We start from the raw sequence: 86,730 nt of genomic DNA, 5'->3' as shown, positions 1-86,730 counted from the left end.
CACGGTGGCGCCCGGTTTGCCGGTGACGGCCACGGTGCTTGTCGCGGCATTGGGTGTGTCCAGCGACGGTTTCAGCAACGGCACGCTGATTTGGGCCGTAGGCAGTGATTCGACATTGTTTACGGTTTGCGTGACCACCACCGGCTTATCGCTCTGGGTGACCGGTACTTGCAACACGCCTTTGCCTGCACTGTCCAGGATGACAGGCGTGCCCACAGGGGTGCCTGCGGCATCTTTCAACTGCACGGTTGCGCCTGGTTCACCGACGACGTCAAGGGTGCCGGTTTGCGGATCGACCGTGCCTACGACCGGTTTCAATAAAGGAATGCTGACAGCATCGCTCGCCGCAGATGTTGTCGTACCCGACGTCTGTACGGCTTTCAGGCTGTCGCCGCTGGTGTCCACCGGCAGTGTCAGTACGCCTTTGCCTGCGTTATCCAGAATCACAGGTGTGCCGACCGCTTTGCCCGTGCTGTCTTGCAATTGCACGGTGGCGCCCGGTTTACCGGTAACGGCCACGGTGCCTGTCGCGGCACTGGGTGTGTCCAGCGACGGTTTCAGCAGCGGCACGCTGATTTGGGCCGAAGGCAGTGACTCGACATTGTTTACGGTTTGCGTGACCACCACCGGCTTATCGCTCTGGGTGACCGGTACTTGCAACACGCCTTTGCCTGCACTGTCCAGGATGACAGGCGTTCCTACAGGGTTGCCCGCGACATCTTTCAACTGCACGGTTGCGCCCGGTTCACCTACCACGTCAAGGATGTCAGTCTGCGGATCAACCGTGCCTACGATCGGTTTCAATACGGGAATGCTCACCGCATCGCTCGCCGGGGATGTTGTCGCGCCAGAGGTCTGTACGGCTTGCAGATTGTCGCCGCTGCTATCCACCAACAGCGTCAGCACGCCTTTGCCTGCGTTATCCAGAATCACGGGGGTACCGACCGTTTTGCCCGTGCTGTCTTGCAACTGCACGCTGGCGCCCGGTTTGCCGGTAACGGCTACGGTGCCGGTTGCAGCATCGGGTGTGTCCAGCAGCGGTTTGAGCAGCGGCACCGTCAATGGAACAGTGGCCGGCGATTCGCTGTTGTTAAAGGTCTGAGTGACCGTCACGGCTTGATCGCTCAGGGTGGTCGGAATTTGTAGAATGCCCTTGCCGTCATTGCCCAGCGTGACCGGCGTGCCTACGGACGCACCCGTGCTGTCTTTCAGTTGCACGGTTGCACCTGGCTTACCTTCCACGATGAGGGAGCCAGTTTGCGGGTCGATTGCTCCCACGATGGGTTTCAATACCGGAATGCTGACCGCGTCGCTCGCTGGGGATGTGGTTGTGCCCGAGGTTTGTACAGCTTTCAGGCTGTCGCCGCTGGTGTCCACTGGCAGAGTCAGTGCGCCTTTGCCTGCGTTATCCAGAGTCACAGGCATACCGATTGCCTTGCCGGAACTGTCTTGCAACTGCACGGTGGCGCCTGGCTTGCCGTTCACCGGTAACTGGCTGGTGGCAGAATCGACGGGGCCCATCTGCGGTGCCAACAGTGGTACTTCAACGCGGGTCACAGGCGACTGGGTGTTCCCGTCCTTGATTACCACACCGATCTGTTCCTCGCTGACACTCGGCGGCAGTACCAGCGTACCCTGGCCCTTATCGTCCAGGGTGGTCGAATTGCCAATTGGGTTGCCGTCCTGATCCAGCAACTGCACAACGGAACCTGGTTTTCCGGTCACCAGCAACTGCCCGGTGACTGCATCAACGGCACCCAACTGCGGGGCCAGCAACGGCACTTTAACGTTTGTCACCGGCGACTCTTTGTCACCGTCCTTGATGAGGACACCGACCTGCTGGCCGCTGGTGTTACCCGGCAACGTAACGGTGCCATGGCCTTGATCGTCCAGCTTCACGGGTTTACCAATCGGATTGCCGCTTTGGTCCTGCAACTGAACGGTCGAACCCGGTTTTCCCGTAACCAGCACATTGCCTGTGGCAGGATCGACAACGTCCCGGCCTTCATCGCTTGTTGGTCTGCCCGTCAGGTTGCTGCTTGGATCCTGCAACTGGGTGGTCGAGCCCGGCTTGCCGGTCACCGGCAACTGACCGGTGGGGGTATCAACAGCACCCAACTGCGGCGCCAGCAACGGCACTTCGACGCTGGTGGCTGGGGATTGGGTGGTGCCGTCCTTGATCACTACACCAACCTGATCGCCACTGGTATTGGCCGGCAGCGTGATACTGCCCTGCCCTTTATCGTCCAGAGTGGTTGGGGTACCAACAGGGTTGTTGTTCGGGTCCAGCAGTTGCACGGTCGAACCCGGCTTGCCGGTGACTGGCAACGCGCCAGTTTCAGGATTGACTGCGCCCAACTGCGGCGCCAGCAACGGTACTTCAACATTGGTGGCTGGGGATTGGGTAGTGCCGTCCTTGATAGCTACACCGATCTGCTGACCACTGGTATTGGCCGGCAACGTAACGCTGCCCTGGCCTTTATCGTCCAGGGTGGTCGGGGCGCCAATCGGGTTCTTGTTCGGGTCCAGCAGCTGCACGGTCGAACCCGGCTTGCCAGTGACTGGCAACGCGCCAGTTTCAGGATTGACCACACCCAACTGCGGCGCCAGCAACGGTACTTCAACATTAGTGGCTGGGGACTGAGTAGTGCCGTCCTTGATGGCTACACCGATCTGCTGACCACTGGTATTGGCCGGCAGCGTGATACTGCCCTGGCCTTTATCGTCCAGGGTGGTCGGGGCGCCAATCGGGTTCTTGTTCGGGTCCAGCAGTTGCACGGTCGAACCCGGCTTGCCGGTGACTGGCAATGCACCGGTTTCAGGATTGACCACGCCCAACTGCGGCGCCAGCAACGGTACTTCAACATTGGTGGCTGAGGATTGGGTGGTGCCGTCCTTGATGGCTACACCGATCTGCTGACCACTGGTATTGGCCGGCAGCGTGATACTGCCCTGGCCTTTATCATCCAGGATGGTCGGGGTGCCAATCGGGTTCTTGTTCTGGTCCAGCAGCTGCACGGTCGAACCCGGCTTGCCGGTGACTGGCAACGCGCCAGTTTCAGGATTGACCACACCCAACTGCGGCGCCAGCAATGGCACTTCAACATTGGTGGCTGGGGACTGAGTAGTGCCGTCCTTGATGGCTACACCGATCTGCTGACCACTGGTATTGGCCGGCAGCGTGATACTGCCCTGGCCTTTATCATCCAGGATGGTCGGGGTGCCAATCGGGTTGTTGTTCTGGTCCAGCAACTGCACGGTCGAACCCGGCTTCCCGGTCACTGGTAACTGACCGGTGGCTGGATCCACAGTACCGAGCGTCGGCGTCATCAACGGTAAGCTAAGTGCCACAGAGGGGTCAGACTGAAGACCATCCGCCGTCTGAGTCGTGGTAATAGTTTGATGACTGGCATTCGCAGACAGTTGAGCTTCCGCGCGCCCATCACTGCCCAATGTACCCGAGGCAAGAACCTGCCCCCCCTGCCCCTTCACCTCAAATGTAGCGCCAGGACGGCCCTGGATAACGAGCTTGTTGTCCCGGGCATCAAAACTGATGACAGGCACAGGCGGCTTGGTAGCGCTGGCGGCACTGTTCCCACCGCCGCCACCGCCACCGCCATCTACCAGCGCCGCCGCACCGCCGATACCAAGGGCCCCAAGCAGCCACATGAAAGTGTTGTCGCCATCATCCACAAGCAGTTCATCGACATTCGAAATTTCTTTTAAAGAAAGCGATGCCTGATCTGGCTCATAGGTTGCGTGCCAGTACTTGCCTTGATGCTCCAGCACCAGTTCATTGTGCAGACCGTCAGCCGAGACAATAAAAAAACCTTTGAGAACGATCTGCTCACCCGTCGTTAACTCAATCACCAAATCGCTTCCAGCCTGAGTAGCAGACTTCAGCATGTCTGGATTCAACGAAATTTTAACGATACTGGGAGCTCTGAGAGTCGTCGGATTGCCCGCTACGTGCTCAATCAATTTTCCAGATTTGATATCTATCAGACTAACCTGAGCCATGCTTGCTTTCACTCCAAATATAAGGAGTCTGGCTGCGCCACCCTGAAGAAAAGACATTCAAAGGCCAAACAGCCAAACCAATAACGCCCGCAACCACTGATGGGTCCGGGCATTTACCGGCGCACATACTCGTAAGAAATCTCCTGCATATCTGTAGGACATTTCCCAGCATCATGGGGATTAATTGAAGCAGGTTTCACAGAAAGCGGGAGAAAACCCTGGCAATTGCTGACGGGCGCAGCCTGCACTGGCCCGTCTTCTTTTGTAATAATTACCGAATGGAGCCGATCAGGGGCGAAACCTCCCAACCTCCGCCCAACGCCTTGTAAAGCTGCACCTGACTGTCCAGCTTTAGCAACTGATCACTCAGCAGCCGTTGCTCAGCCGTGAACAGCAGTCGCTGGGCATCCAACAGGGTTAAATGGCTATCAACGCCCGTCTCGTAGCGCTGTTGCGCCAGGTCGAAATAGGCACGGCTGTCCGCTACCAGATCACGCTGCGCCTTCAACTGCTCACCATAAGTGCCCTGCGCCGCCAGGCCATCGGCCACCTCACGAAAAGCGGTCTGGATGCTCTTTTCGTACTGGGCAATGCTGATGTCTTTCTGGATTTCGGCGTAATCCAGGCTCGCACGCAGCCGGCCCCCGTTGAAAATCGGCACGCTGATCTGCGGGGCAAAGCTCCAACTGCCTTGGCCGCCGCTGAGCAGGTCACCCAACTCACTGCTGGCCGATCCAGCCGTGGCTGTCAGGCGAATCGAAGGAAAGAACGCCGCCCGCGCCGCGCCGATGTTGGCATTCGCCGCCAACAACAGATGCTCGGCCTGCAAGATATCCGGACGGTGACGCAACAGTTCGGACGGCAACCCCACGGGGATGTCCGCCAGGACGGCGCCCTCCAACGGCGTGCCTTTGGGCAGGTCATCAGGGATTTTGGCGCCCAGCAGTAGCCGCAGGGCGTTGACGTCCTGGGCAACTTGGCGGGTGTACTGCAGCTTTTGCGCCCTCGCGGTGTCGACCTGAGTACGTGCCTGGCGCACATCCAACTCGGAAGACGTTCCCGCCTGATGCGCATGACTGATCAGCTTCAAGCTGGCGCTGTAGCTCTCCAACGTTCTGGAGGTCACTTCAAGCAACGCTTGGTCGGTACGCCACGTCAGGTATGCACTCGCCACATCCGCGATCAAACCGATACGGATGCTGTTCTGCGCCTGCGCAGTGGCGAGGAAGTTTTCCAGCGCCGCCGCGTTCAGGCTGCTGACGCGTCCGAAGACATCCAGCTCATAAGAGGTGATGCCTACGTTCAACCCGTATTGACTCTGGATACCGGCGCTCCCCGAGCTTGCAAGATCCGCCGGCAGCCGCTGCCGATTGCCGCTGCCATTTACATCCACAGACGGAAACAGTGCCGAGCGCTGGATCCGGTATTGCGCACGATACGCCTGGACATTCAGGGCCGCGACACGCAGATCCCGGTTGCTCTCCAGGGCCACGGCGATCATCCGTCGCAGCCCGTCATCGCGGAAAAAGTCATTCCACAGCACGCGGGGCGCATTGGCCTCGATCATACCGGGCTGGGCATAGGCCGCCCCTTGTGGCCATGCATTTTCAGCAGGAACTTCAAGCCAGGTTTTTTTCGGAATCAGGCTGCACCCCGGCACGCCAATTCCGAGGCACACACAGAGCGCCAACGTTTTAAGCCTCATGCTTGCTCTCCCGACAGGGCGTTATCCGGTTGTTTGTTTTTGTTCAACAGGCCGGTGACGAACGTATAGAACAGGGGCACGAAAAAGATCGCCAGGAAGGTTGCCGCCAGCGTGCCGCCCACCACACCGGTGCCGATGGAGTGCTGGCTGCCGCTGCTCGCCCCGACCGCCCGGGCCAAGGGCAGCACACCCATGATGAAGGCAATCGAGGTCATGATGATAGGCCGCAATCGCAGGCGTGCAGCCTCCACGGCAGCCTCTACCAGCGTGCGCCCCTGGTGCTCATAAAGGTCCTTGGCAAACTCGACGATGAGGATCGCGTTCTTTGCCGCCAGGCCCATAGTGGTAAGCATCCCGACCTGAAAGAACACGTCGTTGGACAGCCCGCGCAGCAAGGTCGCGCACACAGCGCCAAGAATACCCAGCGGCACCACCAACAGCACCGACACCGGAATCGTCCAGCTCTCATACAGCGCGGCCAGACACAGGAACACAATCAGCAATGAGAGGACATACAGCATTGGCCCCTGCGCACCGGCGTGTCGCTCCTCATAGGACAAACCGGTGTAGGACATCCCGATACCCGCAGGCATTTGTGCGGCAATACGTTCAACCGCCAGCATGGCATCGCCGGTACTGTAGCCAGGCGCCGGTGTACCCAGGAGTTCGATGGCAGAGATCCCCCCGTAGCGTTCCAGCTTCGGCGAACCATACACCCACTTGCCCGTGGCGAACGCCGAAAACGGCACCATTTCGCCCTGTGCGTTGCGTACGTACCACTTGTCGAAGTCTTCAGGCGCGATGCGTGAGTCCTGGTCGCCCTGCACATACACCCGCTTGACGCGACCGCCGTCGATGAAGTCATTGACATAGGCCGAGCCCCAGGCGACCGACATCGTCTGGTTGATGTCGGCGATGGACACCTGCAGCGCCCGCGCCTGCTCATCATTGATGCTGACCTGGTACTGCGCTTCATCATCCAGGCCGTTAGGCCGGGTCAGCATCAACGTCGGCTCCTGTGCCGCCAACCCCAAGAACTGATTACGGGCAGCCATCAGGCCGGCATGCCCGACATTCCCGTTGTCCTGCAGGAACACGTTGAACCCGGTCGAGTTACCCATCTCCAGGATCGCGGGTGGCACCAAGGCAATCACGTTGGCGTCTTTGATTGCGCCGAACTTCGCATTCAAGCGCTTGGCGATAGCAAACACCGATAGGTCAGGCGATGTACGCTCGGCAAAAGGCCGCATGGCCACGAACACGATCCCGCTGCTCTGGCCGCGACCGGCAAAGTTGAAACCGTTCACGGTGAAGGCCGATGAAATACCAACGCCTTCGTCTTCCAACAGGAATTTACGCACCTGCCCCAGGACGTCTTCGGTCCGTTCTGCGCTGGCGTTCTGTGGCAGTTGCACCTGCACCGCCATGATGCCCTGGTCTTCGTCAGGCAAAAATGCCATTGGGATCTTGGTAAACAGCAACCCAGCTCCCACGGTCAATAACAGGTAAATACCCATGAAGCGCCAGCGCCGCGTGAGGATGCCTTTGACGCCGCGCTCATAACGCAGCGTGTTTTTTTCAAACGTGCGGTTGAACCAACCAAAGAAGCCTTTTTTCTCGTGCGCGCCGGCTTTGTGCGGCTTGAGCAAGGTGGCACACAGCGCAGGGGTAAATATCAGGGCAACCAGCACCGAAAAGCTCATCGCGGCGATGATGGTGATCGAGAATTGCCGATAGATCACACCTGCAGATCCGCTGAAGAACGCCATCGGCATGAACACCGCCGAGATCACCAGGCCGATACCCACCAACGCTCCGGAAATCTGGTCCATGGATTTGCGTGTCGCCTCTTTAGGCGACAACCCCTCCTCGGCCATGATCCGCTCGACGTTCTCCACCACCACGATGGCATCGTCCACCAGCAGACCAATAGCCAGCACCATGGCAAACATGGTCATCACGTTGATGGTGAAACCGAAGGCGAACAGCACACCGAACGTGGCCAGCAGCACCACCGGTACCGCCAATGAAGGAATCAGCGTCGCCCGAACGTTCTGCAAGAACAGGAACATCACCAGAAATACCAGCACGATGGCTTCGAACAGGGTGTAGATCACCGACTTGATCGAGGCCGCCACCACGGGCGAGGTGTCGTAGGGGAATACAATCTCGACCCCTTCGGGCAGGTAAGGCTTGAGCTCATCCGCGGTTTTCTTGACCGCCGCGACCGCATCCAGCAGATTGGCGCCGGTGGCAAGGCGCAACGCAAGCCCCGCGGCGGGTTTACCGTTGAACTGGCTAGAAATGGAGAAGTTTTCCGCTTGAAGCCCCACATCGGCCACATCTTTGATACGCACCTGCGAGCCGTCGGGATTAACCTTGAGCAGAATCTCGCGGAACTCGTCCACGGTGGTCATGCGCGTCTTGCCAATGATCGTGGCCGACAGCTCAATACCTTTACGTGCCGGCAAACCGCCGAGCATGCCGGATGACACTTGGACGTTCTGCGCCGAAATCGCACTCATGACGTCCTGGGGCACCAACTGATAGCTGTTCAGCTTGCCGGGGTCGAGCCAGATACGCATGGCGTTCTGCGCACCCAAGACCAAAAAATCACCGACGCCTTTGGTACGGGAAATAGGGTCCTGGAGATTGGCCACGATCAGGTTGCCCATGTCGAACTCCGACATTCGACCATCCGTGGATACCAGCCCCAGAATCAACATGAAGTTGACCTGATACTTCACTACCCGAATGCCTTGGCGCTGGACTTCTTCGGGCAACATGGGGGTGGCCAGTTGCAGCTTGTTCTGCACCTGCACCTGGGCGATATCCGGGTCGGTGCCCTGATCGAAGGTGACGATGATCTGCATGCTGCCATCGGTGTTGCTGGATGAGGAGATGTAACGTAACCCATCCAGGCCATTGAGCTGCTGCTCGATCACCTGTACCACGGTGTCCTGCACAGTCTGTGCCGATGCCCCCGGGTAGGTCACGGTAATCTGCACGGCGGGTGGCGCAATATTCGGGTATTGGTTGACCGGCAGCGAAATCACCGCCAACGCGCCCCCCAACATGAGCATCAAGGCAATAACCCAGGCAAAAATCGGCCTGTCGATAAAGAAACGGGACATGGATATCAGCTCCCTTCGCCAGTCGTGGCGCTGAAGTCGCTGACCAACTCGACATTAGTGGCCGGGCTGGCCTTGACCTTTGCTCCCGCGCGCAAGCGTTGCACCCCTTCGGTGACCACTTGCTCTCCAGGTTCGATTCCCTTGCCGACCAACCAGGCATTACCCACGGTGCGCAGGGTTTGCAGCTCACGCAGTTCGACGGTTTCATCCGGTTTGATCACCCAAGCCGTGGCGACCCCCCGGCTGTCGCGAATAATGCCTTGCTGTGGCACCAGCTTGGCCGCCTCGCGCACGCCTTCCTTAAGCTGTGCATGGACGAACATGCCGGGCAGCAACTTACCGTTCGGGTTAGGAAACACCGCACGCAGGGTCACGGAGCCTGTGCCGGGGTCAACGCTGACCTCAGAGAACTTCAACGCACCCGGCAACGGGTATGCACTGCCATCATCCAGAGTCAGGGTGACGTGTGCCTGCCCCACGCCCGTGCTCTGCAAGCTACCGGACTCCAGCGCACGCTCCAGCGCCAACATGCGGGTAATGGGTTGGGTCACATCGACATAGATAGGGTCGAGCTGGTTGACCGTCGCCAGTTCCGTGCCCTGGCCATTGGTCACCAGTGCGCCTTCAGTAATGTTGGAGCGCCCGATCCGACCGCTTATCGGTGACAACACCTTGGTGTACTGAACGTTGATGCTGGCTACCTGAACATCCGCCAGGGCCTGCTTCCACGCGGCTTGCGCGTCGTCATGCTGCTGACGGCTGATCGCGTGGGTTTCCAAAAGGCTCGCGTAGCGTTTGGCCAGGTTGTGCGCAGTGTCCAGGTTGGCCTGCGCCCGGGCCAAGGTGGCCTGATAGGTCGCCGGATCAATCTGGTAGAGCTGCTGCCCTTCCTTGACCTGAGCGCCTTCTTCAAACAGCCGCTTTTGCAGGATGCCACTGACTTGCGGGCGTACCTGTGCAACGCGATAAGCCGAGGTTCGCCCAGGCAGGTCAGTGGTCATGACCAAGGACTCGGCCTTGACCGTATAAACCCCAACCTCCACTGGAGCACTGGCGGTCGAAACCTGTTCGGATTGATTACAGCCCACCAGTAACGCGGTGGTGAGCGGAAGGATATGTACAGCACGCGACGGCCATCTGAGCTTCACCAGAAGCACTCCCCAAGATCATGAAAAAAAGTTAAGTGAACCACGATAAGGTACAGTGTATCACTATACGATTCACCAAAATCAATCCGTACGGTTCAAAAACCCTTGGCGAGCGCTCAAACACCACGTAATCACGTGCGCCAATTGGGTGATCGTCAGGACCAGAGGGCGCTATCGGGTAAGATGGGCGCCCGGCAAAAAGGCGAGCGAATACGACATGAGCGACGAGACACTCAAGCAGGATCAGAAAAACGGTGGCATTCAGGTTATTGCGCGGGCGGCCGCCATCATGCGCGCGCTGGGAAACAACCCGAAGGGTTTGAGCCATGCGGCGATTGCTCAAGCCGTCGACCTGCCTCGCTCAACGGTGCAACGGATCATCACCGCCCTGGAAGAAGAACGCCTGGTTGAATCCATCGGACCGCAGGGTGGCTTTCGGTTGGGGACGGCGCTGGGCTTGCTGATCAACCAGACCCAGACAGACATCATTTCATCGGTTCAGCCCTTTCTGATCGAGCTTGGCCAGCTGTTGAACGAGTCGGTTACGTTGTCGTCCTTGATCGGTGACAAGGTGTATGTGATTGATCGCGTTGTGGCTGAGCGCGAGCTGCGCATTGTCTTTCCGATCGGCATCAACCCCCCATCGTTTGCAACGTCCAGCGGCAAGATACTCCTGGCCGAACTTTCACCACGGGACCTCGAAGCCATCCTGCCAAAACAGCTGCCGGCGCTGACAAACACCACCTTGAACAAAAAGGCCTTGTTGGTGCAACTGGAGCAGATCCGTGTCAGTGGCATTGCTGAGGAAACGGAAGAGTACATCGAAGGCATCTGCTCCTATGCCACCATCATCCGCACCTACCTGGGCAATTTCTCCATCACTGTCGTGGCGCCAGCCTCGCGGGCCAAGCTGCATGCCGAGCGCTTCCAGGCCGCGTTACTGGAGACAAAACACGCCGTAGAACGCGTGATCGGCCGCCAACAGAACTGAGCGACTGCAGCGGGCTCCCGACGACTGGCCGCCAACCTCAAACGCTGGAAAAGGCGTTTCGATAAGCAAGCGGGCTCGTGCCCAGCAAGCGCCGAAAATGTTCTCGCAACGACGTCGATGAGCCAAACCCGGTGCGCAGTGCCACCTGTTCCACGGACAAGTTCGTGGTTTCCAGGATGTATTGCGCCCTTCGCACCCGCGCTTGTAGTAGCCACTGCAGGGGCGTAACGCCCAGTTGTTCGCGGAAACGGCGGCTCAGCGTTCGGGTGCTGACCGACGCCCTGCCCGCCATCTGCTCAAGCGTTAAAGGCTGGTCCAAATGCTGCTCAACCCACGCTTGCAGGTGTTGCAGCACCCCAGTTGATTCGGGGGGCCGGTGAACAATGAACTGAGCCTGCCCCCCGGCCCGCTCCAACGGCATGACCGCATGGCGGGCCACATCAGCAGCCACCTGAGCGCCATGATCGCGCCGGATCATGTGCAGGCATAAATCCAGGCCGGCGGATGCACCGGCAGAGGTCAGCACCTGGCCGTTATCGATAAACAGAACGTTGGGGTCGACGGTGACATGTGGATATCGGCTGGCCAACACCAGCGCTGCGGACCAATGCGTGGTGACCCGCAACCCGTCCAGCAGCCCGCATTCCGCCAGGATGAAAGCTCCCGTACAGATCGATGCCACTCGGGTGCCCGCTTCGGCGGCGTCACTCAATGCATCCAGCAGTTTTTTTGGCACAGGTGCCGTGAAATCCAACGCACCGGGCACAATGATCGTGTCGACATTGGCCAGCTCGCTCAACCCCCACCTCACATGCACGTCAAAGTGCGCAGACTTGACCATCCTTGAGGAGCCACAGACCAACACCTCGTAGACCTGCTCGCCATTCTCGCGGCGAGCACGCCCGAACGTTTCAAGCGGTATTGTCAGGTCGAACGGCACCACGCCATCGAAAGCCAGCACAGCGATTTTATGCGCAGCAATGTGAGTTGACATGTGGGTGTCCGGTTTGGCTTGAATCCTTCGGTAATTGTCATTTTAGCCAATTGGCCCGACATCACAAGGTCGCCATACTCAACCGTCTGCCCTTCATAGATACCCATTCCGATGACTGACTTACCTGTCCGCTCCTCCGATTCGCTACGGCCATTGCGATATGCCGCCTGCGTAGAAGGCAGCAGCTTGCTTATTCTGCTGACAATCGCCGTGCCGCTTAAACATCTGTTCGACTACCCGGCGGCAGTACAGGTCGTCGGCCCATTGCATGGCTTGGCATTCTTGACTTACTGCTGGCTGGCGATCAGCGTCGCCACCAGCGAAAAGTGGAAAGCAACCAAACTACTGGGTGCCGTTGCTTTGGCCTTTATTCCGCTCGGTGGTTTTTTTGCGGCCCGGTTTCTATGGCGGCGCAATCATCATTCGCCCGCCCTGCCCAGACCTGAGCAGAGCAATGGCGCATGAGCTATTTGCTGATCAAGTCAGTGCATTTATGCGCCGTTTTGTTCTGGATAAGTGGGCTGTTCATGCTTGTACTATTGTTGCTCGCAGGGCGCGACCTGTCTGGCCCGATCTTGCCGCTTGAACTATCGCGGTTGCGCACGCTACGACGCTGGTGCCAGCACATTACCCTGCCCGCCATGCTGCTCACCTGGCTGAGCGGCCTGACCCTCGCGGCACAAGGTGGTTGGATGGGGGCGACCTGGCTATCGCTCAAACTGGTATGTGTACTGAGCTTGAGCGTATTGCACGCAGGGTTAAGCGGCTTCCTGCGACGGCGAATGGAACACCCGGCGGACGCACCACCTGCACGTTTGGTGCTGATAATGCCAGGCCTGATGATCGTAGCCGCAACTATCGTTTTCCTCGTCGTCAACAAGCCGCTTTAGATCACCGCGATAAAAGCCCTGGGAAATTTCCTACATAGAAAGACTCATCACCCACGTACTTTCGCGTTTCCTCCTTTGAGTTATCTCGCTAGCCGCTCGCACCGTTGTGATCACCTTCGCGAAGCGGCTTTTTTATCCCTCTAACCTCACTGTTGGAGATCATCGGAAGCCTTGTCAGTTTCACTGACGCGATAACCCCATCCCGGTATCACCAAGAGTCAAATCAACAGCCGGCGATGAGCAGGGGCACTCCCTACTCAACCTGAACCATTTCTCTCTTGGCGTTACAGCGTTCGCCCAGCCAGCGTTTTCTAAGCAGCCTTACCGGGGGACTTGCGGCTGGTATGGGTGAACTCCATCCATGGTGAGGCGCCGTCCCTCAACGCGCTGCAGCGAAATGCCGCTGGCTTTGCGTGATGCGAGCCGCCCGAGGACAGGAGACCGTGATGAACACGCCACTTCCCTGCTACCACTGCAGCCTGCCCGTGCCTGCCGGCAGCCTTTATACCGCTGCCATCCTGGGCACAACCCGAGAGTTCTGCTGCGCGAGTTGTCAGGCCGTGGCCCAAGCCATTGCTTCCAATAATCTGGAGGGTTACTACGGCCACCGCAGTGAAGCCTCGACCAACCCCGAAACGTTGCCAAAGCAGTTGCCGGATGAGCAAGTGTTATACGACCGGGTAGATGTACAGCAACACTTCGTCCAGCGTGAGGGTGAGCTGGCCACAACCCTCCTGATGATCGAAGGCATCAACTGCGCCGCCTGCGGCTGGCTGATCGAAAAACACCTGCGCGCTCTGCCGGCGGTAGCTGAAGCCCGACTGAACTTGTCCAACCATCGCCTGAACGTGCGCTGGGATGACCAGCAACTCCCCCTCAGCCAGGTGCTTAGCGAGATCAGAAAAATCGGCTACGCCGCGTACCCCTATCAGGCCGATCATGCATCCGAACAACTGGCCAGCGATAACCGCTTGGCCCTGCGTCAGTTGGGTGTTGCCGGGCTGCTATGGTTCCAGGCGATGATGGCGACCATGGCAACCTGGCCAGAATTCAATTTGGACTTGAGTCCCGAGTTGCACACTATTTTGCGCTGGGTCGCGTTGTTTCTCACCACACCAATTGTCTTCTACAGCTGCGCGCCATTCTTCAAAGGCGCCCTGCGTGACCTGCGCACCCGCCACCTGACCATGGACGTCTCGGTGTCCCTGGCGATAGGGATCGCTTATATCGCCGGGATCTGGACCGCGATTACCGGAGTCGGCGAGTTGTACTTCGATGCCGTGGGTATGTTTGCCTTGTTCTTGCTCGCCGGACGATACCTGGAACGCCGAGCCCGCGAGCGTACGGCGGCCGCCACCGCGCGCCTGGTGAATTTGCTGCCGGCCTCGTGCCTGCGCCTGGACGCCGACGGCCAGAGCCAACGCATCCTGCTCAGCGAACTGCGCCTGGGCGACAAGGTACTGGTGCATCCCGGCGCCATCCTGCCGGCGGACGGTAAGATCCTCGAAGGCCAGTCCAGCATCGACGAATCCCTGCTCACCGGCGAATACCTGCCGCAACCGCGCAACCCGGGCGACGCGGTTACCGCCGGCACCCTCAACGTCGATGGCACGCTGACCTTGGAAGTCCTGGCCCTGGGCCAGGACACTCGCCTGTCCGCGATCGTCCACCTGCTGGAGCGAGCCCAGACAGAAAAACCACGCCTGGCCGAAATCGCCGATCGCGCCGCCCAATGGTTCCTGCTGTTCTCGCTGATCGCTGCAGCCGCCATTGGCCTGCTCTGGTGGCAACTGGACGCCTCACGAGCATTCTGGATCATCCTGGCGATGCTCGTCGCCACCTGCCCCTGTGCACTGTCCCTGGCCACACCGACCGCATTGACCGCCGCCACCGGCACCTTGCACAAACTCGGCCTACTGCTGACTCGCGGCCATGTACTCGAAGGCTTGAATCAGATCGACACGGTGATTTTCGACAAGACGGGCACACTCACCGAGGGCCGCTTGACTTTGCGTGCGATTCACCCGCTGGGCGATCTCGACGGTCAGCAATGCCTGAGCCTGGCCGCCGCGCTGGAGAACCGCTCCGAACACCCGATAGCCCGCGCCTTCGGGCGCGCGCCGCTGGCCGCCGAACACGTGCTGAACATACCTGGGTTGGGTTTGGAAGGCCGGGTGGGCGAACACCACCTGCGCATCGGCCAGCCCGTCTTCGTCTGTGACCTAAGCGCCTGTGCCGTCCCGCAGATGCCGGATGACGCTGGTCAATGGCTGCTGCTGGGCGATAGCCAAGGGCCGCTGGCCTGGTTGGTCCTCGACGACCAGCTGCGCTGCGACGCCCCCGCGCTGCTTGCCGCCTGCAAGGCGCGTGGCTGGGCCACGCTGCTGCTGTCAGGCGACAGCTCGCCAATGGTTGCCAGCGTCGCCACCGAACTGGGTATTGACGAAGCGCACGCAGGCCTGAGCCCGAATGAAAAGCTGCAAGTGCTGCAACGATTGCATCGCCAAGGCCACAAAGTGCTGATGCTCGGAGACGGAGTCAACGATGTCCCGGTGCTGGCCGCTGCGGATATCAGCGTGGCCATGGGCTCGGCCACCGACCTGGCCAAGACCAACGCAGATGCGGTGCTGTTGTCCAACCGCCTGGATACGTTGGTACAAGCGTTCAGACTGGCACGGCGCACACGTCGGGTAATCATTGAGAACCTGCTGTGGGGTGCGCTGTATAACGGTCTCATGCTGCCGTTCGCTGCCGTGGGTTGGATTACGCCCATCTGGGCTGCTGTCGGCATGTCCCTCAGCTCGTTGACAGTGGTACTCAACGCCTTGCGTCTGACCCGGATGCCGCGCCAACGCGCCACCCCAAACCCATGAAAGGACAAGGAACACGCCTCCCTGCCCTTCATGGTGTGCGGAGTCTCACTCGGCCTGTAGCGCGCCAGCCACCGTCGAGATATCAGCAATCAGCGCCATGGCGGACAGCGCCGCTTGATGCACTTGCGGAGCTGCCGCCGCACAGGCATCGGCGGCCACCGTGATGGCATAGCCCAGGTCCGCAGCTTCACGCACGGTATTCTCGACCACCGAATGGGTGGCCACACCTGCAACGATCAGGTGCTGCACCCCCAACATACGTAGCGTCTGCTCGACGGCCGTGCCTTTGAACGCGCTGATACGTGTGTGCGTCATGACAAACTCACGCTCGCTCGGCTGTGGCGCAAGCGCTGCCATGAATTCCGCACCCCACTCTCCGTTGCGCACCGCGCCCAGTTCCACGGTCCTGCGGAATATCGGTGTATTGCTGGGGCAGTCCGCATAATCGGGACGAAAAGCAATACGTACATGCAGGATCGGCAGCTCTCTCTCGCGAGCGCCCGCAAGCAGTCGCCCGGCCGCCTCGATCACTTGACCGCGCATCGGGTCGTTCTCGGCCAGCCCCACGCGGATACGCCCCTTGGGATGCAGAACTTCGTTCTGGTAATGCAAGGCAAGCACGGCAGTACGAACAGTCATGAGCTTCATTCCTTATCAGGATCGTTGAGAGCAGAGAAACACCGGCGGGGATTTATCGAGCCCCGAGAGCCTGTGCGACATGAAGGCCGGACACTCCACCCACGCCAGGGCCGGGATGGGTAGAGGCACCGATATGCCAGAGGTGGGCGACGCACGTTGTATGATTTCGCGTGGCGCGTAACGGTCGCCACAACATCGATTGATCCAGCTCGCAAGCGCCTCCATACGGGTCGCCCCCTACCAGATTGACGTTGAGCCCCTCGAGGTCGGCGGGGGAAAGGACATGACGCGCCAGCACGCTCTCACGGATGCCGGGCAATTGCCTCGCGATCTGTTCCAACACGCGGTCGGCATAGGCTTCTTTCAGGCTCTCGGTCCAGCGCCCATCAGCGGGTACCGGTATCTGGCCTGCCGCATCGCCACGGACGATACGCGGGCAAGCGGGTAATTGAATCCACAGAGTCGCACGGCCAGCGGGCGCGCGTGACGGATCAAGGTTTGTCGGTTGGGCAATACAAATGGTGGGCTGCGCGGGCAATAATCCTCTGTCCGCTTCGTTGATGGCACGCGAAATGGAATCCGGCCCGTCGCACAGATGAATATAGGTAACCTCGTCGAGCTCTGCCACGGGCCATTTGAGGGGTGCCGAGAGCGCCAGATGAATTTGCATGTTGCCCTTGCCATAACGGTACGACTGGCTTTGCTCCAACACTTCCCTCGGCACATGACGCGGCTCAAGCAGTTGGCCATACAGCTGGGTAGGCGTCACGCTACAGACGATATCACCGGCCTCTATTACCCGACCGTCGGCCAATTCCACGCCGTATGCCCTCCCCTTGCGGACCAGCACGCGCTGAACGTGCGCCCCTTGCTGAAGATGACCTGCGGCCTTGCGGATCACTGCGACCAGCGCGTCGACCAGCGCCTTGCTGCCGCCGCGCACCACAGGCAACCCAACGTTCTCAAGCATCGATGAAATAACTTTGGTCATAAACGATGACATCGCACTGTCAGGTCCTAACCCGGCATGCAACGTCCAAGGCGCCAGCAGCGCGCGCAGTGCCTGGCTTTTCACCGTGCCTTCGAGCCAGTGCCTGCACGACATCATCGACTCACCCAGAAAGCTGCTCGTTGACTGCATACCACTCTTGAAAACATGCAACGACAGAGCACAGGCAGTGGATGCACGCCACAACTCATGACTCATTAAGGGGAAGACCAACTTCTCGTGGCGCTGCACCGCCTCCATGGCTCTCGCGAAGGCGGCTCCGTCCCCAACAGCCAAGCGTTCGAACCGCGTGAGATTTTCAATGCGCGAATTCGATAGCAGTGTGTAGGATCCATCCGGCAGGAGCACCCCCGTGGGCGTCGCACTGGTGCAAAACTCCAACCCTTGCGCCCGCAGCGCCTCACCCAGCGCGACATAGGCAGGCCCGGAAACAAACAGTGGAAACGCCATGGCCAACGTGTCATGCAAGAACCCTGGCAGCGTAAGCTCATCGCTGCGGATACATCCGCCGAAGACCGCCTCGCGCTCCAGTACGAGTACAGCGCGTCCCGCCCTGGCGAGCATGGCTGCGCACACCAATGAGTTGATGCCACTGCCGACGATAATCACGTCGTACTGCTGGGATTGTTTTATTTTCATGGCTTCAGCATGCGGTGTCATTGCGTGTGCGCACTATCCATTTCCCGCACCCGGCTATCCAATTTAGGCAAATTTCCGTTTGGGGCGGTGAGCGTATTTTGTCATTGGACATCGCGCCGAAAAAGTTCGTACTATCCGATGAGCCAAGAGACGCGATTTGATTTTTCTCGTTTCCTAAGCGTCGATACCGCCAGATTAGTTCGATAGAAAATTTATAAAAAAACGAAACATCTTCTCTTACTGCCGTGAGAGTCACTGATGAATAGCACTTTCCAGACACTCGATTTATCCCGCATGTACAGCAACCTGGTCTTTCAGTCGCGCAGTGCCGCAGACTTTCAGGCACACCTGCGCCAAGCCCTCAACAATCATGTAATGAGCTGGGGCCCCGGCGAGGTGGACTCGGCGCTATACAGCATTGATACACGACATCTGAAGCTGATGATTCTTCGCTATGGACCTGCTGTCGAAATCCGGCCTGATCCATTCGATGGATTCATTCTGGTTCAAGTGCCGTTGCGGGGGCGCTCCGTCATCAAAAGTGACGGTGAGATTACCTCCATCGGCCCTGGCCAGGTCGCCGTCCTCGCGCCGCGACATGAAATCAGTTTTCGTTGGAGCGAAAATTGCGAGCAGCTTATTCTACGGGTGCCGTCCGCCTTCGCCAGGGAAGCTGCATCGCGGCTTTACACACCGCTGACGGCCCTGGATGAAAGCAAGGATCTGGCGCCCGTCGTGCTTCTGGAAAGTACCGTCGCGGCACAATGGTGCAGCCTTGTTCAGTCGCTGGTCGACCAGATAGGGCCTGGGCATGGCGAGGGTTTCGGTCAGTGCCACCCTGCCTGGCTTGAGTACCTTGAGATAGGCTTGGCTCTACTCCTTTTAACCCAGACGCACAGACAGCCCGACACGTTTGTCTGCAGTGCGTTACTGACGCAGTCAACGAAGCGCTCCCCCCTCGAGGCTGTCCGCCAGTACAGCCTGACGCATCTGTGGGCGCCCATTTCGCTGGAAGATTTGGCCCGCGCGGCTGGCATCAGTTCGCGATCGCTGCATACCCTCTGTAAAAGGGAATTTGGTGTAGGCCCCATGGCCTGGTTACGCGACATCCGCCTGGATGAAGCTCGTCGGCAAATCCAGGCCCACTCGCAGAACAGCATTACCGATATCGCGCTGGCGGTAGGTTTCGGGCACCTGGGTCGGTTTTCGTCGTACTACAAGGATAGGTTCGGCGAACTACCAAGTGCCACGTCGGCATTGCATAAGTACGCACTGCCTTAGGTTCTGTACATCAGCAGAACCTTCTCAGCCCGCAACGACTGCGATGGCCTCGATTTCGAACACCATACCGTCGAGCGCCAGACGCGGCACCGGGATTAGGGTGCAAGCAGGTTTTGTCCATGCCCCCCAGACCTGATCCAGCGCGCTCCCGAAAATGCCCAAACGTTCATGGCTGTGATCAACGATCAGCACCGTCAGCTTGGCTACCTGGTTGATCTGCACGCCCGCTGAAGCCAGCGCAGTTTGCAGGTTATCCAACGCTTGCCGCACTTGCGTAGTGAAATCGACGGCCAGCTCACCGTTGACGTCCTCCCCACCCTGGCCGGAGATAAATACCAACCGCGCTCCCGCAGCAATTTGCGCCACATGGGAATAACCGTTATCGCTCGGATCGTACAATCCCGACGGGTTGGTCAATGTCAATGCAGCGGCCTGAGTGGCATCCAATGGCCTCTGCTGGCCAACCTGAGTAGATAGGTCTTGTTCGTCGTCGCTCATGGTGATCTCTCTATATTCCTGGGGTGCTGGAGTCAACTGGCGTAGAGCAACTGGTTGTCTTTACGACATATTTTGTTCGTCGCAGCAATAATCCCATCCTTGATTGGCGCGAGATGGGGCAGCAGCATCGAAAGTATTTTGTCGTCAGCCGTATCCGGCGTACCCGTGGTAAAAGGGGGTTCGGGATCGTACTCGAGAAACAGCGTCGTGGCCTTGGCGACATCTTCGTCAATCAGTTTCGCCATAACCTTCAAGCCGAAATCGATACCAGAGGTAATTCCGCCACCTGTGATCCGGTTACCGTCAATGACGACACGCTCTTTGATCACTATGGCACCGAGCATGCCGAGCTCTTCACGTGCAGACCAATGGGTCGTTGCCTTATAGCCTGTCATGAGTCCGGCGGCGGCCAGGATCAATGACCCTGTGCAGACCGATGTGATGTAGCGGCTTGTGCAGCTTTTATCCCTGAGGAAAGACAGTATCTGGGCGTCTTGCATCATCTGACCTGTGCCCGGCCCGCCGGGTACAAACAGGATATCGAGATCGCTGGGGCAGCCAGCGAGCGTGCAATTGGGATTGATAGACAGGTTGGTATCGGTGTGTACGGGCTCCAGTGTTTTCCAGACGAGGTAGATGTCGGAAAACTTGCTAAATACCGTCTCCGGTCCGAGTAAATCCAGCAACGTCATCTCGGGGTAGCAGAGCATTGCGATCTTTAATCTGGCATTCATAAATAACGCTCCTTCATTTAGAAAGGGCCCTGTGACTGACCAACGCCTGGACAAGGGCAACTTATTTGGCGGCCGTCTTATTGAGTTTGCGAAGCAATAGGAATACCCCCATGAAGGCGCTGATCAAGCCACTGATAAGTCCGGTAATACCATGACCTATGGCGTTATCAAGTGAGACAAGAGGCAGAGGTAAATTCTGATTGACCAAAAAAGAGATGACGGCTGAAATGATCCCGCCGATCAGACCTGCACTAAGCGATTCTTTCAATGTGACATTCATGGCAATGTTCCCCTTGTGATTTTCAAGACGGTAAGCGTGCGCACGATGCTCCGGCTGGATCTCGCGCCGGTGAGAGGCACCGGCCTTTCAGAGCAACTTTTGACGGGGCATGGCAAACCAGGCATGTGGCGAACGCCCCTGGTCCGGTCCCAGGCAACTGAAGCCACCGTCGACAGGTATGTCGGCTCCGGTAATCCAGGACGCCGCGCCAGAACAGGCAAAGGCGACCACTGCGCCGACTTCTTCGCCCCTGCCGACTCGGCCGAGCGGGTGAAGCGTTGCGCCGACCTGGTCGGCCCGTTCAATAGACCCTGCGCTGTGTTCGGCCAGGGAGGGCGACCATGTCCAGGCGGGGGAAACACTCAGACAACGTATGCCTCTGGGGGCAAGCGTGACGGCTATGTTTTTCGTAATCTGCAACAAGCCGGCCTTGGAGGCTGGGTAGACGGCGCGGCCCGAAGCACCGAACTTCCCCCCCGTACTGCCGATATTGACGATGACGGAGCCCGACGCCATGACGACAGCAGCCCGCTGGGCAAAAATTGCCGCGGACACCAGATTCACTCCCAGCGTGCGGTGCCAGTCTTCCCTCGATGAATCAAGCCCCTGGTCGACATAGATGCCTGCGCAGTTGACCAGTACATCTACCGCACCGAAACGCTCAAGCGTGCGTGCGATACAGGTATCGATCTGTTCGTCGATCTGCACGTCGGTTGCAACGAACAGGCATGATTTACCTAACAACCTGAGCACGTCGTCGCTCAGGCGAATGTCGGCCAGCACAACCTTCGCGCCCTGCCCAAGCAGTATTCTGGCGATATCCAGGCCCACCCCCTGAGCAGCCCCGGTGACGATCGCCACCTTGCCCGCCAGAGGGCCTTTAGCGGTGGCGCCACCAGCGCTCACGGGAACACCTCGATGTTGGTGAAAACGCTGTCGCAATTGACCAGGTCGACCCGCTTGAGTGCAATCTTGAAGCCTTCGGGCGACTCAACCAGCTTGTGTACCACGCGACCGGATAGATACCTCAAGTCGAGCCGGTATTCGCTGACATGCAGGCGGGAACTCACGATCATCCGCCCTTCGGCATCATGTCCCAGCACGCAAACATTGCTCACCATGCGACTGGTTCTTGTCGGCGGCTGTTGCGACCAATTGCGCGCGTTCAGCAGGCGCCGTACACGGGTCTCACGCAGCATCGCATTCTCCCAAAAGATGGAAATGTGCTCGAAGGGATTCTCCTGGCCCGGCGAGCGCGGCACCCAGTAATGACCATGCTCGGCCCAGAGCGCCAGCCATCCGTCGAACGCCCGCTCATCGAGCAACGACGCCTCGCGAAACAGAAACTGCTCCACCTGGAAGGTCAGCTGTGCGTCCGGCGACATGGGGTGTAGGGGGTCGATAGAGATATCAAGAAAGCCATCATTCAACACAGTGCACCTCCAACCGCTGTTGTTCTGTGTGTGGCGCCAACGGCTCACTCTCCATGTACTGCAGCCAGGCAACGAACTGGTTGCGCATCGGCAGCTCACTGGTGCCATTGATCGAGACGGCGCCATCTGGCAGGACCACATCCGTCCCTGCATAACGATGCTGGCTGATCCAATCACCGCCCGCCGTCGTGTTACCAACCTGGCAGCGGCGATACACCTCGACATCGTCAGGCATTACGTTCGAGGACGGTGAATTCACCACATTGGCATAGGTGAGTGCCCGGTCGAACACTTCCGGTGGTGCGCCCACGCAACGGAAAACCTGGATCTCGACCAGTGTCCTGTCCACCGACACCGGGCGTATGACGCGAAATTGCTGGAACACATTGTGGGGTGAGCCGCTGCCATAAATGATCGTGTTATGCCGGCTCATCCCCAGGATTTCACGCGCCCGTACTTCTCCATAGGCATCGCTCAAGCAAGCGAAATGCCGACGGGAAACTTCATCACGTGTAGCCGCGGCGGGATCGAAAATGCCCTCCATGTAGCCATGACCATAGTGGTAGGCGCGCAGCTCGAGTTTTTCCCAAAAGCTGTACGGCTCGCCGTTACCATCCTGAATCAACAACTCGAACGGCATCTCGCCGATTTCCTCGGCCTGCTCGCGCGCGGCGATCACTGACGACTCGTGAGTCACCGGACCATGCATCGTGTCATGCAGGTTTTCGTAGAACATCTTCCAGTTCGACAACTGCATGACACGGAACACACCTCCCGCCACCTCGACCTTGCCGACAGGCGAACGGTCGCAAAGGTTGTCGATCGAGCTTGCCGCGCCCCCCAGGAACTCGACCAGGCCTGGGCCGCCCAGGCTCTGTTTGGCAAAGACGAAGCCCCGGTAGCTGTCGACCTGTGCCACCGGGACCATGGAAACCTCTGGGCTGGTCGGGTCGAAGGTTGTGCCCTCGAAGCCCGCGCGCATGGGGGTGGTCAGCAATGAGCCGTCCAGCTTGAACGTCCAGGCGTGATAAGAACACCGGAAGAACTTGCCGGCACACCCATCACCTTCGGCCACCAGGTTCGCCCCGCGATGTGGGCAGCGGTTATAGAGCACGCTGACCTTCTGGTCATTGACCCGCACCATGATGACTTTCTGGTCGCCCAGCTGGGTGGTGTGGTAATCGCCGGTCTTGGGCACCTGGCTTTCATGACCCACATAAATCCAGACCTGTCCGTAGACTCTCTGCATTTCCAGGGAAAAGATCTCGGGGTCGGTATAGACGCGCTTGTGAACGCCATCTGGACGTACAAGCTGCCTCAATTCATCCGTGCTGATCATGGAGAGAACCTCTTGTTATTGGCTGATCGAAAGACCGCTTGATACACACTGCGAGCTGAGATTTTGCCGCCTCCCATGACGATCAAATAGCCAGCAATCGCAAGGCACTATCCGTATTTCGCGTAGCACCTTGAGCCGATTTGGCCAGTGCCAGAAACGGATAGAGACGTCATGCCAGATTGCGGTTTGCGGATATTCGTCCCGCTTGTCGCTACCTAGACTTTGATCAACCTTGCCCTGCGCAAACGAGCGCGGCCACTCGACACAGGTTCGATCATGCAGGCGATAAAAAACCAACAAACGTTGCGTGTACGAGTTTCCGAAGCAAGCCATCCGGCAAGCGGGGTCCGAATGCTTCGTCTTCAGTCTGAGACTGGCCAGCCGTTGCCGACCTTCACGCCTGGCGCGCATATCGGTGTGTCGGTACACCTGAACGGCCGCCAGGATTGGCGCCAATACTCATTGATCGAACTGGCATACGGGGCAGGTTCGACTGCCGCGCCGCAGTCCTACCTCATCGCTATCCGTCTTGACGAGCGAGGCCGTGGCGGTTCGCGGTTCATGCATGAGGCCCTGAGTGTGGGCGACATCATCGACATCACCGCACCGCGCAATGACTTTCCCCTGCGTGATACCGGCAAGCGCGTATTCCTGGTCGCAGGCGGGATCGGTGTAACGCCTCTGGCAACCATGGCTGCGGCCTGTCGGTTCCACGGGCGCGAGGTCAAAATGGTCTATGCCGGGCGCGACCGTGCTGGCATGGCGCTGATCGACGAGCTGCACACATTGCTGGGCGAGCGGCTGACCGTGCACACCGATAAAGAAGTCGGCGCACCAATTGATATCCAGGCCTTGTTCGATCAGTTCGACGGTGACGACGACATCCATATATGCGGGCCAACGCCGCTGCTCGACGCCATTCTGGCCGAGGCTCAACGGCGCAACTGGGCCCGCGCCAAACTCAACTTCGAACTCTTTGCCGCGCCTGCGGCGGCAACGGCTGACAGCGCCTTCGATGTCGTCCTGGCCTGCGGCAACCGTACGCTCCATGTCCCCGCGGACAAGAGCATTCTCGATGTCCTGGTCGAGGCAGGCTGTGACCCGCTGTTCGATTGCAAACGCGGGGAATGTGGCGTCTGCGCAACGACTGTCATCGAGGGCGAAATCGACCATCGCGATTACGTGCTTACCGAGCGCGAACGGGCGACCAGCAAGGTCATGTACCCCTGTGTTTCGCGCAGCAAGTCTGCGGTTCTGGTGCTCGATGTATAGGTGGGCGCACGACCGTACAGCCCCATTCACTGATGTTTTAAACGCTGCATGCGGAGCCAACAAAAATGACCCAGTCACCATTCCCCGTTAACCACCTCGCCGAAATACTCCTTCAGACCGCCGCCCTACCCTGGCGTGAAAAATCACTCAAAGGCGTGCACGAAAAAATGCTGTTTCGCGATGAACAGACAGGGGCTTCCATCGCCCTGATCAAGTTCGACAAAGGCACAGGCATCCCGCAGCCACATATGCATGCCTCCAACCAGTCAATGTTTTGTCTATCGGGCAAGTATGAATACACCTCAACCGGCGTCACGCTGGTGACGGGTTCCTTCTATTGCAACCCCAAGGGCAACGTGCATGGCCCCACCTATGCGCATGAAGAAACCATCGTCGTCGAGATTTACGACGGCCCGCACTACCCGCAAAAACCAGACTGGTACACAGACGAACGCGATGCCCATTGACCACATCGCACGGCGTATGAGCGCACGTACTTTAAGCCTGCATAAGAAGAACAAAGGACAACCATGACTGGACAAACCCTACCGGCCGAAACCCTCGCCCGCCTGATCGAGACCATCTTCCAGTCTCTGGGTGTTGACCGGGCCGACGCCGCTTGCACGGCCCAATCGCTGGTCAACGCTGACTTGGAAGGCATTCCCTCCCACGGGGCCGCCCTTGTACCGATGTACGTACAACGCATCAAAGCCGGCAGCATCAGCGTCGATGGACAGCCTTCCATCGTAGAGGATCATGGAGCAATGGTCATCATGACGGCGGCTAACACCCTCGGCCAATTGTCCGCGCAAACGGCTGTCGAACTCGCCATCGAACGTGCGCGGCTATACGGTATTTCAATCGTGGCCGTGCGTGACGCCTGCCACTTCGGCACCGCTGCCTATTGGTCGAAAAAATTCGCCCAGGCGGGCCTGGTCGGGTTCTCGTTCTCCAACACTCGCCCCTTGATGCCCGCACCGGGTGGCGCCCAGGCACTGGTGGGCAACAACCCCATGGCCATTGCCTTCCCGAGCGCCACGGGCGAAGCGCTGGTGGTGGACATGGCCATGAGCGCCACCGCCATGGGCAAGATCCGCATCGCCCAGGCCCAGGGCAAGAGCATTCCCGAAGGCTGGGCCACCGATGCCGAAGGCAGGGCTACCACCAACGCCAGCGAAGCCATCAACGGCATGCTGTTACCCGCCGCCGGCCCCAAGGGCTTTGGCCTGGCCGTGGCGGTCGATCTGCTTTGCGGCGCGCTCTCGGGTGGCGGGGTCGGCGCCGCTGTCCGCCCGCTGTATGGCGACCCGAGTGAGCCCTACAACTGCTCCCATGCCTTTATCGCCATCGACGCCAGCCGCATCGCGGGCGGTGACGGTATCGGCCCTCAAGTCGCTGAATTTGCCCAGTCGATCCGCGACTCGCGCCGAGCATCAGGCACCGAAACGATCTATGCGCCCGGCGACCTGGAACGCGCCAACCGCCAACGAATAGCGGGCCATTGCGTGCTGCATCCCTCGTTGGTCGATGAACTCAACGCACTGGCCCAGGCTGCCAACAGTGACCTGCGCCTTTAACGCTTTTATACGCCACTTGCGAGCATAGCCATGAAAACCCAAATCACCTCTGAAAAACTGGCCAAACCCAACGGTCACTTCTCCCAGGCCACGATGAGTAAGGCCAGCGGCCAATTGTTATTCATCTCCGGTATGACGGCGCGTGCCGCCGACGGCAGTATCACTGGGGTCGGCAATATCGAACTGCAAACCCGTCAGGTCTGCGAAAACCTCAAGGCCGCCTGTGAGGCCGCCGGTGGCTCGCTTGAAGACATCTGCCGCGTGGACGTTTATGTGCGCAACATCGAGCACTTTGATGTGATTCACCGTGTGCGCCGTGAGTTTTTTGTCGCGCCGGTGCCCGCATCCACCATGGTCGAGGTGGCCAAGATGGTCAGCCCCGAGTACCTGATCGAGATCAGCGCTATCGCTGTTCTGCCTGAATAAAAGGATACAACCGTGAAGCTTGGAACCATTCAAATAGACGGCAGAGTGCGCGTGGCGTGCCTGCTGAATGCGCACGGCGGCACCCTGGTCCCTGCGTATTACGGTGACCTCGTCGACATCATCGCCGGGGGCCAGACCATCCTGGAAATGGTGCGTGCCTCAACCCAGGCGGTGGGGGCCGAACCATTCATGCTGACCGACATCAAGGTGTTGGCACCGATCCAGCGCTTTGGACGCGACGTGCTGTGCACGGGCTGGAACTATTGGGACCATTTTTATGAAAGTGAAGGCAAACGCGAAGGCCAGGACGTGCCCAAACCGGATGCTCCGACCTTCTTCACCAAAGCTCCCACGGTCACTATTGGCCCCAGTGACGACGTCGCGCTGGATGCCAGGCTTTCGCAAAAGTGGGATTACGAAGCCGAGATCGTCGTAGTGATTGGCAAGACCGGACGCAGTATCCCCAAGGAACGTGCATTGGAACATATCTTTGGCTACTGCCTGGCCAATGACATCTCGCAACGCGACCTGCAACGCCGCCATGGCGGGCAATGGTTCAGGGGCAAGAGCCTGGACGCCACCATGCCCCTGGGCCCCTGGATAACCCTGCGCGACGATATCGCGATCAACGACGTGGGCATCGAGTTCGAGCTCAACGGCACGCTCATGCAGAAAGCCAAGGTCAGCGACATGGCCTTTGCCATTGAAGAATTGATTGCCGAACTGTCCCTGGGGTTGACCCTATACGCCGGTGACATCCTGTTGACAGGCACGCCCAGCGGTATCGGCAACGCCCGAACACCACCGGTTTTTCTGCAACCCGGTGATCGGATCGTCACCCGTGCCGACGGCCTGGGTGAGTTGCGCAACACCGTGCGCGCAACGGACCTCTCGACCTACACCGGCTGATGGAGCAAAGCATGCAAAGACTACGGGTTGAATACCTGGCGGGCTATGGTTTGGAGGTTCCCGACCTTGAGGTGGCCGATGCCTTCTACTCGGCATTTGGGCTTGAGTCGCAGCGGCTGGGTGAAACCCGACAACTGCGCTCCAGCCACAATGGCCCCGCCGATATCGTGCTGCTCAAAGGCGCGCGCAAGAAGCTCCACCACCTTTCGTTCGCCATTCGCGATATCGACACCGTGCGCTTCGCCGAGCACCTCCAAGCCTCGGACATGCCAATCACGACACCGCCGTTTGGTGCGATCCGTGCAGGGTTGTGGTTCCAGGACCACTGGGGCACCTGGATCAACCTGGTTCCCGTGCAAACCAAGGCGCCCGTGCACGAACTGCCGCCCTTGATCCTTGAACCACGGGTTGACCGGCACTACTGGCAAGAGCTTGAGCGGGAAACCAAGCCTAATCGCCTAGGCCATATGCTCATGTTCACCCATGACTATGACCGGGTCGAAGCGTTTTTCCTGGACGTGTTGGGGATGCGCGTCGCTGACCGGGTTCCGGGAAAAGTGACCTTTCTTTCGGCCGGTACCGGCATTCGTGATCATCACTGCTTCGGGCTGATCCCCAGCACCCATCGCGGCTTTCAGCACAGTAGTTTCAATGTGGACTCCGTGGACGCCATCGGCTTCGGCGCCCTGCAGATGCAAAAGGCCGGATACAAAGAAGGCTTTGGCCTGGGCCGTCATGCCCTGGCTTCCAACCTGTTCTATTACATCCGCGACCCATGGGGCAGTTGGGTGGAGTACTACAGCGACATGGACAAGATCAGCGAGTCTTGGGAAGCACGCGACTGGAACGGCCTTCCGTACATCTGGCCCGAGTGGGCGCCCGAGTTCTGGAGCAAGGAAATGAACGCCAACCTGGAAGCCGGAGATTGAGATGATAGAACTCGACGTTCACACACACCTCGCCCCCATCAACGCGCAAGCGCTTGCGGCCATCCCGGATGTGACCTGGGACCCGACCAACGAAGCCTTGACCCTCGATGGCCACCGGATCGGCATACGCGACCTGTTTCATGCCGAGCGGTTGATAGCGCGCATGGACACTCATCAAATACGCCGGGCGCTCGTGTCGATTCCACCACCCCTGTATCGCCAGCACCTGCCTGCGGACCAGGCGCTCGTCTGGACGCGCTATTTGAATGCCGAGTTGCTGAAAATTACCGAGCGCAGTGACGGCCGGTTGGGCGCGCTTTACTACCTGCCCCTTGAACACCCGAACCTGCTCAATACATTGTGCGAAGGCTATGAAACAGCTGGCTTCGAGGGTATTGCCCTGGCAGCCGGCGGGCACGCCGGGATCGTTTACTCGCGCAAAGAGTATGACGTGCTCTGGCAGTGGCTCGATGACTGCAAGGCGTTCGTCTTTGTGCATCCAGGCTGTTGCCAGGACCCACGACTCACGGCCTTTTACCTTGAGAACCTGGTAGGCAATCCAATGGAAACCGGTGTCGCCGCCGCACATCTCGTGATGGCCGGCATACCCGAACGCTACCCGGATATACGTTTTTGCCTCGCCCATGCTGGCGGCACCTTTCCCTCGCTGGTCGGACGCATGGAGCGAGGCTTCGATACCCAGCGCCCCGGCGTCGATACCGCACTCGAACGGCCCCTGCAAAGCGCCCGGCGTTTCTATGTCGACAATATCGCCCACCATCCAGGCCTGCTGACACTTGCGGGCCAAGTCTTTGGGCACCAACACGTGGTGTACGGCTCGGACTGGCCGTTCCCGATGGGACTGGCCGACACCTGAGCGGTGCACTGCAAGTGTGTTTCGTATCCCGATTCTAAAACCGTGAAAGTGAGTAATGTCTGATGAAACCTACAAAAAAAGTAATGAATGGCCATGCTCAAGTAAAAGTCGCCATCGTGCAGACTGCGCCGGTCTTCCTGGATCGTGATCGCACTATCGACAAGGCGTGCCTGAAGATTGCCGAAGCTGCCAGCCAGGGCGCCCAGATCATTGTATTCAGCGAAGCCTGGATCGCCGGTTACCCCTATTGGGGTGAAGGCTGGGAGTCACGCCTGGAGAACTGGGCGGACGTACGTGCCAAGTTCTTCGACAACGCCTTGATCATCAATGATGAGGAATGTGCCCAACTGTGCGCCGCCGCCGCACGCGCCAATGCGGTGGTCGTGATCGGCTGCAACGAAATGGACGCTCATCCGGCGATACACACCACCTACAACAGCCTGCTGTACATCGATAACCACGGCCAGATACTCGGACGGCATCGCAAGATCATGCCGACCTTCGCCGAGCGCACCATCTGGGGCCGTGGCGATGGCAGTGACCTGCTCTGCCTCGAGACGGACTACGGCCGCATCAGTGGCCTGATCTGCGGGGAAAACCTGATGACACTGGCCCGTGCCCATCTAATCGCCCAAGGCGAAGACTTTCACGTGTCGGTGTTTCCGGGCGCATTCACGCTGCACACCGGGCCCAAGCTCGAAGAGTTCGATGCAGAGGCACGCAGTTTCTGGGGTTACGCCAGTTGCAGCAACCATGCTTCGGAATCAGGCGCGTTTGTACTGGGCTCTTGCGGCTACATCACACAGAGCGACTTTCCTGAGGACTTCGCGCTGCGCGACAGCCTGAACATCGACTATGCCCAGGGTGGCAGCGCCATCTATGCACCGGTGGGCGTTCCTGTGACACCGCCAACGCCCGGCGACACCATTGTCTACGCCGTTTGCGAGGCGCGTTTCATCAAGGTGGCCAAGGCTGTGATCGATACCGTCGGCCACTATTCGCGCTCGGACATCTTCACCTTGAATGTGCATCCACGCCTCAGCCCCGGTTCAAATCTGTGGTCGAAGCGGGCGCTCGAGTCCATTTCACCCGGAGAGCTGAACCGTATTGCGGACCGGCATGAGGTGACTGTCTCGGCTATCGAAGAGGCGGTCATTGCAGACGCTTGACGTTATTTTTCAAGCGCTTCGCCGCTTCAAGCGCCCACTCAGGCCCGCGCTTAGATGAAGGAAAATAAAAATGCAAAAACCGTCTTCTCCTCAACTGCCCGTCGCCATCATCGGCGCCGGGCCGATTGGCCTCACCACAGCCCTTGGCCTGGCGTACTACGGTATTCCCTGCGTCATCTACGAAGATGACGCGACTTTATCGTCGGACACCAAGGCAGGCACCCTGCTGACCCGAACACTCGAGGTTTTCCGACGCTACGGTGTTGCCGACGATGTGTTGCGCCAAGCCCTGCGAGTCGATGAAATCGGTGAAATCGACAAACGCACCCAGACGTCGACATTCCCGGTGCTGCTCGATGCGCTGTCCCTGGAAACCCGTTATCCGTTCGTGATCAATTTGCCACAACAGGACCTTGAACCGATTCTGGGCGCGGCGCTCGGCCACAGCGGCCTGATCCAGATCAAGATGCAGCATAAGCTGCTCGACTTCGAGCAGGACCAGGACAGCGTTCACCTGCGCATCCAGACGCCAGCCGGCATCATCGAAGAGCAGGCTGCGTTTGTCCTGGCGTGCGATGGCGGACGCAGCACGGTTCGTGAGCAAATGGGCATTGTCGTGGAGGGCACCTCGCTGGCGGTCAAATACGCACTGATCGACCTGGTGGTCGATCTCGATGTAGAGAACCCACGGGATTATCCTTACCTGGCTTATTTTGCCGACCCTGAGGAATGGATGATCCTGGTGCGCCACCCGCACTGCTGGCGGTTTCTGTACCCGCTGGCCGAAGGTGTAGAAGAACCGACCGAGGACGAGCTGCGCGACAAGTCATTGTCGTTCATCGGCCAGGTAAGCAACGTCAAAGTGCTGAACCGGGTGACGTATCGCGTGCACCATCGTGTCGCTACGCGCTGGCGGAATGGACGCGTGTTCCTGATGGGGGACGCGGCCCATCTGATTACGCCCATGTGGGCCTTGGGGCTTAATACAGGCGCTCTGGATGCCTCCAACCTGCCGTGGCGGCTGGCGTGGTTCCTGAAGGGCTGGGCGAGCGAACAGATCCTGGACGGTTATGAGCGCGAACAGCGCCCCCTGGCTATCCATGGCTCGGGGGAGATGGCAGAAGCGGCCCGCTACTCGATGTCCATGCGCGGCGATGCCAGCGTGGCCATGTCGGATAACAATTGGAGCAATGCCTACACCCGCTCGATGTTGGGCGTAAAGCTGGATGTGGAGGGGACCAATGAATGGTCGATGGTAACCCGCTCCACCCGCCCTGCCGTAGGCCCCGGCGACCGACTGCCGGACTATCTGGTGCATACCCCCGACGGTAAGCAAGTGCGAATTCATGACCTGTGTTCCGGTCGGTTCACTGCGTTGTACTTCAGCGACGTGCGGCGCCGTCCTGTCGTTCCGGAAAACGGCTCGGCAGTGCTGCAGCATTTTGCCGTGTCCCGCTATGACGCGCCCCACGACTCCGGGCTGCGCAACCGCAGCCTGCTCGACCCGGGAAACGCCTTTCTGGAAAGGCTCGGCATTTCATCCGACACCCTGGTGCTGGTGCGTCCCGATGAGCATATCGCTGCCATCGTTGCGCTCGATAATGCGCAAGGCCTGCACCTTGCCGCGTCGCTCTATACGTCGATCACGGGTATGTCACCTGACATCGCCACAGAAGGACAACAGGTATGAAGGTCAACTACGACTTCAGGGGCCATACCATCATCGTCGCGGGCGCCGCCTCCGGGATCGGACGAGCCACCGCTTTGGCCTGCCGTGATGCCGGGGCCACGGTGGAGGCCGTGGACATTGACGAAAAGGGCCTGCAACTGTTACATGCCGATGGGTTGTCGGTGCACGTACTGGATATCGCAAATGCCCAGGCTGTACAAACGACGGTGGAGGCTATCGTTGCACGCACCGGGCGTCTGGACGGGGTGGTGCTGACCAGCGCGATCCAGACCCGGACCACCATCGAGGCGCTGTCGGATGCCGAGTGGCAACGCCATCTGGACGTCAATCTTTCCGGCATCTTCTATTTCCTGCGTGCGGTGTTTCCGGTGATGAAACAACAACAGTCCGGCTCCATCATCGCCTTTACCTCCGGCCTGGCCAGCAACGGCTGGCCAGGAGCGAGTGCTTACGCAACGACCAAAGCGGGCATTATCGGCCTGGTCAAAAGCGCCGCGCATGAACTGCGCGAGCATGGTGTGCGCATCAATGCAGTGTCACCGGGCCTGGTTGCCACACCGGTATTTCTGAACTCTGCCAGTGAGGAAGAACTGGCCATGTATGAGCGCTCGCTGGGTATTTCCTCGCCGGAGGAAGTCGTGCCCACCCTGATGCACCTGCTCTCGGAGGCGGCGTTAACGATATCGGGCAATGTGATTGAGCGGCGTTTGATTCCTCGATCACACTAGGGGACCGCTGCTCATTGCAACGCCCAGAAGCCCAGCCGCCCAAGGCTGGCGGCAAGTTTCAGGCGTGATGTCTGCCAGTCGGCAAGCGCCTGGATATGTTGGTTTTCGGCATTGGCATAGGCCGTCAGTGCATTGAGTAGCTCGATCATGCTACCGATCCCTGAGCGATAGCGTCCCTGCACCACATCCAGGCTCTGTCGCGCCTGCTCCACCAGTTCACTGGTGCGCGCCAGGCTTTGGGTCTCGATACTCAGCGACTGATAATTATCCCACGTCTCCAGTGACACCCGTTGCTCGATGCTGGCCAGCTCCGCCTCGCTTGCCTCCTGACGGGCAAGGGCTCCACGAGTCTGATAGGTGCGCCCAAAACCCTCGAAGAGAGGAATACGCAGTTGCAACCCAATGCTGCGGTCGAGCACGCGAGTATCCCCGCCAAACTCCTGCACCTGATCGTTATAGCTACGGGACAGGTTGGCGGTCAGCGCCACGCTGGGGCGTCCGGCTGCACGGCTTTCATCCACCGATGCCTGTGCCGCGCGCAGGCGGGCCTGGGCCGCAAGCAGTGAAGGATGCTCGCGTCGGGCTTGAGCCAGCAACTCGTCAATGGCTTTTACAAACCCTGTATCGGGCCTGACTTCCAGCTCGCTGGCCAGGTGCAACGGCGTGTCGGGAGGCAGCCCCATGCGCACGGCAATGACTCCCAGGGCGTTGCGTAACGCCCCCTCCCTGCGTACCTGGTTCAAACTTGCCTGGGAAAATGCAGTCTGTGCTTGCAAACGATCGGAAAGTGCAGCTGCGCCTGCTTTATATTTGGCGTCAGCCGCTTCCAGGTTTTGTGCCGCCAGCTCCGCGACCTGGCGTGCTGCAACCAGACTGCGCCGTGCGGCCAACGCGTTGTAATAGGCTTGGGCAGCCAGGGTGAAGGTGTTCTGCAATGTCGCATCCTGACTGGCATTGGCGGCCAGCAGCAGTTGCTGTGCATTGCGTAGCGCCGCACTACGGCGACCAAAATCAAACAGCACCCAACTCAACTCCAGGCTACCACTGTGCCCGCGACGGCTGCCGTTTGCCGATTGCTGTGGAAAGTCCTGACTGTCTCTGTCCATATAGCCGAGGTTTTTATCGATGCGCCCATCAAGGCGCGGTAAATAGGCCGAGCGACTGACCCCTACCTGAGCCGCCTGGGCCTTGGCACTCGCCCAGGCAAGACGGGTCTGCGGATCACCGCAAAGGATGCGTTCAATCGCGTCCTCCAGCGTCAACTCCCCCGAGGGAATCTCCACAGTGCATGCAAGGTTACGCCCATGCATGTCATAGGCCGCCTGTGTCGATATCTCATGCGCAGTACCAAACACATCCGGTTCATAGGCATCGGCACAGGGTAAAACGCCAACCAGCCCCAATAAAAACCCCGAGAGCCTACGCATCAAATTGCGCTCCAGGAGCGGCGCCAATAACCGGGTGTAGGTGCTCACTCCTTAGCACCTTGCCCTGCCCCATGACGATTATCCGGTCCGCCGAGGCGATGGTTTCTGGCCGGTGGGCAATCATAATGCGAGTAATACGCAACGTTTGAATAGCGTCGTTCACCCGCTGCTCGCACTGCACGTCAAGGTGGCTGGTAGCTTCATCAAGCAGCAGAATACGCGGCCTCTTATAAAACGCTCGTGCCAGCATCACCCGTTGTTTCTGGCCGCCGGAAAGCACCGTGCCCATGTCGCCAACCAAGGTGCTATAGCCCATGGGCATGTGGATGATGTCGTCGTGTATGGCCGCCATTGCTGCACACTCTTGCACCCAGGCAAGGTCCATATGCGCGTCAAAGAAACTGATATTTTCCGCCAGTGAACCGGCAAACAACACGTCATCCTGCAGCACCGTGCCCACCAGCTCGCGCAGGCCGTCCAAGCCCAATTGCGACAGGTCCAGGCCCGCCACGCGGATATGCCCCTCCTGCGGCGGGAGAATGCCCAGCAGGACGTTAAACAACGTACTCTTACCGCATCCCGAAGGCCCAATGATAGCGACCGACTCCCCTGCGTTCACACGCATATCGAGGCTGTCGAGTACCCAGGGATCTTGATCCGAATAGCGATAGCGCAGCCCTGTTATCTCAATGCTTGCCTCACGCTCGCGCAGACTGTCCGAGTCGATATTGCTCAGATTGTCCTCCGGTGAATGGAGCACAATATCGGCTAGGCGCTCACCCTGCAGCTGCAGCATGCGCAATTCGAAAAACTTGTCGATGAGGCTGGCGACACGGGTGTCGAATTGCGTCTTGTAAGCCATAAAGGCGATTAACACACCGACCGAGAACTCGCCGTCCATCACCATGGTTGCGCCAAGCCAGATCACCAGCAAATTCTCCACGCCAAAGAGCAAGCCATTGAGCTGCTGGTAAAAAAGCTGCAACTTTTGCGTGCGCAGCCCGGCGTTAATCTGCGACACCAGCAAGCCAAGCCAAACGGAGCGCCGTTCATCCTGACGCTGGAACAACTTCAACGAACGGATGCCGCGTGCAGTCTCAAGAAAGTGGCTCTGTTGACGTGCTGCGTGGACAATTTCTTCTTCGGTGGCATTGCGCAACGGCCGATACCAGATCCAGCGTCCCAGTGCGTACAAACTCATGACCACAATGGCAATCGCCGCAAGGCGCGGACTGTAAAGCAGCATCATCCCCAGGGTGGCGATGGCCATCAAACCGTCCAGCACCGCTGAGAGAAAGGCCGTCGTCAGGGTTTGTTGAATGTTGTTCACCGCACCAAAGCGCGAGACTACATCGCCGAGATGGCGCTTCTCAAAATATTGGGTGGGCAGGCGCAGCAGGTGCGTGAAAACGTTGGCCTGCCATTGCACACTGAGTAGCGTCCCCATATGGATCATGACCCACGCACGCACCCCGCTGACGGCTTGCTGCATCAGCAATAGCAAACCAAACCCCAAAGCCAGCGTACTCAGCAAATCACGATCATCACTGACGATGACGTGGTCCAACGTCCATTGCAGGAAGAACGGGCTGATCAGCGAAAACACCTCCAGCACCACAGCCAACAGCAACACCTGCGCCAGTGAGCGATAAAGCCCGGTGACCTTGCCCATCATCCTCCACAAGTGAATTCGCGCAGGGTTTTCCTGTGTTTCAAAGCCGCTGTCGGGCCACAACTCAAGGGCGACCCCAGTGAAGCACTTCGAGACTTCATCCAGGCTTAACCGACGAATCCCCATGGCTGGGTCGTGCACCGTCACGCCACGCGAGTCCACAGCCTGCAACACCACAAAGTGGCTGAAATTCCAGTGCAGGACACACGGCAGTTTCAGCTCGCTGAGATTATCCAGCTCCAGCTTCAACGCACGCGTACCCAATTGCAATTGATGGGCCGCCTGGATCAACTGACGCAATGACATGCCCTTGAGCGAAACATTGAAGCGTCGACGCAGGTCAATCAGGTCGCTGTGATAGCCATGAAACCCTGCGACCATCGCCAAACAGGCCAGGCCACATTCGGTGGCTTCGGTTTGCAATACCAACGGCAAGCGGCGCCCAAAGCGCAACGCGAGTGTGTCAAGAAAAGCCATGAGGTGTGTTCCTAGAGTTTGCCGGTCAAGCTGTACAACGGTTCAAGTACCCACTCGTATAAACGGCGGGTGTCTTGCAGGACATCGGCTTCCAACAGCATGCCGCTCTGCAATGGTCGAGGTTCGCCATAGGCGAGTGCTGTCTGCACGTCCAGTTGGATGCGCAAGCGGTAGAACTGCTCGCCATCCCGAGCCAGGCCAGGCACGCTCCCCGCCATGCTCGCCAGCTCCGTGGAGGCAATACTGGTACGGGAGATGGACTGGACGCGACCGCGGTACTGACCAAATTTCTGATAGGGGTAGGCTTGATAGCGGATGAGTACCGAGTCCCCTGGCTTGATGAAACCAATGGCTTTACTCGGTGCGTAAAGCTCCGCCTGTAGCGGTGTATCGGCCGGTACTATGCTTAGCAGCGGGCGTGAGCTATCGACGGTTTGCCCGACCTCAGCCAGTACCGCGGTGGCAACTCCGGCTTCCGGTGCAGTGACCAACAGGTTGCGTTTGGCTTCACTTTCCGCCAGTTCCTGCTCGACCATCGAATGCTGGCGTTGTACTTCGGCCAGTTGATTGGCCTGGCGGTTCTGCAAGCCGGCCAATTCGGTTCGACTTTCGGACAACCGTTGTTGCAGTGACGTACGCTCGCGCTCCAGTCCTTGCAGGCTCTGGCGCTGCCCCAAAAGATCGCCCTGGCGTTGTTGGAGCTGGTCCATGGAAATGTAACCTTTGTCCATCAACCCCTGATAACGCCCGGCCGCATCACTGGCTAGCGCGACTAAACGGCGCTGGCTGTCAGCCTGTTCCACCAGGGTCGCCAACTCACGCTGTAGGCTGACAACCTTGCTGGTCAGGCTGTCACGTTCGCCAGTCTGTAAGTCACGCAGCTTTTCCAACTGCTCGCTCAGCGAGTCCCGGCGCTGGCGCAATTGTTGGCTGATCCCCGCCTGCACAGGTCCGGCATCACCTCCGTAGCGTTCACTGCCGAGGCTCAGCAGCTTCTGACCACGTTGAACTGCCTGGCCTTCACGCACGAATTTTTCAAGCACGATACCGGATTGAGGGACATACACTTTCACCTGCCCGCTGGTCGGGACCAACTGCCCGGTCACCGTGCTGCGCTTGGTGTAACTGCCCAGGAAAAGGAAGCCGATCACCACCACCGCGATGGCCACCGCCATCCAGGTGAGCACCGTGAAAGACGTCGGGCGGATCATGACGATCTCGCCCAGCCACTGCAGTTTTTGCGCCTCGACCGCTTTAGTGCGGAATAATGGCTTTTCGAGAGTCATTTTTTCTTCAATCGTTTACGCGGTTAGCCACGGCTCACTGGTAAGTAATGGTGATCATGGCTGAGGATTTACCGATGCCAGCGCTCACAGTGGGCGCGGTTTTGATAAAGGCGGCTTGAAGTGCAAACGCAAAGTCATTCGCGGGCGCGACACTGTTTTTGATCGGCAGATTCAAATTCACGGGCGTGCCGGTTTGGGTCATGATCTGCACGCCGAGGCCTTTTGCTCCTGAACTGGGATCAAGGGAAAAAATGCCATTGTCGGCGTTCAACGCCGTGAAAACCGGGTCGAGCCTTATCCCTACATCTGGGGTACGGTTGATACACTTGACCCTGACGACAAAGGGCACGGCGGGAGACTTATCACCCACATTTGTGAAGATTGAAGACGCGTGCCTTCCCAGGCTCACATTGAGATCGCTGGTACTGCAGGTCGCAGCGGAGGATCGCAGGTTGCCGTTCCAGCTTATATTCCAGATTTGATGTTCTCGCCCTCCCGCCACCACGTAGTAGCCAATGTTTGCAATCAATATGGCTCTTAATTCGAACGAACCGAGCGTTGGACTCATTTTTACGAGCTCAAATGTCAGCGTGTTTTCACCGGCGTAAGTCAGCGAGAGCGGACCCGACGGCAACGGCAGGCTTTCGCGGGGTTCTTTAATATACCGCCCGTCCGGCCCCTTGATCCGCACACCTAATCCGGGAACGGCAGTCCTTAATATTTCAGGCGTATAGGTTCCGTAAGCCGCGTTGTTAAAAAACCAATACCTTGATCTCACCTCATTGTCAGAGCATGTGAGATAAGGCGTCGAGGTATTAGACGCGAACATAACCGTTTTTGTATAAATGACGCCGCCCACACTGGCATTGGGTGAAACCGGAATACCGCCTTCCAGCGAAATGGTTTGTGCAGGCTGGGTAACATTCGTCGGATTACAGACACTAAAGGCTTGCGGTATCAAACCGATAGAACACAAGACAAACAAAGCCAGCCTTAAAAAAACAGACCTGAATTCATCTTTGGGTCTGTAGCCCTCAGTTTTGTTTCGCGAACTGTTTTTTTTGTTCATTTCAATGGTCATCTGTTGCGTAAAAGTGAGAGAGCAACCTTGTGTTACACCGAATCAAAATGCGCAGGCGCCTGAGCGCCCGCGCACCTAGTCATTAGAACCAAGGCTTCCAAAGACCATCCCACAAACCTCTCAAAGCGGAGGTCACGCCCACGGTGACCGAGGCCACGGCAGCCCCAAGCCCCAAGTTACCCGTGCCCAGTTGGGCGCCGGTCTTGGTTCCTTGATACAAGCCATTGCCAAATCCCGTCAGCGCATCAACAAGCCCGGCACCCGAAACGGCGTCGATTTCGTTACAGTTAAGATCCTGCATTGCATTAACCCCTTAAACTTATATTAATTAGAACACCGTAGAACTGTCTGGGTGTTACCACCAGCCACCAAACAGACCATCAAAAAAACCCTTCACTCCGGCGCCAATACCTACGGTAACCGACGCAACAGCAGAGCCAATTTCACCGCGGCCAATTTGGGCACCCTCAATAGTCCCTGACTCCATACCGTAGATCAGCCCCTGAAGAGCGCCGAAAATCCCGGCACCCGAAACAGCTTCAACTTCTTGGACATTTAGTTCTTGCATGGTATTACTCCTTCAGTATTTAAAATAACGACACTTGTCGCATGTGTGTTACAGGCAAACTACATTCGCCACTGCAACTATTTTCCGCGATCCTTGCTCTTGTTTTATAGACAACCGCGCCCCTAGTAACACGCCATTACGTTGTCCTAATGATCACGACTATTGGGCTTAAACTCTTTAATGGATGGTCACGCACTGCGCGTTTACCGTTTGTAATTGCGCACTGGCTTTTTGCTTTTCCATCACAGGCGGCAACTGATAATTCACCTGACAACGCTGCTCGGGCTTTTCGCCCCATCTCACTGTCAACGCACCACTCTCAGGAACACCTCGTACATACAGACGGCTGGCCTGGCTCACCATGCCGACACTTTGTCCTTGAGCATCGAGAACATCAGCGGCGAACGGCAACGTATCCCCTTGAGGCCCTAGCGCATGGATCAATACGGCTCGGCCTTTGACAGTTGCGAACTTGACCTTTACCACCGCCCCCGCAAACGGTGCGACCTGCTGGCTGCTGTTTTGCAGCTCAACACTGCTCGGCAAACCTTGGGGGTCGAGTTCAACGGTGTTCGAGCTATAAGGGGTCAGGTAGGGAATCGCGGCGTACCCCTGTCCATCCACCCGTACACCTGAAGAGTTGACCACACGTGCTCCCTTAGCGGCATCGGCTTCGACAAGTGCCATTGTCTCGCCCATCTGCGGCGAAAACGTGACCCCTTCGCTGTGTGCCACCAGCGCGCCACTCATCCCAACGGATGCTTGCTTATAGCTGCTGCTGTGCCCGTAAGATCCCTTCAGCGTTGTGACCGGGCTACGATATTGCACGTTTGCCGAACCGCTGTTGCCCATCTCATCACGTGTATCGCGAGCGGCCGTTACGCCGTAGTCAAAATTGCTGTCGCGACCCGCAGTCCCGCTCAAACCCACTTGAGTGTTGGTATACCCTTGGTCATTACGCGTGACCATGCTTCTGAGCGAAGGTGAATGCCGCCCGGAGCCCAATGGCAAAGAGACACTCAAGTAATATTCTTTGTTCGTACGACCGATGACGTCCCGTGTACGCATGACGGACAGCGAATACCCCATACTGCCCCAGTGGTTGTTATAGGCAATTTGATACTGCGTATCGTCGCCACCACCGGCCCAATAATTACGCTTGAAGCCGGTGGCGGACACCGAACCAAAAGAATCACCCAAGGGCTGCGTAATGGTCAGCTGGAAGCTATTGCGTTGACGACGCAAAGCCTGGCTTTGGGCAAAATCCCGCGCTTGCTGGGTCAGACGCAGATCAAGAGGACCATCGAGTGAATCGCGTGCAGGCACAAAGTCATCGAAGTCCAGCCTCCGATTCTTCGCGAACTCACGTTGACTTAAGGCATCGCGCAAACTCAGATAACCGGACGTCGAATAACGGTACGCCGCTATCGATAAATTGGTACCGGACTCACTGAGCAACTTGCTATAGCCAAGCTTTAAACTTTTTCCACTTTCTGTACTTTCACCCGGTATTTCTGTGCGCGCATGGGTCACGTCCACAGAGAATGCCCCGTAACCCGTGTTGAATGCTCCCCCCAGTTGCGCTGCTCCATACCCATCGCTGGCAACCAGACCACCGTAACCCGTAAACAGGTTCGTGAGACCTCGCTGTAACGTCGCCTGGAACAAGTAAGGATCATCGTCTAGAAAGTCCTCATTAAGCTGCCCCAGCGTGAGGCTGTAACGTGAGTTACCCGCACGCAGCGATTGCGCGACTGACGCATAAGGCACACTAAAACCGTGCACGCGCCCATCGGCTTCAATGATCTGGACATTCAGGTCGCCGCCGTAACCTGTCGAGTAAAGATCATTGAACTCGAACGGCCCGGGGGCCACTGGCGCGTGATAAATCAAAATGCCGTTTTGGCGAATTTCCACCAATGCGTTGGTACTGGCGACACCTCGTACTACGGGAGCATAGCCACGCAGTGAGTCGGGTAGCATTCGGTCATCAGTGGCCAACTGAACGCCACGAAAACCCACACTATCAAACAGCTCACCGCTGGTATTGGTTTCTCCCACCGTCAATTTACTGGTCCACGGTGCAATATTACGCTGCGCATACGTTGCGACTCTTTGCCATTGACGGCCCAGGTCACTTTGCCACGTCACTGACGATACATGACGAAACTGCCAATCACCGACATTCAAACCCGCACTGAGCCCCAGATAAGTTGATGTAGTGTCCAGATTATCACTGCGCATCTCGTAGCTATTTAAGTCATAGCCTAAGATCCCGGCGGTAATGCCTCGATCCCAATACTTTGGATCGACATAACCGCGTGCGGAACGACGCATCGAAACTTGTGGCACGCTCAAATCCAGGCGTAAATCGGAGGAGTCGAAACTGGCCAGCGCACTGGGTACCCACTGATCAATCACTTGACAGGCTGTATTGGCAGCCTCACCCACCTGCAATTTACTGGTGTCTATCGCCATACGCTCAAGTTGTTCAACCCTGAAACAAGGCTCCGCATTTTTCTTACCTGAGGCTATTCTGAAGAGCACACTCTCGCGTCCGATCCAGAGGCCATTGACAAACATGTCAACACTGTAGGTTCCTGCGGCGACAGGGTTGCCATTGGCAAAACGAGAAACATCCACCGGTTCCTTGCCGAAAAAGAACTTACTATTGAAGCTGACATCCGATGCTGGTTCACCCGGTAATTCAGCCACCGCGCTCGCCCCCCCTGACAGGGTGCAGATTACCACCGCCACTTTCGACAACCGAAAACCGGCCATTACTAAAACACTGCTCATTAATCGCCAGCAACTATGTGTCTGACTCACAACCTTTAACATATCCATAACATCGTGAATCCTTCCTTACAAGCCGCCAGCCAACTATTGCTCTAGTTTTTTCTTATGGATTTCAACCCCGCCATAGTCGTTGATGGCTGTATAGTCCACTTGAGTATCAGCGCCTGGTTTAACGAGTAGATCTGAAAGAGAAAAATTCGTTTGTCCACCAGGGCTGACCATGCCACCTTGTTTGGAACTATAGGCCCGGCCGTTCACTGTCATGCCGGCGCTGACAAGAGAAATGTAATAAGGTGTGGGATTGCTGCATTCCAGTGCCCAGCCGCCAGCCGCAGCTACGAGACGCCAGCGCAACTGTTCTGCAGCCTCAATCGACAGCCCGGGTAAGTTCGCGGGACGATAAAAGATCTTAATGCGCGATCTAAATGCCAGCTGAAGCTCATTTTCAGCAGCCTCTCCCGCTGTTGCTGGCGGAACTTCCAATACGTTCAGCCAAAACAACGACTCTTTGTTCTGTGGTAATTCAGCCCCCGTAAACATCAAGCGCAGGGTCTGCCCTTTGTTTGGGTCTACACGCGAAACCGGTGGCGTAAGCACAAAGGGTGCATCGCTTTGCTCCGGTAACTGGCTCGCGTCGCCAGTGTCGACCCACGCTTGTACAAGTGCCGGCTTGGCGCCCCCATTCGTCAGTTTAATAGACACATCGCGCGCGTTCGCGGGATACACAACTCGCGTGCCCGTGATGACAACATCGGCCTTCGCCGGGCCACCCAAACACACGAGCAGCGAAAGACTCCAGGCATATAAAAAGAAGTAACGTTTCATTTAAAATGCTCAGAAAACAAAGAATCCAATATAAAAACAAATTAAAGGCGTGATAGCTGACAGCTATCACGCCTTTATTGCATTACTGGTAAACGATGGTGTAGTTCACGCGGGATCTCACCCCACCCGCCGTGGCGCTACCCAACGAATAGTATTGAGCGTAGTAGTTGAGCGTTGCCCCACCGGCTACCAGATTCGACGACTTTGAGTTGTGCTGGGCAGAGCCCACACGAATATCAGTAGCATCGGAGTTCAATAGACCCACCTGAACATTGGTTGCCGTACCGGTACCACGGTCAACATTCAAGCGACCAGTCGTGGTATCGGTTTCAGCACCCGGCTCGAAATAGACAGCCACAGGACCCGTTAGTGGGTTGCAGTTAGTCAGTACAACATTGAACGCTGTGCGCCCAGCCCAAGAACCTGGGTTTACGAGTGCCGAGCTGGACACCTTCGGCAAGGTGACGGTGAAGTTTTGGCCAGTGCCTCCATTGATCGTGCAGGTCTGATCGGTGATTTCACCCTCAAAGTTGATAAGGCCATCTGCCGCGCTTGCAGTGGATGCTAAAAATGCAGAACCTGCAGCAACGATCAAAGCACCAAATACTGCTGTCTTTTTTAATTTCAATTTATTTTTCCTTAAATGATTTTTTCTTCAGCAAAGACCTGTCGTCGCCTCAATTCAATCGAATCGAATACAACTGAACAGCCCTATCCCCGAGGCTGAAAACTCGAATACAACGAGACAACGACAACAAGCAAAGCTAGGCTTGCAAGGTAATTAAGCCTAACGTGAACGAAGTATGCTGTAGGAAATTTCCCAGCGCTTAATTCCACAAAGCCCTCATCATATTCCAGCTTCTACGGCGCTGAGCACACGCACTCCAGATGGTCACTTTCTAGATTAATTTAGCGCGATCTTTGCAGAATTTAGGCCCGCGGTCACACCCCCCCTATGGATCGACCTATCACCTAGCAAACCATATAAAAAATTAGCATAGGAAATTTCTGAGCTTCGAGCCGCCTATTGGTCACTCAACATTTTCAATAACTACCGCTCGACTTTCAGCCTTTGAACAATCGCTATTTTATTATTTGTATCTTATCGCGACCTTTAAAACTGGTTATGGGGACATTCACACGTGACAGATATCGCTATTGATGCACGTACCGTTGATCGATCCGCTCTTGCGATTGCCAACGCTCAAGTAGCGCACGCGCATCCGTCAATGCATGGTGTTGAGATGCTCCAACATCCGAAGCCAGCTCAAACAGCGATAGCGAGCGCGCGATGACATTGCCGGACCATTGCCGCCCTGCCACCGCCAATTGGCAAAAGAACGGCCAGTCCCACTGTGGAGCGTCAGTGCAGACAATCACTGATGGCCCAAGCCCCTTCAAAAAGCTGATCACTTCACGCTGCGCCGCCTCCCATTGGCGAGCCCACTGCTCTGGTTCCAATTGTGACAATACGTGCTCCCGCACAAACGGGCTGCATTGCTCTAAAAGCGCATGGAGCCGTCTCGTGGCAGCCCATACGAAGCAGCAGCGTGATCAGCATCACCGTCGCGGAACCGCGCCATCAGTCGTGGCGACACCCGCGCCAGCTTCATGCGTCGCGTCACCACCAACGGTGATACGCCAAAGCACGCCGCTACTTGCTCTACCGAATGCCCTTCCTCGATCAGCTTGGCAAACGCTTCAAATTCCTCCGCCGGGTGCATGGGCACCTGATGCCGATTCTCGGCCAAGCTGATCAACAGTGCCTGCTCAGTCCCACCACCAGCACGGGCACCGGTTGATTTTCCGGCCAATCCCCTGAGTTGACCAACTGCCCCATGGCTCGCCAGCGCCGCCCACCGCCACAGACGGCAAAACGCCCACGTGCACGCGGCACGACGATCAGGTTTTCAAGCAGCCCTAGCGCCTTGATCGACGCGGTGAGTTCCTCCAGACCAATCTGCGCCGTCCCTTGCGCAGGGCGTGCCTGATAGGTGGGGGACAGGAACAGTTTGTTGTAAGGCACAGTCTGGCGTGGAGCCTCAGCCACCAGCGCCGCGAATTGTTGTTTCGACAGTTTCAGGAACCGCATGGATGAGTAAAGGCATCAAGATGTTGTCGGCAGTGGATGCGCAGGGCGTTTCCTATACCGTCGATGAGTTGCAGACACGCTACGAAAACGCACAGAGCATCCCTATCCTATTCTGCGATGACGATAAATGCAGACATGCCGTGCGGTTCGTCAAATGGCACACACAGGATCGCAAGAACCGCGTGGCGCCTGTTCAGGTGCCGGCCTATATCGGCTTGAGCCGAGGCTCGGAGCATGTGCTGGGCTGCCGTTACGATGCCCCCGGTCGCCTGAAGTTGATTCTGGCAGCGGCTTCAGACCCCAATTTCATGCACGCACTCGACGACGGCAAGCGTGAGTTGCGCCTGCTGATCCTGCATCAGGGGCTGCAAGACCTTACCGCCTCCGGCAATGCCGCTACTCCAGCACCGCCACCACCCGGCAGTACGGCCGCACAACGCCCCACCGGTTTTCGCGCAACCAAGGAGCAGTTGGACAGCTACCTGCGCACCACCACCGACTTGCTGGCCCTGCGTGCCGCCTGCGAGGACGACGAACTGCTGGCCGCGAATCTGACGTTGAAGCTGGGCAAGCACACCATCGCCTGGCATGACTTTCTCTACGAATCGGGCCGCTACGACGAAGTGTGGGACAAACTGGCGCCGGACAGTGAGTACGAATTGCCCTTGGCGCTCATCGGCACCGTCCGATCGCACAAGGCTCCGCCTGCTGGAGCGACCTATACCACCACCTATCTGAACTGCGAATCGCAGCTCAATCGCACTGACGACCCGAATCGTCGTGAATACTTTGAAGTCAGTGTCAGCCACGCCGAAGATGAGTGGCTGCGGCAATTTCTGGTGGATTCGCAGCTCATCATGTTTGGCCTGTGGAAACGGGGTGCCACCAGCACGTCGCGCAAACCGCACCCGTACGATGAAAGCCGGGTAATGACGTATGTCACCCACAAACTCCGGCTGTCGCCAATGTCCAAACGGCAGTTGGCGGCTCTGCGCTGAGCACTGCATCTTCACCAGCCTGACGCGAAAACCATCGTCAATATCGCGCTGTTTTACCCCTGGCGCGTGTCGAGCGCTTGAGCCCGTCGCTCATCAGGTTCTATGCTGACTGGGCTACTCGCAGGCATCGTGCCTGCCCAGCCTTCAGCCGCGCTCCGGTGCCCTGAAGCCCAGCCCTGCTGGCGTCGCAGTCGTCACCTGCCTTTTCGTGTGCCACTTGCCGGCCCTTCGGGGCCGACAATGAGTCATAGGCTCCTCCTTGAGCCTGAGTCACTGCGATCCGTCTGTGTCGGTGTTTAGCCTTCATCAAAATGTCAGCGCGCTTAAGGCTGAATGGCAATTACCCTTTACGAATTATCCGCTCAGCTCGCCATCATCGTTTACCAAAGGGCCAGGTAATAACTGATAATCAAACGATTCTCATCTATGTCACTGAGAAAGTTACTGCGCGTACTGGCGTTGCGAATCTTCAGCCCGAAGTCCTTGAGCGGGCCACTCTGGATGACATAACTCAGGTCGGTATTTCGCTCCCAGGTTTTACCTTCACTCAGGCCAGAGCCACGATCGACGTTGTCACCTGACACGTAACGGCTCATCAGGCTAAGGCCAGGTACACCTAGCCCGGAAAAGTCATAGTCATAACGCACTTGCCACGAGCGCTCATTCTGATTACCGAAATCATTGATTTGCAGCAAATTGATCAGCGCGTTATCTGCACCGTTTACGTAGGCAAATCCGGTGCTGCCACTCAGATGCTGATAACCAGCGCTGAGGTTGTGGCTACCCGACTCATAAGTGAATAACGCCCCCATGGCATCGTTATCCACATTGCTACCGCCGTCGTCGCTGGAGCGGGCGAACCGCAGATCGGATTTGAGCCTGCGCCCCTCCCCCAGCGGCCAGTGGTAAACCATGTTTAACAGGTGTTGTTTATAGATGCCCTCTAGGCCGCCATAGTAGTAACTGGTGACCCATTCCGGACGCCATTGATAGCGGCCGCCACCGAACAGAAACTCGTTGCTGCTTTTGGCCTGGCCTAGCGCAATGTTACGCTTGCCTACATTGAATACAGTCAGTTCCTCATTGTTTGAGGAGTTGCGCTGATTGACTCGATCTATACGCCCAAGATCAAGATTCAGATTATCGATCTCGTTGCTATTGACCCATGCACCACGAAAGGTTTGCGGTAACAAGCGACCGTCGTTACGCATCAAGGGTGGCAGAATGGGTTGAAGGGTACCGACCTTGAGAGTGCTTTTGGACGCGCGAAGTTTTGCTGTCAGGCCAGATTCACCGTACTCATCTTCAGCACGTGCTGACGCCTCGCTAGCATGCTTAAGGAGGCCAGTACCGGCTCGATCAGGGCTGGAATCCAGTTTGACACCTAGAAAGCCCACGGCATCAATACCGACTCCCAGCGGCCCCGCTGTGTAACCGGACTCGAAGCGCAGAATGAATCCTTGAGCCCACTCCTCTGCTTTATTTTGCCCGACGCCGTCCTGCCGGAAGTCTCGGTTCATATAAAAATTGCGCATACCGAGGCTGGCTTTGCTGTCATCCAAAAAAGCAGCAGTAGCGGACTCAGCAATACCTAAGGCAGCCCCCGAATAAAGGACATGAACGATGGACTTCAAGTTGCATAACATGACAATTTCGTCCTATGAGTATTTTTATTAGTGTTGTTGTTCTTATTTTTTGATTACTCATAAGCATCCGCTAGCTTGAAGAATCGTTACGACACTTTCCTACCGACCGCTCTTCCAGAGATAGCTGCCTACCAGGACGCCTATGCCGCATATAATCGCCATGTAGTAGGCAGGCCCCATTGGGCTTGCCTTGAGCAGTAGGGTTACGGCTATTGGGGTAAGCCCGCCAAAGATCGCATAGGCCAAGTTGTAGGAAAATGACAGCCCACTGAAACGGACTGCCGCTGGAAAGGCTTTGACCATCACGAACGGCACCGCACCAATAGTGCCTACAAACAAACCGGCCAGTGCGTACAGCGGGAACAACCGGTCGGGGTGGTCGAAGAGGCTGTGATAGAAGGTCCACGTAATGATCAGCAGCGCAGCGCTGCCGAATACAAATACTCTTCCGGCACCTAAGCGATCCGCCAGCGCACCGGAGGCCACGCAACCGAAGCAGAGAAATACAATCGCCAGGCTATTGGCTTGCAATGCAGTGGTCGCAGGAAAAAGGTAAATAGTTTGCAGCGTGGTCGGAGTCATCAGGATGACCACAATAATGGCGGCCGACAGTAGCCAGGTCAGCAGCATGGAGATCGCAATCGCCCCACGATGCTCTCGTAGCACAGTACGCAATGGCATTTCTTCGGCCAAGGCTTTGCGCAATTGCAGCTCGGCGAACACCGGGGTTTCATGCAACCAGCGGCGAAGATAGACCGCGAACAAACCGAAAACACCGCCAAGCAAGAACGGGATCCTCCACGCGTAATCGGACACCTCACTTGGGGTGAAGAAGCTATGGATTAGCGTCGCAACCAGCGAACCGAGCAGGATCCCGGCGGTCAGACCGCTGGTCAGCGTGCCGCAGGCGTAACCCATGTGTCGTTGCGGCACGTGTTCGGACACGAAAACCCAGGCCCCCGGAACTTCACCCCCAATCGCCGCGCCTTGAATCACCCGCATGAGCAATAGCAACATTGGCGCCCAAATACCGATCTGCGCGTAGGTCGGCAGTAAGCCCATGATCAATGTGGGTACGGCCATCATGAAGATGCTCAAGGTGAACATCTTTTTACGTCCCAACAGATCGCCAAAATGCGCCATGACGATACCGCCCAACGGGCGAGCAAGATAACCAGCAGAGAATATGCCGAAAGTCTGCACCAGGCGCAGCCATTCCGGCATGTCGGGCGGGAAAAATAGTTGACCAACTACGGCGGCGAAAAATACAAAAATAATGAAGTCGTAAAACTCCAGCGCACCGCCCAGAGCAGAGAGTGATAACGTTTTATAGTCATTGCGGGTCAGTGGGCGTGCGGGTTGCTCGGTGATCGAAGGCATAAGGGTCATCGGAACACTTCTCTTATAATTAGAAAGATTAAAACCCCTGCACCACCGACCGGCTCTTGCGACCTCAGCACAGCGCGCTATAAGTAAATGAGGTAGGCAACCAGATAGCTACAATCGGCAACGCAGCGGTCCCCCACACTTTTTGGGAAGCAGAACCTAGCGCCTCATAACGTGGGCGTACAGTGGTAACTGTATTCACCTTAGTGGGATGAATACAGGCCAATTACGCTAGAGATATATAAAAGAGAAATGGCTTTCTGTAGGAAATTTCCGAGAGATAAAATTTCCTCGTTCAGAAATTTTAGCACGCCATGTCTCAGACCTTATCTATCATCGGGTTGGTGCCTCGGCCCCAGCTACCCGCTAGCACAGGCGATGACGGCACCGTAGACAGGGATGGAAAGCTTCCCACTGTGTTCGCGCTTAAGACGGATGCGGACGTTGGCGATGGGGTCGAAGCTGATGCTGCCTAGCAGCAGGCATTAGCACAGGCACAAAACCTCGCCGCCACTATGTGCGTTCGCTGCATGGCTTAAGGTTGTGTCAATTTTCACGATCATGACTAGTCGCCGAGAAACATGCCATTAGCATTCGAGGCCGTTTTAGGCACCGTTTGGATAGCATCCCAATGTTCGATAATTTTTCCGTTTTCCAGCCGGAAGATTTCAATAATTGCCAGCGTCACCCCCTCGTCACGACCAGTATTTTTGACGTGTAAAATAACAATTTCTCCATCGACAAAAACCTGTTTTACCTCGCTCCTGGAATCTGGAAAGTGTTGCTTGAGGAACGACACAAACTTCCGGAAGCCTTCAGGCCCATCTTCACCATTTGGGTTGTGTTCGACGTATCGCTCACCAAGGTAGGGCGCTGCTTTATCGAAGTTTTTCTGGTTCAGCCCCTGTTCAAAGAATTCCAGCACTTTTCGCTTGTTCTCCTGCTCCTGCTCAGTGTAAGCCGCTTGAGCATGGCCAGCGAACAAAAAAGCCAGAGCTAAAAACCCAATATACTTTTTCATAAAATACACTTCGTCTAGAGAGAGATTCGTTCATACCCTACCGGCATCACAGCCCCCAATGGATTTTCATTTCAAATGATTTCCGCCGACTACGCTGATTAACAACCCTAACTACGATATTGACAGTACACACAGCCAAGTCAGGGTGTGCCGCTACATCCCGCTATCGTGTAGGAGCCCCATTCATTCTTTTCGTACAACACGCTGTAATTTGATGTGGGGAAATCATATTTCCTTGATACGGCGACTGGTCTTCATAGATTCAGATTTTCAATGCATGAAAAAAGACAAACAATTGGAAGCCAATGACAAAGAAGACGCCTGTTTCTGCAGACCTGTGAAAGCAGATGGAGGCTACAACGCAACAGAACACTCGCCGCTGTCCGTATTGCCGTTTCGTTATCCGAAACGCTAAGAAAGCCCGGGCTCAGAAGCCTCGGCGAACACTTCAGCCAGCCAATCGACAAACACTCGCACCCTTGGCGACATGTGCCGGTTGTGTGGGTAAAGCACCGAAACCGGCATCGACGGCGGGGGCGTATCGGTGAGAATTTCCTGCATCACGCCCTGAGCAATCAGCTCGGCCATCCGATAATGGGGGCATTGGATGATCCCCAATCCAGCCACCGCACTGGCGGAGTAAACCTGCGCACCAAATACCGATAGCGCTCCTTCGATCTGCACCTCCTGCAACTGGCCATCAACTATAAACTCGAAAGGAAACAGCTTCGCGGTGGTGCGGGAAACATAGTTCACCGCACGGTGTTCGACCAGGTCAGCCAGGCTTTTGGGTACACCATATTTGCGCAAGTAAGCGGGGCTGGCGCAGGTCACCTGACGCAACGTCGCCACCCGCCTGCCGACCAGTGCCGAGTCCCCCAAGTTGCCAGCCCGCAGCACGCAGTCCACACCTTCGGCGATCAGGTCGACAAAGCGGTCCGCCTCGCTGATGGAAAGTTCGATTTCAGGGTAGCGTGTCATGAACTGTGGCAACGCCGGAATCACAAAATACTTGGCCAGGGTGCCGTGCAAATCCACCCGCAATCGGCCCGTGGGAGCCACGGTACGGAAGGCCAGTTCCGCCTCTTCCAACTCCAGCAGCAACTGTACGCAGCGTTGGTAATAGGCCTCGCCATCCAGGGTCGGACGGACCCGGCGGGTACTGCGTTCGAGCAAGCGGGTGCCGAGCCAGGCTTCGAACTGGTTGAGGGTGTGAGTCAGCGTGGCACGGGGCAAATTCAAATCATCCGCTGCCAGGGTAAAGCTGTTGCGCTCGTAAATCCGCACGAACACTTTCATCGCTTTGACTTGATCCAAGCTGTGCTCCCCCGAACCGATTGTTGGTGATTATTGAACAGTCAAGATAACTCTGGCGCATTTATCGGCCTGGGTAAACATGTGAACCTGCCGCCACACCCAGCAACCCACCAAGGAAACCCCATCATGACGACTCAAGTTGCAATTATTACCGGCGCCTCCCGTGGCATCGGTGCCGTTATCGCCAAACAACTCGCCACTGATGGTTATGCCGTCGCGATCAATTATGCCAACAGCGCCACTGAGGCCTCCAAGCTGGTGGTCGAATTGCGCCAGGCCGGCCACCAAGCCATAGCGATCCAAGGTGACGTGGCCAGCCCTGCGGACATCAAGCGCCTGTTCGACGAAACCGAAGCGCAACTGGGCAAGGTCGATGTGCTGATCAACAACGCCGGGATCCTCAAGATGTTGCCATTGGCCCAGCACAGCGATGAGCTGTACGACCAGAACTTCAACATCCACACCCGTGGCACCTTCAACGCCCTGCGGGAAGCCGCCACCCGCATGAACGACGGCGGGCGCATCGTCAACTTTTCCAGCAGCACCGTTGGCCTCAACTTCCCGGGTTACGCGGTGTACATCGCCAGCAAGGCGGCCGTGGAGTCCCTGACCCAAGTGTTCGCCAAGGAAATGCGCGGTCGGCGCATCACCGTCAACGCCGTCGCACCCGGCCCGGTTGCCACCGAACTGTTCCTGCACGGCAAAAGTGAAGAGCAGATTCAGGCCCTGGCCATGATGCCGCCCCTGGAACGCCTCGGCCACCCAGAGGATATCGCTCGCGTGGTGTCGTTCCTAGTGAGCCCGGCCAGTAGTTGGGTCAACGGGCAGATCCTGCGGGCCAACGGTGGGCTCGTTTAATCCGTGTATTCGATCGAAAGAGTTACGTTCATGAGTCATCCTAACCCCGCTGCTCACCCTGGCAGCCAATCGAAGTGGATGTTCACCCTTGTGCTGCTTGCTGTCGCTTATCAGGTGAGCCAGTTGCGTTGGCCCCGCCTCCAGAGAGCGAGGACATTTGCGTTACGACCCTCTGCCAATCCGATCACTGCTTGGCATGTTGCACCTGAGCTTCAGGCATCATCGAAGAATGGTGATTGAGAATCTTCCATTGACCGCCGACCTGTTCGTAGACAAAGGTATAGCGCGCCTGCACCTGACGAATCTTGCCGGTCGGCTCGGTCAGGGTAAAGGTGTAGACGCCGCTGTCCACAGCCACGTTGCTGCCCAGCTGGCTGATCTCACGGTAGTTGATCTGACCCACCGGCTTGAGCGCCATGAAGTGATCAAAGTAGTCCTTGATCTGACCCGGCGTAGTGCGCACCTGATTGGACATCGTGGGTTGCAACACGGCATCCGGCGCATAGAGTTCTATCACCGCTTGAACGTTACCGGTCTGCAGCGTGCTGTTCCAACGGTCAAACAAACCGGCAATCTCACGTTCCTTCACATCGGAAGGAGGTTGGGCCACAGCACTGTAGACATACGCAGACGTCGGCGCAGCTTGAACAAACGGCGCGCTCATAGCAAAAAACAGTGCGATTACCGGGATGTTGAATTTCATTGCGATACTCCAGTGATGATCGTTGAGCACACTTTGCCAACCCGCCAGCTACCCGACATCGGCCAACCGGGTTCATTTATCTATGCCATTTGGCAGATGGCACCCGGTACCGTTAACAAGGTTTAATGGCCTCCCCTGCGCCCGTGGCGCCTGTACCAATGCCGGAGCCAACGCGTGCAAAACCAGTCACATAATCCCGGTAGCGCACTGGCCATCCGCACCCAATATCGACAATCCGAGAGTCGCGCGGCGCGCCTGCGGTTGTTGGTGCATACCGGGCAGGAGTTGACCCGCCTGGCCCCGGACGCCATGCGCGAGCGCGTGCTAGCGCGAGCTTGCGCCTTCCTCGCGATGGACCACGGGATGCTGCGGGAGTGGGACGCCGACGGGCGCATCCGCACCACCGCCCTGCATGGCAATAGTGATCGCCTGAGCAGCCTGCAGGTTGCCGCCGACCAGACAATGTGCACGCCGCGCTGGCTGGACCGTCCGGGAGAATCCTTGCCCAACGTGCTGCAGGTGCCGCTACGCGGTGGCGACGGGAACGCCTTTGGCGCCCTGGTGCTGGCCAACAGCGTGAGCCTGCGGGCGCCGGACAACGAAGACAGCGAATCCATGCAACTGCTCGCAACCCTGCTGGCGGCGCACCTTGAAAATGACCGATTACTGATGGCACTCAAAGCCAGGGATCGCACCCTCTCGGACCTGGTCAACCGGCTGTTTTGCGCGCAAGAAGACGAACGTAAACACGTGGCCTATGACCTACACGACGGCCTGGCCCAAACCCTCGCCGGACTGCACCAGCGGCTGCAAGGTTTTGCCGGCCGCTGCCCGACACTGCCGGACACCCTAGGGGCAGACCTGCAGGCAATTCTGGCGCTGGCCCAGCATTGCGTGGTTGAAGGCCGGCAACTGATCAGCGGCCTGCGCCCGACGGTGCTCGACGATTTCGGATTGCTCAAGGCCGTTGATAAAGAAGCCGATCGGTTGCGAGAAACTGGAATCAGAGTGCACTGGCTCGCGCGTTGCGAGCTGCGTTTTTCCAGTCAGGTGGAGATCGGTTTGTTCAGGATCGCCCAGGAAGCGATCAACAACATCCTCAAACATGCGCACGCCAGTCAGGTAAAGCTGGCACTGGAACTGCACAAAGGCCAAGCCTTGCTGCGGGTGGAAGATAACGGCAAAGGTTTTACTGCCATCGAACAACCACTCGCCACCGAAAATGCTCGACATCTGGGCCTCGCCACCATGCAGGAGCGCGCCAGCCTGTTGGGTGGACGCCTCACCTGCGTCAGTGCAATCAACGGCGGCACCCAACTGCACATTGGCGTGCCCGCGAACCAGGATGGCCCCGCACAATGACCGACGTGCTACGTCTCGTGCTCGCTGATGATCATGAAGTCACCCGCACCGGTTTCGTCGCCTTGCTAGCGGGTCACCCGCAATTCGAAGTGGTCGGCCAGGCCCGCGATGGTCAGGAAGCCGTCGAGCTGTGCGAACGGTTGCTCCCGGATATAGTGGTCCTCGACATCCGCATGCCGTTGCTCAACGGCTTGGGCGCCGCACGCCTGCTTCAACAGCAATTGCCTACCCTGAAAGTGGTGATCTTCACCATGGACGACAGCCCCGACCATTTGGAAGCGGCCATGAGTGCCGGTGCCGTCGGTTACCTGCTCAAAGACGCCAGCCGCGACGAGGTGATCGACGCCCTGCAGCGAGTTGCTGCCGGTGAGGAAGCCCTCAATAGCTCCGTCAGCGCCCGCCTGCTAAGACGCATGACCGGCCGCAATGCGAGTGGCGCGCCCCCCGCAGCAAATCTCACTGTCCGAGAGCGCCAGGTGCTTGGGTTGGTGGCCAACGGCATGAGCAACCGCCTGATCGGTGAGAAACTGGGTATTACCACCGGCACGGCAAAAGCTCACGTCGAACGGATCATCGGCAAACTCGGAGCGGCGGATCGAACCCAGGCCGCGGTCCGTGGCATTGCTCTGGGCCTGGTGACTCAACCATGAAGGTGTTCTATGCCCGGCGCTGGATCGACCTACCGCTAAGGGGCAAGGCCTTGGTGGTAATTTCCCTTCCCTTGATAATCTTGCTGCTATCACTGGTGTTGATCTACATCACCGAGCGCCAGACCGCCCGTGCCGAAGAAGACGTACGCCGGGTATTGCTGGTGCAAGGCGATATCCAGACCGTGCACACCTTGCTCGCCGAAGCCGCCGCCAGCGTGCGTGGTTATCTGCTTACACGTAGGGAGGATTTCCTACCGGGTTATCTGAAAGCCAAGCCACTGATCGAATCGGCCCTGCGCCGCCTCGACAGCAGCGTGCGTGATGAGCGCGTGCGCGCACAACTTACCGCCATCACGCCGCTGATCAACAGCAAGCTCGATGGGCTGGAGCAAATGCTCAGTGAGCGCAAGGCGAACTCCGAGTCGATCACCACTATCCTGATCAATAACAAATACATCCTCGATGAATTGCGTGAGCACATCAGCACCATGCTCATCCTTGAAGACACGTTGCTGGCCGAGCGTACTGCGGCGGCATACGCGACCCGTCAGCGGCTGCTGCTCTCAACCTTGCTGGCCGCCCTCTGCGGACTATTGGGTGCCATCGTGGCGGTTCTGTTTTTGTCCAAAGGGATTGTGGCCAGGGTGCAGCAAGTCCAGGGCAATGCCCAGCGACTGGCCCTCGGGCAACCGTTGCGGCCGCAACCACCAGAGAACGATGAGATCGGCCAGTTGGGTACTCGTCTGGTGGAGGCCGGTTTACTGCTGGCTGAACGCGAGCGAGCGTTACGTGACAATGAAGAACGCTTGCGGCTGATCATCGACGGCGTGAAGGACTACGGGATCTTTGCCCTCGATACCCAGGGTTATGTCACCAGTTGGAACGCCGGCGCCGAGCGGATCAAGGGCTATACGGAGCAGGAAATCATTGGCCAGCACTTCTCGATGTTTTACCTGGCGCAGGAGTGCCCGCAGCATCCCGAAATGGCCTTGCGTGAGGCCACTCGGGACGGGCATTACATGGAAGAAGCCTGGCGTTGCCGCAAGAATGGCAGCCGCTTCTGGGCCAGCGTTGTGATCACCGCGCAATACGACAGCAGCGGCACGTTGCGCGGGTTCTCGAAAATCACCCGGGACATTACCGATCGCCGCGCGGCCGAGATTGCGTTGCGCACCGCCCGCGAAGAGGCCGAGCGCGCCAGCCGGGCAAAAAGCGAATTCCTGTCGCGCATGAGCCACGAACTGCGCACCCCGCTCAACTCGATCCTGGGCTTTGCACAACTGCTGGACATGGACTCGCTTCCTGGGCAACAGGCGCAGATCAGTCACATTCTGCGTGCTGGCCAGCACCTGCTGACCCTGATCAATGAAGTATTGGACATTGCCAAAATCGAAGCCGGACGCCTGCCGCTGGACATCGAATCCGTGCCCTTGGCAATCGCCTTGCGAGAAGCCTTGGCGCTGGTGTCGCCGATGGCCACAGATGCTGGCATCCATCTGGCACCGCTGCCAATCCTGGCCGCTGACAGCGGGATCGTTGCCGACCGACAACGCCTGACTCAGGTGCTGCTGAACCTGCTGTCAAACGCCATCAAATACAACCGGCCTGCGGGTCAGGTAAGCATTGAGGTCAAGATTGATCAGCAACGAGTCGCCGTGTCGATCAGCGATACCGGCAAAGGCATTGCGGCTGATCGCCTGGTTCGACTGTTCAAACCGTTTGAGCGCCTGGAGACCGACCCGAATGTGGAAGGCAGCGGCCTAGGTCTGGCGTTGAGCAAAAGCCTGCTGGAAATGATGAACGGCAGCCTGACCGTGCAAAGCCAACCCGGCGCCGGTTCCCGATTTACGCTGGAGCTACCGTTTGTAAGCGTGCAGGAAGCCGCCGGGACAGTCGCCGCATCGTTAACTAATCGACCGCTAGCCCCTGCTCCTTGCCCCGAAGTTCAAGGCAAGGTGTTGTGCATCGAAGACAACCTCTCCAGCCTGGCGCTCATCGAAACCGTGCTGCAACGCCGGCCTGGAATAAAGCTGCTCTCAAGCATGCAGGGGCAATTGGGGCTCGATCTGGCCGCCAAACATACCCCACAGCTTATCCTGCTGGATGTCTCGCTGCCTGACATCGACGGACTGAACGTTCTTGAGCGCTTGCGTCAATCCGCATCCACCCGATCCACTCCAATATTAATGATCACCGCCGACGCCAGCGACCTCACCCGCCTGGCCTTGAGCGAGGCTGGTGCGACCGCCGTGCTGACCAAACCCATTCACATTCCTTCGTTCCTTGCCCACCTCGACCAGCACTTTCCGGAGCCTGTGTGAACACCGACCTGCGCATTCTGATCATCGACGACAAACGCGCCAACCTCGATCTAGTGGAGCAATTGCTGGTACGTGAAGGGCTGACCAACGTGCTGAGCAGCACCCAACCGCTGCGGACCCTGGAACTGTTCAACAGCTTCGAACCGGACCTGGTGATTCTCGACCTGCACATGCCCGAGTTCGACGGCTTTGCCGTGCTGGAACAACTCAACCGGCGTATCCCAAGCAGCGAGTACTTGCCGATCCTGGTGCTCACCGCCGACGCCACTCGCGACACACGCTTGCGCGCCCTGGCCCTGGGAGCCAAGGACTTCATCAGCAAACCACTGGATGCGCTGGAAACCATGCTGCGGGTGTGGAACCTGCTGGAAACCCGCGTGCTTTACAAGACCTTGCGCACCCTGGTACCAGCGGATCAGATCGATCTGCTGCAAAGACGAGGTTCAACATCATCACGCTGAATGCCCGCCCGCTGGCGACCGCTGCTGCTCCTGCGTGTTATGCCACGCCTCCTTCGGGATTGGACCTACGACCGCATCGCGCGCAATCGCTATAAGCTCTTCGGGATGTACGACACCTGCCTGCTGCCGGACCCTGATCATGAACAGCGCTTCTTGAAGGATCAGCCATGAATAACTTGGTGCGTATCAACTGGATCGCCCGGGGCGGCCTGGCGTTCATGTTTGCCTACCATGGGCTAGTGCCAAAGCTGCTGTGGCTAAGCCAAGGTGAGCGGGCAATGATCCAGGCGCACGGGATCGAACAGGTGCAGCTGTTCGCTACGCTGGCGGGGATTGGTGAGATTGTCCTGGCGGCATGGATACTGCTTTCGCCACGCAGTGCCTGGCCGATTGCACTGGCTGCGGGTGCGCTGGCAGCACTGCTAGTGGATGTAGCGATATTGAGCCCGGCGATGCTCAGGGAAGCGTTTAATCCGGTGTCGCTGAATGTGGCGGGGTTGGCGTTGTGTGCGGTGGCTTGGAATACCCAGCCCTGAGCGGGCATTTATTTCAGCTCGATCGTCTCAAGTGCAACTGCCAGTGCTGATATCAGCCACACATAATCAGCCCAATCAACTGCCATGGCGTCATTTTCGTCACCATGATCAGCACGATCACAAACATCCCCGAAAACCCGAAAACTCCCATCCAGAACCATGTCCTATAAACGCTGCGGTAGCCATCATCGAGCGCCCTGCCCGTCTCAACCACACTGAGCGCCATCCGCTGCAAACGCTTCTGCAGCACGAGCACCGGCAGCCAAAGCGCCCCCCACGCGCAAGAAGATGATCAGCGAAGTCAACACCCTCCCGTCAGAGAATTGCACGGCCAGGCTGAGGTTCGCCGGGTCGTTGATAGCGCTCATGTATTCGTCGACGGTGATTTCGCCAACGCATGGGACGCGCGCCGGGTTCGGGCGCGTAGCCTTGGGCGATTTTGAGGGCCAGAGCAACAGCGGCGCAGCTAGGGATTTCCGGGCCTTTGTCATTCAGCGCCGTCAGTTGCACCAGCAGGGACAGCGGTTGCCCTTCTGTACCGAGGCCTTTCACGTCGATGTACATCGCGCTTTTGCCATCGCCAAAGCGCTCGAACCAAATACCCAGCCGATACAGTCGTGCAGCCCAGGCGAGATGGTCACGCACCACGCCCCACCGTAGCGCCTGGGCAAGCAGATAGTTAGCAACACCGCCAAGCTTGAGTCCTGCGCCAGCCTTGAAACTCAGGGTGTAGGCACCATAGCGACTGGCAAAGATGTCCATGTCGGGCACGTCCACATTCGCCAGCACCCGCGTGCCAAGCCCAGGCATCTTGCGCAACGTCAGGTCCTGCCAGCCCAGCACTTCATGCACCTGGCCATGCCTGAGCTGCTTGATCGGTTTGCCCGCTTAAGCCAGCACGCCTTCGACGGTGGACAGGCCCGGCATCTTGGCCGAGGAAGAAATACCGTGTGCGATCGAGTCGATGCGGGTGAAGCGATAGCGGTACTGATCGATGATGGCGGACGACAGCGTCGGCACCGAGCTGCACCCGCTAAGGATCGCCACACCTGCCTGCCGTGCTTGTGCATCCAGCATGTGCATGGGCGCCATTGCCTGGTGCGGTATACCCAGGTGGTCTGGGGCAGTTCCATAGAAAAGATCAGGCAATGGGGAATTCGGCAGATCGATATTGGCGCCATGGAAGTGGCGGAAAAGGCCAAAGAGTTTTACCGGCCCAGCTCATTGACAGCAGGCATTCTTGCGAGCGAATCCGATCTTTTACCACCTGGATAGAAAAACGCTCCGACTGCCGTGATTTTAAGCAAGACAACGCCTGCTCGCAGCCGCCATTTGGGCGTGAACCAGGCGCGGAACGCTTTAAATTTTTTATTAGCCATCACCACTCTCCCTGCTTGATAAGCAACAAAGCAAATAACTCACTTAATCGAATCACGCTAGCCAGCGAGACAGGCGCACGCCGGAGGCGATATGCCTGGGCTGCTGCCGTTCGCACCATCAATCCTGCGGTTATCAGCTAACCGCAGGGGCATGTGGTCTGATTGCGCCTAGAACGTCCACGAGGCCGTGGCGGAGGTGCTCTGGTCGTGAAAACGCTGGCCTATTTCTCCCGCATACCTCAGCCCCACGGAAAATGCCGGCGTTAAGTCCAAGGTAGCGCTGAACGCCAACTGAGCCGAGTCCTGCTGCACGGGCAAGCCGGAAATATTCACGAAGCCTCCTTGGGTCTGCAGCTTCACACGAGTGTCCGTAGTTTTCTCCTTGAATGCGTGTTGCAGTCCCGCGCTACCGTTCAGGCGCACGGTCATGCCATTGGCCAGTGGATGGACAGCGTTCAGGCGTGCACCGAGCTTGGCCGAGGTCACGTCCATCCGGCTTTTTTTGCCACTGAGGGCGAAGAGGTTTTCTTTCTCTGAAAATGCTTCGGTTTCGACGTGGACATAGTTGAGCCCGACGAAGGGCTCCAGGGTCACCGCATTGAAGTTAATGCTGTGGGCGAGTTCGGCAAAAGCCTGACGGGTACTGCCGTCGTAACTGCCTTTGAGTCGCGTGGTGCCATTCTTGTGAGTGACATCGCGCTTGCTGTCGATCTCATGCCAGGCGTAGGCCGCACCGACGCGCAGCGTGACATTGTCGAACTGTTTGCTCGCATAGGCAGCGAGGCTGTAGGTTTCGACATCTGCCGAAGCACTCTGTCTAGACAGCGAGGCAGAACCGCTTTGATAGCTGGCGGCGATACCGGCTCTCAAGCCGCTGTCTTCGTCCTGCCGATCAAGCCCACCGATAACCCCATGAACCGAACGACTGAGTTCGGTGGCATCGCCCTCTCCGTTTTGCTTCCCTCTTGAGTCGATGGCATACCCCCAGACACCAAGGGCACGTGGGTTCTGCTCCGTCTCGTAAAGACGGTTTAGCGTGGCGTTACGCACGTAGCTTGAGTCTTGCAACAACGCATTCTTGAGCGAAGCATGCAGCTCCCCTGTCATGGGTTTCATGATGCTCTTGAACTCGTCCCTGGAGAGACCGATCAAGGCATCGTCTTCCTTCTGCGCCCAGGTAAGCGACCGGGTTGGTGGAGCGCTCAGAGAAGAAACCACGTCCAACTGGGCAGTGGCTGGAGCAAGCGCTGGTGTCGTGATCGCTGGCGATACCGTACTAGTGGCTGGCGAGGGCACGATTGATGTAATGGCGGGGTCTTCATTCAGCAGTTGGGTGGCTACGGCTTTTTCATTCGTGTTGCTCAGCAGTTCTTCGGGGCGAATATCATTGCGCAGCAGGTGCAGGTTCACCTGGTTGGGTTCGTAAGCGAGGCTAGGCGTGAGAAACGCCAGGTTGGAGGTCACTTGGGCAAATTGACCACTGACACCTTTCTGCGCCCGGATAATGGCTAGCGTAGTGTTTGGCATGTAATCGCCTGCTTGTGCCTGGACATCCACCAGGCCACCTTGCAGATCCGCGCGCCCGGCCACTTCCAGCTTGTCGGTGCGCCCAGCCGCATCGACCTCTACCCGGTAAATTGACTCGGGGTTGAAGGTGAGGTCTTGGGCAACGCGTAAGGTACCAATCGAGTTGCCGGGGGCGATGATCCCGCCCTTGTTGACGGTGACTGCGCCCACTTCGCCGATACCTTGCAACTGAGCACCGGCTTCGATGTAAAGCATTGCATTGCTCAATTTACCATTGGCGCTCAGGGTGCCTTGGTTGATATCGATACGCCTGGCAAACTCACTGACGCCCGTCAACCTGAGCTGACCCGTACCGGTTTTTACCAGATTAGCGTTGCCATTGAGGCTGCCGTCAAAGACTTTATCCTCGTCGCTGCCAAAGAGAACGGGGAGCTTGTCGCTTGGTGTGATGCTCGGCAACGGCGGTCTGATCGCCTGAGCAATCACAGCAGAAGAGGGATTCGGCTCAACGGGCAGGGTTGCAAGCGGTTGAGTGACAACAGACGAGGATACTACCGGCACAGTAACAACTGGGTCGGGGGTTGGTTCTGGGACCGTGGAGGGAGGTTGTACGTTAGTGACAGCCGGCCCCTTGTCCGGTACCGGTGCTGCCGGGACAGCCGGTACCGTGGTGAGCAATTGCGTGGCCAGAGCTTTTTCGTTCTCGTTCTTCAGTAGTTCTACGGGGCGAATATCATTGCGCAACAGGTTCAGGTTTACCTGGTTGGGTTCGTAAGCAAGGCTGGGCGTGAGGAAAGCCAGGTTGGAGGTGACTTTGGCAAATTGACCCTTGATACCTTTTTCCGCCTGGATAATGGCCAGGGTGGTACTAGGACGATAATCACCGGACTGCGCCTGAACATCGACCCGGCCACCTTGCAGGTCAACAGGCCCGGCCACGTCCAGCTTATCGGCATGCCCAGTGGCATCGACCTCGACGCGGTAGACCGACTCGGGCCTGAAGACCAGATCTTGAGTGATACGTAGCGTCCCGATCGAATTGCCGGGCGCGAGCACCCCGCCTTCCTTGACGACAACCTGACCGATTTCTCCACTGCCCTGCAACTGGCCGCCGGACTCGACGTAAACCAATGCATGGTTCAGCGTGCCATTGACCTTCAGTACCCCCTTGTCGATATAGGTGTAACCCATGGAACGGTTACTGCCCGTGAGTTCGAGGGTGCCCGCCCCGTCTTTTATGATATTGCCGTAACCGCTGATGTCGCCGCCAAAAACCACGTCATCGCTGCGGTTAAAGGTCAGCGTGCCGTTGTTGTTGATATTGCCCAGCACTGAGCCTTGCGCACCGCCGTTACCAATTTGCAAGGTGCCCTGGTTCAGATCAATACCACCACCAAAGGTGTTATTGCCCGTGAGAATGAGCGTTCCACTGCCCTCTTTGATCAAACCGCCAGGGCCGCCAATATTTTCCTTCCAGGTATCGACCTGAGAAAAACCGGCCAGGTCCAGATCCGAATCCGGGTTTTGGTTGACCGTGAAGTTTTCATAGAAATAGGTGGGGCCGCCAAAAGCCCGAGGCAGGTTAATCAGCCCCCAATTGGCATTCGGGTTGTTGGCATCGAAGGTCCAGCCCGCCAGCGAATTGCTGGGATAAGCCGTGCTGGCCAGAATCTGCCGCCATTCGGGTGATTTCAAATAGGGGAAGCGAAAACGCAGCAAGGCGCCGGCCTGTTGCGGAATATGCTCAGGCGCGAGCACAACAACGTCACGCGCGAGCATTTGATTGTAGTAACCGAGGCTGTAGCTTTCTTTGGTTTGGGTATCTGTCAAGGGCGAGTCTTGTGCTTCAAGACAACTGCGCAAGGTGCCCGAGCACAGTTTCGATGCTTCTACCTGCTTGCGAATATCCCCGCTCAATTCAAAAAAAGTCGTTGCCAGCGTGTCGTCTTCCAGCATTTTGGACAGGTAGTAATAGTTGCCAATACGGGACGCGATGGTGTCGGTAGGAAAGTGCGCTCGCAATACGACCCGGCTTTCGCCGTACTGCAAGGCGCGGGAAATGATTTCACTGCCACGCTCTGGAAATACCAGGCTCATGCCCATTGCCGTTTCATAGCCATCCCACGTATGGCCGCTGGGGAAGGATGAACCTTTTATGGACTGATAGTTTTTTATGTATTGTGAGTTCTCAAGCACGTCCTTGGGACGACCGCGAAGGAACTGGTCTTTTAATATGAAATCTGCGGTTCGTTCTCTTTTTTCATTAGCGTCATATGAGTAGCTTGCCTGGTTGTATAGATCTACCAAGTGACTGTATGAATCGAAGGTTGAGAGATCCAGCGGTGCGCTGGGTGTTTTTTCAGGGGTGAGGGAGCCTAGCGCTGACTGCGTCATGATCGCTCTCTTATAGACAGATTTCTGGGATGCATCGCTGATGGCGAGCCGATATCTGTCGCCGCTGTCCTGCGCGTAGGCGATAGACCCTAGTCGGTCAAGGTTTGCCGCTTCTGACCCTGGTTGTGGGTAGCGAGTGATGACATGGCTTTGCAGTTCTTTGAACCAGGCCGCTCTTTTGGAGTCAATCAACCCGTTAGCGGAGTCGATATCAATGTCGGCTAATGCAGATGCTGGTGAAGCCAACCAGACAAAAAATGCATATTTCAAAGCAGTGTATTGGCCAAGTAGGCGCACATCTGAAATTTTGATTGTTGACGGCATGATTCTTCCTGAGTCATTTGGCTTAGTTGGAAGATACCGTTATGCAGTTTTTTCTTTTCGGTTTTGTTACTAATCTATCAAAAAAATCAAAAAGAATATTTGTTTAGGCGTTGATTGATTAAATACCTGTATAAATTTTTTTGGAAATTCCCTACTGATTAGCTCCCCATCATGAGCGAGCTAATTTTCTCTTATAAAGCGGTCTACGCGATAACGAGGACATGTTTTTAGCAGTACACGTCAAAAACGTGGGCGTAGCGATGCCAATCATCTGGCCCCCAGACAGGTCTAAACATCAACATGGGTTTCCGCCCTTTGCAAGTTTGAAGCGCTTTTGTTAGCAGGTAACGCCCACACCAGTCCAAGTAGACGATGGTATCGCAAATAATACGTAACTTTAATCTTCGTTTTGCTCCTAATGCTACTGATCTCAAAGGTGAATTGCTGCCCCGGCTGAGCCATTCGTTGTCCCTTGCAGGGCCCATCGATAACTAACAATTTAGTTTCAACATTACGTTCGAGCATGCGCGCCCCTATATTTGTTATATCATCCGTTTGGAAGGATTCCAATTATAGAATTGGTGCAACGGATAGAAAGGCAGAAGTTTCGATGATATAAATCACGCCATCGCCTGTGCGAAAGCGAATAGCGCAATGACGAAAAAAAGCACGGGAAGCAGATAGTCAAACCAGGTAGCACGCTGGATGGTGGCCGTCAAAGAGTGGGCAGCGAGCCCGACTGTCATGTTCACCAAGATTCCACCCATATTGAAAATGAGTCCGTAGAGCAAAAAATACAGCCAGGCGGGATTAGCATCGGGAGGCACGAATTGCGGCAACAGACTAATAAAGAACAGGCCGATCTTCGGGTTCGATAAGTTGATCAACATGCCTTTGCTGAAAGCATAGTTAGCAGGGACTGGTGGATGTTCGCTGACCAGAGCAGCATCGGCAGCCGTTCGACAAGGCCAGAAGGTATAAGCCAGGTACAGCAGATAAAAAGTCCCCGCTAGCTGCACGGCACGATACAGCAGCGGTACTTCCTTGAAGATAAGCACCAAGCCGAACGCTGCCAGTAACACGTAGCAAAACACCCCGAACTCAACGCCCGCGGCAGCCCGCAGTCCGGTTCGCACACCGTGCTTCAGAGATTGGTTCATTACATAAAGCATTGCCGGTCCAGGGGAGAGGTTGATGATCAGCACTGCCAATGAGAAAGATAAAAATCCGTAGTTCATAAGGCACTCTGACGTTGAATATCAGGTAAAGAAGAAGGATACCAACCATCGCCCGCCCCCTCGCTTGACTTGATATTTATCCCCCTGAACGTCAATAAATGTAGGAAATTTCCCAAGCACCTAACCGACGATACATTTGCCTGAATGGGCCTTCGAGTTCGGCTGGCGTCAGGCGAATACCTGATGGCTTGACCATCTCTCTAAAGCACCACCGGCTCGCGATGGAAAACACGCGGGTGGAAACGCGGCTGAAAATCTGCGGGATCAGAATGTCACGCGGCACGCGCGGTCCGTAGCACAAACGGAGCCAATGCCATTCTGCACTTCGGCACTGCTCTGATCCGTCCGGACAGTTTCACTGAGATACCCAATCAATCGCACGAACGGAAATTTCCTACAAACATTTCGGATAATGTGTGGAATTAATGGCCCGAACATTCTCCAACTTGAAAGGTGCTGCCATTGCTACTCATCACTAGGAGGCCCGGCGAACGCTTACGTATCGACGACGAAATTCAGATCAAGGTGATTGACGTTATAGGCAGTCATGTCTCTTTAGGTTTCCATGCACCCAAACATATCCCGATCGTTCGATCCGAGCTGCATGAAAGGACTATAGATACCGAGGGCAAAGACAAAGAGCCGGGCTTGAAATCAGTACCTGCATCACCATCGCCAAAAACTCGGTCATGACAGACCGCCCCGCGATTGAGGAGCGCAGTCAAGCTGCGAACTAATTATTTTGCGTCGCTCTGAATCATATTGATCGAGTACGCCAATGATCGAGGCATACGACATGGCTCTACATTTCCCCTCCCGCAATATCTGCCGATTTGATACTGCGGGCGAGCGCCGCCTGGCTGAACGCCTGGAGAAGAAACTCCCCGACGATTGGCTGTGCTGGTTCAATGTACCTGTGGGCCCAAAAGGTTTGCGACCAGACTTTGTACTGATGCATCCGCAACGAGGGATTCTGGTGCTGGAGGTCAAGGACTGGAAGGCTGAGACCATCGAAAGTATGACCGCTGAGCACGCCAGGATTCGTGTCGATGGTCAATTGAAAACTGTCGCCAACCCGTTAGCTCAGGCTCGAATCAACACCCTGGAGGCCGTGAAGCTGCTGGAAAATGATCCGGCATTGCAACAGCCAGCAGGTTCTGTTCGCGAGCGTAACTTAGTGATGCCCTACAGCTGGGGCGTGGTCCTGACAGAAATCACCCGTAAGCAGTTCGAGAGTGCTGAGCTTGCCAATGTGCTGGTTCCACAGCGTGTCATCTGCCGAGATGAAATGACTGAGGCGGTAGAGAACGAGGGCTTTGAGGCGCGCCTGATCAAGATGTTTACGCAGATGTTCACCTGCCACCTCACAGATGAACAAATTGATCGAGTGCGCTACCACTTGTTTCCGGAAGTACGAGTAAACATCTCACCGGGCCAGTTTGGTCTGTTCAGCGCCCATGAAGCGCCGGTGCCGAGCTTGATCAAGGTGATGGACCTACAACAGGAGCAGTTGGCGCGGTCCATGGGCGAAGGCCATCGCGTGATCCATGGTGTGGCGGGTAGCGGCAAGACCATGATTTTGGGCTATCGCTGCGTTTACTTGGCGCAAACCAGCCACAAACCCATTTTGGTACTTTGCTACAACAAATCTCTGGCGGGCCGTTTAAGGCAGGTACTGGAAGCGCGAGGTTTGGCTAACAAAGTGTCGGTGCGTAATTTTCATGGCTGGTGTTGGGACCTTCTGAAGGCTTCAGGCGGCGAACTGCCAGACAACACGTTGAGTCCCAAGGACGCTAATACGTTGCTCGAACGAAACGTGCTTCTGGGCGTTGCTAACGGGCAGATCACCAAAGCGAAATATGCCGGCATATTGATCGATGAAGGCCATGATTTCCAGCCAGAGTGGTTCAAATTGGCGGTTGATCTACTTGACCCTGCCAGCAACTCCCTGTTGGTACTCTACGATGATGCGCAATCTATCTATCGAGGTAACGCAGCTAAAGGTGGCATGGAATTCAGCTTCGCCAGCGTCGGCATCCAAGCGTCGGGGCGTACGACCATTTTGAGGCTCAATTACCGAAATACTTTGGAAGTGTTGTCTGTTGCCCAGGCGTTCTCTCTCGAGATGTTGAATGCCCGTGAAGCTCAGGAAGACAACGTCCCAATAGTCGCACCACAAAGCGCCGGTAGACGCGGCCTTCTTCCGGAACTCCTGCACTGTGCAACGCCATGGCAGGAACGGGACTGTATCGTCGAGCTCATTCGTGACGAACAGCGCAAAGGGCGTGCACTGGAAGACATGGCCGTTATCTGCCGATATTTGGCCCAAGCCGCCCACATTGAAAAAATCCTGAAGGACGCTGGCATCCCCTTTGTTTCCGGGCGCTTAAATCAAGACCGCAGCAAACTCTACGACGGTGCAGACGCAGTCAAAATCGTCACCATGCACTCCAGCAAAGGCCTGGAGTTCGGCATGGTTATCCTCCCCGATCTGAACAACATGCCTATCAAGGGCTCGGATGACGCAGATGAAGCACGCTTGTTATACGTGGCCATGACGAGGGCCATTGATCGTTTGGTAATGATGCATCGTGATCACTCTAGCTTTACCCGACGGATTCAAGAGGCAATCAGCATAGTCAGCGAACATCTAGAGGGAACCATTCGATGACGTCGACGGGCTACCGCCAGATGCGTTGACGTCGAACCGCGTCGACCCAACTGCCGGACTTCAACCAATCCATCGCCCCCCTCGGAATAATTACAATGAAACATGTCGTTTTTCTTGTTGCTGTGTTCTGTAGTGGGTGTTCAGGGTTTAAAGCAGAGCAAAAAAACGTTCCCCCCACAGAGGAGACTCCGGTTTTTTGCGATGTTGTCCCCTTGAATCAGCCTGGATGTTACTCAGGGTCAACAGGCCCGACTAAGCGTTACCGTGCTCGCCACGTCGAGGGGAATGACTAAATGGCCTTTAATTTATCGTTTCCCTGCGTTCGATTGCTTATGTTGCTTGGCGCTGTCCTACTCTCGCTTTCAGGTTGCAAAAGCCACACGCCGGCTGAGGCTGCTGCTATCGCGGCAACCATTCAACAACAAGAAGACCGGAAGTTCATTAGCGAGTTTCAAACAGTGCTCTACAGTAATAGCTTGGCCGCTAATGCACATGGGTTGCAGGGGGCAGTGGATATGCAAATGACTGTCGACGCTCAAAATAACGTAGTGGGCTGTTCGGCCCGAAGTAGTCGCTACGGAAAAAACATATCTAATGGCCAGGATGACCTGCGAATCGGTCGATTGGTTACCGAAATTTGCTGGAGCGCTTTATTCCCTACGGTTCGGCCAGAAGTATTTATTGATTCGAACGATACCCAAACAATTATTGCCCCCGTCATATTTTTGCCCTTGAAGGGCTTGTCGGACAAGCAGAAAGAACAGCAGAACAAAAACATCGAGATGTACAGGCAAACACGCTTCTTTCGCGAAAACTTAATAAGCCGACAAGATATTGACAGTGTCGGTGTAACCACGTTCTACTTTATCGCGACTGCCGAAGGGCAAGTACGCGAATGTCTAGTCAACCTTGACCGAAGCCCCTACCGTCCGCAAAAGTTCAAGATTGATAACGCCCTACAACAACGTCTAAGCACTCAGTGCAAACAGTTAAACTTTCAGCAAATACCCGGCTTCAACCCTAGTAAAGACGGGCTATTTCAAGGTCACGTCTCCGTTGAGTACAGTCCCTGGATGAATCGTCGCAAGCAATCCTAAAATGGTGCGCAGCGCCTTAATATTTTCAGCCTTGCTTTGGGGTGCATTTAATTTACGTTGGATTGAAGAACGCATCGGTCTCTAACCCTTGGCGGGGATAGCTGCGATTTTCAGTGCAGTGATCGCTGATACGCCTTCACAGAGGGCTGCGGTAGTGTTCGTTGAACAGGCAAAGATCCAACAAAATCTACCCGTTATTGTTTTCGGGGGAGAGAAGAAAGCTGTCGACGTCAAGATTATCGTTTCCGGACTGGGTAATGCGCGAACAGTGAAAGCCTTACCAGACGAAATTAAAGCCCTGCTCCCTCAGTGCCAGTCGAAATGGAATGAGAACATCGCGTAGGATTACTAAACATTTTCACTAGAAAAGAGTTTTTTATTTAGCCCTATCACGGACGCGCCTCCAAATACGCACCTAGGCTGATATCAAAGGAAGTCGTGAGTACTGCTTACAGATTTCTTACCCGCTACCTCGTTTAAATGAAACGGTGGGAAACAGGCCCTCTAAAGGCCCGTTCCGGTAATCGGCCTTAAAATGCGTACCGCGCCTTGACCATCACCCCATCGGCATCAAATCCACTACGCGCTTGACGCGTATAGCTGGCGCCCACCGTCAACGCCGATACCTGATAATTCAAGCCCAGGCTGGCTTCGTAGCTGTCACGCGCCAGCGAAGCGCCAGTCACGGTAAACGCCGAGCCACCCAGTACGAAGCTGGAGGTCTGCGCCACGCGGTCACCCATCAGGTCGTGGTACGCCATCAAGGTCGCTTCCGGTTGCAGGCTGCCGGTGGCCAACGGAAAGTTGCCAGCCAAGCGCACACCCGCACCCAACTCGCCCACTTCATAGCGTTGCGAGCCGGTGCTCAGCGCCGCTGAAGAGCCCTTCTCGGTAAAGCTGTCCATGCGCACGTTGGAATAACGCGCCGCTACTCGCGGTTCAATCACAGCAGCATCCGACAGCTTGAAGCGGTGGCCGCCCAATACGCTGGCCGACAACACATTGCTGTCGTAGCTGCCCTTGGCGGTAGTACCCGCCACACGACGCTTGCTGTCATTGTCGTTATGGCCATAGCTCAGGCTGCCATCGACAAACCAGTTCTGCAGCGACCAGTTGCCGTACACCGACAGCGCATTGCCCTGCACGTCGGTCTTGGCGCCCAGGTCCGAATGGATGTTGGAATTGAGATAGCTGTAAGCCACACCCACCGTGGTGCTGTCGTTCAACCGACCATCCACACCCACCGCCATGCCGCTGCTGTTGGCCGAATAACCGTTATCGCCGCTGCGGCCATCCTGATCCAGGTTGCTGCTCAAGCCTTGCAACCACACACCCATGGCTTCGCGATTATCACGCTGGCCCGAGAGGCGATTGAGGATTGCGCCATTGATCACCGTCTGGCCCGACAAGGCCACGTCCAGCGCACCACGGTTGACGTCCGGTTTGAGTTGCTCGCCCACCTGCGCCAACTGCTGCGCCGTGCCCGCATTGGCCAGGGCCTGGAACACCGGATCATCCGTTGCCAACTGCCCGAGCACGTCATTTTTTGCTTCGTTGACCACAGTAACGACCGGGTCAGTGGCGCCCGCGCCGGTCAGCTCCTCTTGCACTTGCTGATTGCTCTTCAACCCCACCACGGCCTTGACCGTCTGTGCATCGGCCGAGTAACTCAGCACGTCCAGCAACGACGAAGTGCTGGCGACCGACAGGCCGTTGTTCTGCACACTGCTGGCTTGCAGCAAGGTGTATTCGGTGCCGCTTGGCACGGCGGTGAAATCGCCAGGGGTGGCGCTCAAGGTCACTTTCGATGCCTGGGCGAAATTCGCCGCACCGTTAACCGTCAGGTATGGCGTGGTTGGCACTACGCTGTTGGCCAGGCGCATATCAATGCCTGCACCGCTGGCGACATTGAGGTCACCGGTGAGCACCGTGCCAGGGGCCGACAGGTTCAGAGAGCCCGAGTTGATCGACACCGGCGCGATAATGCGGCTGCCGGAAAAGTCAGCCTGGCCGGCGATGTTCATCGCGCTGACGTTGAGTACGTCGCCGACGATTTTGCCGCCGGACCAGTTGAGGGTGGCGCGGTTGGCTGCGTCGATGGCGATGCCGGAGTTGCTGCGGATTTCACCGGCTTGTTGGTTGATTTCGAAGGTGGAGGTTTGCTCGGCTGCGTCGACAGAGATGGCCGTGCCATCGGCGACGATCGTGCCGCGGTTGATGATGCCGCGGGAGCCGGTGGGGGTGTTTTGTATGAAGGTGGCGCCTTTTAAGTCAAAGGCTTTGGCGTTTGTACCTTTGGCTTCGAGGGTGCCGGTGTTGAGGATGGAGTCGACGGTGCCGGCATAAAAAACAATACCGGAAGCATCTGCGCCGTTCACAGACAGCAGGCCACTGTTTTCGATGCGCAGTGGGCTCGTGGTGGTTTCAACTTCTATGCCCCAGGCGCGCGGGCCCGTTGCATTGATAGTCCCGGAGTTGATGATTTTGCCGCCGATATTGATCGGGAAATCACTCGGGCCATCCACTGCCAGCGCCACTACTTCATCGCCGACCACCTCGATCACGCCCGTGTTAGCAACGTCGCCTGCCACTTGGGTGTTATGCAGGAACATACCCTCGCCGCCAACCGTGCCACCAAAAGCAGAAGTGCCCGATACAACGGGAGTTGTTTTAATGGTGCCGGAGTTGATGACGCTGCCACCAATCACGGCATCACCAATCTCAAAACCTTCGTAACCGCCATTGTTCATGGTGATGTTGCCGGCCTGAATCAGATCGCCCGTAATCGTACTGGGGGTTGAGCCGTCATTTGCAAAACCGAATGGGTCCACGGCAAACGCCCGAATGGAACGCCCGTCCGAGGTCATCACAATATCAGCACGATTGATCAGCGAACCTTGAATGCTGGTATTGGAGACACTGACCCCCATCAACGCAGTAGTGCCAGAGTCGGGGGTGGGTGTTTGATTGGTCGCTTCAGTCAGCCTCCCGGTGAAGGTCAGCGACTCGTTAAACGTCTCACCCTTCCACGAGGTCTTGCCTTGACTCAGATCCACTTCAACGGCCAGTGCCTGGCTGCTGATTGCACCGACCACTACGGCCAACAGTTTTTGCTTGAGCGGATTTCGCTTCATTTGAAAACTCCATGTACGACAGAAGGCATCGCCATAAACCCTGGCGATTACAGATATAAAACCAATGACTACAACAAGCGCCGCTGCACCGCCTCATCCAACGTGCTGCGGGTGAGGGCTTGCACCACCTCGTGGGTGTCCTGACGGAAAGGCACGGCAACGATCAACAGCAATTGCATCCAGGTACGCAGCGACTCGCTCTTGCGCACACGGCCCAGCTCCTTGCCGTCCTTGTCCTTGAATACGGTCTCCAGGGTGAAGGTGTTCTTCGCGGTAGAAGGGATAATGAAAAACGTCACCCCGGTGATGATGGCCGACGCCATGCTGAACTGTTCGTTGTTGTACAAGGTGGCCTCAACATAGAGATCCGCCTCGGCCTTATCCGTACTCACCCACGCAAAACGCCCCGACTCACGAAAGCCCTCGGCAACCGTCGCTTCCCCAACCGCTGCCGCAGCCCCCGCAGCCGTATTGGCCGGCCCACCGTTGACCTGATTCATGACCGTGGTGCGCACGAACACCTTCGGCTTTTGCTGCGGCACATTGGCCGTGGGTGGCCACGCCTGCACGGGAGGCAACTCGTTTTGCGAATACGTCACGCAGCCAGACAACAGAACCGCAGCGAGCACCACACAGTGCTTGATTGAACCGATCATTTTTGTTCTTCCTTAAGTTGTGGTTGTGCCAACTTCGCCGTGGCGTTATCGAGCAGGGTTGAAACCAGCTCATTCAACTTCTTGACCCCCATCACCGGCGACCAATACTCCCGCCCGTAAAGCCCCACGTTGTGCTCAAACTTGATCTGCTCCTTGGCGGCAGCCAGTTCTTTGCCGTTACGGTCAACGATCGACAGATCACCGGCCATATCGAAACTGTCGACGTAGATGGGCCCGTTTACCCAAATCCAGATCGTCAGGGTCAATAAAGCCCCCGGGATGTAAGCAGGGTGCGGCGCGCGATGGCCCTTGAGCGATGTCATGTTGAACTTGAGCACCACATCGTTCTCGCCCAGGCGCACGGGGTACTCGGTGACATCCTTGAAATAGCCACCGGCTTTGACGTATTGGTTGAGCTGAAGGGTGAGTGAACGGCTGATGGCGGTGCGGGTGGCGTCGTCAGTGTCTGGGATTGCGACGGAAACGTCGGCGATTTGCGCGGCTCGGGGGCTGCTGACTTTCGCGGGATGGGGAGGAGCGCTCAAAGGACCGGTGACGGTGTAGGAGACGCAGCCGGTCAGGGACAATGCCGTGAGGAGTGCGGCGGTTTTGAGGAGGGTTTGGAGCACGGAATGTCCTTATTGGGTGTTTTGATTTGTTGTGTGAAACTTTTGGGAAAGCGGAATAAGAGGCGCCCTGGGGGATGCCATACACTCTGTATATGCAGATTTTATAAACGGAAGGGGCCGATTTTAAAAAACTGATAATTGCGGGCGTTAAGTAAGTGCCATTCAAATCTATCCCCTTTTTCCCCGAATAGTAAACACAGAGCAGGAATTGGAGACTTCTACGTCGAAATGACCTTTCACAACGTGATCAAAGCCCGCATATACAGGTTTTCCGGTATCACGGAGCGAGGTAGTTTCCATGCATCCATTGGCAATATTTATACGAGATTGCACTCGACCAGGCACAGGTATTGCAGCTTCACCTGCGGCTTTTGCACCAACAAACATTTCGGACTACAACTACCTTAGCCTATTAACACACACCTAATAACCTAAGGTCATCTTTAAGCTCTGCCATCTCATCAGAAGGCAGCTCTTCCAAAATAGAGGAGAGTTCAATCTCCTCTAACAATTTAGAGATGGCATCCAAATGATATTTTTGGACTTTTCTCGGAGATCGTCCTGCCGAAAGAATAAGAGCTATAACTTCCAGCATTAACTTTTCGATAGGCAATTCAAATGCATTTTCAAGCTCGCCATAGGCATAACCCACTTCACTTTCACCTTCAGCCCATGAGCTTTGGTGACTGAGCTTGACTTTGCAATAGCTATAATAGCTACCTAGAAACCAAGCCCGCATTTCACCATAAGTCACTCTATCTTCCATTACGGCGTCTTCCTCGGAGGGCGTAACATAGCCCCCTGATTGTCAAGAATATTAACGGTAATATTGGGGTACTTCGCCTTGAACTGCTCAGCCACATTCAGACAGCTGGCACAAGCCGCTTTCTCCGTAAGGATATTTACTGTTCCTCTGGCGGAGGTATTTCCCCCCAACTGGTCAGCGATATTATCTAGAATTTTATACTCCGTATCGATTCCCCGATAAACCAAGTCTCCTGCCTTATTGGGTACAGATTGAGCGACAAAATTCCCATTTCCGGAGCCGACAAGCCCCTTACCGGCATCAGAAACTTGGCTGTGTGCGGCCATCTGTTTAGGTATTCCCGGTATATCTATTTCCGCGACAGCTACGTTACCACTTCGCCGTAACCCAGACGGCAATCCAGCTCGAACGTCCATGACCCGTTGGGCCATCGGAGCAGTGTCAATCACGGTCGCAGTCGCTTTGGCACCAGGAAGCAACAGCGGTCGAGAAAACGCCTTGCTATAAGAGCCTACTTCACTTACCCCATCCGGGTAAACAACCTTCATAGCATCATCAGAAACGGTAACGACACTCCCCTTCGGCAAAATATTGCCATTGGCTAATGTCACCGTCTCACTCAATTGCACCGTGGTATTGGCCTGAACAACCTTGCTCTCGACGTAAGTCGCACTACCACGCAATACCGCACCACCCGCTTGTTCGGCGAGCTCAGCCTCAACAGTAACCGCGACCTTGCGACCCAACACAGCAACCCGCCCAATCGGCATGACGTCGAGTAAAGTAACGTCCTTCAGCCCTCCGACAGTCGCATCCTTAACACGCTCGCGAGTGCTATCCGATGCATCACTTGATCCATCAAACACACTGATTTCTGGATGCCGATTTACTGCGGCATTAACACCAAAACGATTGGCATCGGCCTGAAGCGTTCCGCCTGTCGGCCCATAAGACCCGGCACCGTTAGCGGCAAATAATCCGCTGTCGGCCTTTTGCTGGGCGGTAGCCTGGAAAGCTATTACCGGTTTGCCATACGCAGTCACAACCGAGCCGTCTTTCCATCGCAGCGGGGTGCCCTGGGCGCTCATTTGGGTTACAACGGCTTGGGCTACAGCCATATCGTGGGAGAACTTTCCAACCAGCGGATTTCCCTGCTGAGTGCCTTGATTCAACTGGGCACGCAAAGCCTCATATTTTTGTGCCGTCGCGTTATCCAGTTGGCTGTCGCTGGCCAGTGTCAGAAGCTCTTCCCAACTGAATCCCGACAGCGTTGGCTGCTGTCGCTCACGAGTGAGTTGAGCCGCTTTTTCCTTTAGCAGACGCTTCTCTTCAGGATGCAGTTGACGGTTATACGCCGTGGCGTCTTTGGCGATATCGATCCCGGTTTGCAGATCGCCGCCAACTATCGCTGCTGCCGTAAGTCCCACCAACTGCGACGCAGCCAGCTCCAGCTGTTTGTCACCCTTCACCAGCGTGCTTAGGCGTTCGCTCAATGCCTCGTTTGCCCCCGCGGCCATCGCCCCCGTAACAAACCCTTCGCCTGCCGCCTCACTGAGCAAGCCACCAACCAGCGCGTGCAGCGTCGTTTTCTCAACGCTCGCTTTATCCCATTCTTTATGATCCGCAAAGTCACCGACCGCATTGAAGGCAACCCCGCGCAGAACACCTTGCGCCTGGGAGACTAGCGATTGTTTGAGGTTGTCACCAAGGCTGCCACCTTGTAGCGCGGTACCAAAGCCCGCTTGTGCTGCGCCCTGAGCGCCTGAATAAGCCGCAAACTTGCCGACATCCGATGCGGAGCTGAGATTAAAGCCTTTCGTGACCTTGTTGACGTTATCACCGGTCACACCAAATGCCGGGTCCAGGACACTTGCCGTGAAACCTGCGGTCAACGCGCCCGTGGCATAGCTGCGCAGGTTATCGCTGGAAGTAATGTCCTTGAACGTCGCGCCAATATTGCCGCCGTTGTTGATAAAGCTGACGGCGCTGTTGCTCGCCACCGAGGTGAGCACCGCCGAAGCCATGACGTTGCCCCAACCGGCCGCCACCGCAGAGGTTGCCGCAGTCGCAGCTGTGGTCGCTGTAGCCGCCGTTGCGGCTGTAGCAGCAGTACCGGCGGCCATGGCTGAGCCCGATCCTGCAGTCGCGCCTGCAAGGGTGCCAACTCCGGAACTCGCGGCCCCTGCTGTCAGTACCGTCACCACGATGATGATCGCCAGCATGGCACCTTGACCGAGGCTGGAGTTGCTGTACTTGAACGACTCATGCACTTCTCGCACTTGCCGCCAATCCACATCCCCACGTTTCTCGGCTTCTTTCAACCACGCCAATTGCGGATCGGCCTTGACCATGACATCAATGGTTTGGCTAACGGTTTGCTGGTCGATCTGTTTGATGTCGATTTTCAGGCCGTCGACGGCTTTGATCGCAAGATTGCCTTGGGCAACCAGTTGCGTTTGGCGCAGCGTCTCATCGGTATTGCCCTTACCCTTGGAACTGTTCCAGACCAAGCTGCTTTTACTTTTCTCATGACTCTCCTGATGGAGATCCTTGACGCCCTCGAAGCTGATTTCTCCACCACTGGCAATGCTCAAGTCCTTGCCACTTTCCAGCTTCGCCACTTGGTACTTCTGATCCCCGCCACTCTCAAGCGTAAGGTCGCCACCGGTTTTGATTTCGCTGGCGATATTCTTCACATCGGTCACTTCATCACGCTTGGTTTGCTTGCCTCCCAAACCACTTTTTTTCTTTCGGTCGTAGAGCGAATAATCGCTGTCCTGCGCGGCCAAAAGGTCGAGATTGCCGCCCGCGACCAAATACGCCTCATCGCCCGCCGTGATCCGACTGGAAATCAGCGCCATATCTTTGCCTGCACTGAGGCTCACATCACCGCCAGCGGTAACAGTGGTGGACACCTGGCTGACATGGTCTTCCTGGCGGGTGACTTTCTTTTTCTTACTGTAGGAGTGCTGTTCGTCAGCCGCCGAGGACAGCAGCAAATTCTCGGTAGCTGCCATGGCCACGTCGCGCTTGGCATCGATCTGGCTGGCGATGGCGTTGATATCACGGGCCGCGACTACGCTGAGGTCGCGCCCGACCTCAAGGGTGGAGCCATATTGAGTGATGGTTTGACTGCTGTTTCTGCTGCCCGGATTAAAGCTATCAACCTGCTGAGCAGAGGCCACATTGACGTCACGACCACCGCGAATAACGGTGTCAGCGCCACTTCTGATCACGCCGCCCACGGAGCTGACATCGCGTCCGGCTCCCATACTCAGGTTGTTAGCCGCCTCAATTCGCGCTGCGCTATCTACAACACCATTCAACTGGTTAACGCCGTTGTAGATCGTCTGATACTGGTTGACCGTGCGCTCGTTGATCACGTCGCCGTTGATCGCCGTCATCTTGACGTCACGCCCGGAAATGATGCCCCCGCCTTTGTTTACCAGGTTGTTACCCGCGAGCAGGTCGATACGCCCGCCTGCTTCGATAAGGCCGCTATTGACCAAGTTTTGTCCCGCAGCAGCCGACAAATTCCGGCTGGCACGCAACGTGCCGCCGCTTGTCAGGTTTTCCCCAGCAATCAGGTTGATGTCGTTCGCTGCAATCAATGCGCCGTTGGGGCCAAGACGGTTGTTGGCTTGAGCCAGGTACAGCACCGGTACCAGGACCTGCTCGCCGTTTACTTCATTTTTTTCAAGCCAGACAATGTCATGGGTCAGGGCCGCTACCTGCGCAGCACTCAAGCTGACACCGACCGCCAGATTCAGCTGTTGCTTGCTCTGGATGGCGTTGTCCATCAGGTACTTGAACAGCTTTTCGTCGGTGTTCATGCCGGCGAGGAAGTGTTGACCCGTGCGTGCTACCACGGCTTGCTGGATAAGTTTTTGTTCATAAAAACCATCACCCAGACGCTTCCAACTGTCATCGGGGTTGTAGCCCAGTTTGGACAGCAAGTAGTCCGAACTCATGAACTGTTTGAGGTCAGTCAGAGCCGGGTTGGTTTCAATCAGGTATTTATTTGGATGACTACGGAACTGGCTGTCCGGAAGGGTTTGAACACGATTGACGGCCTGACTATCAGCCGCACTGGCAAGCGCCGCAACTGGTGTCAAAGTACTTCCGATATTCCCCGGATTACGATTAGGAATCTCAGGGTCTACTGCACCGGAGGCGGGAGCATCTATCTGGATAATGCTGACTTCACCGGCCACACTCTCCACCGGCTGCGCAGCGGTGTTCAAGCCAGTAGTGGCCGCCAACAACCGGGAGGCGCTCAGAGCACTAATATCGGCGCCTTTGCTGAGAGGTAAGTCTTTTTCGCGTTGCTCAACACTAATTTCTGAAGCCCCCATCACCCAACTCTGCGGTGCATTCGAGCTGGCTTGGGATGCACCTTGCCCACTCAGGCGGAACAGTCCGTTTTGACCTTCTGGCAAGCTGAACCCAGGCAGAGCCAGCGGATTTACTTGTTGTTGCGCCAAGTCAGCAGGCAATTGAGCATTTAAGTAAATAACAGTCGCGCTGGTGGCATTGCCCACCTGTGTATCGACAACCCCTTTGGCCGTGCCCACAAACTCCGTATGGGCTTGCAGGCTGCTGTTATTGATAGTGGTTTTGGCGTTTATATCGATCGTTTGCCCCGCCTGAATGATCGACGGCACGCTGCCACCGCCATCCGTGAAGACTTTAACGTCACTTTTCAGGCTGCCCGCGAGTATCTGTGCAGGCACGGCGACTTCGGCACCAATCCCAAACTGCGAATTGGGGCGAGTGGTCGCCTGTCTATCAAAATCATTCAGCTCAAACTTTGTACCGCCTTTGTCGATCTCGTGGCGCATTCCACCGTAGGAATATAAGTTACGAGAGTTTCTTCTTGCATACGTCTCCAGCGGCCCCTCGCCTCGCTCGCTTACCAAGTGGTCAATGTTGCGAACGCCGTCAAATACACGGGACCGTGTAAAACTACCCGACTGCAACGCTAAGTTTTCGAAGGTATCAACGTTTAGCGTAATATTTTTGCCTGCAGAAATGAGCGAAGCCGTATTTGTAAATCGTCCTACATTTGCCCCCAAGCTCCCCGCCACAGAAACCGTAGCTCGCTCTCCCGTGATCGACGATTGGGACTCATAACGCTCATCGACGTAAAAGGTGCCAGAAAGTCTGAATCGGATATCACCCGACAAAAATTTTTCTGCCCCCAAGATCCCGTCAGTTTTGTTGTTAAAACTGTTGGCAGACAATGAGAAGTCACCATCAACGTTAATCGATGACGCTAGATTATTAACTTCATTCGCGCGCCCACCGCTTACCCCGGCAATGTCCAAATCACCGAAGCTATACACAGCGCCTTTTTTTTGGTTGGTGAAGTCGTTAACCAGCAGATCCATATCACGGCCGCTGAATATCAATCCACCTTCATTGCCAAGCGTCGACGCCTTGATCGTCAAGTTCTGAGCGGCGCCCAGGGTGCCGAAGTTGCTCAAGGTATTGACCTTGACGGTCATTACCTCATTGGACGTCACCCGCCCGTAGTTGGTGAGCTGCCCCACATCAATCGACGTAATACCACCACCTGCCAAGCGCCCGGTACTGGCCAGATTTACCTGCGCCGCACTTAACCCAAAAATGCCCTGGCTGGTGGTTCGGCCACCGCCGCTATAGGTCCCGTCCAACGTCACGCTGAGGCTACCATCGCTGGCAATCAACCCCTCGTTGGACCAGTTGATACCTTTGCCCACCAAACTATCGGAAGCCAGCAACTGCCCTTCTGCCGTTTGGTTAAGAGTCTTGACGTTAACGGTCAACCGCCCCGCCTGGATCACACTGCTGTTGGTCCACTCGTCAGCGGTCAACGTCAAGCCCCCACGGGTGATGAGGTTACCCCCAGCACCAGTCAGGTTGGCCATGCTAATGTCGAATGTGCCAGTACCAACGTGCAGTACGCTGCCGCCAGTATTCTGAAGAGTGCCGTTGAGCGTCAGGTCCGTGTTGGCAGTTTCCAGTCTGCCGTTGCGGTTATCAAACACACTCCCAATTTGAAAATCGGTCTTACCGCTCTTGCCCAAAGCCCGCAGTTGCCCGCCCTGGTTATCCACGCTATCCGCCTCGACCTTCAGCGTGGTGTCACTTTCAATAATGCCTTTCTGGTTGTTCAGCGCCCCGCCACTGAGTTTGAGGTCAACCTGCCCGCCTGCCACCTGGCCGCGTACATCACCGCTGTTATCAAAACTGCTGCCGATGACCTTGACCGTCCCTTTGGCGTACAGCCCGCCATCGCGGTTGTCGAAGGCGCCGGTGGTGACGTCGGTGTCGCCGGTTTGCGCGGCGATGCGGCCGCCGTTGTTGTTGAGGCTGGCACTGGTGAGGATCAGGCTTTGGGCCTGGATGATGCCGGCCTGACGGTTGTTGCTCAGGTCGAAGTCGTTGCGCAGCAAGCCACCCAGCGCCTTGGCTTGCAGAGTGCCCTTGAGGCTGGCCAGGGTGCCGCCACGGTTGTCGATGGATGTGGCCTTGATGTCGACAGCGCCGTTTTGCGCGATGACTTTGCCGCTTTGGTTGTCGAGGGCTCCGCTGATGTCGAGGTTCAGGGCGGTCTGGCTTTGGATCGAACCCTTGGCATTGTCGAGGCTGGCGGCCTTGAGTTTCAGGTCGGCGTTCTGGCTGTAGATCAACCCGTCGCCGTCGTTTTGGATGGTGCCGGTGGTGGTGGCCAGCAGCGTGCCGTTGGACGCGACGGTGCCGCGCTTACGGTTGTCCAGGCTGCCCGCGAACAGGGTCAACAAGCTTTGGCTGACCAGTTGGCCGCCCTGGTTGTTGACCTCAGTGGCGCGTTTGAGCAGCAGCGCACCGGCGCTGGCAAGTTTGCCGTCAGTGTTGGTCAGGGCGCCGAGCAGGTCGAGGGTTACGCTGCCGTTGCCGATCAGGTTGCCAGCGCTGTTGTCGAGGCTGGTGCCGATAAGGCTGAGGGCCTGTTGCGCATTGACCGTGCCGCCTGCGTTGTTGAGTGTATGCACGTTCAGATCGAGGGCCGCGCCGCTGTCGATCAATCCACCTTGGGTATTGTTGAGCACCCCGGTGACGGTCAGGGTTTGCCCGCCCGCACTGGAAAGGATGCCTTTGTCGCTGTTGTCGAGGCTGGCAGCTTTGACGGTCAGCGCTTTTTGGCTGACCAGCGCACCGGCGCCGCTGTTGAGCAGGCTGTTGCTCAGCGTTACATCGACGTTGCCAAAACGGCTGGAGACGGTGCCTTGGTTGCGGTTGTCCAAGTCCACGCCATTGATACTGACACCTTGCCAACCCGAAATCAGGCCACCTTGGTTGGTCAGCTTGGTGCCGTCCAGAGTGAGCACAGTGTTGCTGATCAGTTTGCCTGCGCTGTTATCCAGCGTGCCGCCATTGAGGGTAAGGCTTTGCGCGGTGGAAATCTCACCACTCTGGTTGCTCAGGTCGCGCAGGCGTTTGATGGTCAGTTGACCTTCGGTGGTGATCAGGCCCTTGGTGTTGTTCAGGTCACCGCCGCCCAGGTCGATGGCTATCGACTTGCCCAACACAGAACCGCCCTGGTTATTCACACCTGCGCTGTTGAGGGTTAGAGCATTAGCCGCGTTGATCAACCCCTTATCCTGGTTGGTGAGCTGGCCGTCGACATTAAGCAACGTGTCGCCACGGCTGGTCAGGGTGCCACCGCTGTTGTCCAGGGTGGCGGCGCGGCCGTCGACGGACTGGGCGGCAATCAGGCCTTTAAGGTTATTCAGGGCCTGGGTGATGCGCAGGGTCAGGGCCTGGTAGCTGAGCAATTTACCGCTGCTGTTATCCAGGCTGTCGGCGGTCAGTGTGAAGGCTTGGGCACTGGAGATTTCACCGCCCTGGTTGTTCACGCCCTTGAGGTTTTTCAACATCAACAGTGGGCCGTTGATCAGGCCGCCCTGGTTATTCAACTGACCGTTTTTCAGGTCCAGTGCGACAGACGTGTTGCTGAACAGCTTCCCGCCTTGTTGATCCAGGCCGGTGACATTGGCAGTCAGCGCTTTTTCGCTGGTCAGGCGGCCACCGTCGTGGTTGGTCAATTGCCCTGCGGTGATATTCAGCGTGTCGCGGGTGCTGACGTTGCCGGAGTGGCTGTTGTCGAATGCGCCGGTGGTGATGACCAACGCACTTTTGCTGCTCAACGTACCTTTCTGGCTGTTGTCCAGGCTGGTGCTGTTCAGGGTCAGGCCTGCGTCGGTGACCATCTCACCGCCCTGGTTATCGACGGCGCCGTGGGCGGTGACGTCCAATGCCCCAGCACCGGACAGCTTGCCTTTGCGGTTGTTCAGGCTCCCAGCCTCGACGGTCAACAGACCTTCACTGCTCAACCGCCCTTGGTTGTTATTCAGCTCGCCGCTGAGTTCAAGGCCAAGGTCTGTTTGGCTGGTAAGACTACCGCCACTGTTGTCCAGCGTGGCGCCTTCCAGGGTCACACCATTCTGGCCGCTGAGTTGGCCCTTGTTACGGTTGAGTACGTCATCGACGTTCAGCGTCAAGTCGGTCGCGGCGAGCACCATGCCGCCGTCACTGTTATCCAAACCTTGACCGGTTATCTGAACAGCGGCCTTGCTGGAGATCTCGCCGCCCCGGTTGTCCACCTTGGTCATTTTGACGTCGGTCTTTTGGGTGGCGCTCACGTAGCCTTTTCGTTGGTTATCCAGCGTCTGGCCGTCAAGGGATAACGCGCCTTGTGCGATCAACTTACCGTTCTGGTTGGTGATATTGGTGATGTCTGCGGTGAGGTCGCCTTTGCTGGAAATCTCCCCGTCATTGTTCTCCAGGCTGGCCGCCGTCAGCTTCATGCCCGCGTCGCTTACTATCGTGCCCTCTTGGTTCTTGAGTACTCCATCGACGGTGATCGTCAACTGGCCCCGGCTACTCATCATGCCTTCACTGTTATCCAGGCTGGCGCCATTAATCTGCAACGCCGCAGCGGAAATTTTGCCTTTGATGTTGCTAATGGCCTGGTCGATGCGCAGGGTCAATGCCTGGTTGCTGATGAGCTTGCCGTTGCTGTTGTCCAGGCTTTTGCTGGCCAGGGTGAACGCCTGGGTACTGGAAATCTCGCCGTTCTGGTTGTTAACCCCGTTGAGGTTTTTCAGCACCAACAAAGGAGCATTGATCATGCCTTGCAGGTTATTCAGTTGGCCGTTGTTCAGGTCCAGGCTCAGTGACGTCACACTGGTAAGCTTCCCGCCCTGCTGGTCAAAACCGGTGACACTGGCGGTCAGTGCGTTGTCGCTGACGATGCGGCTATTCGCACCGTTGCTGACCTGGCCAGCGGTCAGAGTCAGCGTGTCCTTGCTGATCAGGCTACCGGCCTCGGTATTGTTGAAAGCGCCGGTGGTCACTTTGACCGCGCCCTTGGCGCTGAGTGTGCCGCTGCGGTTCTCCAGACTGGCACTGTTGAGGGTCAACCCTTTATCGGTGGTCACTGCCCCATTGTGATTAGTCAGCGCACCCGTGGCGCTCAGTGCAACAGCTCCGGTACTCGATACTTTGCCTGACGTATTATTTAGTCCGCCGGTTGTGGCGGTGATGCCGCTTTCGCTGGTGAGCCAACCACTGGTGTTATCCACGTCACCGCTATGGGTCAGGGTCAGACCTTGTACACCGGATACCTTACCGCCACTGTTGTCCAGACTCTTACCTTGCAGGGTCACCTTGCCGTTACCGAACAACAGGCCTTCGCTCTGGTTGATGACTTTCGCCACCTTGAGGCCCAAGTCAGTGCCAGCCAGCAGCTTGCCCTTACGGCTGTTATTCAGGTAAGTGCCCGCCAGGTTGACGTCTATGGCGCTGGAGATTGCCCCGGCCTGGTTATTGATGTCATCGACGGTCAGCGTCAGCGCTTTTGTCGCACCTATCGTGCCACCGTTACTGTTATCCAGTGTGCTGCCACTCAGCATCATGGTGCCTGACGCAACCAGCTCGCCCTTTTGCTGATTGAAATGGGTGACATTGGCGATCAGATCGCCTTTGCTGGAGATACGCCCTCCGGCGTTTTCTACTGTCGTCGCGTCCAGGCGCACCGGCCCGGCGGCGCTGAGCAAGCCGCCCTGATTATTCAGGGTCGTGCCCTGGTAACGGACCGCCGCCTGCCCGACCAGCAGGCCTTTGCTCTGGTTGTTCAAGCTGGCGACGTTGAGTTGCATGTCCTTGTCAGCGCTGACATTGCCGCCTCGGTTGTCCAGGCTGGCGGTGGTCAGGGTCAGCAAGTCTTCGCCGCTCAAGCTACCGCCCCGGTTATCGAGGCTGCCCGCCTGCACATCCATCTTGGCTTTGACGCTAAGCAAGCCGCTGCTCTGGTTATCCAGCAGGCCCGCGATACGCGTGGTAAGGCTGGTGTCACTGATCACTTTGCCGGTGTGGCTGTTATCCAGACTGGCGGCGCTGATCGATGCCGCTTGACCGCTACGGAGCACGCCTTGGCGGTTGTTCAGCGCACCGCTTACATCGACCGTCAACCCAGTATCGCCCGTGACCTTGCCACCTTTGTTATCCAAGCTGGCTGCATGCAGTTCAGTGGCATGGGCGCTGGCCACTTCGCCTGTTGTGTTAGTCAACGCCCCATCCAGCCGCAGGATCAAACCCTGCTCACTGAGCAGTTTGCCGTCGCTGTTGTTCACATTCTTTGCGGTGACGGAGAAGCCCTGAGTGCTGGAAATTTCACCGCCCTGATTATCGACGTCGGCCAGGTTGTTCAAGACCAAGGTCGGGCCACGAACCAAACCTGTCTGGTTGTTCAACTGGCCCTTGTTTACGTCCAGGGTCAGCGATGTGGTACTGGTCAAGTGTCCGGTATTGTTGTTCAGGCCAGCAACGTTAGCAGTCAGGGCCTGATTACTGGTAATGCGCCCTGCGGCACTGTTATCCACGGCCTTTGCGGTGAGGTGCAATGTATCCAGGCTGGTGAGTTTGCCGCTCTGGTTATTGATGTCGCCGCTAGCAGTGATGCGCAGGCCCTGATTGGCGGTCACTAAGCCTGCGACGTTGTCCAGCGTGGCGATATTCAGCGTAGCGGCGCCCAGGCTGGACACCTCGCCACTGCGGTTGCGCAACTGGCCGACAGTGGCGATCAGCGGCCCGTTACTGTTGACCAGCCCACCTTGGGCGTTGAGCAATTGGCTGGCGTTCAGCTCAAGTCTGCCCGTGCTCAACACTCGGCCCTTGTTCTGGTTGTCCAGAGTGCCGGCGCTGACATTGGCGGCCTGTTTGGCGCTCAAGGTTCCGCCCTGATTGTTCAGGGTTTGTGTGGCGGTGACGGTCAGGTTACGGCTGGCGACCACGCTGCCGCCGTTGCTGTTGTTGACGACTTGTGCGCTCAGGCTCAGATCACCGATGGCGTTGCGAATGAGGTCCGGATTAACGCCGGACTCGATAATACCGCTGTTGGTCAGTTGGCCGCCGCTGGACAGCGTGATGCGGTCGCGAGCACTGAGTTTGTCTTGATTGTTCAAGTCACCGACGCTTTGCACATCCAGTGTCGTGCCAGAATGTAAATGCCCCTGCGTCTGCACGCTGGCAGCCTTGATGTTGATCGCGCCATTTTCGGTTTTGGCTTGCGCCATCTTCAACTGACCCTTGGCATCGAGCTGAATATCCCCCGCACTGGCCATCAACGCCCCGTCGAGCTTCACCCCAACCCCGGCCTCGGTCCCGACCAGTTTGATCGCTCCGGCATACATCCCACCCAACGCCGTCGAGTCAATCGCCAGCTCCGGCTTGGCACTGCCGTCATTGGCCCGTGCGGTTGCACTCAAGGTCTGCGCATTAACATCATTACGCCCAGCAACCACACTCAAATTGCGCGCATTGATCTGCGCATTGATCTTGGCCGAGCGGGTGATGATTTCGAAGTGGTCAACGTTGCCGGCATCCAGGCCCTGGCCGTCGACGGTCACCGCACCGCCATCGACCTGGTAGCGGTCCAGACGGCCGTTATCGAGGATGGGTTTGCCAGTGGTCAGGGTAACGTTGGGAGTGTTGATGAAGCCGCAGCCGTTGCAACTGATGCCGTAGGGGTTGGCAACGATGACCCTGGCCGACTGCCCCGCCACTTCGGTGTAGCCGCGCAGTTGGCTGGGGCTGCCGCCGTTGACTTCGTTGAGGATGATATTGGCGGCGCGGCCCTGCAGGTTCGGGTTGCCAAGAATGAGGCCGCCCAGTTGCGTGGATTGAGTGCGTTCGGTGGTGTTGTTGAGGATCACGCCGTT

At 57.0% G+C, this 86,730-nt stretch carries 64 protein-coding genes and 4 pseudogenes (1 of these 68 only partly in view); 27 read left to right on the top strand and 41 right to left on the bottom strand.

From position 1 onward, the window contains the following. The coding region (locus tag DK871_RS04715; protein WP_256677374.1) for a hypothetical protein at positions 1–3,282 on the bottom strand (3,282 nt) is incomplete at its 3' end. Between the two features lie 120 nt (positions 3,283–3,402). Between DK871_RS04715 and DK871_RS28950 the strand changes: the two genes are divergently transcribed. Further along, positions 3,403–3,726 carry a hypothetical protein gene (locus DK871_RS28950; RefSeq protein WP_256677373.1) on the top strand — a complete coding sequence of 108 codons (324 nt, stop codon included), beginning with the start codon at positions 3,403–3,405 and terminating at the stop codon, positions 3,724–3,726. 9 nt (positions 3,727–3,735) lie between these two features. Here DK871_RS28950 and DK871_RS29620 read toward each other — a convergent pair. The 4 genes and pseudogenes from DK871_RS29620 to DK871_RS04700 form a co-directional block, all read right to left on the bottom strand. Continuing rightward, positions 3,736–4,020 (bottom strand): annotated as a pseudogene (locus tag DK871_RS29620) (BapA prefix-like domain-containing protein); the annotation flags it as partial. Positions 4,021–4,291: 271 nt separating this feature from the next. Next, entirely contained in the window at positions 4,292–5,725 is a 1,434-nt protein-coding gene (locus DK871_RS04710) for an efflux transporter outer membrane subunit (RefSeq protein ID WP_161904152.1), read from the bottom strand. Beyond that, the gene (locus tag DK871_RS04705; RefSeq protein WP_161904151.1) at positions 5,722–8,859 is read right to left on the bottom strand and encodes an efflux RND transporter permease subunit; all 3,138 of its coding nucleotides are present in this window, start codon (positions 8,857–8,859) and stop codon (positions 5,722–5,724) included. Before DK871_RS04705 ends, DK871_RS04710 begins: the two co-directional genes overlap by 4 nt. A 5-nt stretch (positions 8,860–8,864) precedes the next feature. Next, entirely contained in the window at positions 8,865–10,007 is a 1,143-nt protein-coding gene (locus tag DK871_RS04700) for an efflux RND transporter periplasmic adaptor subunit (protein ID WP_375139728.1), read from the bottom strand. A gap of 217 nt (positions 10,008–10,224) precedes the next feature. Between DK871_RS04700 and DK871_RS04695 the strand changes: the two genes are divergently transcribed. Next, entirely contained in the window at positions 10,225–10,998 is a 774-nt protein-coding gene (locus DK871_RS04695; protein WP_161904164.1) for an IclR family transcriptional regulator, read from the top strand. A gap of 37 nt (positions 10,999–11,035) precedes the next feature. On the opposite strand, the gene DK871_RS04690 is transcribed toward DK871_RS04695, so the two are convergent. Then, positions 11,036–11,992: a GlxA family transcriptional regulator gene (locus DK871_RS04690; protein ID WP_161904150.1), complete on the bottom strand. Its 957-nt coding sequence runs from the start codon at positions 11,990–11,992 to the stop codon at positions 11,036–11,038. 111 nt (positions 11,993–12,103) lie between these two features. Between DK871_RS04690 and DK871_RS04685 the strand changes: the two genes are divergently transcribed. From DK871_RS04685 to DK871_RS04675, 3 genes are all read left to right on the top strand, one after another. After that, a complete protein-coding gene (locus DK871_RS04685; protein ID WP_256677372.1) occupies positions 12,104–12,457 on the top strand; it encodes a DUF3817 domain-containing protein in 354 nt (117 codons plus the stop codon). Next, positions 12,454–12,882 carry a CopD family protein gene (locus tag DK871_RS04680; RefSeq protein ID WP_161904148.1) on the top strand — a complete coding sequence of 143 codons (429 nt, stop codon included), beginning with the start codon at positions 12,454–12,456 and terminating at the stop codon, positions 12,880–12,882. Before DK871_RS04685 ends, DK871_RS04680 begins: the two co-directional genes overlap by 4 nt. A 446-nt stretch (positions 12,883–13,328) precedes the next feature. After that, positions 13,329–15,755 (top strand): heavy metal translocating P-type ATPase, encoded by a 2,427-nt coding sequence (locus DK871_RS04675; protein ID WP_161904147.1) that lies wholly within the window; start codon positions 13,329–13,331, stop codon positions 15,753–15,755. Between the two features lie 45 nt (positions 15,756–15,800). On the opposite strand, the gene DK871_RS04670 is transcribed toward DK871_RS04675, so the two are convergent. Together DK871_RS04670 and DK871_RS04665 are read right to left on the bottom strand one after the other, a co-directional pair. Continuing rightward, positions 15,801–16,394, bottom strand: coding sequence for a cysteine hydrolase family protein (locus DK871_RS04670; RefSeq protein WP_161904146.1), 594 nt, complete (start codon positions 16,392–16,394; stop codon positions 15,801–15,803). A 52-nt stretch (positions 16,395–16,446) separates the two neighbouring features. Beyond that, entirely contained in the window at positions 16,447–18,042 is a 1,596-nt protein-coding gene (locus tag DK871_RS04665; protein WP_161904145.1) for an NAD(P)/FAD-dependent oxidoreductase, read from the bottom strand. Positions 18,043–18,300: 258 nt separating this feature from the next. Between DK871_RS04665 and DK871_RS04660 the strand changes: the two genes are divergently transcribed. Continuing rightward, positions 18,301–19,323, top strand: coding sequence for an AraC family transcriptional regulator (locus DK871_RS04660; RefSeq protein ID WP_161904144.1), 1,023 nt, complete (start codon positions 18,301–18,303; stop codon positions 19,321–19,323). 24 nt (positions 19,324–19,347) lie between these two features. Here DK871_RS04660 and DK871_RS04655 read toward each other — a convergent pair whose 3' ends face one another. The 6 genes from DK871_RS04655 to DK871_RS04630 form a co-directional block, all read right to left on the bottom strand. Then, positions 19,348–19,821, bottom strand: coding sequence for a RidA family protein (locus DK871_RS04655; RefSeq protein ID WP_161904143.1), 474 nt, complete (start codon positions 19,819–19,821; stop codon positions 19,348–19,350). A gap of 32 nt (positions 19,822–19,853) precedes the next feature. Next, on the bottom strand, positions 19,854–20,555 hold the full coding sequence (locus DK871_RS04650; protein WP_161904142.1) for a DJ-1/PfpI family protein: 702 nt from the start codon (positions 20,553–20,555) through the stop codon (positions 19,854–19,856). Positions 20,556–20,616: 61 nt separating this feature from the next. Beyond that, entirely contained in the window at positions 20,617–20,835 is a 219-nt protein-coding gene (locus DK871_RS04645) for a hypothetical protein (RefSeq protein ID WP_161904141.1), read from the bottom strand. Positions 20,836–20,922: 87 nt separating this feature from the next. Continuing rightward, positions 20,923–21,741, bottom strand: coding sequence for an SDR family oxidoreductase (locus DK871_RS04640; protein ID WP_178116023.1), 819 nt, complete (start codon positions 21,739–21,741; stop codon positions 20,923–20,925). Further along, positions 21,738–22,268 carry an aromatic-ring-hydroxylating dioxygenase subunit beta gene (locus DK871_RS04635; RefSeq protein ID WP_375139727.1) on the bottom strand — a complete coding sequence of 177 codons (531 nt, stop codon included), beginning with the start codon at positions 22,266–22,268 and terminating at the stop codon, positions 21,738–21,740. The genes DK871_RS04640 and DK871_RS04635 overlap by 4 nt, the downstream gene beginning before the upstream one ends. After that, entirely contained in the window at positions 22,258–23,607 is a 1,350-nt protein-coding gene (locus tag DK871_RS04630; protein WP_161904140.1) for an aromatic ring-hydroxylating dioxygenase subunit alpha, read from the bottom strand. The genes DK871_RS04635 and DK871_RS04630 overlap by 11 nt, the downstream gene beginning before the upstream one ends. Before the next feature lie 276 nt (positions 23,608–23,883). On the opposite strand from DK871_RS04630, the gene DK871_RS04625 reads away from it, so the two are divergent. From DK871_RS04625 to DK871_RS04580, 10 genes are all read left to right on the top strand, one after another. After that, complete coding sequence (locus DK871_RS04625) at positions 23,884–24,879, top strand: PDR/VanB family oxidoreductase (RefSeq protein ID WP_161904139.1); 996 nt, start codon at positions 23,884–23,886, stop codon at positions 24,877–24,879. A gap of 65 nt (positions 24,880–24,944) precedes the next feature. Continuing rightward, positions 24,945–25,346: a cupin domain-containing protein gene (locus DK871_RS04620; RefSeq protein ID WP_161904138.1), complete on the top strand. Its 402-nt coding sequence runs from the start codon at positions 24,945–24,947 to the stop codon at positions 25,344–25,346. Positions 25,347–25,409: 63 nt separating this feature from the next. Further along, entirely contained in the window at positions 25,410–26,456 is a 1,047-nt protein-coding gene (locus tag DK871_RS04615) for an Ldh family oxidoreductase (protein WP_161904137.1), read from the top strand. A 30-nt stretch (positions 26,457–26,486) separates the two neighbouring features. Beyond that, a complete protein-coding gene (locus DK871_RS04610) occupies positions 26,487–26,882 on the top strand; it encodes a RidA family protein (protein ID WP_122301318.1) in 396 nt (131 codons plus the stop codon). Positions 26,883–26,894: 12 nt separating this feature from the next. Next, positions 26,895–27,791, top strand: coding sequence for a fumarylacetoacetate hydrolase family protein (locus DK871_RS04605; protein WP_218581310.1), 897 nt, complete (start codon positions 26,895–26,897; stop codon positions 27,789–27,791). A gap of 11 nt (positions 27,792–27,802) precedes the next feature. Beyond that, positions 27,803–28,720: a VOC family protein gene (locus tag DK871_RS04600; protein WP_161904136.1), complete on the top strand. Its 918-nt coding sequence runs from the start codon at positions 27,803–27,805 to the stop codon at positions 28,718–28,720. Position 28,721: 1 nt separating this feature from the next. Then, positions 28,722–29,597: an amidohydrolase family protein gene (locus DK871_RS04595; protein WP_161904135.1), complete on the top strand. Its 876-nt coding sequence runs from the start codon at positions 28,722–28,724 to the stop codon at positions 29,595–29,597. A gap of 62 nt (positions 29,598–29,659) precedes the next feature. After that, the gene (locus DK871_RS04590; RefSeq protein WP_161904134.1) at positions 29,660–30,766 is read left to right on the top strand and encodes a carbon-nitrogen hydrolase family protein; all 1,107 of its coding nucleotides are present in this window, start codon (positions 29,660–29,662) and stop codon (positions 30,764–30,766) included. Positions 30,767–30,836: 70 nt separating this feature from the next. Further along, entirely contained in the window at positions 30,837–32,456 is a 1,620-nt protein-coding gene (locus DK871_RS04585) for an FAD-dependent monooxygenase (protein WP_161904133.1), read from the top strand. Next, on the top strand, positions 32,453–33,184 hold the full coding sequence (locus DK871_RS04580) for an SDR family NAD(P)-dependent oxidoreductase (RefSeq protein WP_161904132.1): 732 nt from the start codon (positions 32,453–32,455) through the stop codon (positions 33,182–33,184). Before DK871_RS04585 ends, DK871_RS04580 begins: the two co-directional genes overlap by 4 nt. Before the next feature lie 11 nt (positions 33,185–33,195). On the opposite strand, the gene DK871_RS04575 is transcribed toward DK871_RS04580, so the two are convergent. The 12 genes from DK871_RS04575 to DK871_RS04520 form a co-directional block, all read right to left on the bottom strand. Then, positions 33,196–34,611, bottom strand: coding sequence for a TolC family protein (locus DK871_RS04575; RefSeq protein ID WP_161904131.1), 1,416 nt, complete (start codon positions 34,609–34,611; stop codon positions 33,196–33,198). Continuing rightward, complete coding sequence (locus DK871_RS04570) at positions 34,604–36,760, bottom strand: peptidase domain-containing ABC transporter (RefSeq protein ID WP_161904130.1); 2,157 nt, start codon at positions 36,758–36,760, stop codon at positions 34,604–34,606. The genes DK871_RS04575 and DK871_RS04570 overlap by 8 nt, the downstream gene beginning before the upstream one ends. A gap of 11 nt (positions 36,761–36,771) precedes the next feature. Beyond that, on the bottom strand, positions 36,772–38,046 hold the full coding sequence (locus DK871_RS04565; protein WP_161904129.1) for an HlyD family secretion protein: 1,275 nt from the start codon (positions 38,044–38,046) through the stop codon (positions 36,772–36,774). Positions 38,047–38,080: 34 nt separating this feature from the next. Beyond that, a complete protein-coding gene (locus tag DK871_RS04560; RefSeq protein WP_161904128.1) occupies positions 38,081–39,115 on the bottom strand; it encodes a fimbrial protein in 1,035 nt (344 codons plus the stop codon). Positions 39,116–39,209: 94 nt separating this feature from the next. Beyond that, on the bottom strand, positions 39,210–39,428 hold the full coding sequence (locus DK871_RS04555) for a hypothetical protein (protein ID WP_161904127.1): 219 nt from the start codon (positions 39,426–39,428) through the stop codon (positions 39,210–39,212). Positions 39,429–39,482: 54 nt separating this feature from the next. Further along, the gene (locus DK871_RS04550; RefSeq protein ID WP_078822012.1) at positions 39,483–39,695 is read right to left on the bottom strand and encodes a hypothetical protein; all 213 of its coding nucleotides are present in this window, start codon (positions 39,693–39,695) and stop codon (positions 39,483–39,485) included. 177 nt (positions 39,696–39,872) lie between these two features. Beyond that, positions 39,873–42,542 carry a fimbria/pilus outer membrane usher protein gene (locus DK871_RS04545; protein ID WP_218581309.1) on the bottom strand — a complete coding sequence of 890 codons (2,670 nt, stop codon included), beginning with the start codon at positions 42,540–42,542 and terminating at the stop codon, positions 39,873–39,875. A 36-nt stretch (positions 42,543–42,578) separates the two neighbouring features. After that, the gene (locus DK871_RS04540) at positions 42,579–43,319 is read right to left on the bottom strand and encodes a molecular chaperone (protein ID WP_161904126.1); all 741 of its coding nucleotides are present in this window, start codon (positions 43,317–43,319) and stop codon (positions 42,579–42,581) included. A gap of 82 nt (positions 43,320–43,401) precedes the next feature. Continuing rightward, positions 43,402–43,947 carry a fimbrial protein gene (locus DK871_RS04535; protein WP_161904125.1) on the bottom strand — a complete coding sequence of 182 codons (546 nt, stop codon included), beginning with the start codon at positions 43,945–43,947 and terminating at the stop codon, positions 43,402–43,404. A gap of 527 nt (positions 43,948–44,474) precedes the next feature. Next, positions 44,475–44,789 (bottom strand): hypothetical protein, encoded by a 315-nt coding sequence (locus tag DK871_RS04530; protein WP_161904124.1) that lies wholly within the window; start codon positions 44,787–44,789, stop codon positions 44,475–44,477. Between the two features lie 32 nt (positions 44,790–44,821). Further along, positions 44,822–45,079: a hypothetical protein gene (locus tag DK871_RS04525; protein ID WP_161904123.1), complete on the bottom strand. Its 258-nt coding sequence runs from the start codon at positions 45,077–45,079 to the stop codon at positions 44,822–44,824. Beyond that, positions 45,076–45,411: a ParB/Srx family N-terminal domain-containing protein gene (locus DK871_RS04520; RefSeq protein ID WP_161904122.1), complete on the bottom strand. Its 336-nt coding sequence runs from the start codon at positions 45,409–45,411 to the stop codon at positions 45,076–45,078. The genes DK871_RS04525 and DK871_RS04520 overlap by 4 nt, the downstream gene beginning before the upstream one ends. Before the next feature lie 2 nt (positions 45,412–45,413). On the opposite strand from DK871_RS04520, the gene DK871_RS04515 reads away from it, so the two are divergent. Further along, positions 45,414–46,409 (top strand): hypothetical protein, encoded by a 996-nt coding sequence (locus tag DK871_RS04515; protein ID WP_161904121.1) that lies wholly within the window; start codon positions 45,414–45,416, stop codon positions 46,407–46,409. Between the two features lie 380 nt (positions 46,410–46,789). Here DK871_RS04515 and DK871_RS04510 read toward each other — a convergent pair whose 3' ends face one another. The 4 genes from DK871_RS04510 to DK871_RS04495 all read right to left on the bottom strand — a co-directional run bounded on the left by DK871_RS04510 (position 46,790) and on the right by DK871_RS04495 (position 51,779). Continuing rightward, positions 46,790–48,055, bottom strand: coding sequence for an OprD family porin (locus DK871_RS04510; RefSeq protein ID WP_161904120.1), 1,266 nt, complete (start codon positions 48,053–48,055; stop codon positions 46,790–46,792). A gap of 99 nt (positions 48,056–48,154) precedes the next feature. Beyond that, positions 48,155–49,435, bottom strand: a complete 1,281-nt coding sequence (locus DK871_RS04505) for an MFS transporter (RefSeq protein ID WP_375139729.1) — start codon at positions 49,433–49,435, stop codon at positions 48,155–48,157. Between the two features lie 571 nt (positions 49,436–50,006). Then, positions 50,007–50,462, bottom strand: a complete 456-nt coding sequence (locus tag DK871_RS04500; RefSeq protein WP_161904118.1) for an ester cyclase — start codon at positions 50,460–50,462, stop codon at positions 50,007–50,009. Positions 50,463–50,873: 411 nt separating this feature from the next. Next, positions 50,874–51,779, bottom strand: a complete 906-nt coding sequence (locus DK871_RS04495) for a LysR family transcriptional regulator (protein ID WP_161904117.1) — start codon at positions 51,777–51,779, stop codon at positions 50,874–50,876. A gap of 126 nt (positions 51,780–51,905) precedes the next feature. Between DK871_RS04495 and DK871_RS04490 the strand changes: the two genes are divergently transcribed. Continuing rightward, positions 51,906–52,637, top strand: coding sequence for an SDR family oxidoreductase (locus DK871_RS04490; RefSeq protein ID WP_161904116.1), 732 nt, complete (start codon positions 51,906–51,908; stop codon positions 52,635–52,637). 184 nt (positions 52,638–52,821) lie between these two features. Here the strand turns inward: DK871_RS04490 and DK871_RS04485 are convergent, their stop codons facing one another. Then, a complete protein-coding gene (locus DK871_RS04485) occupies positions 52,822–53,340 on the bottom strand; it encodes an SgcJ/EcaC family oxidoreductase (protein ID WP_161904115.1) in 519 nt (172 codons plus the stop codon). 174 nt (positions 53,341–53,514) lie between these two features. On the opposite strand from DK871_RS04485, the gene DK871_RS04480 reads away from it, so the two are divergent. From DK871_RS04480 to DK871_RS04455, 6 genes and pseudogenes are all read left to right on the top strand, one after another. Further along, positions 53,515–54,702, top strand: a complete 1,188-nt coding sequence (locus DK871_RS04480) for a sensor histidine kinase (protein WP_161904114.1) — start codon at positions 53,515–53,517, stop codon at positions 54,700–54,702. After that, positions 54,699–55,352, top strand: a complete 654-nt coding sequence (locus DK871_RS04475) for a response regulator transcription factor (protein WP_161904113.1) — start codon at positions 54,699–54,701, stop codon at positions 55,350–55,352. The genes DK871_RS04480 and DK871_RS04475 overlap by 4 nt, the downstream gene beginning before the upstream one ends. After that, positions 55,349–57,673, top strand: a complete 2,325-nt coding sequence (locus DK871_RS04470) for an ATP-binding protein (protein ID WP_161904112.1) — start codon at positions 55,349–55,351, stop codon at positions 57,671–57,673. Before DK871_RS04475 ends, DK871_RS04470 begins: the two co-directional genes overlap by 4 nt. Then, on the top strand, positions 57,670–58,134 hold the full coding sequence (locus DK871_RS04465; RefSeq protein WP_161904111.1) for a response regulator: 465 nt from the start codon (positions 57,670–57,672) through the stop codon (positions 58,132–58,134). Before DK871_RS04470 ends, DK871_RS04465 begins: the two co-directional genes overlap by 4 nt. Then, a pseudogene (locus DK871_RS04460) lies at positions 58,135–58,305 on the top strand (DCC1-like thiol-disulfide oxidoreductase family protein); the annotation flags it as partial. It abuts the gene before it with no gap. Next, entirely contained in the window at positions 58,302–58,670 is a 369-nt protein-coding gene (locus DK871_RS04455; RefSeq protein WP_161904110.1) for a DoxX-like family protein, read from the top strand. The pseudogene DK871_RS04460 and the gene DK871_RS04455, both read left to right, overlap by 4 nt. Positions 58,671–58,722: 52 nt before the next feature. On the opposite strand, the pseudogene DK871_RS04450 reads toward DK871_RS04455, so the two are convergent. The 5 genes and pseudogenes from DK871_RS04450 to DK871_RS04430 form a co-directional block, all read right to left on the bottom strand. Further along, a pseudogene (locus tag DK871_RS04450) lies at positions 58,723–58,978 on the bottom strand (DUF2269 family protein); the annotation flags it as partial. A gap of 6 nt (positions 58,979–58,984) precedes the next feature. Continuing rightward, positions 58,985–59,747 (bottom strand): annotated as a pseudogene (locus DK871_RS04445) (saccharopine dehydrogenase); the annotation flags it as partial. Positions 59,748–59,878: 131 nt separating this feature from the next. Beyond that, a complete protein-coding gene (locus DK871_RS04440) occupies positions 59,879–60,049 on the bottom strand; it encodes a hypothetical protein (protein WP_161904109.1) in 171 nt (56 codons plus the stop codon). A 168-nt stretch (positions 60,050–60,217) separates the two neighbouring features. Continuing rightward, positions 60,218–64,294 carry an autotransporter domain-containing protein gene (locus tag DK871_RS04435; RefSeq protein WP_161904108.1) on the bottom strand — a complete coding sequence of 1,359 codons (4,077 nt, stop codon included), beginning with the start codon at positions 64,292–64,294 and terminating at the stop codon, positions 60,218–60,220. Positions 64,295–64,914: 620 nt separating this feature from the next. Further along, positions 64,915–65,532: a LysE family translocator gene (locus tag DK871_RS04430; RefSeq protein ID WP_161904107.1), complete on the bottom strand. Its 618-nt coding sequence runs from the start codon at positions 65,530–65,532 to the stop codon at positions 64,915–64,917. A gap of 453 nt (positions 65,533–65,985) precedes the next feature. On the opposite strand from DK871_RS04430, the gene DK871_RS29615 reads away from it, so the two are divergent. The 3 genes from DK871_RS29615 (at position 65,986) to DK871_RS04415 (ending at position 69,300) form a co-directional block, all read left to right on the top strand. After that, on the top strand, positions 65,986–66,225 hold the full coding sequence (locus DK871_RS29615) for a carbon storage regulator (protein ID WP_375139726.1): 240 nt from the start codon (positions 65,986–65,988) through the stop codon (positions 66,223–66,225). Between the two features lie 85 nt (positions 66,226–66,310). Continuing rightward, positions 66,311–68,203 carry a DEAD/DEAH box helicase gene (locus tag DK871_RS04420; protein WP_256677371.1) on the top strand — a complete coding sequence of 631 codons (1,893 nt, stop codon included), beginning with the start codon at positions 66,311–66,313 and terminating at the stop codon, positions 68,201–68,203. 293 nt (positions 68,204–68,496) lie between these two features. Then, the gene (locus tag DK871_RS04415) at positions 68,497–69,300 is read left to right on the top strand and encodes a hypothetical protein (RefSeq protein WP_161904105.1); all 804 of its coding nucleotides are present in this window, start codon (positions 68,497–68,499) and stop codon (positions 69,298–69,300) included. 530 nt (positions 69,301–69,830) lie between these two features. Here DK871_RS04415 and DK871_RS04410 read toward each other — a convergent pair. The 5 genes from DK871_RS04410 to DK871_RS04390 form a co-directional block, all read right to left on the bottom strand. Next, the gene (locus DK871_RS04410; protein ID WP_161904104.1) at positions 69,831–72,434 is read right to left on the bottom strand and encodes an autotransporter outer membrane beta-barrel domain-containing protein; all 2,604 of its coding nucleotides are present in this window, start codon (positions 72,432–72,434) and stop codon (positions 69,831–69,833) included. Between the two features lie 68 nt (positions 72,435–72,502). After that, on the bottom strand, positions 72,503–73,090 hold the full coding sequence (locus DK871_RS04405; protein WP_161904103.1) for a hypothetical protein: 588 nt from the start codon (positions 73,088–73,090) through the stop codon (positions 72,503–72,505). Next, positions 73,087–73,719 (bottom strand): hypothetical protein, encoded by a 633-nt coding sequence (locus tag DK871_RS04400; protein ID WP_161904102.1) that lies wholly within the window; start codon positions 73,717–73,719, stop codon positions 73,087–73,089. The genes DK871_RS04405 and DK871_RS04400 overlap by 4 nt, the downstream gene beginning before the upstream one ends. Before the next feature lie 412 nt (positions 73,720–74,131). After that, complete coding sequence (gene imm2 / locus DK871_RS04395; protein WP_120248602.1) at positions 74,132–74,485, bottom strand: Imm2 family immunity protein; 354 nt, start codon at positions 74,483–74,485, stop codon at positions 74,132–74,134. Next, positions 74,485–86,730: the 3' portion of a deaminase domain-containing protein gene (locus tag DK871_RS04390; protein WP_161904101.1), read on the bottom strand. The gene runs 276 nt beyond the window's last position; the window shows 12,246 of its 12,522 coding nt (coding positions 277–12,522); the start codon falls outside the window, past its right edge — the gene reads right to left on this strand; the stop codon is at positions 74,485–74,487. Before DK871_RS04390 ends, imm2 begins: the two co-directional genes overlap by 1 nt.

It is taken from the genome of Pseudomonas sp. L13, assembly GCF_009935965.1.
GTDB classification, from domain to species: Bacteria; Pseudomonadota; Gammaproteobacteria; order Pseudomonadales; family Pseudomonadaceae; genus Aquipseudomonas; species Aquipseudomonas lactis.
The sequence above is the reverse complement of the archived record's forward strand: the minus strand, read 5'-3'. Positions and strand labels throughout refer to the sequence as shown.

Coding starts and splice junctions, on each gene's coding strand:
- DK871_RS28950 (WP_256677373.1), top strand. CDS start 3,403: ATGACTGGCATTCGCAGACAGTTGAGCTTCCGCGCGCCCATCACTGCC.
- DK871_RS04710 (WP_161904152.1), bottom strand. CDS start 5,725: ATGAGGCTTAAAACGTTGGCGCTCTGTGTGTGCCTCGGAATTGGCGTG.
- DK871_RS04705 (WP_161904151.1), bottom strand. CDS start 8,859: ATGTCCCGTTTCTTTATCGACAGGCCGATTTTTGCCTGGGTTATTGCC.
- DK871_RS04695 (WP_161904164.1), top strand. CDS start 10,225: ATGAGCGACGAGACACTCAAGCAGGATCAGAAAAACGGTGGCATTCAG.
- DK871_RS04690 (WP_161904150.1), bottom strand. CDS start 11,992: ATGTCAACTCACATTGCTGCGCATAAAATCGCTGTGCTGGCTTTCGAT.
- DK871_RS04685 (WP_256677372.1), top strand. CDS start 12,104: ATGACTGACTTACCTGTCCGCTCCTCCGATTCGCTACGGCCATTGCGA.
- DK871_RS04680 (WP_161904148.1), top strand. CDS start 12,454: ATGAGCTATTTGCTGATCAAGTCAGTGCATTTATGCGCCGTTTTGTTC.
- DK871_RS04675 (WP_161904147.1), top strand. CDS start 13,329: ATGAACACGCCACTTCCCTGCTACCACTGCAGCCTGCCCGTGCCTGCC.
- DK871_RS04670 (WP_161904146.1), bottom strand. CDS start 16,394: ATGACTGTTCGTACTGCCGTGCTTGCCTTGCATTACCAGAACGAAGTT.
- DK871_RS04665 (WP_161904145.1), bottom strand. CDS start 18,042: ATGAAAATAAAACAATCCCAGCAGTACGACGTGATTATCGTCGGCAGT.
- DK871_RS04660 (WP_161904144.1), top strand. CDS start 18,301: ATGAATAGCACTTTCCAGACACTCGATTTATCCCGCATGTACAGCAAC.
- DK871_RS04655 (WP_161904143.1), bottom strand. CDS start 19,821: ATGAGCGACGACGAACAAGACCTATCTACTCAGGTTGGCCAGCAGAGG.
- DK871_RS04650 (WP_161904142.1), bottom strand. CDS start 20,555: ATGAATGCCAGATTAAAGATCGCAATGCTCTGCTACCCCGAGATGACG.
- DK871_RS04645 (WP_161904141.1), bottom strand. CDS start 20,835: ATGAATGTCACATTGAAAGAATCGCTTAGTGCAGGTCTGATCGGCGGG.
- DK871_RS04630 (WP_161904140.1), bottom strand. CDS start 23,607: ATGATCAGCACGGATGAATTGAGGCAGCTTGTACGTCCAGATGGCGTT.
- DK871_RS04625 (WP_161904139.1), top strand. CDS start 23,884: ATGCAGGCGATAAAAAACCAACAAACGTTGCGTGTACGAGTTTCCGAA.
- DK871_RS04620 (WP_161904138.1), top strand. CDS start 24,945: ATGACCCAGTCACCATTCCCCGTTAACCACCTCGCCGAAATACTCCTT.
- DK871_RS04615 (WP_161904137.1), top strand. CDS start 25,410: ATGACTGGACAAACCCTACCGGCCGAAACCCTCGCCCGCCTGATCGAG.
- DK871_RS04610 (WP_122301318.1), top strand. CDS start 26,487: ATGAAAACCCAAATCACCTCTGAAAAACTGGCCAAACCCAACGGTCAC.
- DK871_RS04600 (WP_161904136.1), top strand. CDS start 27,803: ATGCAAAGACTACGGGTTGAATACCTGGCGGGCTATGGTTTGGAGGTT.
- DK871_RS04595 (WP_161904135.1), top strand. CDS start 28,722: ATGATAGAACTCGACGTTCACACACACCTCGCCCCCATCAACGCGCAA.
- DK871_RS04590 (WP_161904134.1), top strand. CDS start 29,660: ATGAAACCTACAAAAAAAGTAATGAATGGCCATGCTCAAGTAAAAGTC.
- DK871_RS04585 (WP_161904133.1), top strand. CDS start 30,837: ATGCAAAAACCGTCTTCTCCTCAACTGCCCGTCGCCATCATCGGCGCC.
- DK871_RS04580 (WP_161904132.1), top strand. CDS start 32,453: ATGAAGGTCAACTACGACTTCAGGGGCCATACCATCATCGTCGCGGGC.
- DK871_RS04575 (WP_161904131.1), bottom strand. CDS start 34,611: ATGCGTAGGCTCTCGGGGTTTTTATTGGGGCTGGTTGGCGTTTTACCC.
- DK871_RS04570 (WP_161904130.1), bottom strand. CDS start 36,760: ATGGCTTTTCTTGACACACTCGCGTTGCGCTTTGGGCGCCGCTTGCCG.
- DK871_RS04565 (WP_161904129.1), bottom strand. CDS start 38,046: ATGACTCTCGAAAAGCCATTATTCCGCACTAAAGCGGTCGAGGCGCAA.
- DK871_RS04560 (WP_161904128.1), bottom strand. CDS start 39,115: ATGAACAAAAAAAACAGTTCGCGAAACAAAACTGAGGGCTACAGACCC.
- DK871_RS04555 (WP_161904127.1), bottom strand. CDS start 39,428: ATGCAGGATCTTAACTGTAACGAAATCGACGCCGTTTCGGGTGCCGGG.
- DK871_RS04550 (WP_078822012.1), bottom strand. CDS start 39,695: ATGCAAGAACTAAATGTCCAAGAAGTTGAAGCTGTTTCGGGTGCCGGG.
- DK871_RS04545 (WP_218581309.1), bottom strand. CDS start 42,542: ATGGATATGTTAAAGGTTGTGAGTCAGACACATAGTTGCTGGCGATTA.
- DK871_RS04540 (WP_161904126.1), bottom strand. CDS start 43,319: ATGAAACGTTACTTCTTTTTATATGCCTGGAGTCTTTCGCTGCTCGTG.
- DK871_RS04520 (WP_161904122.1), bottom strand. CDS start 45,411: ATGCGGTTCCTGAAACTGTCGAAACAACAATTCGCGGCGCTGGTGGCT.
- DK871_RS04515 (WP_161904121.1), top strand. CDS start 45,414: ATGAGTAAAGGCATCAAGATGTTGTCGGCAGTGGATGCGCAGGGCGTT.
- DK871_RS04510 (WP_161904120.1), bottom strand. CDS start 48,055: ATGTTATGCAACTTGAAGTCCATCGTTCATGTCCTTTATTCGGGGGCT.
- DK871_RS04505 (WP_375139729.1), bottom strand. CDS start 49,435: ATGCCTTCGATCACCGAGCAACCCGCACGCCCACTGACCCGCAATGAC.
- DK871_RS04500 (WP_161904118.1), bottom strand. CDS start 50,462: ATGAAAAAGTATATTGGGTTTTTAGCTCTGGCTTTTTTGTTCGCTGGC.
- DK871_RS04490 (WP_161904116.1), top strand. CDS start 51,906: ATGACGACTCAAGTTGCAATTATTACCGGCGCCTCCCGTGGCATCGGT.
- DK871_RS04485 (WP_161904115.1), bottom strand. CDS start 53,340: ATGAAATTCAACATCCCGGTAATCGCACTGTTTTTTGCTATGAGCGCG.
- DK871_RS04475 (WP_161904113.1), top strand. CDS start 54,699: ATGACCGACGTGCTACGTCTCGTGCTCGCTGATGATCATGAAGTCACC.
- DK871_RS04470 (WP_161904112.1), top strand. CDS start 55,349: ATGAAGGTGTTCTATGCCCGGCGCTGGATCGACCTACCGCTAAGGGGC.
- DK871_RS04455 (WP_161904110.1), top strand. CDS start 58,302: ATGAATAACTTGGTGCGTATCAACTGGATCGCCCGGGGCGGCCTGGCG.
- DK871_RS04440 (WP_161904109.1), bottom strand. CDS start 60,049: ATGGCTAATAAAAAATTTAAAGCGTTCCGCGCCTGGTTCACGCCCAAA.
- DK871_RS04435 (WP_161904108.1), bottom strand. CDS start 64,294: ATGCCGTCAACAATCAAAATTTCAGATGTGCGCCTACTTGGCCAATAC.
- DK871_RS04430 (WP_161904107.1), bottom strand. CDS start 65,532: ATGAACTACGGATTTTTATCTTTCTCATTGGCAGTGCTGATCATCAAC.
- DK871_RS04420 (WP_256677371.1), top strand. CDS start 66,311: ATGATCGAGGCATACGACATGGCTCTACATTTCCCCTCCCGCAATATC.
- DK871_RS04415 (WP_161904105.1), top strand. CDS start 68,497: ATGGCCTTTAATTTATCGTTTCCCTGCGTTCGATTGCTTATGTTGCTT.
- DK871_RS04410 (WP_161904104.1), bottom strand. CDS start 72,434: ATGAAGCGAAATCCGCTCAAGCAAAAACTGTTGGCCGTAGTGGTCGGT.
- DK871_RS04405 (WP_161904103.1), bottom strand. CDS start 73,090: ATGATCGGTTCAATCAAGCACTGTGTGGTGCTCGCTGCGGTTCTGTTG.
- imm2 (WP_120248602.1), bottom strand. CDS start 74,485: ATGGAAGATAGAGTGACTTATGGTGAAATGCGGGCTTGGTTTCTAGGT.